This window comes from Chryseobacterium sp. BIGb0232, from assembly GCF_024810195.1.
Classification (GTDB): domain Bacteria; phylum Bacteroidota; class Bacteroidia; order Flavobacteriales; family Weeksellaceae; genus Chryseobacterium; species Chryseobacterium pennae.
Window position 1 is genome coordinate 1 of sequence record NZ_JANUEH010000009.1, and the last position, 115,343, is coordinate 115,343.

102 protein-coding genes and 5 tRNA genes (1 of these 107 running past the window's edge) are annotated in these 115,343 nt (G+C 36.5%); 57 read left to right on the forward strand and 50 right to left on the reverse strand.

The window, feature by feature from the left end; all coding sequences use genetic code 11:
* Nucleotides 1-837: 837 nt before the first annotated feature.
* Entirely contained in the window at nucleotides 838-3,372 is a 2,535-nt protein-coding gene (locus M2372_RS18000; protein ID WP_228455744.1) for a DUF5686 family protein, read from the forward strand.
* Nucleotides 3,373-3,633: 261 nt separating this feature from the next.
* Here M2372_RS18000 and M2372_RS25675 read toward each other — a convergent pair whose 3' ends face one another.
* From M2372_RS25675 to rplU, 3 genes are all read right to left on the reverse strand, one after another.
* Nucleotides 3,634-3,798 carry a bacteriocin-like protein gene (locus M2372_RS25675; protein WP_409013146.1) on the reverse strand — a complete coding sequence of 55 codons (165 nt, stop codon included), beginning with the start codon at nucleotides 3,796-3,798 and terminating at the stop codon, nucleotides 3,634-3,636.
* A gap of 194 nt (nucleotides 3,799-3,992) precedes the next feature.
* Nucleotides 3,993-4,250 carry a 50S ribosomal protein L27 gene (gene rpmA / locus M2372_RS18005; RefSeq protein ID WP_027372929.1) on the reverse strand — a complete coding sequence of 86 codons (258 nt, stop codon included), beginning with the start codon at nucleotides 4,248-4,250 and terminating at the stop codon, nucleotides 3,993-3,995.
* A gap of 12 nt (nucleotides 4,251-4,262) precedes the next feature.
* The gene (rplU, locus tag M2372_RS18010) at nucleotides 4,263-4,838 is read right to left on the reverse strand and encodes a 50S ribosomal protein L21 (protein ID WP_115972012.1); all 576 of its coding nucleotides are present in this window, start codon (nucleotides 4,836-4,838) and stop codon (nucleotides 4,263-4,265) included.
* 183 nt (nucleotides 4,839-5,021) lie between these two features.
* Here rplU and M2372_RS18015 point away from each other — a divergent pair, with 183 nt between their 5' ends.
* Nucleotides 5,022-5,909: a metalloprotease gene (locus M2372_RS18015; RefSeq protein WP_123320137.1), complete on the forward strand. Its 888-nt coding sequence runs from the start codon at nucleotides 5,022-5,024 to the stop codon at nucleotides 5,907-5,909.
* A gap of 118 nt (nucleotides 5,910-6,027) precedes the next feature.
* Entirely contained in the window at nucleotides 6,028-7,122 is a 1,095-nt protein-coding gene (locus tag M2372_RS18020) for an acyltransferase family protein (RefSeq protein WP_123320138.1), read from the forward strand.
* Here M2372_RS18020 and M2372_RS18025 read toward each other — a convergent pair.
* Nucleotides 7,112-8,305, reverse strand: a complete 1,194-nt coding sequence (locus M2372_RS18025) for a porin (protein WP_228455745.1) — start codon at nucleotides 8,303-8,305, stop codon at nucleotides 7,112-7,114. The two genes, M2372_RS18020 and M2372_RS18025, sit on opposite strands and share 11 nt — an antisense overlap.
* 197 nt (nucleotides 8,306-8,502) lie before the next feature.
* Between M2372_RS18025 and M2372_RS18030 the strand changes: the two genes are divergently transcribed.
* The 6 genes from M2372_RS18030 (at nucleotide 8,503) to M2372_RS18055 (ending at nucleotide 16,241) form a co-directional block, all read left to right on the forward strand.
* The gene (locus M2372_RS18030) at nucleotides 8,503-9,081 is read left to right on the forward strand and encodes a tRNA-(ms[2]io[6]A)-hydroxylase (RefSeq protein ID WP_123320140.1); all 579 of its coding nucleotides are present in this window, start codon (nucleotides 8,503-8,505) and stop codon (nucleotides 9,079-9,081) included.
* A 24-nt stretch (nucleotides 9,082-9,105) separates the two neighbouring features.
* Complete coding sequence (locus tag M2372_RS18035) at nucleotides 9,106-9,723, forward strand: DUF502 domain-containing protein (RefSeq protein ID WP_115972017.1); 618 nt, start codon at nucleotides 9,106-9,108, stop codon at nucleotides 9,721-9,723.
* A 92-nt stretch (nucleotides 9,724-9,815) separates the two neighbouring features.
* Nucleotides 9,816-11,192 carry a tryptophanase gene (locus M2372_RS18040; RefSeq protein ID WP_123320141.1) on the forward strand — a complete coding sequence of 459 codons (1,377 nt, stop codon included), beginning with the start codon at nucleotides 9,816-9,818 and terminating at the stop codon, nucleotides 11,190-11,192.
* 207 nt (nucleotides 11,193-11,399) lie between these two features.
* A complete protein-coding gene (locus M2372_RS18045; protein WP_123320142.1) occupies nucleotides 11,400-12,476 on the forward strand; it encodes an FAD-dependent monooxygenase in 1,077 nt (358 codons plus the stop codon).
* Nucleotides 12,477-12,479: 3 nt separating this feature from the next.
* Nucleotides 12,480-13,637, forward strand: a complete 1,158-nt coding sequence (locus M2372_RS18050; RefSeq protein ID WP_123320143.1) for a pyridoxal phosphate-dependent aminotransferase — start codon at nucleotides 12,480-12,482, stop codon at nucleotides 13,635-13,637.
* 162 nt (nucleotides 13,638-13,799) lie between these two features.
* Nucleotides 13,800-16,241: a TonB-dependent siderophore receptor gene (locus M2372_RS18055; protein ID WP_123320144.1), complete on the forward strand. Its 2,442-nt coding sequence runs from the start codon at nucleotides 13,800-13,802 to the stop codon at nucleotides 16,239-16,241.
* A 174-nt stretch (nucleotides 16,242-16,415) separates the two neighbouring features.
* On the opposite strand, the gene M2372_RS18060 is transcribed toward M2372_RS18055, so the two are convergent.
* Nucleotides 16,416-17,633, reverse strand: a complete 1,218-nt coding sequence (locus M2372_RS18060) for a PQQ-dependent sugar dehydrogenase (RefSeq protein WP_123320145.1) — start codon at nucleotides 17,631-17,633, stop codon at nucleotides 16,416-16,418.
* Between the two features lie 183 nt (nucleotides 17,634-17,816).
* On the opposite strand from M2372_RS18060, the gene uvrB reads away from it, so the two are divergent.
* The gene (gene uvrB, locus M2372_RS18065) at nucleotides 17,817-19,808 is read left to right on the forward strand and encodes an excinuclease ABC subunit UvrB (RefSeq protein WP_123320146.1); all 1,992 of its coding nucleotides are present in this window, start codon (nucleotides 17,817-17,819) and stop codon (nucleotides 19,806-19,808) included.
* Between the two features lie 69 nt (nucleotides 19,809-19,877).
* Here uvrB and M2372_RS18070 read toward each other — a convergent pair whose 3' ends face one another.
* The 4 genes from M2372_RS18070 to M2372_RS18085 all read right to left on the reverse strand — a co-directional run bounded on the left by M2372_RS18070 (nucleotide 19,878) and on the right by M2372_RS18085 (nucleotide 22,759).
* Entirely contained in the window at nucleotides 19,878-20,105 is a 228-nt protein-coding gene (locus M2372_RS18070) for a DUF3820 family protein (RefSeq protein ID WP_115972107.1), read from the reverse strand.
* A 38-nt stretch (nucleotides 20,106-20,143) separates the two neighbouring features.
* Nucleotides 20,144-21,202, reverse strand: coding sequence for an AI-2E family transporter (locus M2372_RS18075; RefSeq protein ID WP_123320147.1), 1,059 nt, complete (start codon nucleotides 21,200-21,202; stop codon nucleotides 20,144-20,146).
* A 21-nt stretch (nucleotides 21,203-21,223) separates the two neighbouring features.
* Nucleotides 21,224-21,961 (reverse strand): beta-carotene 15,15'-monooxygenase, encoded by a 738-nt coding sequence (locus M2372_RS18080; RefSeq protein WP_123320148.1) that lies wholly within the window; start codon nucleotides 21,959-21,961, stop codon nucleotides 21,224-21,226.
* Nucleotides 21,962-22,033: 72 nt separating this feature from the next.
* On the reverse strand, nucleotides 22,034-22,759 hold the full coding sequence (locus M2372_RS18085; protein ID WP_123320149.1) for a hypothetical protein: 726 nt from the start codon (nucleotides 22,757-22,759) through the stop codon (nucleotides 22,034-22,036).
* A 44-nt stretch (nucleotides 22,760-22,803) separates the two neighbouring features.
* Between M2372_RS18085 and M2372_RS18090 the strand changes: the two genes are divergently transcribed.
* Nucleotides 22,804-23,781, forward strand: coding sequence for an aminodeoxychorismate synthase component I (locus M2372_RS18090; protein ID WP_123320150.1), 978 nt, complete (start codon nucleotides 22,804-22,806; stop codon nucleotides 23,779-23,781).
* Nucleotides 23,765-24,391, forward strand: coding sequence for an aminotransferase class IV (locus tag M2372_RS18095; RefSeq protein WP_115972028.1), 627 nt, complete (start codon nucleotides 23,765-23,767; stop codon nucleotides 24,389-24,391). The genes M2372_RS18090 and M2372_RS18095 overlap by 17 nt, the downstream gene beginning before the upstream one ends.
* On the opposite strand, the gene menD is transcribed toward M2372_RS18095, so the two are convergent.
* Nucleotides 24,388-26,064, reverse strand: a complete 1,677-nt coding sequence (menD, locus tag M2372_RS18100; protein WP_123320151.1) for a 2-succinyl-5-enolpyruvyl-6-hydroxy-3-cyclohexene-1-carboxylic-acid synthase — start codon at nucleotides 26,062-26,064, stop codon at nucleotides 24,388-24,390. The genes M2372_RS18095 and menD overlap by 4 nt on opposite strands.
* 84 nt (nucleotides 26,065-26,148) lie before the next feature.
* Here menD and M2372_RS18105 point away from each other — a divergent pair, with 84 nt between their 5' ends.
* The 3 genes from M2372_RS18105 (at nucleotide 26,149) to M2372_RS18115 (ending at nucleotide 27,695) form a co-directional block, all read left to right on the forward strand.
* Nucleotides 26,149-27,099, forward strand: a complete 951-nt coding sequence (locus M2372_RS18105; RefSeq protein ID WP_115972030.1) for an isopenicillin N synthase family oxygenase — start codon at nucleotides 26,149-26,151, stop codon at nucleotides 27,097-27,099.
* Nucleotides 27,100-27,216: 117 nt separating this feature from the next.
* Nucleotides 27,217-27,378, forward strand: coding sequence for a bacteriocin-like protein (locus M2372_RS18110; protein WP_165852255.1), 162 nt, complete (start codon nucleotides 27,217-27,219; stop codon nucleotides 27,376-27,378).
* 146 nt (nucleotides 27,379-27,524) lie between these two features.
* The gene (locus M2372_RS18115; RefSeq protein WP_185018865.1) at nucleotides 27,525-27,695 is read left to right on the forward strand and encodes a bacteriocin-like protein; all 171 of its coding nucleotides are present in this window, start codon (nucleotides 27,525-27,527) and stop codon (nucleotides 27,693-27,695) included.
* 38 nt (nucleotides 27,696-27,733) lie between these two features.
* On the opposite strand, the gene M2372_RS18120 is transcribed toward M2372_RS18115, so the two are convergent.
* Both M2372_RS18120 and M2372_RS18125 read right to left on the reverse strand, forming a co-directional pair.
* Entirely contained in the window at nucleotides 27,734-28,780 is a 1,047-nt protein-coding gene (locus M2372_RS18120; protein ID WP_123320152.1) for a PA0069 family radical SAM protein, read from the reverse strand.
* 121 nt (nucleotides 28,781-28,901) lie between these two features.
* On the reverse strand, nucleotides 28,902-29,096 hold the full coding sequence (locus M2372_RS18125) for a hypothetical protein (protein ID WP_066691102.1): 195 nt from the start codon (nucleotides 29,094-29,096) through the stop codon (nucleotides 28,902-28,904).
* Nucleotides 29,097-29,270: 174 nt separating this feature from the next.
* Between M2372_RS18125 and M2372_RS18130 the strand changes: the two genes are divergently transcribed.
* Nucleotides 29,271-29,621, forward strand: coding sequence for a hypothetical protein (locus M2372_RS18130; RefSeq protein ID WP_123320153.1), 351 nt, complete (start codon nucleotides 29,271-29,273; stop codon nucleotides 29,619-29,621).
* Nucleotides 29,622-29,742: 121 nt separating this feature from the next.
* Here M2372_RS18130 and M2372_RS18135 read toward each other — a convergent pair whose 3' ends face one another.
* Together M2372_RS18135 and M2372_RS18140 are read right to left on the reverse strand one after the other, a co-directional pair.
* Nucleotides 29,743-32,400, reverse strand: a complete 2,658-nt coding sequence (locus M2372_RS18135; protein WP_123320154.1) for a hypothetical protein — start codon at nucleotides 32,398-32,400, stop codon at nucleotides 29,743-29,745.
* 33 nt (nucleotides 32,401-32,433) lie between these two features.
* Nucleotides 32,434-33,231, reverse strand: coding sequence for a DUF2797 domain-containing protein (locus M2372_RS18140; protein WP_123320155.1), 798 nt, complete (start codon nucleotides 33,229-33,231; stop codon nucleotides 32,434-32,436).
* A gap of 90 nt (nucleotides 33,232-33,321) precedes the next feature.
* On the opposite strand from M2372_RS18140, the gene M2372_RS18145 reads away from it, so the two are divergent.
* The 12 genes from M2372_RS18145 to M2372_RS18200 all read left to right on the forward strand — a co-directional run bounded on the left by M2372_RS18145 (nucleotide 33,322) and on the right by M2372_RS18200 (nucleotide 48,273).
* On the forward strand, nucleotides 33,322-34,350 hold the full coding sequence (locus M2372_RS18145) for a GDP-mannose 4,6-dehydratase (RefSeq protein ID WP_123320156.1): 1,029 nt from the start codon (nucleotides 33,322-33,324) through the stop codon (nucleotides 34,348-34,350).
* Between the two features lie 136 nt (nucleotides 34,351-34,486).
* A complete protein-coding gene (locus tag M2372_RS18150; RefSeq protein WP_002662059.1) occupies nucleotides 34,487-34,708 on the forward strand; it encodes a DUF2795 domain-containing protein in 222 nt (73 codons plus the stop codon).
* 119 nt (nucleotides 34,709-34,827) lie between these two features.
* Nucleotides 34,828-37,902 (forward strand): preprotein translocase subunit SecA, encoded by a 3,075-nt coding sequence (secA, locus tag M2372_RS18155; RefSeq protein WP_123320157.1) that lies wholly within the window; start codon nucleotides 34,828-34,830, stop codon nucleotides 37,900-37,902.
* A gap of 154 nt (nucleotides 37,903-38,056) precedes the next feature.
* Nucleotides 38,057-39,190 carry a PepSY domain-containing protein gene (locus tag M2372_RS18160; protein WP_123320158.1) on the forward strand — a complete coding sequence of 378 codons (1,134 nt, stop codon included), beginning with the start codon at nucleotides 38,057-38,059 and terminating at the stop codon, nucleotides 39,188-39,190.
* Nucleotides 39,187-39,351 (forward strand): hypothetical protein, encoded by a 165-nt coding sequence (locus tag M2372_RS18165; RefSeq protein ID WP_185018866.1) that lies wholly within the window; start codon nucleotides 39,187-39,189, stop codon nucleotides 39,349-39,351. Before M2372_RS18160 ends, M2372_RS18165 begins: the two co-directional genes overlap by 4 nt.
* Before the next feature lie 12 nt (nucleotides 39,352-39,363).
* A complete protein-coding gene (locus M2372_RS18170) occupies nucleotides 39,364-41,592 on the forward strand; it encodes a TonB-dependent siderophore receptor (protein WP_123320159.1) in 2,229 nt (742 codons plus the stop codon).
* Nucleotides 41,593-41,632: 40 nt separating this feature from the next.
* Nucleotides 41,633-42,832: a PepSY domain-containing protein gene (locus M2372_RS18175; RefSeq protein ID WP_123320160.1), complete on the forward strand. Its 1,200-nt coding sequence runs from the start codon at nucleotides 41,633-41,635 to the stop codon at nucleotides 42,830-42,832.
* Nucleotides 42,832-44,943: a TonB-dependent receptor gene (locus tag M2372_RS18180; RefSeq protein WP_123320605.1), complete on the forward strand. Its 2,112-nt coding sequence runs from the start codon at nucleotides 42,832-42,834 to the stop codon at nucleotides 44,941-44,943. Before M2372_RS18175 ends, M2372_RS18180 begins: the two co-directional genes overlap by 1 nt.
* Before the next feature lie 50 nt (nucleotides 44,944-44,993).
* On the forward strand, nucleotides 44,994-46,205 hold the full coding sequence (locus tag M2372_RS18185) for a PepSY domain-containing protein (RefSeq protein WP_123320161.1): 1,212 nt from the start codon (nucleotides 44,994-44,996) through the stop codon (nucleotides 46,203-46,205).
* A 79-nt stretch (nucleotides 46,206-46,284) separates the two neighbouring features.
* A complete protein-coding gene (locus M2372_RS18190) occupies nucleotides 46,285-47,253 on the forward strand; it encodes an ROK family protein (RefSeq protein ID WP_123320162.1) in 969 nt (322 codons plus the stop codon).
* Nucleotides 47,254-47,518: 265 nt separating this feature from the next.
* Entirely contained in the window at nucleotides 47,519-48,073 is a 555-nt protein-coding gene (gene msrA, locus M2372_RS18195; RefSeq protein ID WP_123320163.1) for a peptide-methionine (S)-S-oxide reductase MsrA, read from the forward strand.
* Between the two features lie 47 nt (nucleotides 48,074-48,120).
* Entirely contained in the window at nucleotides 48,121-48,273 is a 153-nt protein-coding gene (locus M2372_RS18200) for a hypothetical protein (protein ID WP_165852258.1), read from the forward strand.
* Nucleotides 48,274-48,387: 114 nt separating this feature from the next.
* Here M2372_RS18200 and M2372_RS18205 read toward each other — a convergent pair whose 3' ends face one another.
* Entirely contained in the window at nucleotides 48,388-49,200 is an 813-nt protein-coding gene (locus tag M2372_RS18205) for a hypothetical protein (protein ID WP_123320164.1), read from the reverse strand.
* A 383-nt stretch (nucleotides 49,201-49,583) separates the two neighbouring features.
* Between M2372_RS18205 and M2372_RS18210 the strand changes: the two genes are divergently transcribed.
* The 7 genes from M2372_RS18210 to M2372_RS18240 all read left to right on the forward strand — a co-directional run bounded on the left by M2372_RS18210 (nucleotide 49,584) and on the right by M2372_RS18240 (nucleotide 53,914).
* Nucleotides 49,584-49,796, forward strand: coding sequence for a hypothetical protein (locus M2372_RS18210; protein WP_123320165.1), 213 nt, complete (start codon nucleotides 49,584-49,586; stop codon nucleotides 49,794-49,796).
* Between the two features lie 62 nt (nucleotides 49,797-49,858).
* On the forward strand, nucleotides 49,859-51,529 hold the full coding sequence (locus M2372_RS18215) for a tetratricopeptide repeat-containing sensor histidine kinase (protein ID WP_123320166.1): 1,671 nt from the start codon (nucleotides 49,859-49,861) through the stop codon (nucleotides 51,527-51,529).
* Between the two features lie 12 nt (nucleotides 51,530-51,541).
* A complete protein-coding gene (locus M2372_RS18220; protein WP_115972045.1) occupies nucleotides 51,542-52,207 on the forward strand; it encodes a response regulator in 666 nt (221 codons plus the stop codon).
* 132 nt (nucleotides 52,208-52,339) lie between these two features.
* On the forward strand, nucleotides 52,340-52,546 hold the full coding sequence (locus M2372_RS18225; RefSeq protein WP_123320167.1) for a hypothetical protein: 207 nt from the start codon (nucleotides 52,340-52,342) through the stop codon (nucleotides 52,544-52,546).
* A 21-nt stretch (nucleotides 52,547-52,567) separates the two neighbouring features.
* The gene (locus tag M2372_RS18230; protein ID WP_148060785.1) at nucleotides 52,568-52,948 is read left to right on the forward strand and encodes a DUF6232 family protein; all 381 of its coding nucleotides are present in this window, start codon (nucleotides 52,568-52,570) and stop codon (nucleotides 52,946-52,948) included.
* A gap of 26 nt (nucleotides 52,949-52,974) precedes the next feature.
* Nucleotides 52,975-53,295, forward strand: a complete 321-nt coding sequence (locus tag M2372_RS18235) for a hypothetical protein (RefSeq protein ID WP_148060786.1) — start codon at nucleotides 52,975-52,977, stop codon at nucleotides 53,293-53,295.
* A 16-nt stretch (nucleotides 53,296-53,311) separates the two neighbouring features.
* Nucleotides 53,312-53,914 (forward strand): hypothetical protein, encoded by a 603-nt coding sequence (locus M2372_RS18240; protein WP_123320170.1) that lies wholly within the window; start codon nucleotides 53,312-53,314, stop codon nucleotides 53,912-53,914.
* A 57-nt stretch (nucleotides 53,915-53,971) separates the two neighbouring features.
* On the opposite strand, the gene M2372_RS18245 is transcribed toward M2372_RS18240, so the two are convergent.
* The 3 genes from M2372_RS18245 to M2372_RS18255 all read right to left on the reverse strand — a co-directional run bounded on the left by M2372_RS18245 (nucleotide 53,972) and on the right by M2372_RS18255 (nucleotide 55,863).
* The gene (locus tag M2372_RS18245) at nucleotides 53,972-54,424 is read right to left on the reverse strand and encodes a GNAT family N-acetyltransferase (protein WP_123320171.1); all 453 of its coding nucleotides are present in this window, start codon (nucleotides 54,422-54,424) and stop codon (nucleotides 53,972-53,974) included.
* A complete protein-coding gene (gene yihA, locus M2372_RS18250) occupies nucleotides 54,417-55,040 on the reverse strand; it encodes a ribosome biogenesis GTP-binding protein YihA/YsxC (RefSeq protein WP_123320172.1) in 624 nt (207 codons plus the stop codon). Before yihA ends, M2372_RS18245 begins: the two co-directional genes overlap by 8 nt.
* Before the next feature lie 61 nt (nucleotides 55,041-55,101).
* Nucleotides 55,102-55,863 carry an alpha/beta fold hydrolase gene (locus M2372_RS18255; protein WP_115972052.1) on the reverse strand — a complete coding sequence of 254 codons (762 nt, stop codon included), beginning with the start codon at nucleotides 55,861-55,863 and terminating at the stop codon, nucleotides 55,102-55,104.
* Nucleotides 55,864-56,135: 272 nt separating this feature from the next.
* Between M2372_RS18255 and mraZ the strand changes: the two genes are divergently transcribed.
* From mraZ to M2372_RS18340, 17 genes are all read left to right on the forward strand, one after another.
* On the forward strand, nucleotides 56,136-56,594 hold the full coding sequence (gene mraZ / locus M2372_RS18260; RefSeq protein WP_123320173.1) for a division/cell wall cluster transcriptional repressor MraZ: 459 nt from the start codon (nucleotides 56,136-56,138) through the stop codon (nucleotides 56,592-56,594).
* 47 nt (nucleotides 56,595-56,641) lie between these two features.
* Nucleotides 56,642-57,535 carry a 16S rRNA (cytosine(1402)-N(4))-methyltransferase RsmH gene (rsmH, locus tag M2372_RS18265; RefSeq protein WP_123320174.1) on the forward strand — a complete coding sequence of 298 codons (894 nt, stop codon included), beginning with the start codon at nucleotides 56,642-56,644 and terminating at the stop codon, nucleotides 57,533-57,535.
* A 67-nt stretch (nucleotides 57,536-57,602) separates the two neighbouring features.
* Nucleotides 57,603-57,968, forward strand: coding sequence for an FtsL-like putative cell division protein (locus M2372_RS18270; protein WP_027372881.1), 366 nt, complete (start codon nucleotides 57,603-57,605; stop codon nucleotides 57,966-57,968).
* Complete coding sequence (locus M2372_RS18275; RefSeq protein WP_115972055.1) at nucleotides 57,952-59,943, forward strand: penicillin-binding transpeptidase domain-containing protein; 1,992 nt, start codon at nucleotides 57,952-57,954, stop codon at nucleotides 59,941-59,943. The genes M2372_RS18270 and M2372_RS18275 overlap by 17 nt, the downstream gene beginning before the upstream one ends.
* A 61-nt stretch (nucleotides 59,944-60,004) precedes the next feature.
* The gene (locus M2372_RS18280; protein ID WP_123320175.1) at nucleotides 60,005-61,465 is read left to right on the forward strand and encodes a UDP-N-acetylmuramoyl-L-alanyl-D-glutamate--2,6-diaminopimelate ligase; all 1,461 of its coding nucleotides are present in this window, start codon (nucleotides 60,005-60,007) and stop codon (nucleotides 61,463-61,465) included.
* A gap of 41 nt (nucleotides 61,466-61,506) precedes the next feature.
* Complete coding sequence (locus tag M2372_RS18285; RefSeq protein WP_123320176.1) at nucleotides 61,507-61,884, forward strand: four helix bundle protein; 378 nt, start codon at nucleotides 61,507-61,509, stop codon at nucleotides 61,882-61,884.
* Nucleotides 61,885-61,927: 43 nt separating this feature from the next.
* Nucleotides 61,928-63,169: a phospho-N-acetylmuramoyl-pentapeptide-transferase gene (gene mraY, locus M2372_RS18290; protein WP_123320177.1), complete on the forward strand. Its 1,242-nt coding sequence runs from the start codon at nucleotides 61,928-61,930 to the stop codon at nucleotides 63,167-63,169.
* A gap of 54 nt (nucleotides 63,170-63,223) precedes the next feature.
* A complete protein-coding gene (murD, locus tag M2372_RS18295; RefSeq protein WP_123320178.1) occupies nucleotides 63,224-64,561 on the forward strand; it encodes a UDP-N-acetylmuramoyl-L-alanine--D-glutamate ligase in 1,338 nt (445 codons plus the stop codon).
* A gap of 22 nt (nucleotides 64,562-64,583) precedes the next feature.
* The gene (locus M2372_RS18300; RefSeq protein ID WP_115972110.1) at nucleotides 64,584-65,822 is read left to right on the forward strand and encodes an FtsW/RodA/SpoVE family cell cycle protein; all 1,239 of its coding nucleotides are present in this window, start codon (nucleotides 64,584-64,586) and stop codon (nucleotides 65,820-65,822) included.
* A gap of 59 nt (nucleotides 65,823-65,881) precedes the next feature.
* Nucleotides 65,882-66,985 carry an undecaprenyldiphospho-muramoylpentapeptide beta-N-acetylglucosaminyltransferase gene (gene murG / locus M2372_RS18305; protein ID WP_123320179.1) on the forward strand — a complete coding sequence of 368 codons (1,104 nt, stop codon included), beginning with the start codon at nucleotides 65,882-65,884 and terminating at the stop codon, nucleotides 66,983-66,985.
* 7 nt (nucleotides 66,986-66,992) lie between these two features.
* Entirely contained in the window at nucleotides 66,993-68,351 is a 1,359-nt protein-coding gene (gene murC, locus M2372_RS18310; RefSeq protein ID WP_123320180.1) for a UDP-N-acetylmuramate--L-alanine ligase, read from the forward strand.
* A gap of 62 nt (nucleotides 68,352-68,413) precedes the next feature.
* Nucleotides 68,414-69,391: a cell division protein FtsQ/DivIB gene (locus tag M2372_RS18315; RefSeq protein WP_123320181.1), complete on the forward strand. Its 978-nt coding sequence runs from the start codon at nucleotides 68,414-68,416 to the stop codon at nucleotides 69,389-69,391.
* 85 nt (nucleotides 69,392-69,476) lie between these two features.
* Complete coding sequence (gene ftsA / locus M2372_RS18320; protein WP_115972063.1) at nucleotides 69,477-70,862, forward strand: cell division protein FtsA; 1,386 nt, start codon at nucleotides 69,477-69,479, stop codon at nucleotides 70,860-70,862.
* Between the two features lie 91 nt (nucleotides 70,863-70,953).
* Nucleotides 70,954-72,855 (forward strand): cell division protein FtsZ, encoded by a 1,902-nt coding sequence (gene ftsZ / locus M2372_RS18325; RefSeq protein ID WP_123320182.1) that lies wholly within the window; start codon nucleotides 70,954-70,956, stop codon nucleotides 72,853-72,855.
* 81 nt (nucleotides 72,856-72,936) lie between these two features.
* Nucleotides 72,937-73,383, forward strand: coding sequence for a GatB/YqeY domain-containing protein (locus M2372_RS18330; RefSeq protein ID WP_123320183.1), 447 nt, complete (start codon nucleotides 72,937-72,939; stop codon nucleotides 73,381-73,383).
* A gap of 454 nt (nucleotides 73,384-73,837) precedes the next feature.
* The gene (locus M2372_RS18335; protein WP_115972066.1) at nucleotides 73,838-74,248 is read left to right on the forward strand and encodes a BrxA/BrxB family bacilliredoxin; all 411 of its coding nucleotides are present in this window, start codon (nucleotides 73,838-73,840) and stop codon (nucleotides 74,246-74,248) included.
* A 107-nt stretch (nucleotides 74,249-74,355) separates the two neighbouring features.
* Entirely contained in the window at nucleotides 74,356-75,870 is a 1,515-nt protein-coding gene (locus tag M2372_RS18340; RefSeq protein WP_123320184.1) for a GH3 auxin-responsive promoter family protein, read from the forward strand.
* A gap of 101 nt (nucleotides 75,871-75,971) precedes the next feature.
* Here the strand turns inward: M2372_RS18340 and M2372_RS18345 are convergent, their stop codons facing one another.
* The 19 genes from M2372_RS18345 to M2372_RS18435 form a co-directional block, all read right to left on the reverse strand.
* Nucleotides 75,972-77,309: a M12 family metallopeptidase gene (locus M2372_RS18345; RefSeq protein WP_123320185.1), complete on the reverse strand. Its 1,338-nt coding sequence runs from the start codon at nucleotides 77,307-77,309 to the stop codon at nucleotides 75,972-75,974.
* A 303-nt stretch (nucleotides 77,310-77,612) separates the two neighbouring features.
* Nucleotides 77,613-78,059: a hypothetical protein gene (locus M2372_RS18350; protein ID WP_123320186.1), complete on the reverse strand. Its 447-nt coding sequence runs from the start codon at nucleotides 78,057-78,059 to the stop codon at nucleotides 77,613-77,615.
* Nucleotides 78,060-78,089: 30 nt separating this feature from the next.
* Complete coding sequence (locus M2372_RS18355; RefSeq protein WP_123320187.1) at nucleotides 78,090-78,452, reverse strand: hypothetical protein; 363 nt, start codon at nucleotides 78,450-78,452, stop codon at nucleotides 78,090-78,092.
* A 4-nt stretch (nucleotides 78,453-78,456) separates the two neighbouring features.
* Nucleotides 78,457-79,428: an endonuclease/exonuclease/phosphatase family protein gene (locus M2372_RS18360; protein WP_115972071.1), complete on the reverse strand. Its 972-nt coding sequence runs from the start codon at nucleotides 79,426-79,428 to the stop codon at nucleotides 78,457-78,459.
* 73 nt (nucleotides 79,429-79,501) lie between these two features.
* Entirely contained in the window at nucleotides 79,502-80,503 is a 1,002-nt protein-coding gene (locus tag M2372_RS18365) for an endonuclease/exonuclease/phosphatase family protein (protein WP_228455746.1), read from the reverse strand.
* A 9-nt stretch (nucleotides 80,504-80,512) separates the two neighbouring features.
* Nucleotides 80,513-81,241 carry a rhomboid family intramembrane serine protease gene (locus M2372_RS18370; RefSeq protein WP_115972112.1) on the reverse strand — a complete coding sequence of 243 codons (729 nt, stop codon included), beginning with the start codon at nucleotides 81,239-81,241 and terminating at the stop codon, nucleotides 80,513-80,515.
* Nucleotides 81,242-81,245: 4 nt separating this feature from the next.
* Entirely contained in the window at nucleotides 81,246-83,042 is a 1,797-nt protein-coding gene (mutL, locus tag M2372_RS18375; protein WP_123320189.1) for a DNA mismatch repair endonuclease MutL, read from the reverse strand.
* Nucleotides 83,043-83,280: 238 nt separating this feature from the next.
* The gene (locus M2372_RS18380) at nucleotides 83,281-84,108 is read right to left on the reverse strand and encodes a YoaK family protein (RefSeq protein ID WP_123320190.1); all 828 of its coding nucleotides are present in this window, start codon (nucleotides 84,106-84,108) and stop codon (nucleotides 83,281-83,283) included.
* A 32-nt stretch (nucleotides 84,109-84,140) separates the two neighbouring features.
* A complete protein-coding gene (locus tag M2372_RS18385) occupies nucleotides 84,141-84,635 on the reverse strand; it encodes a hypothetical protein (protein WP_115972074.1) in 495 nt (164 codons plus the stop codon).
* A gap of 608 nt (nucleotides 84,636-85,243) precedes the next feature.
* The gene (locus M2372_RS18390; protein WP_115972075.1) at nucleotides 85,244-86,647 is read right to left on the reverse strand and encodes a HAMP domain-containing sensor histidine kinase; all 1,404 of its coding nucleotides are present in this window, start codon (nucleotides 86,645-86,647) and stop codon (nucleotides 85,244-85,246) included.
* 3 nt (nucleotides 86,648-86,650) lie between these two features.
* Complete coding sequence (locus tag M2372_RS18395) at nucleotides 86,651-87,358, reverse strand: response regulator transcription factor (protein WP_123320191.1); 708 nt, start codon at nucleotides 87,356-87,358, stop codon at nucleotides 86,651-86,653.
* 318 nt (nucleotides 87,359-87,676) lie between these two features.
* Nucleotides 87,677-88,162 (reverse strand): GNAT family N-acetyltransferase, encoded by a 486-nt coding sequence (locus M2372_RS18400; RefSeq protein WP_123320192.1) that lies wholly within the window; start codon nucleotides 88,160-88,162, stop codon nucleotides 87,677-87,679.
* Between the two features lie 8 nt (nucleotides 88,163-88,170).
* Complete coding sequence (locus M2372_RS18405; protein WP_123320193.1) at nucleotides 88,171-89,589, reverse strand: PLP-dependent aminotransferase family protein; 1,419 nt, start codon at nucleotides 89,587-89,589, stop codon at nucleotides 88,171-88,173.
* Nucleotides 89,590-89,632: 43 nt separating this feature from the next.
* The gene (locus tag M2372_RS18410) at nucleotides 89,633-89,998 is read right to left on the reverse strand and encodes a hypothetical protein (protein WP_123320194.1); all 366 of its coding nucleotides are present in this window, start codon (nucleotides 89,996-89,998) and stop codon (nucleotides 89,633-89,635) included.
* 210 nt (nucleotides 89,999-90,208) lie between these two features.
* On the reverse strand, nucleotides 90,209-95,011 hold the full coding sequence (locus M2372_RS18415; RefSeq protein ID WP_123320195.1) for a DNA repair ATPase: 4,803 nt from the start codon (nucleotides 95,009-95,011) through the stop codon (nucleotides 90,209-90,211).
* Nucleotides 95,012-95,188: 177 nt separating this feature from the next.
* Nucleotides 95,189-97,210 carry a flotillin family protein gene (locus tag M2372_RS18420; protein ID WP_123320196.1) on the reverse strand — a complete coding sequence of 674 codons (2,022 nt, stop codon included), beginning with the start codon at nucleotides 97,208-97,210 and terminating at the stop codon, nucleotides 95,189-95,191.
* Nucleotides 97,211-97,323: 113 nt separating this feature from the next.
* The gene (locus M2372_RS18425) at nucleotides 97,324-97,980 is read right to left on the reverse strand and encodes a hypothetical protein (protein WP_123320197.1); all 657 of its coding nucleotides are present in this window, start codon (nucleotides 97,978-97,980) and stop codon (nucleotides 97,324-97,326) included.
* 3 nt (nucleotides 97,981-97,983) lie between these two features.
* Complete coding sequence (locus M2372_RS18430; RefSeq protein WP_123320198.1) at nucleotides 97,984-98,685, reverse strand: PspA/IM30 family protein; 702 nt, start codon at nucleotides 98,683-98,685, stop codon at nucleotides 97,984-97,986.
* A 19-nt stretch (nucleotides 98,686-98,704) separates the two neighbouring features.
* Nucleotides 98,705-99,100, reverse strand: coding sequence for a YbjN domain-containing protein (locus M2372_RS18435; RefSeq protein WP_115972085.1), 396 nt, complete (start codon nucleotides 99,098-99,100; stop codon nucleotides 98,705-98,707).
* Between the two features lie 126 nt (nucleotides 99,101-99,226).
* Here M2372_RS18435 and M2372_RS18440 point away from each other — a divergent pair, with 126 nt between their 5' ends.
* The gene (locus M2372_RS18440; protein ID WP_123320199.1) at nucleotides 99,227-99,832 is read left to right on the forward strand and encodes a helix-turn-helix domain-containing protein; all 606 of its coding nucleotides are present in this window, start codon (nucleotides 99,227-99,229) and stop codon (nucleotides 99,830-99,832) included.
* A 2-nt stretch (nucleotides 99,833-99,834) separates the two neighbouring features.
* Here the strand turns inward: M2372_RS18440 and M2372_RS18445 are convergent, their stop codons facing one another.
* Together M2372_RS18445 and M2372_RS18450 are read right to left on the reverse strand one after the other, a co-directional pair.
* On the reverse strand, nucleotides 99,835-100,998 hold the full coding sequence (locus tag M2372_RS18445; RefSeq protein WP_123320200.1) for a PepSY domain-containing protein: 1,164 nt from the start codon (nucleotides 100,996-100,998) through the stop codon (nucleotides 99,835-99,837).
* Entirely contained in the window at nucleotides 100,999-103,383 is a 2,385-nt protein-coding gene (locus M2372_RS18450; RefSeq protein ID WP_123320201.1) for a TonB-dependent siderophore receptor, read from the reverse strand.
* Between the two features lie 98 nt (nucleotides 103,384-103,481).
* Between M2372_RS18450 and M2372_RS18455 the strand changes: the two genes are divergently transcribed.
* Nucleotides 103,482-104,468: an AraC family transcriptional regulator gene (locus M2372_RS18455; protein ID WP_228455748.1), complete on the forward strand. Its 987-nt coding sequence runs from the start codon at nucleotides 103,482-103,484 to the stop codon at nucleotides 104,466-104,468.
* Between the two features lie 68 nt (nucleotides 104,469-104,536).
* Here M2372_RS18455 and M2372_RS18460 read toward each other — a convergent pair.
* The 5 genes from M2372_RS18460 to M2372_RS18480 form a co-directional block, all read right to left on the reverse strand.
* Nucleotides 104,537-104,620: transfer RNA gene (locus tag M2372_RS18460), tRNA-Leu, on the reverse strand.
* Nucleotides 104,621-104,669: 49 nt separating this feature from the next.
* Nucleotides 104,670-104,754, reverse strand: a tRNA-Leu gene (locus tag M2372_RS18465).
* A 121-nt stretch (nucleotides 104,755-104,875) separates the two neighbouring features.
* A tRNA-Leu gene (locus M2372_RS18470) sits at nucleotides 104,876-104,959 on the reverse strand.
* 6 nt (nucleotides 104,960-104,965) lie between these two features.
* A tRNA-Gly gene (locus M2372_RS18475) sits at nucleotides 104,966-105,041 on the reverse strand.
* A gap of 4 nt (nucleotides 105,042-105,045) precedes the next feature.
* Nucleotides 105,046-105,127, reverse strand: a tRNA-Leu gene (locus M2372_RS18480).
* Between the two features lie 178 nt (nucleotides 105,128-105,305).
* Between M2372_RS18480 and M2372_RS18485 the strand changes: the two genes are divergently transcribed.
* The 3 genes from M2372_RS18485 (at nucleotide 105,306) to M2372_RS18495 (ending at nucleotide 107,263) form a co-directional block, all read left to right on the forward strand.
* The gene (locus M2372_RS18485) at nucleotides 105,306-105,683 is read left to right on the forward strand and encodes a DUF3127 domain-containing protein (protein ID WP_045492249.1); all 378 of its coding nucleotides are present in this window, start codon (nucleotides 105,306-105,308) and stop codon (nucleotides 105,681-105,683) included.
* A 61-nt stretch (nucleotides 105,684-105,744) separates the two neighbouring features.
* Nucleotides 105,745-106,398: a leucyl/phenylalanyl-tRNA--protein transferase gene (gene aat / locus M2372_RS18490; protein WP_123320202.1), complete on the forward strand. Its 654-nt coding sequence runs from the start codon at nucleotides 105,745-105,747 to the stop codon at nucleotides 106,396-106,398.
* The gene (locus M2372_RS18495) at nucleotides 106,385-107,263 is read left to right on the forward strand and encodes a DMT family transporter (protein ID WP_123320203.1); all 879 of its coding nucleotides are present in this window, start codon (nucleotides 106,385-106,387) and stop codon (nucleotides 107,261-107,263) included. The genes aat and M2372_RS18495 overlap by 14 nt, the downstream gene beginning before the upstream one ends.
* A gap of 445 nt (nucleotides 107,264-107,708) precedes the next feature.
* Here M2372_RS18495 and M2372_RS18500 read toward each other — a convergent pair whose 3' ends face one another.
* From M2372_RS18500 to feoB, 6 genes are all read right to left on the reverse strand, one after another.
* Nucleotides 107,709-109,091, reverse strand: coding sequence for a tetratricopeptide repeat protein (locus tag M2372_RS18500; RefSeq protein WP_115972089.1), 1,383 nt, complete (start codon nucleotides 109,089-109,091; stop codon nucleotides 107,709-107,711).
* A 210-nt stretch (nucleotides 109,092-109,301) separates the two neighbouring features.
* Complete coding sequence (locus M2372_RS18505) at nucleotides 109,302-110,273, reverse strand: zinc-binding alcohol dehydrogenase family protein (RefSeq protein WP_123320204.1); 972 nt, start codon at nucleotides 110,271-110,273, stop codon at nucleotides 109,302-109,304.
* A gap of 522 nt (nucleotides 110,274-110,795) precedes the next feature.
* Nucleotides 110,796-111,377 (reverse strand): Crp/Fnr family transcriptional regulator, encoded by a 582-nt coding sequence (locus tag M2372_RS18510; protein WP_123320205.1) that lies wholly within the window; start codon nucleotides 111,375-111,377, stop codon nucleotides 110,796-110,798.
* 45 nt (nucleotides 111,378-111,422) lie between these two features.
* On the reverse strand, nucleotides 111,423-112,805 hold the full coding sequence (gene glmM / locus M2372_RS18515; protein ID WP_123320206.1) for a phosphoglucosamine mutase: 1,383 nt from the start codon (nucleotides 112,803-112,805) through the stop codon (nucleotides 111,423-111,425).
* A gap of 69 nt (nucleotides 112,806-112,874) precedes the next feature.
* Nucleotides 112,875-113,888, reverse strand: coding sequence for a DUF4421 family protein (locus M2372_RS18520; RefSeq protein ID WP_123320207.1), 1,014 nt, complete (start codon nucleotides 113,886-113,888; stop codon nucleotides 112,875-112,877).
* A 219-nt stretch (nucleotides 113,889-114,107) separates the two neighbouring features.
* On the reverse strand, nucleotides 114,108-115,343 hold the 3' portion of the coding sequence (gene feoB, locus M2372_RS18525; protein ID WP_123320208.1) for a ferrous iron transport protein B. 798 nt of this gene lie beyond the right edge of the window; only the last 1,236 of its 2,034 coding nucleotides appear in the window; the start codon falls outside the window, past its right edge; it ends in the stop codon at nucleotides 114,108-114,110.

The window sequence follows — 115,343 nt, forward strand, 5'->3', positions numbered from 1 at the left end:
CTTTTCCAGGGATTAAAAAAATAGCACAAACAATGCAGCGTTTTTATTACCTGAAAAAAGGTGCAGAATTATAAAACCCCTACAAGATGAGCTCCAAAGGATGGGAATGATAGAAGCAATCACTTATGGATAATAGGTGATGCTATTAATTGATGCCAACTATTATCTATTATTTATTCATCATTTATAAATCGGTTCCCTACCCTAGCCCCGATAGAAACGGTTACCCCACAGTATAGAGTGGAGCGCAGGAGGACCTGAGCATGGTGGGCGATGGCGCGAGGAGTAAGAGTGGATAGCGGGAAATAGCTCCTGAAAAAATGGAACACGTGGAGATTTGAAGATGAGAGAAAAAGCTTAAGGTATGAGGCTTTCAGTATTTTCGTGGAGAGGATAAGTAGAAAAATTTTGATGAAATAATTATATAGCATATATATGATATAACACACATTGGTGTTTATTTATATGCAAGAGACTGTTCGAAATCCGGGCGTTCAAATGATGACTCTGAGGCATCTTGATAACTCAAACCTAACTGCAAATTTGAAAGAATTCATTTTTTTGCTGAAGTCATTACACATTTTCTATTTTGTTATTTCTTAAAAAAGGGGTTCTGAGTGAATATAAGTCATAAATACAGTGACTTTTTACCTTGTCATTAATTAATTGATCCTTATCTGTTAAGACAATAAAACTAGTATTTATTTTTTCTCAAATGATAGTACTATTTTTGTTAAATTTGCCGTTTTACATAGAAACGTAAGAATATTTTATTTTTTTATATATTTTTTAAAAAACTGCATACTTTTTGTTTGTGCTAATTGCCTGAAGAAACGAATGATGTTAAACAACAACTCTAAAAAACACTATTTTTTATTATTTTTCCTTACTTTCACTAGCTTGGTATGTGCTCAAAACAAGGCCAGCGGTAAAATTGTTGATGCCAAAAACAACAAAGAAGTAAGCAAAGTTGATATTTTTATTAATGATGACAAGAACCCATCTCTGACAACGACCTCGGGAAATTTCAGTATACAATCTGACAGTATTATCCAGAGACTGAGATTTTCAAGAAAGAATTATACTCCAGAAATTTTTGACGTTACCCCAGAAAATGCTGAAAATATTTTTGTTCAGCTTTCCCAAGCTAAGGTAAGTAATATTCAGGAAGTGGTTATTCAGGCTGGAAAACCTAAATATAAAAGCAAAAAAGAAAACCCTGCTTATGCTATTATGCAAAAAGTATGGGCTCAAAAAAGAAATAATGGTCTGGAGAAATTTGATACTTATTCTTACAAAGAATATGAAAAAACCCAATTTGACCTTAATAATATAGACAGCACCTTTATGAAGAAGAAAATCTTCAATAAGCTGGACTTCATTTTTAATTATGCTGATTCTACTGCAAGTGGAAGGCTTGGACTTCCTATCTTTCTGAATGAGGCTGTTTATGAAAATTATGGTCGGAACAAACCCGATAAAGACACAAAAAGAACTTTAGTAGCTCAAAAGACTTCAGGTTTTCAGGATAACCAGGTTATTACTGTTTCGGCGAAAAACCTGTACAGGGATATTAATATTTATGATAATACTTTAAATTATTTTGATATTGGATTTCAAAGTCCGGCAGGAACAGATGGATTCGGAACTTATGACTATAACCTTGTAGACACTATTGCGATCCATGGAGAGAAGGCTTTTCAAATAAGATATCAGCCTAAACGTAAAGACGTATTGGCATTCCAGGGAAATCTTTATATAGATACGGATACATATGCTGTTTTGGGAGCTACTTTAAGATCAACACAAAAAATCAATGTTAATTTCGTCAACAGTGTTTATACTCAACTGGAGTATGACAATCCGGATGAAACGACATTCCTTCCTAAAAAACTAATCACAGAAGTTGAGATGAGTCCTTTTTCAAAGAAGAAAGGATCTAAGAGTATTATCGCTAAAAAATCTGTTGACTATTCTAATTATGAATTCAACATCCCACTCGATCCTAAAGTTTTCAAAAGAAAAGAGGAGGAATACGAGGATAAATTTACAGATAAAGATGATGCTTACTGGACTAAGGCAAGACCTGATACCTTATCAAAGTCCGAACAAGGGGTTTATAAAATGTTGGATCAGCTGCAGCAGACTCCTAAGTTCAACCGAATGGTAAAACTGTTTGAAACTCTTGGTTCCCGTTATTATAATGCGTTTAAAGGAGTAGATTTTGGTCCTATTTTCTCTGTATATGGAAGAAATGAAGTGGAAGGAGACAGAATAAGAATTGGAGCAAGATCATATTTTGGATTGAATGATCCCTGGAGGGTTCAGTTCTATACGGCTTATGGATTTAAAGATCAGCAAGTAAAATATGGAGCTGAAGCACGATATATGTTTAACAGGCTTAACCGATTTATGATTGGAGCCGGAACCAGCAGAGATATTGTTCAGCTTGGAGGCCAGCTTACATCCGGTGACGGAGTGGCATCACGTTCTTTATCTTCAAGCACATTTTTTGCCAGAGGAGAGAATATTTCTTTGAGTTCCGTAAATCAAACGAGTGTCTTTGCAGCTATTGAGCCTTGGAAAAATGTACAGATCAGAGTGGATGGAGTAATGCAAAGTATTAAATCTGCTATTCCTGAGAAGTTCAACCTTATGTATTATCAAGGGGATGGGCAATTAAGAAAAACAGTCAATGATTCTCATGTTACAATCAGCTTAATTGCAAAACCTGGAGCGAAATTTTCTCAAACCGGGATCGATCGATATCAGGCAAAAAATCTTGCACCTACTATTGTTTTAAGATATACCAGAGGTATTGAAGGGTTATTCAATGCCGATTTCAACTATGATAAGCTTCAGTTTATGTTCTATAAGCCGTTTTTGATTGGAACATTAGGAAAAACGGTTGTCAGTTTTGAAGCAGGAAAGAATTTTAATACGGTTCCTTTGGCTTTACAGAATATTATTCCTGCTAACCTTTCTTATGGTTTAGCCCCGAATACATTCTCACAATTGAATTATTATGAATTTGTAGCAGATGCTTATACTACCCTTCATTTGGAGCATCATTTTAATGGTAAAATATTGTCTTACATTCCATTAATCAAAAAGTTAAAGTTCAGGGAGGTAGCATTCATCAGAGCAGCTTATGGATCTTTGAGCGATGCGTCTAAGGCAATAAATGTAGAAGGATTTAAATATTCTGCTCCCAATGAACATATTTATTATGAATATGGATTTGGAATCGAAAACATTGGGATTGGTAATCTTAGATTATTCAGAGTAGATTTTAACTGGAGAGGAAATTATCTTGACAGACCTGATATTTCAAAATTTGGAATCAAGGCTGGTCTCCAGGTAGGATTCTAAAGAGAAAAAACGATTATATAATATACAATGGGGCAGCTTCTTCGAAGCCGCCCCATTGTATTATCAAGGTTTATTACGAGCAATTACAAAACTCTTCTATAGCATTCAGGCAATACTGCTGCTGCCATGGGCTCAGTCTGCACCATTCGGCACAAGTCGTTATCATGTAACCAGGACATGTATAATCATTCCCGCCTCCAATTGATTTCAATTGATTTTTAGTAAATTTTCTAAGGTTTGTCATCTAATAATTACAAAGAATTAGCATGTACAAACTTCTTCTACATCAAGCAAACAGCGCATTTTCTGCTGCGGAGTCAACCCACACCATAAGTCGCATGATGTAATTGGCTTTGCCGGGCATAGTACGCCCCCACCGTTAATTGTTTTCAGACTCTTCTTTGTTAATTTTTTTAAATTTTTCATAGTTATTTAGTTTTAATTTGTAGCCTGCTCTGTATACTTTTCGGTATCTGCAGCGGACTTGTTATCTGATCTTTAGCAAATATATAAATATTTCACACCTGCTGGAATGTTTATTAAAAATTTAACAGTTGGGATACAAACAAAAAAATCCTCAGCAAATGCTGAGGATTTAATTTTTATAAAACGCTTAAAAATTATGCGTTTGGTTCTACAGATACAAAAGATCTGTTGTTTGCTTTCTTTCTGAAAACTACTTTACCATCTACTAATGCAAACAAAGTGTGGTCTTTACCGATACCAACATTATCACCTGGGTGGTGTTGAGTACCTCTTTGTCTAACAATAATATTTCCGGCAATAGCTGCTTGTCCTCCGAAAATCTTCACACCTAATCTCTTAGAGTGAGACTCTCTACCGTTCTTGGAACTACCGACTCCTTTCTTGTGTGCCATTTTATTACTGGATTATTTGTTAAGTGCTTTAAATTGATCAATATTCTTAATGATAGCAGCATCTACTTCTTCATGAGTAAGAATATTCTTTTCTAATTCAACTTTAACTGCTTTACCTAAAGTAATTAAAGTTTCTCTGTTCTCTTTAGACTGAGACAAGTTGTTTTTCTTTAAGTGATAGTTCAATTCGTGATCTTCACCAAAGTTAACAGTTGCATGGTCAGAAAGAACTTCAGACTTTACAGTTTCTTTTTTAGCTGCTTTTTTAGCTCCGCCTTCAAATCCTGTAATACCTGTGATTACGATTTGAGTTAAAGATTGTCTGTGACCGTTTTTCACTTGGTAACCTTTTCTTCTTTTCTTTTTGAAAATGATTACTTTATCAGCTTTTACATGGTCAAGGATCTCTGCTTCCACAGTGATTCCGCTTACAGCTGGGGCGCCTACAGTGATTGCTCCGTTTACAGTAAGAAGAACTTTATCGAAAGAAACTTTTCCTCCTTTATCTCCTTTTAAACGGTTCACAAACAACTTTTGGTCTTGCTCAACTTTATATTGAAGCCCTGCTATTTCTACAATTGCAAACATTGTTTATAAATTTTTAGTTATTTCGAGGTGCAAATATACAAATAAAATTCTAAACAGCTTACAATCAAAGCAATGTTTTTTATTAAAAAAATCTATTCACTATGTTTTGAATAATTTTTAACGATAATGTGCTCATATATAAAAGATAATTTCTTACCTTCGTTTTACCAACTAAATAATTATATGAAAAGAAACTTTAACCTCTGCTTAATAGCAGGCGCTATTGCTGCAACATTCCTTACAGCATGTAGTGATGACAAAATGGAAGATACTGTTCTTCCTCAACAGGAAAGCTCCAGTGCAAAAATTGAACAACCCGGAGCCGTTGAAAAAAACTGTGCATATGTAGACAATAACTGGAGCTCCAATTCTGTTTTATTGACCGGACTTCAGAACTCCACAGACACTAATTTCATGAATGCTCAGATGACTAAAATTGCAAGTTTATGGGGAAGAAGCAATCCTACTCTACGATTTGTGAATGATGCATCTAATTTCAATTCAACCTACAATGCAATTTCTTATTCTACAGGAAAGATCTATTATGGTTATGCTATCTATTATGATGCAAAAGCAAAAGGCGGGGATATTGTGAATGCAATGATTCTTGCTCATGAGTACGGACATCAGTTACAGTATATCTTTGGACTTCCTTCAGTAAACGAAAACACAGCAAGACCTAATGAGCTTGAAGCTGATGGTTTTGCAGGATATTACTTAAGAAGACCTAACGGTTACAATAAGACAAGTTTCCCAGAAATTGCTGCCGCTTACGAGTTTGCACAAAGCATTGGAGATTACCAAACCAATAGCCCGGGACACCATGGAACTCCTGCACAAAGAAGATCAGCTGTTCGTTTAGGTTTCCTTTTAGGGCAATATGACCTTAACGCATCCAACTTTGATTATAATTTCTTCTATTACTACCAGGGAGTTCTTAACGGAACTTATAAAATGGCTAAGAATAAGATAAATCCAGAAATTGATGCTTACATGAGCCAATATATAGATGAACTAAGAAAAATTCAGTCCGGAGAAATTTCTGCGGAAGAATTTAAACATCTTCAATAAAAGAAACATTCATTTTTAGCATATTTAAGAAAGGAGGCAGGCAATTTAAGTTCTGCCTCTTTTATTTGACTTGAAAAATAACAAAAGTTTTATTTACTTTTGACCCATATCTATCCTAATGAACAGAGATCTCTATATTGACTTCGCCAAAGGACTGGCTACCCTATCCATTATCTTTATCCACACAGCTTTCTGGTCGGGACAGTTCTATATTCCGGCAGAAGTAAGAGTGTTTTCCCTTGTTTTTGATGTCGCCTTATTTTATGCATTGAGCGGAATTACTTCAGGAGCCAATATTGAGAAAACATTTTACAGGTTACTCAAATTACAGATCACCTATATGATTTTTGTAACATTTCTGTTCCTCTTAGATTACTTCTTTAAGGTCTTTGGACTGACATTCTTTTCCCTGGAATGGCTACAGAATTTTTATTCAACCTTCGGTTCCAAATACTCTACCACCAGTATTTCTGCAATTCCGCAATGGCAAAACCTAGGAAACTGGTATCTGCATCAATATACTAATGCTGACACTTTTCCAGTTGTTATGGGGAGCTTTTGGTACCTCAAAGTCTATTATATTCTTACTGTTTTGGGGGTACTAATCTTAAGATTTTTTCCAAAACATATCAATTGGTTTATTGGACTCTGTATTGGACTGACCTTATTATTCAATATTTTCCCAGAATATTATCCGACAGGACAAGTGGGCTACGTTGCCTTTTATATGGCAGTTTTTTTAATTGGGAACAGAATGCGCGGAAAAAAAATCCCCAACAAGTTTATTCCTGTATTATATGCATTTGTTGCTTTGGCTCTAACATGGATGTTCTGGTATCATGGAAATGAAATTTTCTACAAAATCAATAAAAATAAATTTCCACCACAGATTCCTTATATCATTTGGGCTCAATTTTCTCTGGTTACCTTATTTGTTCTTTATAACAGATTAAAGATTACTAAGGAAAACTTTATCACTTACATTGGTAAAAATGCTATTTTCTTCTATTTTGCACAGGGAATAAGTTCGTCTTTAGTATATTTTTTCGTCGTTCCACTGAAAGAAAACATGTCATGGTGGCTTTTGATGATTATTATTTATGTTATTAATATCCTTCTGGCATTCGTTATTTCTGCAGGACTGAAAAAAATAGATACTTTGGGATGGAATATCCTTGAATTTTTCAGAAAGAAAACAGCTATTAAAGACTGATCTTCTTACTGAAATTGCCTGAAAGATCAATTCTAAGCCCCAAAGTGAAAACACTCTTTTCTCTTTCTCCATTTGACGTTTTTCCCATAGAAAATCTTTGTTCACTATAAATTTGAGCAAATTTAAAAGGGAAATAGGAAAAACCTACAATAATATCATTCTTTTTAAATCCTGGATCAAGGCTATATTGTACTGAAGTGTCTTCTATAGATTTTAGCTGCGGAACATACAGATTATACCCTGCCAAAACAGAAAACTTCTGGAATTTATATTTCCCGAAGGCTTCTAATCCTTTGGCATTAAAAACGGTTGTAAAAGGGAATGCCCCTACGGTAGGATCGAGATAAGACCCCTGAGAAAAATCTCCGTTTTTCTGCAGCACACCAACAATACTAAAATCTATAGTCTGTCCAATGTATTTAGTTCCTAAAGAAAAATAAGTAGGTTGGCCTGTAAGACCAATAATTCTTCCGGCAGTCACAAGGTTATCACTAAGCAAGACCCTATTATAAGCTGCCCCGGCAAAAAAACCTTCTTTTATCTCATATTGAAGAGAAGCTCCGAATCCATCAATAAATTTACCGTTGTTCCCGCCTCTGGCCTGAATCTGTCCACCCAAATAAAAGGGCCCAAAATGATTCCGGTAAATAACAGCCTGGTCTGCCCGGCCGGTTCCTGTTTCTCCACCGTCTGTTCCACCAATAAACGTTGCCGATGCTCTTGATCCAAAAACATTGAACTTATCAGTATAAGCAGTAATATCCCGATAAACACTCCATTGTTTTCCGATGGTAAGGGTTCCGAATTTACCTAAATCCAATCCCAGATACCCAAGACGATTTCCAAAAACCTGTTGTTTCTGTGCAGACTCTACGCTAAGAAAACCACCTGACAAATTGCCGTCTACATTAAAAGAGGTACCTCCTTTAAACATATTCAACTGAATTTCACCCCCTGCAATGATTCCAAAATCATGTTTTTTAATATTCACTTCCAATCCAATTCTGGAAGCATTTTCCTGAAGTTCCAGCTTATTATCGTATACCGCCAGATGTCCGCGAAGGCTTGCATAAGGTTTTAGCAAAATTTCCACTGAATCTTTTTCCTGTGCCTGCATCTTCCCTCCCCCTATGAAAAGCAATAAATATCCTATTGACCAACAGAACTGTCTACTTATATCCATTCAAATGATTATCTGATTATTAGTTTCGTTATTAGACAGTAATTTAAGAAAAAATACAATACTCTAACGGCTCTGCTTTTTATAAATACTATATAAAACAAGCTCCTCATTAAACAAAACCCAACAGAATAGAAATTCTACCCCATCAAAAGCACCGAATATGCCTAATTTGTTTTAAATTTACAAAAATTTAAAACATGTTTAAGTTGAAACTCCCTACCGATCCAAGGTGGGCAAACATTGCAGAAGGAAACATCGAAGAAATTTTAACAGATCATGCGTGGTGCGAACAAAAAGCCGCTACCAATGCCATTGGCCTGATCACAATGCTTCCTGAATATCCGGAAATCGTTACAGAGCTTCTTGCCATTGCTCAGGAAGAACTTGATCATTTCAATCAGGTTCATGAAATCATCAAAAAGAGAGGCTACAAATTCGGAAGAGCAAGAAAGGATGACTATGTGAATGAACTGGCAAAGTTTATTATCCAGGGAAGCAGAGAAGATCTTATTGTGGACAAAATGCTTTTTGCAGCAATGATTGAGGCCAGAAGCTGTGAGAGATTCAAAGTTCTTACAGAAAACATCAAGGATGAAGAACTTAAAGTCTTCTACAGGGAGCTTATGATCTCTGAGGCTAACCATTATACAACTTTCATTGCATTTGCAAGACAACTTGGTGATCCTGAAAGGGTAAATGAGCGATGGGAAGCATGGCTGGAATATGAAGCCAATATTATTAAATCCTACGGAAATAAAGAAACCATACATGGTTAACCTATAAACAGTAAAGAATAAACGTTGAAGAAACCTAGCTTTGAAAGTATTGCCAATCTATTCCTGAAAAACTTTTTTCAGGGGCTGGTTATTATTGGCCCAATCGGACTCACAATTTTCGTGATCTGGTATATTGTAAGCGCTATAGACAACCTTGTTCCTTCGCTGGCAAAGCAGGTTCCGGGGCTTGTTTTCGTTTCAATCATATTACTTACTGCTATTTTAGGCTTTCTGGGAAATAAATTTGTGGTAGGAAGGTTCTTTTTCGACACCATGGACAGTTTACTGGAAAAAACACCGGGAGTAAAACATATTTACACTCCTACCAAGGACGTCATGTCCTCTTTTGTGGGCGACAAGAAAAAATTCAACGATCCTGTATGGGTAAAAACGAACGAAAATCCGGAAATCTGGAGAATCGGTTTTTTAACCCAGAAAGAAATGTCGGACGTTGACAAGCATAATTACGTTGCGGTATATTTACCCCATTCATACGCAATTTCAGGCTGGGTAATTGTTACTGAAGAAAAAAATATCAAACCTGTAGTGGGGATGACTGCTGCTTCGGCTATGAAGTTTGCAGTAAGCGGCGGTGTTGCCGGATTCCATTCTGATGAAAATATATTTAAAGCACCAGAATAGCCTCTATTCCGCTTTAGATATACATTGATGAATTTGAAAATTATTTTCAAACCGATTTTTCTTTTACACACAATTTAAAAACATACCAACCCATGAATTTACCGTACGCGGAACCTTTCCGCATTAAAATGGTGGAAGAAATCTACCAATCCACAAGAGCTGAAAGGGAACAATGGCTTAAAGAAGCTAATTACAATCTTTTCAACTTGAAATCTTCACACGTTTATATTGACCTTTTAACAGATTCCGGAACCGGAGCAATGTCTGACAGACAATGGGCAGCATTGATGACCGGCGACGAAAGCTATGCAGGATCCCGTTCATTTGAGCAGCTTCAGAATACTGTTGAAAGAATTACCGGATTCAAATACCTATTGCCAACTCACCAGGGAAGAGCTGCTGAAAATGTGCTTTTTTCTGTATTGGTAAAAGAAGGTGATATAGTTCCCGGAAACTCTCATTTTGATACCACAAAAGGACATATTGAGTTCAGAAAAGCACACGCAATTGACTGTACAATTGATGAAGCTTTTGACATTAATGATCTTCACCCCTTCAAAGGGAATATCAACCTTGAAAAACTGGAGGCAGTTTATAAAAGTCATCCAAAGGAAAGTATTCCGTTCTGCCTAATCACTATTACTTGTAATTCTTCAGGAGGGCAACCTGTTTCTTTAGAAAACATGAAAGCGGTAAAAGCCCTTTCCGACCAATACGGAATTCCTGTATTCTTTGATTCCGCAAGATTTGCAGAAAATGCTTACTTCATTAAAAAAAGAGAACAGGGACAGGAAAACAGAAGCATCAAAGAGATCTGCAAAGAAATTTTCTCTTATGGTGACGGAATGACCATGAGTTCTAAAAAGGACGGATTGGTAAACATCGGTGGATTTATCGCTTTAAATAGCGAGGAAATCTTCAGAAAAGCATCCAACTTCACCATCATTTATGAAGGGTTTATTACTTATGGGGGAATGGCAGGGAGAGACATGGCAGCTTTGGCTGTAGGACTTGATGAAGCTACAGAATTTGCTTATCTGGAAAGCAGAATATCCCAGGTTGAATATCTTGGAAACAAACTTATTGAATACGGAATTCCGGTTCAGAAGCCAATTGGAGGACACGCCGTCTTCATTGACTCTTTGAATTTCCTTCCCAATGTTTCCCGTGAGGAATATCCGGCTCAGACATTAGGCCTTGAGATTTATAAGGAAGCCGGAATCAGAACGGTAGAGATTGGAACTTTACTGGCAGACAGAGATCCTGAAACCAGACAAAACCGCTATCCTAAATTGGAATTGGTACGTCTGGCGATTCCTAGAAGGACTTATACTAATAATCATATGGATTATATTGCTGCTGCAATAAAGAATGTATATGAAAGACGTGAAGAAATTGCAAAAGGGTATAAAATTACCTGGGAGCCGGAAATATTAAGACATTTTACTGTTCAGCTTGAAAAAGCATAAAAACTAAAACCGGAAATAAATTCCGGTTTTTTTATGGTCATTTCTTACTCTACTATTTTACTCAATATTTCTTATGCTTTTCATCTATTTTTTTGAAATTTAAGAATCAATTTAATTTATTTTTTAAAAATAATGAATGTTTTTAATTTACTTTTGTACTGAAAAAGTAATCTAAACACCAACCTGAAAAAATCCATTATTCCGAACATGAACAAAATTGCTGTCGTGGGCGCCGGTATTTCCGGCTTAAGCATGGCGAATTATCTCGAAAAGCACAACTTTGATTACCATATTTACGAAAGAAGAAAAAAAGAAGATCTTGCCGGCCATGGCTTTCTTATTCCACAGGAGGGCATAGAATATCTTACTCAGATCATTGACCGCTCGCTTCTTTTTGCACATGGTAGCTTTCTGAAAAAATACATACAATATTCCCATACAGGCAAAAAACTAGCAGAAAAGGACCTCAGTAATGTGTTTGCCATTTCAAGACACGCACTCATTCAGCTTCTGTCTGAAAAAATTTGTCCTGAAAAAATAACATACAATACTACTGTAATTCCCTGTGAAACAGAAAAAGGAAAACTTAAGAATGCTGACGGAACTGATATAGAAGCTGATATCACCATTGTTTCGGATGGCTCAAAAAGCCGGATCAGAAGAAGTCTTTTTAAGGATGAAAAGATGAGACAGGTAAGGGAAAATGAAGTGGTTAATATTATTACAGACAAAGAAATTGCTGCTTCTATCGAGAATGATTTCATGAAGTTTCATCACGATCAGGGCGGCCTTACTTTTGGAATCCTTAAGCTTTCCCATGATACAATTCTTTGGTATTCCCAATTCGATAATGAAAAGTATAAGATCAACGAATGTACTGCTGACCATTTAAAAAATTATATGCTTGACGTTTTTGCAGACTGGTGTCCTTTAGTTTCATCAATTATCAAAAAATCAAGCTACAAGAATGTACACTTATGGTGTGTTTATGAATTGGAAAACCTCAACCCTTTTTACAAAGATAACACAGTATTCATAGGCGACGCAGCACATCCGCTCATTCCATTTACGAGCCAGGGAGTAACCTCAGCACTGAAGGATTCTTACACACTGACTAAATACTTAGTTGAAGAGACTGATATTACAGCAGCTTTTTATAAATATGAGTCGGAAAGAAAGCCTGAAATAGAAACTCACATTCATAATGGCAGAATACTATTGAATCAGTTTCTACTTCCAACAGACCAACAAACAGACAATATTTTACCCATATCATACAAATAAAAAATGTTTACCAATAACGATATCAACTTCGAAGCCCTAAAAAGAAAAGCCTACAACGGAAGATGGGCAACCCTGGAAGACGGAATTATTCCTCTGACAGCTGCTGATCCTGACTTCAGAACTGCCCCGGAAATAGAGCAGGGAATTATTGAATATATCAGAGACGGTTATCTTAGCTATGGCCCATTTTCCGGACTTCCGGAGTTTAAGAAAAGTGTTGCTGATCATTTTAATCAGGAAAAACATGGAACTTTTTCTCCAGAAAACATTCTTGCTGTAAACAGTGCTGCGCAGGGAATGTTCCTGATCGCCAAATATGTTTTAAACTCTGGTGATGAAGCTATTATTCTGGATCCTGTAGATTTTTTATTTAAAAAGTCAGTAGAAACAGCCGGTGGAACAGTAAAACTATGCCCGGTTGATACCAAAACCGGAGAAATTGATTTTGAAAAAATGGTTTCTTTAATCAATCCCAACACTAAACTGATCAGTATCTGTAATCCACATAACCCGCTGGGAAAAGTATACTCTAAAGAAACACTGAAAAAGGTTTCTGAGATTGCTTCTGCTCATGATTTGTGGGTAATGAGTGATGAGATCTGGAGTGATATTATTTATGACAACAGAGATTTCCATACCTATTCATCAGTTTCTGAAGAGGCTAAAAGAAAAAGCTTTACGGTGTATGGATTTTCAAAATCATTTGGGATTGCTGGATTGAGAATTGGTGCTGTTTTATGTAATGATCAGGAAATTCTTGAAGATTTTACGGAGCAATCCAATTTCAATTCTACCATAGAAGGAGTATCTACTTTATCACAAATTGCGGGAAGTGTAGCATTGGAAAAAGCCAAACCGTGGTATAAAGAATTTTTAAATCATTTACAGCAAAATAGAGATCTTGCATTCCAGCTCTTAAGCGGTTCAGGACTTGTGACCCCCAGCCTGCCTGAAGCCACTTTTGTATTATTTCCGAAGATTGAAAACGGAATGTCCAGCGATCAGTTTGCACAACATGTTCTACAACAGGGAAGAGTAGCGATTGTTCCGGGCTCAGAAAGATGGTTTGGAAAAGGAGCTGAAGGACATATCAGAATCTGCTTTTCCACTTCACAGGAAATTTTAGAAGAAGGGATTAAGCGAATCATTACCAGCTTTTAATGTTTAAAATTTTCATTAAATTAAACATTTTAACTATTATTTTACTTTATTTTAACATACACAGCATTAAATTAAGACATTCATAACAAATAATAAATTTAAGTATTGATTTAAGAATAAATATTGATAATTTTGAGCTAGCCATCACTCAAAATTATCAATATGAAGATAAAATACATAAGCATTATTTTTCTTACTGCTTCTTCTCTATCCTATGCACAACAGGTAAGGGACACTCTTACAAAGGAATCAAAAATAGACGAAGTAGCCATTACCGGAAGCCGGAACAAAAAAAGAACTGTTGTCAACACTCCTGTTCCTATTGATATTATAGACATCAAACAGGTAAGCCAGTCTACAGGACAGGTAGAAATAAACCAGCTTTTACAGTTCTCAGCACCTTCCTTTAACTCCAACAAACAATCAGGATCAGATGGTGCTGACGCCGTAGATCCGGCAACATTAAGAGGGCTTGGCCCGGATCAGACTCTTCTTCTCCTTAATGGAAAAAGATACCATCAGTCTTCGTTGATCAATCTTTTCGGAACGAAAGGAAGAGGAAATACAGGGTATGATATGAATACAATCCCCATTGGAGCAATTAAAAGAGTAGAAGTTCTGCGTGATGGAGCTTCAGCTCAATATGGTTCGGATGCAATTGCCGGGGTCATCAATGTTATTTTGAATGACCGGGATAAAGGTTTTGAAGGAAATGCTTTCTATGGAATGAATCTTTTTAAAAGTCCGGGAAATAACGATGTGACTTCCGATCATAAAGTAGATGGAATTACTTTTGATTTCAGCGGAAATCTGGGAACTAAAATTGGAAACAAGGGTGGCTTCGGTAATTTTACCGCTGAATTTATCAACAAAGATTATGCAATAAGAAATGCAAATCCAGAAATGTATACTGCACCTAGACAACGTTTCGGAGATGCAAAGGCTCAGAATTTTTATTTTTTCGGAAATATTGAACTCCCGTTAACTGATGGACTGAAATTCTATTCCCGCCAAGGCTTTTCACACAGAAATACAAAAGCCTACGCATGGACGAGAACTCCTAAAGCTAACGGCAATATCCCTGAAATCTACCCAATGGGTTTTGATCCTATTGAAGATACCAGTATTAGTGATTTCACCTTTGATAATGGGTTAAAATTCAAAGTAGCTAACTGGGATGTAGATTTTTATAATGCTTTTGGAAATAACAGATTTACTTATGATATCACCAATACTGTTAACGCAACTTTAGGCCCTAAGTCTCCTACTCAATTTTATGCAGGAGGGCATTCATTATTACAAAATACAACAGGATTCAATGCTGTAAGGCAATTTAAAGTACTGGAAGGGCTGAATATTGCTTTCGGATCAGAATTCAGATATGAAAAATTTAATATAATTAAAGGAGAAGAAGCTTCTTATACGATGTATGACATTAATGGAAACGTTGTAACACCTAATACACCTGCCAATTTATTGGTGACCAACCCTCTTGTTCCACCTGGTGAAAATAACATAAGATCGGGAGGATCACAGGGTTTTCCAGGGTATTCTACAGACATCGGTAAAAACAGAAATAATTTTGCCGCTTATGTAGATACGGAACTGGATATTACCAAAAACTGGATGATCAGTGTTGCTGGAAGATTTGAGAGCTACAATGATTTTGGAAGTACCATGAATGGCAAATTTGCTACCCGATACGCCATTACTCCTCAATTCGCATTCCGCGGGTCTGTCTCTACCGGATTCAGGGCTCCATCTCTTGCTCAGAAGTATTACAGTCAGCAGTTCACAAATTTCCAGAATGGCAAATTGGTTACCATTCAATTGGCTTCGAATGATAGCGATCTTGCTAAAAGATTGGGCATTGAACAGCTGAAACAGGAAACATCGGTAAACGGAAGTGCCGGCTTTACTTTTAATACAGGTAAATTCACAGCAACGATTGATGGATACTATATTAGTGTAAAAAACAGAATTGTTCTGACAGGAAATTTTTCAAAGGATGATTTACCCAAGGAAGTACAGGCTGATTACCCTTACATTGACCAGGCCCAGTTCTTTTCCAATGCAATTGATACCCGAACTAAGGGAATTGATGTTATCCTAAGCTATAGCGAAAGTCTTGGATCAGGAAAATTAACGGCTACATTGGCCGGAAACTATAATGACATGGAAATTACCAATGTTAATACCTCACCACAGCTACAAGGAAAAGAAGACGTTTATCTAAGTGCTAGAGAAAGAGCCTTTATTCTGGCTTCCGCTCCTAAAACAAAGATAAACCTTAACCTCAACTATAAGATCAGTAAGTTCAATGCAAATCTTCAACTGGTAAGGTTTGATAAGGTTACATTAATCGGATATGACGATGGAGAACAGATTTACAACCCTAAAGTAACAACAGACATCTCTTTTGGATATGAGTTTTCAAATAACCTCAACCTTACTCTGGGCAGCAAAAATATATTCAACAGATACCCAACGCTACAGACAGCACAGGTAACAGAAGGAAACACAGAAGCCGGAGGGATTTTTGACCCCGTACAGATGGGATTTGCAGGAAGACAGGTTTTTGCCAGACTTAACTTTAAGTTTTAAAAATAAGGGAAGCTGGAAGAGAGAGGCTGGAAGCTATTCTTTCCTAAGTTATTTAATAAAATACCTTCATCAGAACTTAAGAACGTGAAATTTCTACTAATGACCGATAGAACTTTCCTCTTCCGATCTCCTGTTTTATTACAAAAATCCTGCTGAAATATTCAGCAGGATTTTTTATTTTTTTGAAATCTTATAAAGCTTTCCACTGTCTGTCACAGCATAAAGATTACCATCCATCCCATTCAGGACATCTCTGAAACGTTCGTTCTGATCTGCCAAAAGACGTTCTTCACCTATGACTTTATTATCTTTCATCACAATTCTGTCGATATGTTCACCACTGAGGCAACCGATGAAAAGATTTCCTTTCCATTCGTCTATATTTCCGGTATAGAAAGTGATTCCACTTGGAGAAATAACAGGATCCCAGTAATAAACAGGCTGTTCTGTACCTTCTTTCCGGGTAATGCCTTTCCCTACTTTAACACCTGAATATTCAATACCATAGGTTACATCTCCCCAGCCGTAGTTTTTACCCGGTTGAATAAGGTTGATCTCATCTCCTCCTCTTGGTCCCATTTCCACATCCCAAAGATTTCCGTTGGGATCAATAGCCAAACCTTGAGGATTACGAACTCCATAAGCATAAATTTCAGGTTTATATCCCTGTTTTCCTATAAATGGGTTTCCCGGAGCTGGTAATCCATCCTTGGTAATCTTGATGATTTTTCCTAAATAATTATCTGTTTTCTGTGCGTAGACCCTTGTTACTTTATCAGATCTTTCTCCGGTGCTGATAAATAAGTTTCCATCTTTATCAAAAACCAATCTGCTTCCGTAATGTTTGTCTCCATCATAAGAAGGTTCTGCCCGGAAAATTATTTTTACATCTGAAATTGATTTAAAATTATCTGATAATTTTCCTTTCGCTACTGAAGTCAGATTTCCTTTTCCAAAGGGTTCCGAAAAACTGAAATAAATAATCGAATTCGTTTTAAAATCCGGATCAAGAGCTACATCCAGCATTCCTCCCTGTCCTTTAGAATCAACTTTTGGAAAGCCTTCTATCAGTGTGATCTGCTTTCCATCCTTTGAAACAATATTCATATACCCTCTTTTGTCTGTAATAAGGAATCTCCCATCTGTTAAATTAATAATTCCCCATGGTCTCCCCAGGTCCTTATTCAGTATCTCTACGTTGTAAGCTGTATTTGTTTTTATTGCTTTAGTTCTTGTCTGTCCCTTAAATGCAGGCTGATAATCAGAATTAGGCTTTTCTGTCTCTACGCTGCCATCATTTCCTGTCTGCTGTGCATTCGCATGATTCTTTTTGCACGAAGATAAAATCAGAAAAAGGCTCAGCACTGGGATGTAAAATTGATTGATTTTCATACTATTATGATTAGGTGTTTAATAATGAATGGAAAAATAATGCCATTAACCAGCTTATTTAAACTTTATGATACAGGTATAAGGCATACTATGAGTAAATAAACACATCTGTAAAATATTCATCATCGAAACTTTATCATGCCTAATAATTTCTTTCGTATTTTTGTTCTATACATTCTTCTTATGGATTTTAAGCTTCAATCAGAATATAAACCCACCGGGGATCAGCCCCAAGCCATCGATAAACTTACTGCAGGAATTGAAATTGGTGAAAAATACCAGACACTTCTTGGGGTAACAGGATCCGGAAAAACCTTTACGGTTGCCAATGTTGTTCAAAATGTCCAGCGTCCTACCTTGGTTCTGGCACATAATAAAACACTGGCAGCACAACTTTTCATGGAATTTAAAGAATTCTTTCCTGAAAATGCCGTAGAGTATTTTGTCAGCTACTATGATTACTATCAGCCGGAAGCCTATATTGCAACAACCGGGACCTATATTGAAAAGGATCTGAGCATTAATGAAGAGGTGGAAAAATTACGTCTTTCCGCAACGGCAAGTCTTCTCTCAGGAAGAAGAGATGTATTGATTGTAGCTTCTGTTTCATGTATTTATGGTATCGGAAACCCTACTGAATTTCACAAATCATTAATTTCTATAGCCATTGGTGAAAAAGTAACGAGAACAGCCCTTCTCCATTCTTTAGTGAATGCCCTATACGCTAGAACATTAAATGAATTCCAGAGAGGAACATTCCGTGTAAAGGGAGATGTTATTGATATTTTCCCGGCATATGCAGACAATGCGATTAGAATTCAGTTTTTTGGGGATGAAATTGAAAAAATTCAAAGCTTTGATCCTGTCAGTGGAAATGTAGAAGATAATTTCGATCAGATACAGATTTACCCGGCTAATCTTTTCGTAACCTCAAAAGAGACTTTAAACGGAGCGATTAAAGATATCCAGGATGACATGGTAAAACAGGTTGATTTCTTCAGCTCTATAGGAAAACCACTGGAAGCCAAAAGACTTCAGGAAAGAACTGAACTTGACCTGGAAATGATTAAAGAACTGGGCTACTGCTCAGGAATTGAAAATTATTCCAGATATCTTGACGGCAGACTTCCGGGAACAAGACCTTTCTGTCTGATTGATTATTTTCCTAAAGATTTCTTGATGGTTATTGACGAAAGCCATGTAACAGTGCCACAGGTTCATGCCATGTATGGTGGTGACCGAAGCAGAAAAGAAGCGCTAGTAGAATATGGATTCAGGCTTCCTGCTGCAATGGATAACAGGCCTTTAAAATTTGAAGAATTTGAAGCCATTCAGAATCAGGTGATCTATGTTTCTGCTACTCCGGCAGATTATGAACTGGAAAGAACCGGCGGAGCTTATATTGAACAGATTATCCGCCCAACAGGACTTCTTGATCCCATTATTGAAGTAAGACCAAGTTTAAATCAGATTGATGATTTAATGGAAGAGATCCAGAAAAGAGCAGATGCTGATGAAAGGGTTCTGGTCACTACTTTAACCAAGAAAATGGCGGAAGAACTTACGAAATACTTCACAAAATTCGGAATCAGGACAAGATATATCCACTCGGATGTTGAAACACTGGAACGTATTCAGATTATGCAGGATCTGCGTTTAGGTCTCTTTGATGTTCTGATTGGAGTAAACCTTTTAAGAGAAGGATTAGACTTGCCTGAAGTATCATTAGTAGCTATTCTGGATGCTGACAAGGAAGGAATGCTGAGAAGCAGAAGATCTATGATTCAGACTGTGGGACGTGCAGCAAGAAATATCAACGGAAAAGCAATTATGTATGCTGATAAGATTACCAAATCGATGCAGGCAACGTTAGATGAAACCGAATACCGCCGTGCAAAACAGATGAAATACAATGAGGATCATGGTATGGTACCGACAGCCCTCAATAAAAAGATATCTGAGAACCTTGTAGGAAGAAGTAAAGACTTTCCTGATGAAAAATACACCCAGAAAGAAATTCTTCAGAAGGTTGCTGAAGTTAAAGCTACCTATGCCAGTGAAGATGTTGAAAAAATGATCGAGCAAAAGCAAAAAGAAATGGAAGCGGCGGCTAAAAATCTTGATTTCATTAAAGCGGCTAAGCTAAGAGACGAAATTGCAGCCCTTAAGGCCTAAAATATATGATAAAAAAAGTTTCGGCGGCTTCTTCGAAGCCGCCGAAAATTTATCTCAAAACAGATTTTCTTACAATCCGTTTCTTACCGAAGCTCTGATGGGTGCCAGCAGATCCATCAACCCATTTAATTTGATTTCATAAACGGTTGATAACTGCATTCCAAGTTTTCCCTTTGGCATTCCATTTTTATTAAACCATTCGAGATAGCTTATCGGAAGATCAATCAGAACGGTTCCTTCGTATTTGCCAAACGGCATCTTAAAAACACAGATTTCTCTTAATATTTCTGGATTTATTCCCTCCACTTTTTATATAATTAAATCAATTTATCTTCTCACTCTGCCTGCTTGGGCAATTCCAGATCAGGAGGTGCATTTTCATCTACAAATTCATTTCTGTATACCTGTATCAAAAGAAGGGTAAATGAGATCAGAATAGGTCCGAAAATAAGTCCCATAAAACCAAACAGATTCATTCCCATGATAATCCCAAACACAGTATTCAGCGGATGGATATTTTCAAGTTTCTTTAAAAGGGTAAAACGAAGCAGATTATCTGTAAGTCCTACTACCACTACACAGTAAATAGCAAGGCCAATTCCCTGCCCTGTATTCCCTTCAGCAATCATAAAAATACATACAGGAACATACACAATCGCCGTCCCCACTACCGGAATAACAGAAGCTGCCGCCGTTAAAGCAAATAGCAATACTGCTCCAGGAGCTCCGAATATCAGATATCCAATAAGTGAAACAATTCCCTGGCCAATTGCAACTACAGGAATACCTATAGCATTTGCCATAATAAGCTTTCTCAGCTTTTCGCCAAGTAATGAAACATTAGATCTCTTTAAGGGTGCTGAAGTCGTAAGGATTCTTTCGAACAGTCTTGGCTTTTCCAGCATAAAATACAGAATAAAGTACATGGACATTATCACGGTAAGCGTGTTGAATGTTCCACTCAATGCTGAAGTGGAAAATTTTCCCACAAAGCTTTTCAGCTTATTCATATTTTCCTGGCTTAGGATATCAAAACCTGTTTTTGATTGGATATAGGAATGAATTTTATCCAAAAAAACATTGAATTTATCCATATAAGCCTGTGCATTTCCTAATTTATCAATAATCAGATCTGCAATGAAATAAATAGGAAGGATCAGCACAATAAGACTTGCCAACATTAATACAAAAGCAGCAAGTGAAGGTTTCCACTTTTTTTCTTCCTGAAGGTAGAAGTTATATTTTCTGCAGACTACATAAATGGTAATAGCCCCTAAAACCGATGGAATAAACAATGCCAGATTAAAGCAGACCAAGCCTGCCAGCACCAAAATAATGGCGAGTAAAGAAATCTGCTTTATGGCAACACTGCTTATTTGATTGTCTTTATTCATCAGGTATTATTTATTTTATCTTTATTGTTTAGTGTATGTAATCTGCCTTGGCTTTCCAATAAAGGCACAATAAGCAGAATACATCACGATCATGATGAACGGAGCCGTTAAAATAAGACCAATTCCACATAAGACAACTCCTGCCACAGAGATCAGCATCCCCAGAAAGCTCACTCCTAAAAATGTTCCGTAATTCTCTTTTGCAATATTAAATGATTTACTTAAGGCATCTATAGCAGATCCATTTTCAAACAACAGGATCGGATATCCTAATAAAAGAAAAGGATAAACGAAAATAAAAGGAATAAAGCAAAGTCCCAGCGCGACCGAAGAAATGAGTCCTGAAATAAAACCGTAGATCAATATATTAACAAAATTCTGACGGTATCCAATAAACAGGTCTGAAAACTCAATCGGGTTTTTGGTGTTAAATTTATTTACCATATAGATCAGCCCTACATACAGAGGGGTCAGTAATAATAAAAAAAGGCTGGAAAATGTCATATACATTGAGAACCCAGGAGTCTCCCAATATCTAAAATTCCCATAATCACCTGAAGATCTCATTTCATCCATTATCGCTGCAGAATTGAAACCGGTAACACTTTGGATGACCATTCCTCCAACAATATAGATGATCATGGCAACAACGGCGTAACCAAAAATGCCCTTATACATTTCAAAGGCATGCGAAATGATAGACCCGGTTTCCCTATTCGGGACAGAACCTTGCTGGTCAAATTCGTTAAATTCAGACATAGTTTAAATATTTAATGATTTTATCAAATTTAACTTTTTTTGATAAAAAAACATATTAAACACAGTTGAATTTTAACTTTTCTCTGAAAATACTGTTTTATATAATGAATAGATCATGGCATTCCAGAAAGGAAATGTGAAAAGCCCCCCTATTAAAAACAAGCTGAATCCAAGATATTTAAATAAAAGAGCAACGAAAATACACACCATAATTTCTACAAAATACATTTTGAGTGCTTTAAAGTTTAAAGAAATGGCTTCAAATATCCTTTTATTTGTAAAAAACATCAATGGAGCTACAAATATCGTCACTGCAACCCATATTACTGCCAGAAGAACTGTAGGAATAGTAAGCCTGTAGATCATGAACCAGAAGAGATAATACCCAAGATATTTAAAAAAATTAATTCCGTTATACCCAACAAACAAATCTCCCAGCTCAATTTTCTCATTAAGGTCGATTTTTCTGAAGATCTGAAACATTCCAAGGTTCAAAGGGTAAAGAAATGCGGTCGTTGCCCAGATGGCAAGGGTAAACATCTGATATCCCTCAGTAGCGCTTAATTCTGCAATTTTTTCCATATAAGCTTTTGTCCCTTCATTCAACGCTTTTGCCAATACCTGATTTTGTTCCCATATTCCGTATTTCTCTCCAAAGAAAAACAGAGAGGTAAGGAATATTCCAAAAAAGATCATTGAAAACATCAGCTGAAAAACCAGTGTCTTATTCCAGTAAAAAAAAGCCTGCTTCAATATAAATTCAAGTCCTGGTTTCTGAGGATATTTGCTCTGCATCATAAAATTTTTATGCAAAAGTAAACATCAATAATTATTTTTGCCGAATGTTTTCAGTGAATCATCAAAAATTTATGGAAATGGACGAGCTTTCTCTTCAGAAAGTTCCCTATTTCTTTGTTATCGATTTTCTTTCGGAGAATGTTGAAATCTACCGGGAAAATGAAATTGAAAAATCAGGCTTACTGATTGATTTTCAAACGTTTTCAAACACAAAAAAGACCCCTATATTAGATGAAAAAATAGAATGGAAATCCTTTCCGGAGGCTCTGGAAAGCTTTAAAACAGGTTTTGATAAAGTTCAGAAAAATATTCGTCTCGGAAATTCCTATTTGGTAAATTACACCCGAAAAACTGAAATTGAGACCAATTTAAGCCTTGAAGAAATTTTTTATCACTCGGATGCAAAGTACAAGGTTTTTTATAAAGATTTTTTTGTATTTTTTTCTCCTGAAACTTTTGTGAAGATCATTGACGGAAAAATCCTGACTTATCCTATGAAAGGTACTATTGACGCCTCCATAGAAAATGCGGCAGAAATCCTTAAGAATGACCGAAAGGAAAAAGCAGAACATTATACGGTAGTAGATTTACTCCGAAATGACCTCAGCATGGTAGCAGATGATGTAGGGGTAGACCAGTTTCAGCATATTGATTTCATTAAAACCCGGCAAAAAGACTTGTATGCCATGAGTTCTGAAATTTCAGGAATATTGAAACCCGAGTTTGACGGAAAAGTAGGAAGCACTATGCAGAAACTTCTTCCTGCAGGATCTATTTTGGGGGCACCAAAACCCAAAACACTGGAAATCATTCTGGAAGCAGAAGGATATGACAGAGGATACTACACAGGAGTTTGCGGCTGGTTTGACGGTAAAAATGTCGACAGTTGCGTGATGATACGTTTTATTGAAAAAGAAGGTGATAAACTCTATTTCAAAAGCGGAGGCGGTATAACGCACATGAGTAAATTAGAAGACGAATATCAGGAAATGAAAAATAAAATCTATGTCCCAATTCATTGAAAGCATTAAGGTAGAAGATCAGAAGATTTACCTGTTGGAACTCCATCAAAAACGTGTCAATCAAACATTTTCCCACTTTGGGAAAGAAGAGTCTATTGACCTTGCTAAGATCTACAAAAACCTGGAGCATGATGAAGACGGACTTTTCAAGTTGAGAATCTCTTACGATCTCGATAAAAGGATCCGAACCCAAATGATCCCTTATGCTATTCCTGAAATTCAGGATTTCCAGCTGGTGGAAAACAACAGCTATGATTACTCTTTCAAATTTGAAGACCGTAAGGAGCTAGATAAAATGAAAATGAAATCCAAAGCTGAAGAGATCATTATCGTTAGGAATAATCATATCACAGATACTTCTTTTTCCAACCTTCTATTTTTGAAAGGTAAAGACTGGTTCACTCCTAATTCTTTCCTTTTGAATGGGGTACAAAGACAGCATCTCTTAAAACATAAAAAAATAAAAGAGGCTGAAATTACCTTACAAAATATAAAGCAATTCAGCCACTTTCAACTCATCAATGCCTTAAATGATTTTGATGATATGTTTATCTATCCCATCGACAGAATTATGAATCTGCCTGGGAATGAAGAATATCTTGATCTTTAGTTTTCTTTCATAAAATTAAAGTAAGCTTTCTGCACATCTGCACTGTTTTTCCCGTAAGTATTCACTTCCAGGATTTTCGGCTGTGCATCAGGTTTGAAGAAATTCTCTAATACCCGATCCAATGTCAGTTCATCCTCCACTTTAATATAGGAGAATCCAAAATGTTTAGCCAAATGTTCTGCATTTTTACGGTGCTTAGTGGCAATAAATTCATCCAACGTATTTGGATTGGCATTTCCGGGTCCAGGAATGATTTTAAAGATATTCCCTTCTCCGTTATTAAAGATCATAATGCGCACAAAAGGAGGAATATATTGGTTCCAAAGCCCATTGATGTCATAAAAGAAACTTAAATCACCGGTAATCAATAAAGTAGGATTGGCATTTTTAATTGCAAATCCCATTGCCGTAGATGTTGAGCCATCAATTCCACTGGTTCCTCTGTTACAGTACATTTTTCTTTTACCGAAATCGAACAGCTGTGCATATCTAATTGCCGAAGAGTTTGTAAAATGGATATTATAGTTTTCAGGAACTGTCTGTGATGCTTTATTGAAAAAATAGAAATCAGAGAACTCAACGGTGTTTAAAAACTGTTGGTGCTTGGCATCTTTTTTATCTCTCAGCACATCCCAAAGATTGAAATAAGGTCTTGGTTCCAGATTAATGAACTTTAATAATTTAGAAAAGAATACTTCCGGTTTCACCTCTATTTTCTCTGTCAATGAGAAATAAGTGTCCGGCTGCCAAACCTCATCCAGATGCCAGTGCTGTTTTGGTCTTGCACTCCTTAGGAATTGTTTTACTTTTTTGGAAACTACATTCTGTCCTACAGTGATCAACAGATCCGGAGCATAGGTTTTATAGTCTTCTTCCGTAAAATTAAAGATGTAACGGTCTATATGTCTGAAAAACTTCTCATGATAAAGGTTGGAATTCGCTTCACTTAGCACAACAACAGAATGATTTTTAACCAGTTGCGTTAATTGATTCTCCAATTCCGGACTGTAATCCCTTGTTCCCACCAACAACATAATTCTTTGGGAGGTATGCCATTCTGCAATCAGATTGGATGGAATCTCGTAATCTTTATGTTTGATGGTCTTTTCAACCGTCGGGAAAGTTGGAAGCTCCGATACCAGTTCATATAATGGCTCCTCCAAAGGAATATTGATATGTACTGGACCCTGCTTTTCAAAGCAAAGCTCAATCGCCTTTTTAATAGTATCAAAATTAATATCTTCTGCATTCTCCTTACTGTCTTCCAGCAATTGGAAGTCTCCGTAAGAATGCTGATGAAAAACATCCTTCTGCCTGATGGTCTGCCCATCAAAAATATCAATAAAATCCGTTGGCCTGTCAGCTGTTAACACCAACAGCGGAATATTCTGGTAAAAAGCTTCTGTAACCGCAGGATAATAATTAACCACTGCTGATCCGCTGGTACAAGTAATGGCTACTGGTTTTTTCTCACTCTTAGCCATACCCATCGCCACAAAGGCAGCACTTCTCTCATCTACAATACTGTAACAGTTGAAATTATCTATTTCTGAAAAATGAATCGCTAAAGGAGCATTCCTTGATCCCGGAGAAATGACAACGTCTGCAATGCCGTACTGCTGAAGAAGATGTGCAAGTATTTGGATACTTCTCTTAGAAGAATATTTTTTCATACAGCAAATTTAACTTATAAATAATGATTTTAAAATCATTTAATTTAAAAAAAATGTAATTTTGCTATTCGTAAATTTCTAAAAATGGATAAAATACCTAGTGTAGACCTGCGTGATTTCCTTTCGGGTAACCCGGAACGCAAACAGAAATTTGTAAATGAAATCGGAAAAGCTTATGAAGAAATTGGTTTTGTAGCCCTAAAAGGCCACTTTCTTGATGACAACCTTGTAGAAGATTTATATGGAGAGGTAAAAAACTTTTTTGACCAACCAGTGGAAACGAAACAGAAGTATGAGATTCCAGGAATTGGTGGCCAGAGAGGGTATGTAGGATTCGGTAAAGAAACTGCAAAAGGTTTCAAAAAAGGAGACTTAAAAGAGTTTTGGCACTTTGGACAGTATCTGTCTGATGATTCAAAATACAAAGCAGAGTATCCAGACAATGTAATCGTTGATGAACTTCCGAAATTCAACGAGGTGGGTAAAGAAGCCTTCCAAATGCTTGAAAAAACAGGACAGTATGTTCTAAGAGCATTATCATTGCACCTTGGCCTAGATGAGTTCTATTTTGACGATAAAATCGCTGAAGGAAACTCCATCTTAAGACCTATTCACTATCCACCAATCACTGAAGAACCGGATGATGCTGTAAGAGCAGCTGCCCATGGTGACATCAACCTTATCACTCTTTTAATGGGAGCACAGGGGAAAGGCCTTCAGGTTCAGAACCACAACGGAGAATGGATCGATGCGATTGCAGAGCCGGACGAACTGATGATCAACGTTGGAGATATGTTATCTAGACATACCAATAACAAACTGAAATCTACAATTCACAGAGTGGTAAACCCACCAAGAGAATTATGGAGCACTTCAAGATTTTCAATTCCTTTCTTTATGCACCCTATCAGTGCCATGTCATTAAATGCTCTTGACAACTGTGTAGACGAAAACAATCCAAAGTTATACGAAGACACTACAGCAGGAGAATTCTTACATGAAAGACTGATAGAATTAGGCTTGATTAAGAAATAACAATTATATAGCGATAAAGAAGTCGGCTGTCTCATTTTGAGGCAGCCGATTTTTTATTATTGATTAAAAATATTTTATATAACTTTACATTACTATCAAATTTTTAATTAAATATATATGAAAAATTTAAAAAAACTAAGAAAAGACCAATTGAAAGGTATTTCCGGAGGAGCTAATGTTCCCGTTATTGAATATTGCATGTATTATTGTAGCGGTACTATCATTTGTGCAGCCTGTACTGATGATTTTAAATGCCCAGTTACCACTGAGGAAATGTAAGATTCACTATCAAAATGTAATGATACCGTTTCTCTTGAAACGGTATTCTTATTGTTAAGCATCCAGTAACAACAAGGAAATAAAAAACTCAAAAACAAATACTTAAGTAAATTTTTATATCTTTATTTAAACCAAAATCAAATTATATGAAAAATTTAAAAAAATTAAGTAAAGGCAAATTAAAAACCATTTCCGGAGGAATAAGCTTCCCTTATAATGGAGAATGTTTTTATGTGTGTAGTGACGGAATACAGTATAAAGCGCTATGCAGGTTAGAATTCATCTGCCCTGATGGAGAACAGCCTATTATTTACTAAAAACAAAAATGCTCCTTTGGGAGCATTTTTTTATATATTTAATCAAACAGTCTCAGCTGCTGATCTTTTGTTCCGGTAAAATTGGCTGTTGATAATTTGGGGAACTCTTTGCCTTCAAAAAACTTTTTCCGCCCTATTTTAAAGGTCGTATGAATCATTTCTGCAATATTCCCCTCTCCTCTCTGCCTTTCAAAATATCTTTTATCTCCCAGCTTTCCGCCACGCATAGAGCGGATCAGGTTCAGGACTTTCTGCGCCCGGTCCGGGAAATGAGTTTCAATCCAATTAACAAAAACGGGTTCCACCGTATCATTCAAACGAACTAAAGTATACCCAAATCCCAATGCTCCTGCATCAGAAATTGACTTTAAAATATTTAAAGGCTCATCACTGTTCAGCCCAGGAATAATAGGCGCTACCATAACATGAACAGGGATCTTATTTTCGGACAGGATTTCAATTGCTTTTAATTTATTTGGGGCAGAACTTGTCCTTGGCTCCATTTTTCGTCTCAGCTCTTCATTAATGGTTGGAATACTTAGAGAAACAGAAACAAGATTCTGCTCCGCCATCGGTTTTAAAATATCCAGATCTCTCAATACCAATGCATTTTTTGTCAGAATATTGACAGGATGTCTGTAATCAAGACAAACCTGCAGGAGCTTTCTGGTGATTTCAAATTGCCTTTCAGCAGGCTGATAGCAATCGGTGTTTCCGGAGAGCAAAATAGGAGCTGCTTTATAGCCTCTTTTTTGAAAAAATTTCTCCAGCAATTCAGGGGCATTTTTCTTCACCATGATCTTTCTCTCAAAATCAATTCCGGCGCTATAGCCCCAGTATTCATGGGTAGGTCTGGCAAAACAATAGGAACAGCCATGCTCACATCCCTGATAAGGATTCATGGAATATTCCATAGGGAGATCCTCGCTTTTTACCTGATTCACAATAGTTTTTGGAAACACTTCAGTAAAAGAAGTCTTCACGGTTTCGAAATCTTCAGGTTCAGGTTCATAAGTATACCTGTCGAAACGGTTGATAACGTTCCGCTGAGCTCCCTGACCTTTTATGAAATTTTCGTTTGACATTCTGATGTAAAATTAGAATGGATTTTTTATAAAATAATGAACTTTAACATTAAAGTTTTCCACAAAAAATCCAACACTTTCAAAAGCGTTGGATTTAAACATAATTTAATATATTTTTTTACTACTTCAGCGCGTAAAATTCCACTCCGTGTGTTTCATCGTCGTGGTTCTTTTCATCAAAGTGTCTGTGATAATCCGAATAGGAATCACTATATTTTTTATCTTTTTTAGTCAATATTTTTTTGATACTTATTAAGCTTAATACTGCCAAAAGACCAACTCCTCCTGCCAGTAAAACTCCAACCTCTTTTTTCATATTTTCTTTGATTTATTGTTTTGGGTATTGCAAAAAGTATACCTATTTCATCTTTGTAAATTATAAATTTTGTTAACATTAAGCTCTGTTTTTAAGAAAATTATAATCCATTATTTTTCTTATCTTTAGAAAAGCAATGGTTTAATTATTGTACTTATCAACAAAAATAGTATTATGGAAAATCCAGAAAACATCGACCAAATGACCACCCTGAGCCAAGTCATGCAAAAGCTCTCTGAGAGAGGAATCCAAAGGGAGTTCAGAATGAACGAAAGCTGTGAAATGAAGTTTGAAAACTCTGAAAAAATTTATCAGCCTACTGAATTGATTATTATAAAGACTTACCGTTTCGAAGGAGACAGCAATCCTGATGATAATGCCGTATTGTACGTTATAAAGGATAGTGCCGGAAACCGCGGAATGATTATCGATTCTTATGGAGCGGACAGCAATTATCCTGGTGAAAAGTTTGATGAATTCCTGAGAAATATTCCTGTTTTGGAAAGTGATGAGTTCAATTTTTAGCCCCATCCACCCAATATTAATTTTTTAAACCATTAAGGCTATTTTAATTAATATAAAATTGATTTCGTCTCTATTGGTACGATCAGTTCTTTATTATATTACCCCTCAATGGTTTAAAAAATTATTTCTCCTCAGAATTATCTTTCTTTTTAAAAATACCATTTAAAAAGCCCTTCTTCTCTTTTTTTTCTTCCGGAGGTTGAGGTGTATTTTTTTTCTGTTTTATATCCTCTTTAATATCCTTTACAGACTGCTTCATTTCCTTCACTGAAGAAACAGCATTCTTTACTTTTTGTTCTGTTTTTTCTACATTCTTTCCAATAAGAGTCTTTTTAAGCCCTTGTTCAATTCCCTTCCAGAAAAGGTTAAAGAAGGACTTCGTAGGATCACGTTCCACATTTTCCACCGTTACTGCTTCCGGATAATTCCCAGAATTTGATTTCAAGAAAACATTCGCAACGGCTGTTAAAAAGCCTTTCTTCTCATGGTTATTTTTGTTCAGGACAGCAATCTTCAGGTCTTTGTGCTTTAAATTAAATGTTCCGTGCAGTCCTGCAGGATTTCCTTTAAAATTGAATAGCATTTCCTGAATAGTTCCTGCAGTAGCTGTTACATGCAGATAAGGCCGGATAAACGGATTGATACCACTCACCGGAAGGTTCGATGTCTTCCCGGAAATGGCAAATGCATCATGCTGATCTGCTACATCAAAGCCCCAGTTTACAGACAGGGGTGAAAGATTCATAAAAGAACAATTAATCTTAATATCTACCTTGGTAGGTTTTCCTTTTGCCTTAGCAGAATTCAGATTTTTAACGTTCATATTAAAATTACTGAATATAAGCTTCCCAGGTCCCATACTTTCCGGAGTATCTTCTTCATATACCAAAACTGAGTTCTTCAGATCCAGAGTGTTGATATTCATAGGAATTTTAATAGACCGAAGCATTTTGGAATACAATGCTTTTATTTTCGGATCGTCCTTAGGTATTTTACTTCTGAAAATATTAGCATCCGCAGACTGGATCAAAACATGTGAGGCATTAATGAATTTATGATTTGAAAACAGATCCCAATTTCCTTCAGCAGAGATCTGACCCATCTTTAAATCATACAGATCTCTTTCTACAGGGATCATTTTGATAAACTGATTTCTCGAAACGAGAGGCTTCATCGCAAAATTATTGATCTGGACTTTATTCTTATTCAGCTTTAAAAGTCCCAGACTGATATTATAAAACTGAGTTTTATAAGCAAAATTACGGGTGGTCAGAAAATAATCTTTTACATTAAAAGAAAGTCCTTGATTATTTGCTTTCGGGCCTATTTCGATCCCGTTCACAGTAGCATTCAGATCATGAAATACCAGTGGTTCTTTTCCTTTATCATAAGTAAGATTTGAGTTCTTTAAAGATACTTTTCTTACGATAACAGACTGTATGATTCCTGGGTTTGTACTCTTCTTGGGTTTATTTTCTCCTGCCTTTATAATTCCGTTAGCGCTTTCAACGAGAACATCTTTCAGATCAAGATTCAGCTTTTTATTAATAAATTCCAGTTTATTTATATTAAAAGCAATATGCCTGGTTTTCAAATCCACCGTCGTTTTCCCATTGGGCTGAGGCCCTGGGGTCAATGAAAGATCTCGGATTTCTCCGTTAGTCGGTTTTAAAGCGATACTTCCAATGGCCATATTCTGATGATCCGCATACACAATATTCTTTCCGGAGAATGTAAAATCTTTATATCCAATCGGAATCACCTGTTCTGAAGTACTCTTATTGAACACCAATTGATTGATATTCATATTCAGGTTTTCGCCAGATAAAAGCCTGCTTCCATCAGACTTATTAATCTGAGCCACAGCATTTTTAAGCTTTATATTCTCCAGATTAACCTCAAAATTAGATTTCTTCTTTTCCTTTTTAGCATTTTTTACACCGGTATTATAGACTGTAAAAACGGGACTTTGAAAATCCGCACCCGCAAGAGAAACTTTATTTTTATTTAAGACCACATCTTTAAATTCCATTTTTGGAATAGTGAATTCGAAAAGCTGAGTTTTTTGAGGATAAAAATTTTTAAACTGAGTAAAAGACATCAGCGGAATCAGCTTAAAGCTTTCAACCGACATTTGTCCATTTGTTGTATTGATGGAATGAATCGTAATAGCGTATACATTATCCGGTCTGAAAAAGAAATTTCGTCCTTTAATGCTGTATCGGTCAAAAACAACAGGAAGCTTATCTTCTACAGACTCTTCAGTCATCTGTAGATTTTCTACGGACAAATCAAGCTGCTCTACGGATAAAAATTTCTGTTTACTATGCTTAAAAACAGCCACCTTCCCTTCATTGATTCTGATATTCTCAAATAAGAACGGTTTTCTTTTTTTTTCTGTTTTCTGGTCAACAGGTTTTGCTAAAATGACATTAAGATTAGGTTTTGCCAACAACAAATCGGAAGAGTTTATTGTTTTATTAAAAATGGCATCATAGATTCCAAAACGACTGACCTTTAATGTATCTATAGTCCCCTGAATACCAATAACATTCGTGTTTTGGGGATCTTTACTATTAACTGAGATTCCTGTTACCAGAATATTTCCCGTACTAAGATCCACATCCAAACTTTTATAGGAAACCTTATAGTCTGTATTTTTTTTAATGTATTCAGGAAGTTGGGTTTTAAGCCAGAAATTCAGTCCGAAATTCGCCGCAAGAAGTAGTCCTGCCAGAATTCCGAAACTGATTAGTAGTCTTTTAACCCATTTTTTCATATTGTGATTTGGTTGAAGATTTTTTTAATAAAATTAATTTTTGATTTCCAGCTCTATTACGTATCCTTCATGTCCTCTTACATTTATAAAATTCCCGCCTTCAAACCCCAGATACTGTCCTTTTACACCGGTAAGCTTTCCGGTAAATTCCGGTTTTTTATCTAATGTAAATGAAGTTACTTTCTCAGGTTTCTCAAATGGATAATCAAATCTCCATAGCTCTTCACCTTCACTGTAGAACTTCTGGAAATCCGCAGGAAAATGTTCTTTAATCTTTTGTCTGAAATCTGCAAGATCGACCTCACCTTCAAAATCATCCTGAAGCATCTTTCTCCAGTTTGTTTTATCTGCTAAGTGCTCTTTTAAAGCAACTTCAATCATTCCGGCTTCATAACGGTTTTCAGTTCTTGCGATAGGCAACGCAAAAGTAGCACCCTGATCGATCCATCTTGTAGGAATCTGGGTATTTCTGGTCACTCCTACTTTTACACCTCCTGTATATGCCAGATAGACGGTGTGAGGCTGAAGCTGAATTTCTTTTTCAATTTCCAAATTACGTTCTGCCACTCCTAAATGGGCTGTCGAAAGCTCCGGGCGAATGATTGTGTCACTGGCATACGGGCTTTCAAAAAAACAGTTTTTACAGAACCCCATTCTATAAATAGGTTTATTTTCGCCACAGTTTACACATTGAAACCCTACATGTTTAATGCTCAATTCCTTCCCAAACAACTCATTAACATGGATCAGATCTCCTGAAAGATTCAGATAATATTGGACGGGTTTGGCATCGTAGCTTATCATTTTTAAAATTTGCCCTTGAAACTGCATATTATATTTATATTACTTTTTTAAGTAAATTTAATGATTATATTTTTCAAATAGTAAAATTTATATTTTTGTATTCATAAAAAACCACTGATGATTTATCTTATAACAGGCGGCAGCGGCTTTATTGGCTCCCATTTAGTCGAACGATTATTAAGAAATGGACATTCTGTCATAAACGTTGACAATTTTGATGATTTTTACAGCTATCAGATAAAAATTAAAAATACTTTAGAGTCTATCGACAAAATTTCGGATTTTGAATTCTCTGATAAAGAGGCTGATATTCAACATCTGGCTTCACTTTCCCATTCTGATCACTATTCCCTTTACTATCAGGATATCAGAGATAAAGAGGGCCTTGAAAACATTTTCAGAAACCACTCTATTGATATGGTGATTCATCTGGCAGCATTGGCAGGTGTTCGCCCCTCTATTGAAAGACCTTTGGAATACGAAGAAGTAAATGTCCGGGGGACTATGAATCTTTGGGAATTGTGTAGAGATTTTAATATTAAAAAATTCATTTGCGCTTCTTCATCAAGCGTTTATGGAAATAATGAAAAAGTCCCTTTTGCTGAAACAGACAATGTGGACAATCCTATTTCTCCTTATGCAGCGACTAAGAAGTGTGGAGAAATTCTGGGACACGTCTATCATCATCTTTATCATATTGATATGATCCAGCTTAGATTCTTTACCGTTTATGGCCCAAGACAGCGTCCTGACCTTGCCATCCATAAATTTACAAAACTTATTTCCGAAGGCGTAGAAATTCCTTTCTATGGGGACGGCACTACTGCCAGAGATTATACTTATATTGATGACATTATTGACGGAATTACCAAATCCGTTTTATATCTGGAAAACAATTCCAATGTGTATGAAATTCTTAATTTAGGAGAAAACCAGGTAATCACTTTAAAGGAAATGGTAGCCACTATAGAAAAGACCCTGAATATGACAGCTTTCAGAAAAATTCTGCCAATGCAACCCGGAGATGTCACAAAAACCAATGCCGACATTACCAAAGCAAAGGCTTTAATAGGATATAAACCTGACACAAACTTCCAAAATGGCATAAAAAAATTTGTGGAATGGTTTTTGAGAAAACGACAATAAGTAAATTACTGACATACCTGCCATGCAGTTGATGACAGACATTTATAAGAAAAAATTATAAAAAGAATTGAAAATCAAGTATAAAAAAGTTTATTATACAACCTATTTTTATACTTTTGCAAAAAATTAGAAAATTATGTACTGGACATTAGAATTAGCTTCCTATCTAAGTGACGCACCTTGGCCAATGACAAAAGCAGAGCTTATTGACTACGCAATCAGAACTGGTGCACCTATGGAAGTAGTAGAAAACCTTCAGGCTATTGAGGACGAAGGAGAAATATATGAATCTATCGAGGAAGTTTGGAGCGACTATCCAACAGACGAGGATTTCCTTTGGAACGAGGACGAATATTAATAAAGCGATAAGCTTTAGGCTGTGTGCTTAGAGCTTTTTTGCCCTTTTTATATATTAACTACACGCTTAGCGTGTAAAACGCTTAAAGCATCTTGCATTAAGCATAAAGCAAAAAATTTATGAGTTTTTTAAACAAAGTTCTTAAAGGGTTTTTGGGAGACAAAAAAGCGCAGGACCTAAAAGAAGTAAAAAAAGTTGTAACAAAAATCAAGGCTGTAGAGCCTAACATCCAACAATTGTCGGATGATGGACTGAGACAAAAAACTGCTGAGTTTAAAGCAAGTATTAAAGATGCTACCAGCAAGATCACAGCTCAAATAGAACAGATTAAAGAGCAGATAAAGACTTCAACAAACGTTGATGAAAAAGAAGCTCTTTTCTCAAAAATTGAGTCTTTAAAGAAAGAATCATACGAAATTGAAGAGAAAGTTCTTATCCATGTTCTTCCGGAAGCTTTTGCATTGATCAAAGAAACGGCAAGAAGATGGGCACAGAACGGAGAAATTCGTGTAACAGCAAGTGATTGGGATAGAGAACTGGCTGCTGCAGGGAAAGATTTTGTTGAAATTCAGGGAGACCAAGCTGTTTGGAAAAACTCATGGGACGCTGCCGGAACTCCAGTAGTTTGGGATATGGTCCACTATGATGTTCAGTTTATCGGAGGTATTATTCTTCACAGTGGTAAAATTGCCGAAATGGCAACCGGTGAAGGTAAAACTTTGGTAGGAACATTACCTATTTACTTAAATTCACTTCCGGAAAGAGGAGTTCACGTGGTAACCGTGAATGACTACCTTGCTAAAAGGGACTCCGCTTGGATGGGACCATTATATCAGTTCCATGGAATGTCTATCGATTGTATCGATAACCACCAGCCAAACTCAGACGGAAGAAGAAAAGCATACGGTTCAGATATTACTTATGGAACCAACAATGAATTCGGTTTCGATTATCTGAGAGATAACATGGTAACCTCACCTTCAGAATTGGTACAAAGAGAATTGAACTTTGCCATTGTGGATGAGGTAGACTCTGTATTGGTAGATGATGCAAGAACACCGTTGATTATTTCAGGTCCGGTTCCTCAGGGAGACAGACAGGAATTCGATGTTCTTAAGCCTTCTATCGACAGAATCGTTGAAGTTCAGAAAAAAACAGTTTCTGCCATCTTCAATGAAGCGAAAAAATTAATCACAGCAGGAAACACTAAAGAAGGAGGATTCAAATTGCTTCAGGCATACAGAGGCCTTCCTAAAAACAGACAATTAATCAAATTCTTATCAGAAAGCGGGAACAGAGCATTACTTCAGAAGGTTGAAGGACAATACATGCAGGACAACAACCGTGATATGCCGATTGTAGATAAAGATCTTTACTTCGTAATCGAGGAAAAGAACAATCAGGTAGACCTTACAGATAAGGGTGTTGAATACATGTCTCAGGGAAATTCTGATCCCAACTTCTTCGTACTTCCGGATATCGGAACAGAAATCGCTGAAGTAGAGGCTAAAAATCTGACAAAAGAAGAAGAATTCGAAGCTAAAGAAAGACTTTTCGGTGATTTTGCTGAAAAATCTGAAAGAGTTCACACGATGAGCCAGCTATTGAAGGCGTACACATTATTTGAAAAGGATGATGAGTATGTAGTAATTGATGGTGAGGTAAAAATCGTTGACGAGCAAACTGGTCGTATCATGGAAGGAAGACGTTATTCTGACGGTCTTCACCAGGCGATCGAAGCTAAAGAGAATGTAAAGATTGAGGCTGCTACTCAAACTTTTGCAACGGTTACCCTTCAGAACTATTTCCGTATGTACAACAAACTTGCAGGGATGACGGGTACTGCTGAAACTGAAGCTGGAGAACTTTGGGAGATCTACAAATTAGACGTAGTGGTAATTCCTACCAACCGTGTGATTTTAAGAGATGATAAACAAGATTTAGTTTTCAAAACTAACAGAGAAAAATATAATGCCGTAATTGAAGAAATTGAAAAATTAACAGCAGCAAGAAGACCTGTCTTGGTAGGTACAACTTCTGTTGAAATCTCTCAATTATTATCAAAGGCACTTCAATTAAGAAAAATTCCACACCAGGTACTGAACGCGAAACTTCACAAGAAAGAAGCGGAAATTGTGGCTGGTGCAGGACAACCGGGAGTTGTAACAATTGCAACCAACATGGCTGGTCGTGGTACGGATATCAAGCTTTCTAAAGAAGTAAAAGAAGCCGGAGGTTTAGCCATTATCGGAACAGAAAGACACGATTCAAGACGTGTTGACAGACAGTTAAGAGGTAGAGCGGGACGTCAGGGAGACCCCGGAAGTTCTCAGTTCTATGTATCTCTTGAAGATAACTTAATGCGTTTGTTCGGTTCTGAGAGAATTGCTAAAATGATGGACAGAATGGGTCATAAAGAGGGTGAAGTTATTCAGCACTCTATGATCAGTAAGTCTATCGAAAGGGCTCAGAAAAAAGTGGAAGAGAACAACTTCGGAACAAGAAAGAGACTTCTTGAGTATGATGACGTAATGAACAAACAACGTGACGTTATCTACAAGAGAAGAAAGAATGCTCTATTCGGGGATCACTTGAAATATGACATCACAAACATGATTTTTGATGTAGCAAATTCTATCGTTGCGAAAGGAAAGGCTACAGGAAATTATAAAGATTTTGAATACGAAATCATTAAAACATTTACGATGGAATCTCCGGTTTCTCCAAATGATTTTAATAATAAAACCATTCCGGATCTTACCAATATCTTATTCAAAGCGGCTCAGGAAGACTACGCAATGAAACTGAACTTATTGAAAGAGAAATCATTCCCAATTATTGAGAATGTTTACCAAAACCAAGGTTCAATGTTTAAAATGATCCAGGTTCCTTTCACAGACGGACACAAAACAATGACGATTGTAGCTGATCTTAAAGAAGCTTATGATACTCAGTGTGAAAGCTTAATCAATGATTTTGAAAAGAACATCACTTTATCTATTATTGATGAGAACTGGAAACTTCACCTTCGTGAGATGGATGATTTAAGAAGATCTTCTCAGGGAGCTGTTTATGAGCAGAAAGATCCACTTGTGATTTACAAACAGGAATCTTTCCACTTATTCAGTGAAATGATAGAGAAATTGAACAAAGAAATTATTTCATTCTTATACAAAGGAGAAATTCCTGCATAAGAAATAAATAACAATATTATTAAAAAACCGCTCTGGCATTGGCCGGAGCGGTTTTTTGTTATTGATTGTATAATAATTTTATGACAAATATCAATATTATTATTTATTTAGAATAGTTAAAAACAATATATTTGCAAAAAATATTGACTGCTTCATGAAGCTAAAAACTGCTAAACGCTGGTTTAATTGGCATAAATGGACAAGCCTTATCTGTACCGTTTTTCTACTGTATCTCTGTGTAACAGGTTTACCGTTGATCTTTCATGAAGAAATTGAACATCTTTTAGAAGACAACAAAGAAGCCTTAGCTCAAAATCATGAAAAACTGAGCTTAGATAAACTTGTAAAAATTGCTGAGTCCAAATACCCGGGAGAGAAGGCAAGATTTGTCTTCTGGGACGAAAATGAAAAAAACAAAGTTCTTTTTGATATTGTTGACCAACCCAACGCTCCCTACGAAAAAAGTAAATATTTAGTTTTGAATGAATACACCGGCGAAGTTTTAGGAGCTCCCAGAACAGACGGTTTAATGAATATCATTTTAAAACTCCATACCGATATGTTTCTCGGCATACCAGGGAAACTTTTTTTAGGGTTAATGGGAATGCTTTTCATGATCTCCATTGTTTCGGGAATCGTTCTCTATGGGCCTATTATGAAAAAGTATGACTTTGGAATGGTTCGCAAAAACAAATCCAAGAGACTTAAATGGCTGGATACCCACAACTTATTAGGAATAGCCATTACGGCTTGGATGGTTGTCGTAGGATTTACAGGTATAATCAACACTCTTTCTGATGTAATTGTAGGACTTTGGCAACAAGGTCAACTGGCAGAAATGACCGCTCCTTATAAGAATCAGAAACCTTTGACTGGGAATTTCAGTTCATTAGAAGATGCAAAGAAAGCAGCAGAAAGTACAATTAAAGATATGAAAGTATCTATAATTGCTTACCCAGGTACTGATTTTACAAGCAAACACCATTACGCAGTTTTTATGCGTGGAAATACTGAACTTACTTCAAAACTTTTAAAACCTGTACTAATAGATGCCAAAACCGGAACTGTAACAGATTCCAGAGATATGCCATGGTACGTGAATGCATTATTTATTTCAGAACCTCTACATTTTGGAAATTATGGAGGTATGATACTGAAAGTTGTATGGACCGTTTTTGATGTTTTTACAATTCTTGTGCTCATTACAGGTCTTTATTTATGGATTGCACGAAGAAAGGCTGAAAAACAGCAAAAGATAGTATTCACTCCTAAAGATTCCAGAAAATGAAAAACAGCTTTCTAAAACTTTGGGGAACGCCTATCCTACTCGCTCTTTTATCTATGTTTGGATTAATCGCAGCATTACTTGGTGATGGTCTATGGGATATATTAGGATGGCTAACACTTTCTATCCCTTTATTTTTGATTATTAAACACTACTTAAAATAAACTTACTACTGAATGAAGAAATTAATTTTAAGCTTAGCTACCCTATCAGGGGTCTTTGCTTTGGCACAGAAAAAGGATAGCATCAATGCTAAAAATATAGAAGAGGTTATCATCAATTCTATCCTTAAAAAAGATTCGGAGTATACTAATAAAATGCCTTTAAAGGCAATTGAAAACCCACAGTCTTATTCAACCGTAGATAAAATATTTTTTGAAAATCAAATGATATATTCGGTGGATGATGCTTACAGAAATGTAACAGGTATTCAGAAAATGTGGAGTGCTACAAACAGAGCCGGAGATGGTGGCGCTTATATTTCTTTAAGAGGTTTTACATCCAACAACTCTTTAAGAAATGGTCTGGTTGCACCGGTTACAACTTCTATTGATGCTGTAAATGTAGAAAAACTTGAAGTTCTAAAAGGACCATCCGGAACATTATTTGGGAGTAATGTAACTTCTTACGGAGGGGTCATTAACAGGGTTACCAAAAAACCGCATGATAAATTCGAAGGAAATATTTCATTAATTGGTGGAAGTTATAATTACTACAGAGCACAAGCGGATATTAACACCCCCATAACGAACGATAAGAAATTAATGTTCCGTTTAAATACGGCATATACAAACAGTGGAACTTTCCAGAAAACAGACGCTAAAAATTCATATACCGCTTTTGCCCCTTCATTACTATATAAAGTCAATGATAAGCTGAGCCTAAGTCTGGATTATGAAATGTTTGATACAAGAGCAAATCCTGAACAGTCATTCTTCTATCTCAAAAAGAATCCAGGTTATCAAGGAGATCCATATACCAACGTTGACAATATGAAAGATCTTGAAAAATTAGGACTGGATTACAAACAATCATATACAGGAAAAGGTCTTTACACTACGTCAAAAGTAAGAAATATTTTAGGCCAAATTAATTATCAGATTGATAAACATATCAGATCTTCAACAAATGTAAGCACTGCTTATACTTTTTCAAACGGTTACAACCCTTATTTTGCTGTTACTGTAAATCCGTCAGACAATAACTTATATGTACAAAGAGCGGATCAGTCTACAGATAACAGTAAAAAAACATATTTCCAGATTCAGCAGAATTTTAATTTCGACTATAAATTTGGCAATGAAATGCGTAACAGAACTGTAGTTGGTTTTGATTTTATGAAGATCAAAAACAGATTACATTATGTATATTTTACACAAGGCTTTTTAAAACCTGATGTGCCGACCAATGGTTATGATTATGCTGGGACCTTCAATTCTGATACACTAGATCAGGCATACCAAAATTTACCTAAAAGTATGTATGATCAGATAGATGATCAGAATACATACAGCGGTTATATTTCCAACGTATTTACTCCAATCACAGGATTAAATATTATGGCTTCCGTTCGATATGAAAGCAATGATTTCAAGGGCGGAAAACTATGGATAAATGATATAAAGCCATACAATCAGTCAGCATTCTCACCAAAGTTTGGTGTAACCTATCAGATTATAAAAGATAAATTTTCTGTTTTCGGGAACTATCAGAACAGCTTCAAAAGTAATGGTTACATATTTACAGATGCCGGAGCAGATCCTGTTTTATCCGACCCAGAAAGAGCTAACCAGTTTGAAGGTGGTTTTAAAGGGAACATTTTCAAAGGAAGAGTAAGTGCAACATTAAGCTATTACAATATCAGGGTAAAAAATTCTTTAGTTACCACAGGATATTCAGGGATTAATGCTCTTCAAACCCAAGCCGGTAAGCTGAAAAGTGAAGGGGTGGAATTAGAAGTAAATGCCTACCTGTTAAAGGGATTATCATTAGTAGGAGGTGTTAGCTACAATGATTCAAAGTATATAGAATCTGATGCAGCAACAAAAGGAAGACGACCTGGGACTGCAGGCTCACCATGGCTAGCAAGCATTTATGCAAGCTACCAGATTCTTGACGGAAGCTTAAAAGGTTTTGGTTTTGGTCTAGGAGGAAACTATGCTAATGCTAATGCAATTTTGAATAATAATATTCTGGATGCAAATAAAAATATTATAGGAGGAAAAGATGTTTTTATCCTTCCGAGCTATTTGGTACTCAACGCAAGTGCTTTCTATGATACCAAAAAGTTCAGAATCGGTGTAAAAGTTGATAATTTCACCAACCAGCATTACTGGGTAGGATTTACAACAGCAAACCCTCAGACACTTATCAATGCCTTGGGAAGCTTCACTTATAAATTTTAAAAAATCAAAGGTTAGCCCCTCGCGGGGTTAACTTTTTGCTATGAAAAAAAAGCATCACCATACAAAGAAAGCTCCTTCAAAAAAATGGTCTGCCAAACTGCATTTGTGGTTTGGTTTGTCAGTTGGTATCATTGTATTCATAGTCTCTCTTACAGGGACTTTGTACATTTTTAAGGATGAAGTACAAAATAGTCTTCGTAAAGAAGCCATCTATGTAAAACCGAATGAGATCAATAAAAAACCCTTATCCATCGAGATTCTTCGTGAGAAAGTAAGTCTGGAGCTTAACGAGAAATATCCTGTAAGCTCAGTTGAAATCTCTTTGGATAAAAGTAAATCCTATCGTTTTTTATACTATGATAAGAGTAAGAAGGGATGGAATTATTTTCAACAGGTTCTCATCAATAAGCAGGTTTATGTCAATCAGTATACCGGAAAAATTCTTGCTGTTTACAATGAAAAGTATGATGTATTCAATATTTTGAAGTATATCCACTGGGGGCTTCTTCTCAACTCAGAATGGGGACCGTACACTATAGGAATTCCAACTGTTCTTTTTATCATTATGCTGATTACAGGAATCATTTTATGGTGGCCGAAAAATAAAAATGCCAGAAAAGGACGTTTCTGGTTCAACTGGAAAAATGTAAAAAACTGGAAACGCAAAAACTATGACATACACAATGTATTGGGATTCTATGCCTCATTCATTGCCTTAATAATGAGTGTAACAGGGATTTACTTTGCCTATCCTTATGTAAAAAATACTTTTAACCTTGCCATATCCGGTTATTGGGAGCAGCCAAAAGAAAAGGAAATCAAATCCCCGGACTCATTGATGGCAAAGAGGTCTGATATTTTTGATATAACAGCCTTACAAACCGAAAAACTATATGCAGGATCATCCAGTTTCAGAATTACCTTAAATGGAAAAAACAAAAAAGGAAAGGAGCTCAAAAATCTTCCGGTCACCGTGTATGGTCAGGATGGAAGATTCAGTGAAAGAAACCTTCTTACTTTCGATAAATATTCAGGAAAACTACTAGCCAATAAACCTCATCACAAACTAAAAGCCGCAGAAAAATATGCGAATGCCAATTATGATGTCCACACCGGATCTTATTTCGGACTGTTTGGAAAAATCATCTGGTTTATCGCAGGTCTTATCTGCACCTCACTCCCTGTTACCGGATTTTTGGTCTGGTGGGGGAAAAGAAAGAAACAAGGAAAGAAAATATAATGAAAAAAGCAATTTTATCAGCTGCCAGTCTGGGAACTACTATCGTTTTTGGACAGGTAAAAGATACTTTACAAACCCAAAATGTGGATGAGGTTGTGATGACGGCTTCCAGAAAAAAGGAGAGCATTAAAGAGGTTCCCAGCTCGATCACAGTGGTTGGAGAAAAGCAAATTCAGTCTCAATTGACAGTTAATTCCGATATTACGAGCATTCTGCAATACACCGTTCCCAGTTTAGGAACAAATTCCGGCCAGACTTCCAACACCGGCCAGACATTAAGAGGCCGCCAGGTGCTAGTCTTAATAGACGGAATTCCTCAATCTACTCCCCTTCGAAACGGAGCAAGAGATCTAAGAGTGATTGATCCCTCAGCCATTGAAAGAGTTGAAGTCATTAAAGGAGCTTCTTCAATCTATGGAAACGGCGCAGACGGTGGTATCATCAATTATATTACAAAAAGAAATAAAACCGATAAAACTATTTCCGGGATTTCACAGATTGGCTTCACGGGGCAACGTTCAGGAGGGACTTTAGGAGTGAGAGCCAGCCAGCTTCTATCCGGAAAGATCAATAAATTTGACTATACTCTTTCCCTGGCCTACGAAAGAACAGGTTACATGAAAGATGCCAACAGAGTCTATTTAAGTCCAACATACAGCACTGCAAAAATGGATAACTACAACGGAATGTTGAAGTTAGGATATGACATTAATGAAAACCAAAGAATTGAAGCCTCTTATATCGGATATTCTTCAAAATCAAACCTGAACCTGGGATTACATACAGGAATATATGGTGTTGAGCCTACCATTGGTGAAGGACAGGGAAAAAGCTTGGAAACCACACCACAGGGAACACCAAGAAATCATAACATTAGGGTAAGTTATGATAATAAAAACCTGTTTAAGGGGACAGCATTGAATGTGAACCTTTATTATCAGGATTTTAAAACTGTATATGGATACAGTGATACCTTTTTCAACGGTGGACAGTCTAATGTTCTTTCTAAAAAAGCAGGCGCAAGATTTAATCTTGATACCCAGCTTTGGAATACTCAAAACTCGCAGGGAGAAATCATCTACGGAGCTGATATCCTGAACGATGAAACGGTACAGAAACTTGAAGATGGCCGTTTCTGGACTCCAAACATGAATATGACCAATATAGCCCCTTTCTTATTGGCAAAAATCGATCTGTTTAAAAAATTAACTATCAAAGGAGGGCTTCGATATGAAAATATCAAAGTAAATGTAGATGATTTCAACACACTTTCTGTTATTAAAAACAATGGAACATTTACACCTAGTATTCCGGTAGCAGGAGGAAAATTAAGTTATAATGCACTGGTAGGAAATATTGGATTACGCTACAATATTGAACCTTACATCAACCTTTTCGGAAGTTTCTCACAGGCCTACTCTATCAATGAATTGGGTAGAATTCTGAGAACCTCAACGTCTGAGACCATTAAAAACCTTGAAACAAAACCTATTATCGTAAACAATTACGAACTGGGAGCTACAGGACAGGTTTCAAGCTGGATGAATTATGAATTAACCTCTTATGTGAGTACCTCTAAGCTTGGGGCCACTTTTGTTCAGAGCGCAGACAGAGCCTTAACAATTAAAAGAGCACCGGAAATTATTTATGGAGTGGAAGGTTTCCTACACTTCACCCCTCTTAAATGGCTTCAGTTCGGAGGAAGCTATAGCTGGATGGAAGGAATTACTTCTCCTGATGATAATGGAAATTATTCAGCTAAAATCAATAACAGCAGAATTTCTGCACCTAAAGTCCTTGCTTATGTACAGGTGAAACCAATTCCACAAGCTTTCATTGGTATTGATATGCTTCACTCTTTTCAACAGAACAGATTTGAACTTGGGGCGAATAAACAATACACATACGGAGAAGGATTTGTTCCTGATTATACAGTCTTCAATCTAAAGATAGGCAGTGAAATCAATAAAAACTGGAAACTGTCAGTGGGAATTGAAAACTTTTTCAACAAACTGTATCAGCCATCAATTGCATGGTGGTCAGCAAGAGATAGCGAATTTGTGAATGCTCCGGGAACGAGAGGAACTCTGATCCTTGAATACAAATTTTAATTAATCTAAATAAAAAGTAAAGACTATCTTTGTGATACTTTAATTGTTATATGAAGAAAAATCATCATCACAAAAAGAAACCGGGATTCTTTAAAAAATGGTCTGCCAAACTCCATTTATGGTTTGGGCTGGTCATTGGATTTTTAATCTTTATTATCTCCGTTACAGGAGCTTTGTATGTCTTTAAAGATGAAGTGGAAAACTATACTCGAAAGGATGTAATCTACCATCATGAAGAGAACATTGAGCAAAAGCAGGTGCTTCCCATCAGAGCTATGGAAAAAGCTGTTGCCGAACAGGTAAAAGAGAAATATCCAATCCATTGGGTAAATGTACCTATCGACAAAAAGATGTCCTATATGTTCTTCTGGTATGAGCATAATACGGATGCCTGGAACTATTTTGATGAATTCCCTATCTACAAACAGGCTTATGTAAACCCTTATACCGGAAAGGTTCTCAGAGTGTATGATGAAAAGAACGGGTTTTTCAATATTGTTAAAATGATACACTGGAGCTATCTTCTGAAGCAGGACTGGGGAACGTATGTAGTAGGAATACCGGTTATTATTTTCATCATCATGCTCATTACCGGGATTGTTTTATGGTGGCCTAAAAATAAAGCGGCAAGAAAACAACGTTTCTCTTTTAAATGGAAAAACATTAAAAGCTGGAAAAGAAAGAATTATGACCTTCATAATGTCCTTGGCTTTTACGCTTCAATTTTCGCGCTTATCTTTTCAATCACAGGACTATTTTATGCATTCTTTGTCGTTCAGGCGATGATCTATGTAGTATTTTCCGGTGGAGAAACTCAGTATCCGGATTTTTCTCATATCAAAACAAAGGCTCCGATAGAAATGAGAACCGAGACTACTCTGGACAAGATCATCAGTACCGTTGAAAAAAAATACCCTGACTCCAATGGTTTTGCCATAGATCTTGGGCATGAACACATGGATGATCATGAGCATCCAAATTTTGAAGTCTATGTAAAACACCTGTCCTATTCTTATCACAAAAGCAGCAGTCTTATTTTTGATGAAAATTCAGGAGAATTGTTACATACCCATGATCCAAAGGATAAAAATTTCGGAGAAAAGGTGGTGAGTGCCAACTACGATATCCATGTGGGGGCTATTTTAGGGCTTCCAACGAAGATTATAGCTTTTATTGTAAGTCTTATCTGTGCTTCACTTCCGGTGACAGGTTTTATGATCTGGTGGGGAAGAAGAAAGAAAAAAACAGTAAAAACAGCTTAATCTTTTAAATAATACCGGGTTAATAATCTATTAATACAATCTTTTTTATAATTTTAGCCTCTAGAATTTAATAATAGAAATGTCATTAATAGATTTATCAAAACAGGTTGCCCTTGGAGTTGACATCGGCGGAACCAATACTAAATTCGGAATTGTAAACCACCGCGGTGAAGTTCTGGATAAAGGAAACCTTAGAACCGATGCCTATGATAAAGTAGAAGATTTCATCGACGCTTTATATGAGTATGCCTATCCTTTAATGGAAAAGCATGGCTCAGAAAAGCACTTCGACGGAATTGGTGTAGGAGCTCCCAATGCCAACTACTACAAAGGAACAATAGAATTAGCCCCTAACCTACCCTGGAAAGGAGTCATTCCTTTTGCTGAGCTGATGACCGCAAAATTCAATTTACCTTGTACGGTAACCAATGATGCTAATGCTGCTGCTTTGGGAGAAATGCTTTTCGGTGCTGCACGCGGAATGAAGGATTTTATCATGATTACCCTGGGAACAGGAGTAGGAAGCGGAATTATCGCCAATGGAAACCTCATCTACGGGCACGATGGTTTTGCAGGAGAACTGGGACATACTATTGTAAAACCAGGGGGAAGGAAACACTGGAGCACAGGATCTGAAGGAAGTTTAGAAGCCTATGCTTCTGCAACAGGAATTACGATAACAGCTAAGAAAATGAGAGCAGAGTTCCCGGAATCTATGCTGAACCAATATCCTGAAGATGAGATCAATTCTAAAACCGTATATGAATGTGCAATGAAAGAAGACCCAATTGCTCTTGAAGTTTTCAGATATACAGGACAAAAACTAGGGGAAGCATTAGCTAATTTCGTGATGTTTTCTTCTCCACAAGCTATTCTTTTATTTGGTGGAGTGATCAAAGCGGGAGACTTTATCTTAAAGCCTGCCAAACTTCACATGGAAAGGAATCTATTGCCTATCTTCAGAAATAAGGTAAAACTGGTATTCAGTGAGCTAAACGAAGCGGATGCTGCTATTTTGGGAGCAAGTGCATTGGTTTGGGAAAAATAACTGATACCCTTAATAATATATAAAGCGATCTCAATATGAGACCGCTTTTTTTTGCAATTAATGCACGAATGGATTTATTAGTGCGTTCGTGGCAAAAAAAATCTTCTATACAGACTGGCAATTCTCTTTGTTTCATTCGGATTATCTATCAAAACAATTCATGAGATCCGTATCAAAATCCATAAAGTTTTTCTTATTTTTGATTAGCATTTTCTGCAGTCCTCGAGACTCAAAAAAATGCAATAAAACAATATAATTACCAAAAATGGATAACAATAATTTAGAAACCATCGTTTTCGGTGGCGGGTGCTTCTGGTGTGTAGAAAGCTGTTTCAATCTGTTAAAAGGCGTTGATGCTGCCATCTCAGGATATTCTGGCGGTCACAAAGACAATCCTACTTATCAGGAGGTGTGTACAGGTGAAACAGGCCATGCAGAAGTAGTGCAGATCACTTATAATCCTTCCATAATTTCCTATGAACAATTAATGGATGTTTTCTTCTTCCTACATGATCCTACTCAACTCAACAGACAGGGGAATGATGTCGGGACACAATATCGTTCCGTAATTTACTATAAAGATACTGCTGAAAAACAAAAGGCAGAGCAAGCAATCCAGGTATCTCAGGCATCAGGAAGATGGGCCGGCAATTATGTAACTGAACTGGCTCCACTTGAAAAATTCTGGCCGGCAGAACAGTATCATCAGGGATATTACAATGAAAATCCTACACAGCCTTACTGTAGTGCCGTAGTAGGTCCTAAGATCCAGAAGTTTAAAAAGTATTTTGGAGAGTTGAACATGCTGAATGCAGAGTAAAATACATAAAACAATTTTAACCATAAAACATGATTCAATTTATTTTAATGCTTTTGGGCTTGGCATTTCCAAACAATAATGCCAATGCAATAACAAGTAATAGCAATCAATTAATAACTTATTCTGTAGTACCGCCTACTTATGAGGACGGAGGACCAGTAGGTGGAGAAACAGGACAAACACCACCACCAAGAAAATAACACCTCAGCATAAAAAATATGATTCAATTTATTTTGGTCTTATTAGTACTTACATTTTTAAATAATAAATCTTTATTGATACAGCGGGATATTCTATATTCCGCTTTTTTTTGCTCAATATCCTGCATATTTCTCAATAATGTAAATTGTTGAAGCTCTTAATTCTCTCCCTGTATCAGGGTCTACTCCATCCATAGTAAAAAACTCAACATTTCCATTAAACTTTGAGTACCAAGTAGTACCTAAAGCATTATCTACAGTAAGGGTATCCTTTCTTGTAATCCGTTTAAAATATCTCAATTGGATAGTATCTTTCGGAATAAGACTACGTTGAGGGTTCTTATCTTCACAATTGACCAACTTATACTCATTATCATCCCAAAACATACAACTTCTTTCATCAGCAGATGCACCAAAGAAGCTTAATGGTGTACTGTTTTTGCTTCTTGATGAATAATGATTTCCAACTAAAACACTTATCACCAGAAAAGCTCCGGCTATCCCCAGTCCGTTTTGCTTAACAAACTCCGGCATTTTGAAATGCTGCTCGTTGGTAATATTGATAATAATATTAGATAACTTTTCCGACAATGATTCCTCATGTTCATCTACCTTTATCTTCACCGTGGTTTTATTGGTCTCTTCATCTTTCTTAACAAATGTTGTAGAGAAGTCAATAAAATCATCGTAACCAACATAAAGACTAAGTTTATCAAGAATCTCTCCATCTCTTATGTCAGGGTCCTCATTATCTATTATACAAATATTATAATATCTAACGAAAGTTCTTTCATTAATAAGAAATTTCCATGTTTTCTCAAAATGATCAGAAAGTTCAGAAGCTAATCCACTTTTTGAAGTCTTTTTTGGAAAGTCTTCTCGAGCTTTATTAAACACCTCATGAATTAGTAGTTTTTTCTTGGACATATATAGTTTTTTGAGTCTTTACAAAATAGGCGATTATCAGTCATACCACATTACGGATTTCCATAAAGCCAACATTGTCCAATTCGTGTCCATCAATGTCCAAAACATGACTTAGTAATACGTCACCCTTTGTCGCATCTTTGCTTCAGAAAATCAGTGAAAAACAAAACATTACAAAAACAAATTTACAAAACTGATTTCAAAATTACCAGATAAAACGGAGGTAAAACTCCGGGTTGGGAAGCAGATGTTTCTCCTCCGTTTTTGAAGGTTCACTTCCCAAAAAATTTAGAAGCGCTTCAATTTTTTTAATCGTGTACCCCTATCTGCGATCTGTTTCGCAGGGAAGAACACGAATGCTTTAACCATAAATTTTTTGAACAATGATCCAGTTTATCATGATGCTATTTTTGGCATTTACAAATAATAATGTCAATACACACTATAACAACAATCCAAAATCCAATATCACAACATTCAGTGCCAAAGAAGATCCGGATGCGGAAACAGGTGATGGCAATGGAAACGGCCATGGAAGTGGAGGCAATACCACAGGAAATACAGGACAGACTCCTCCCCCTTATGCTTTACCATAATAAATAAAGGATAGATTGTAAAAATCTATCCTTTTTCTTATTTTGCATTCTAAACTGAAGTCATGAAAAAAAGTTTTTTATTTATTGTTGTCCTCACAACTCTTTTTTTCTGTTCCGAAAAAAGACCTGCAACAAAAATATCCCAAACCCAGAATGCATTTTATCTAAAAGCAAGAGAATTCAGAGATAAAAAAATTTCTGACTCCGCTTTTTATTATTACAACCTTGCCAAAGATGAATATTTGAAGATCAACGATTCTATTGGAGCTGCTGAATCATTAATTAACATGGCTATTATTCAAACATATTATGGAGATTTTTATGGCAGTATAGAATCCTCATCAGAAGCCAATACTTTCCTAAAAGATGAGAAAGACAGTATCACCAGAAGAGATCTGTCTTCCAGTTACAATAATATGGGAATTGCTTCTGCATTTCTATACAATCAGGATAGTGCCATTACTTTTTATCAATACGCTTTAAAATACAACGATGATGATGATAAGAAATATATCTATTATAACAATCTCGGGAATGCTCTTATTAGTCAAAAGAACTTCAAACTTGCCCAAAAATATTTAAACTATGCAGTTTTATCTAAAAACCATGAAAATAGAGCAAGAGCAATTAATAATTTAGCAAGAGCCAAATTCACTGCAGACAATAACTATAATCCTTTACCAGAATATTATGCAGCATTAGAAATCAGAGAAAAAGACAACAATCTGGATGGTCTCAATTCAAGTTATGGAACCTTGGCAGATTATTTTTTTTCAAAGGATAAAGAGAAGTCTCTTATATATGCTAAAAAAATGCTGCAAACAGCTACCACAATTAATAATCCTGAAGATCAGCTGCAAGCCTTACAGAAAATTATTATCATCGATAAAAATAATTACAACAAATATTTTGAAAAATTTCAGTCTATTAATGACAGCATACAGATTTCGAGAAATAAGGCTAAAAACCAGTTTGCCTATTTCCGGTATGGCCTGGAAAAAGAAAAAGCTGAAAATCAGACCTTAAAATATCAGAAAGCAGAGAAAGAAGTACAGCTCCTTCAACGGAATATTGGCTTAGGAGCCCTATCTCTACTTCTTATAGGTGGTTTTGTATACTATAAAAGAAGGAAGAAAAGGCTACAACGAGAAAATGAATTAAAGATTAAAGAAAACGAGCTCAAAATGTCAAAAAAGGTCCACGATGTAGTGGCTAATGGTATTTATCAGGTAATGACAAAAATTGAAAATCAGGAGAACTTTAATAAGGACAAAGCTTTGGATGAACTGGAATTTGTTTACGAAAAGTCCAGAGATATTTCCTATGAAAAGACGGATATCGGTGACACCGTTGAATTTGCCGAAAAAATATTCAACCTCATTAGCTCCTTTACAAGCGATCATGTAAAGCCCTTCCTTACCGGAAACAGTCAAAATCTGTGGGATGATGTAAGTGGAGCAGTTCAAAGTGAAATTTTTCAGATCATCCGTGAACTGTTGGTGAATATGAAAAAGCACAGTCAGGCCAGCCTTGTAGTTTTTAAATTTGAAAGAAAAAATAACCTCATACATATCCAATATAAAGACAATGGCATTGGTATCCCGGAAAATATTATCCATGGAAAGGGATTATCAAATACGGTTTCCCGTATTGAAAAGATAGAGGGGACCATTATTTTTGACAATAAAACAGAAAAAGGGTTGAAAATCAATATTTCATTCCCCACATCTTAAAATCATAAAGAAATGTTCAAAAAAATTTTAATAGCCGAAGACCACGAAAGCAGCAGTATTTCTGTACAGAGAACACTGGAAGACCTTACTATTTCCAATACGGATTATGTGTATTATTGTGATGATGCAGTAGCCAAAATTCAAAAGTCCATTCGGGAAAATGATTTATATGACTTGTTGATTACTGACCTCTCTTTTGAGGAAGATCACCATGAACAAAAGATTAAAGATGGCAAAGAACTTATTAAAACGATAAAAGAACTACAGCCCACTCTGAAAACTATTGTCTTTTCTGCAGAGCACAAATCCGGGATTATCAATTCCCTTTTTACAGAATATGGAATCAATGGTTTTGTTCGAAAGGCCAGAAATGATGCTAAAGACCTTAAAAAAGCAATTTCTTCGGTATATGAAGGCAAAAATTATCTGTCCCTTGATCTTAAACAGGAAGTTAAAAAGCTAAACAGTTATGAATTTTCAGAATACGATATCACCCTTGTTTCTCTCCTCTCACAAGGTGTTCTTCAAAAAAACATTCCTGTGTATCTTCAGAATAACAATATAAAACCCAATAGTCTTAGCAGTGTAGAGAAGAAACTGAACAGCCTGAAAGAAGAACTTGGCATCACCAATAACGAACAGCTTGTTGCTTTTTGTAAAGATCTGGGAATTATTTAGATTAAAAACACCTCACCTTTTATAGAACCTTTCAAAATTTTGAAAGGTTCTTTTTGTTGTTACGGTTTCCCGTAAGGATAGGCTTTTAAAGGGTTATATTTTTGGAGTGTTAAACCAATTAAAATAAAATACATGAAAAAGTATTATGTAAACAAGAATGCACAAAGTAATGGCGATCATGAGGTTCATGATGAAAACTGCTATAGACTCCCAACCATTGATAATAGAAAATATCTAGGTACATTTTCTTCATGTAAAGAAGCTGTAAAAGAAGCAAAAAAAGACTACCCTCAATCAAATGGTTGTTATTATTGCTCTCAGGACTGTCATACCAAATAACACCTCTAAAAAATCACCATCATGGAAACCTCAACCCCAACTGAAACTACATTTTACAAAGATAGCTCTGTAGTTGTTACACAATCAAGATTTGTCACCCAATCAAAAACATATGCAATGCGAAATATTTCTTCTGTTCATATTTTTGAAATTATTAAAAGTAAGACAAAAGCCATTCTAATGATATTTGCAGGACTAGCATTTCTTTTGTCAAAAGAAATTTTTTGGGTAGGAATAATACTTTTAGGTTTAGGGGTTTGGTTAATTTTCTCCATTAAAAATGAATACGCTGTCCGAATAAGCACAAATGCAGGAGAAGCTAATAGCATTGTTTCAAAAGACAGAGATTATATTCAAAAAATTGTAAGCGCTTTAAATGAAGCTATCATTCATCGAGGATAATAAACTAATAACAAAAAACAAATACTATGAAAAAACTACTTTTTACAGGGCTCCTAGGCCTTGGACTTTTATTACCTACTAACTTTTCGGCCTCTACATCCAGCATTACTTCAACAAAAGAGTTACTTACCAAAAACCCAAGAAAAGGAAAAACAAAAACCAACAAAAAAAGCAGGTCAACAAGATCAAGCTACTCTTCTCCAAGATCTTATTCTTCAAGTTCCAGAAGTAAGGGATGTACTTACAATGGGAATCAACTATATGTTGGTTCAAGAGGAGGCTGTTACTACTACTCCGGAAATAGTAAGAAATATGTAGAAAGAGCTTACTGTGCAGGATGCAACTAATTTTAAATTAATAACCATGAATTTTAAACTTATATTATTATTTATTTTTTCCTTTTCTTTCCTTAGTTCAATTAGCGCCCAAAAAAGAACAACGAGTGTTAAAGGGTATACTAGAAAAGATGGAACCTATGTCAGATCACATACAAGAAGCTATAGCTCAGGAAGTGGATATTCTTCATACGGATCAAATTTAAATGGAAGCTACAGTTCTTCTGATACATTAGATTCTATGGATTCAAAAAAAAACCAAAATGGGCAATATCTAACTTCTACCAAATCTATTAATGGAGATAAGATTGTAAAATCAACTTTGACAATGATTCAAGATTATGATGAAAACTATTTGGAAGGAAATATAATTTATTTATCAGTACTATATTACAAAGAGCAGGTTATTGATATTTGCCCAATTACAAAAAATTACAGCGATTGGAACTTTGATGACACTTATCATTCTTTCAATAAAAATAAACTGTCTTCCGAAGATGCACTAGATTTAATTTCTAATTATGGATGGAGTATATATAACGAAAAAATTAGCAAAAACTTCCGTTACTATACAGATAAAAAACAACCTCAATACCTATCAAAAAAAATTGAAGCTATAAAACTAAAATAAAAACACTCAACATATAACCATTGAAAAAGGCATCTCATCCGAGACGCCTTCTTTATTTTATTTCCTAATCATTTCTGTATGCGGAATATCATCTTCCAGATATTTCTTTCCGGTATCTTCAAAACCAAAATCACCATAGAACTTCAGCAGATAATCCTGTGCTGAAATTCTGATTTCAGAAGTATGAAAACGATTTTCTATCGTATCAACAGCATATTTGATCAACAGCTTACCTAAGCTTTTTCCTCTGCCCTTCTCCGTTGTTAATACCCTTCCAATAGATGTTTCATCATATTTTATTCCTTTATCAAAAATACGGCAGTATGCAAGTACTTCCCCATTTTCCTCTGCCCAGATATGAACCGCTTTCTGGTCATAATTATCAAGGTCGGGATAAGGACAGTTTTGCTCAATAACAAAAACATCAATACGGGCCTTCAATACAGCATATAGCTCAGGGACTGTAAATTCATCAAAAGTTTTGATTTTCCAGATCATATTACTACTCATCGAAGCTTACACTATTTTGAGTTAAAAAATCATTCGTTGTGTCTATAAACTTCAGAATCTCATCACCCCCTGTTTTCTTTTCAGCGGAAGTAATATATAACTCAGGAAGATCCTCCCATGTTTTGTGCAGTTCCGATTTATAATTTTCAAAGTTTTTAATAACCTCACTTGGTTTTAACTTATCTGACTTGGTAAAAACGATTGAAAAAGGAACCCCACTCTCCCCACACCACTGGATGAATTCCAGATCAATCTTTTGCGGATTGTGTCTTGAATCTACCAACACAAAAAGATTCACCAAGTTTCTTCTGTTCAGAATATAGTTGGTAATCAGCTTTTCAAAATCCTTTCTCAGAGACTTTGAAACTTTTGCATACCCATATCCCGGTAAATCGGTAAGGTACCAGTTTTCATTCACTAGAAAATGATTAATCAGCTGAGTTTTTCCGGGAGTCTGTGATGTTTTGGCCAAATCCTTATGATTCATCATGGCGTTGATCAATGAAGACTTTCCTACATTGGATCTTCCGATAAAAGCATATTCAGGAAGATTAGCTTCAGGACAATCCTGCCATTTTCCACTACTTTTTACAAACGTTGCTGTCTTAATAATCATTTTGAATATATTTTAGAAAAATAAACCATTAAGAAAAGCTCTTAATGGTCATTTATATGTTTTAAACTTTATCTTTTACCCAGTTGTATAGGATTTCATTGAACTCTTCTGGTTTTTCCATCATGGCAGCATGACCACAATGATCTATCCAGAACAAGTCCGAATTAGGAATAAACTTATGCATATCCTCAGCCACTTCAGGCGGAGTTACATTATCCTGTTTTCCCCAGATCAGACATGTTGGCGTCAGTATCTTCGGAAGATCGTTCAGCATATTGTGTTTGATGGCACTTCTTGCCAGCATTACCGTTTTTATTCCTTTCATTCTGTCATTCACTACAGCAAAAACTTCATCTACAAGATCTTCAGTAGCAACTTTCGGGTCATAAAAAACCTCTTCTGTTTTCTTTCTGATATAAGATCTGTCATTCTTTCTTGGAAAACTGTCACCGAAAGTTCTTTCATATAAGCCTGAACTACCCGTAAGAACCAGATTCTTTACCAGATCAGGTCTAGCCAAGGTCAAAATAAGCCCTACATGTCCCCCCATTGAATTTCCAACAATGGTAACAGGTTCTGAAATATGACTTTCTATAAACTTGATGATATATTTCGCGATAGTGGTAAGATTCGTATTGAGTACTGGTAAATCATAGATAGGCAACTGAGGAACATATACTTTGAATCCTCTGTCTGAAAAAAAATCTACCATTTTATCGAAATTACTCAAACCACCCATCAACCCGTGCAACAGCACTAATGGACGTCCTTCCCCAGCCTCTACATAGGAATATTTCTTTTCTTTTTTTGTACTAAATATCATATAATGCCTTAATAAAGCCTTGCAAAAATACAAATTAAACCTCAAAAATATTTTGATTACCCTAATTTAAGATAAAAATAATATAATATTCTCCTTTTTAACTTTTTTTTTCAAAATCCCTTTATTATGGCCTAAATAACAGTTTTAACAACCACCTACATATCAATTAATTACATTCTTATAACTCAATCTTTAATAAAACTTATTAACATTGAGTCAAAAAGTGGGAAAAAGTGGGAAATTTTGGAAATTATTATATAAATTTGTCCCAAATGAAAAATTTCATTGGAACATATGAGTGTAAAATTGACGACAAAGGCCGCTTAAAAGTCCCTTCATCTTTAATCAAACAGATGGAAAACTTCGAAGACAAGGCGTTTGTAGTCAAAAGATCTGTGTTCCAACCTTGTCTGGAGGTCTATCCAATGAATGCATGGGATAAACTGATGGGCAAAATTAATAAACTGAACAGATTCATAAAAAAGAATGCTGATTTCATACGAATGTTTACGGCAGGAGTAAAAACAGTAGAATTGGATAATGCAGGAAGACTGCAGATTTCAAAAGACCTGACCACTTTCGCAAATCTTCAGAAAGATATTGTGATTACCAGTGCAGGAGAACTCTTTGAAATTTGGGATAAAGATGCCTACGAACAGGTAATTTCCACCAATGAAATTGATTTTGCCAGCCTTGCCGAAGATGTAATGGGCTCTTTCGATGAAGAATAGCTGTAGCGGTTATTAAAGATTTTATTTAATAAAAAACACAATTAAGCATGTATCATAACCCCGTTTTGTTGAAGCAGAGTGTAGATGATTTGGTGACGAATCCTGACGGAATCTATGTGGACTGCACCTTTGGAGGTGGCGGCCACTCAAGAGAGATTTTGAGCAGACTTTCTGACAAAGGAAAACTGTTCAGCTTCGATCAGGATCTGGATGCGCTTAAAAATACAATTGATGACCCCAGATTTACATTAGTGAATCAGAATTTCAGATTTCTGGAAAACTCTTTATTGATGTATGGAGCACCTCAGGTTGATGGTGTTTTGGCTGATTTGGGAGTTTCTTCTCATCAGTTTGACGAAGCAGACCGTGGATTTTCTACAAGAAGCAATGCTCCTTTAGATATGCGAATGAATGTGATGCAGAGTCTTGATGCCAAAAGAGTAATTAATGAATATGGCGAAGAAGAACTTGCAGATATTTTTTATTACTATGGAGAATTAAGAGAAGCAAGAAAGCTGGCAAGAGATATTGTTCATCACAGAAAAACAAAAACCATAAATACCACAGAGGATTTGAAGAAGCTTTTCAGCTATCTTCCGCCTCATAAAGTGAATAAATTCTATGCACAGCTTTTTCAGGCAGTAAGAATAGAAGTAAACCAGGAACTTGAAGTATTAAAAGAAATGCTGGTTCAGGCTTACAATGTTTTAAAACCGGAAGGAAGACTAGTAGTAATTTCTTACCACTCTTTAGAAGACCGTTTGGTTAAAAGATTCCTAAAAAACGGAATGTTTGAAGGAGAACCGGAAAGAGATATCTACGGAAATTATAAAAAGGCATTCGAATTGGTTAAGAGCAAAGCAATCATCCCGGACGATAAGGAGATTGAAGAAAATTCAAGAGCAAGAAGTGCAAAAATGAGAACAGGAATAAAAGTATAAATGATAAAATATAAGTGATAAACGATTCAGAATTATCATTTATCATCCATCAATTATAAAAAGAACAGTGGCAAAAAGAACAACAAATCGCCCCCAGAAAAGACTCACTTTTATAGACATTATAAAAGGAAACTTTCTGAATCGTGATGAGATCAAAATACATTATAAGTATTTTCTCCTGTTGTTTATCCTGATGATGGCTATGATTTACAGTAACCATCTCGTCAATAAAAAAATTAAAATTGTAAACGCCTTAAAGGAAGAAACAGAAGAATACAAATCGAGAAATGCTTACGCCCAGAGTAAGCTGATCAAAGTAAAAATGGAATCAGAGCTGGGGAAAGAGGTTGCGCGGGACTCTTTAATGACCCTCGAAAACCACCCTCATAAATTGCTAATAAAACTGGACAGTACAGATGCAAAAGCAAAATGAATACGACAATAAACGTAAAAAAACGTTACGATGGGGCTACCTCTTTGCAGTGGTAGCTTTGTGCGTGTTTGTAATGTTCTTGGCAAGGATTGTAATTCTTCAGAATACCAATGTCCAGGAAATTAAAGACGATTACATCAACAAAAATTATCGTGAAGCCACTTTAAAGGCTGCCCGCGGTAATTTATTTGCCTCCGATGGATCTATTTTGGCCACAACCGTAATGCGCTATGACATCTATCTTGACTTCAAAACGATGAAAGATACGATTTACACTAACAACATTGGAGCATTAACGGACTCTCTGAGCAAAATGTTCGGAAAATCCAGAGGAGAGTTCAGACAAAAATTTGACGAGCAGAAGAAAAAGAAAAATCAATATTATACCTTGGTAAAAGGACTTGATTTTGACCAATACGACAGAATCAGGAACTTCCCAATCTTTAAAAGAGGTAAAAACAAAGGAGGTTTTATTGTAGACAGAAACTACAAAAGAGAGCTTGCCACCTCAGAAATTGGTGCCGGAACCATTGGTATGGATAATGGAGACCTTAAATCCGGACTGGAAGGAGCTTTCTCAAAGCATTTGACTGGTACTGACGGGAAAAGATTAGAACAAAGAATAAACTCTTCCCAATGGAAACCTATTGATTTCTGGAAAGTTCAGGAACCCATTGACGGAGAAGATGTATATACAACTCTAGATCTTAGAATTCAGGACATAGCACACTCCGCTTTACAGAAACAGCTAATCCATTACGAAGCCAAACACGGAACCGTAGTGGTGATGGAAGTAGAAACTGGAAAGGTACGTGCTTTGGTTAACCTAAGAAGAAATGAATCAGGAGAATACGAAGACTCTTACAACTATGCGTTAAAAGATAATATTGAACCGGGATCCACTTTCAAAACCATTTCGCTTTTAGCGGCAATGGATGATGGATTCATCGATGAAAATACAACCGTAAACGTAGGAAACGGCGTTTGGACATACGCAAAGCAGAGAATTTCTGATGGCCACGGTGGAGGAACTTATGATATCAGTGATGTATTAGCAAAATCCAGTAACGTAGGAACAGCAAAACTCATCACAAAATTCTATGCTGAAAAACCACAGATCTTCCTTGACCATTTGAAACGTTGGAAATTATTCGATAAAATGGACATCGAACTTCCGGGGATCACAAAACCGAAGATTTTAACACCACAAAATAAAAGATGGAATGCAGCAACATTAGCTTCTATTTCATTCGGATACTCTTCCAATGTTAACCTGCTTCAGCTGGCAACATTCTACAATGGGGTGGCTAACGGAGGTAAAATGCTTAAGCCGTTATTCATTGATAAGATCATGAAAGACGGAAAGGTAATGTACACTGCAAAACCTGAAGTAATGGTCAACAAAATGGCATCTGAGAAAGCCATCAAAATGATGACCAATGCCTTAACTAAAGCTGTAGAAAAAGGAACAGGACGAAGCATCTTCACTCCCAACCTTAAAATGGCAGGAAAAACAGGAACCGCAAGATTTGAATACTGGCTTCCTGGCCCAATGAAGTACCGTGCATCATTCGCAGGGTTTTACCCAGCTGATGCTCCAAAATATACATGTTATGTGATGGTAAGCGAACCTAATACATCCATTGGATTCTACGGAGGACCTGTAGCAGCACCAGTGTTTAAGGAAATAGCAGGAAAAACCTTCCTGAAAACACCACAAAACATTGAAAAAGAAATGCTCGTAGACAAAAAAGTAAACCTGAGTAAAATGGTTGAACCTAATGTAAAAGTAGCAGTCAATGATAAGCAAATGCCCAATGTCGTAGGATTAATCGGTAAAAATGTCATCCCGCAATTGGAAAACTTGGGATACCGTGTCGATTTTAAAGGAGTTGGAAGAATTAAAGAACAGTTCCCATTAGAAGGCACAACCATCAGTAAGAACCAGAGAATATATTTATCTCTACAGAATTAAAAAAACAGAGTCCCGAAGGGACGGCTTAACAAAAAATAGGATAAAGTCCTATTGATATAAAATGATAATAACAGAATTAGTAAACAGAATCCCAGTAATAGAAATCCACGGTGACAACAACCGTGAGGTATCAGAATTGGTATTCGACAGCAGAAAGGTTACAGAAAACTCTCTTTACATTGCGGTAAGAGGAACAGTGGTGGATGGACATTCATTCATAACATCTTCTATTGAAAAAGGAGCAACAGCAATTGTTTGCGAAGAATTCCCTGAAACGCTGGCAGAAAACGTAACTTATATAAAAGTGAAAGACTCTGCTAAAGCTTTAGGTCACCTTGCTTCTAACTTCTACGGAAATCCGTCTAGAAAACTGAAACTGATCGGAGTTACAGGAACCAATGGAAAAACCTCTGTTTCTACACTGCTTTTTGATGTTTTCAGAAATTTAGGATATGATTCTGCTTTATTATCAACCGTTGAAATTAGAATTGGAGAAGAAATTATCCCAGCTACTCATACCACTCCGGATGTTATTACCATCAACAAAATATTAGCTGAAGCAGTTGAAAAAGGATGTGAATTTGCCTTCATGGAAGTAAGTTCCCATGGAATTGCCCAAAACAGAATTGAAGGATTGCACTTCAAAGTAGCAGGATTCACCAATCTTACCCACGATCATTTAGACTATCACAAGACATTCGAAGAATATTTAAAAACGAAAAAAAGATTCTTTGATGACTTAGAAGATACGGCTGTAGCCATCACCAATGTGGATGACAAAAATGGGAATGTCATGCTTCAGAATACAAAGGCTAAAAAGAAGTCTTACGCTTTGAAAACAATGGCAGACTACCACGGAAAATTACTGGAAGTGGATTTCAACGGAATGCTGCTGAACTTCAACGGAAAAGAATTCTGGACAACATTAACAGGTAAATTCAATGTATACAACCTATTGCTTGTATTTGGAATTGCAGAAGAACTTGGTTTTGAACAGAACGAAATCCTGCAAGCCATCAGTAAGTTAAAAAGAGTTTCCGGAAGATTTGAAACGATGAAGTCAGACGGTGGGATTTTCTTTATTGTAGACTATGCACACACACCGGATGCCTTAGAAAACATTCTGGACAGCATCAACGATATCAGAACCAAAAACGAAAGATTAATCACCGTTTTCGGTTGCGGAGGAGATAGAGACCACTCCAAAAGACCTGAAATGGGAAATATTGCCTCTAAAAAATCAACATTGGCAATCATTACTTCAGATAACCCGAGAACAGAAGATCCGGGGCAGATTATAAAGGAAATTGAAGCAGGTGTTGAACCTCAGTATTTCAGCAAATACACTTCAATCCCGGACAGAAAAGAAGCCATAAAAATGGCCATAAAGTTTGCAGAACCTAAAGATATTATTCTCGTAGCTGGAAAAGGCCACGAAAATTATCAGGAGATAAATGGTGTAAAACATCATTTTGATGACAAAGAAGTAATTAATGAGCTTTGGAAATTAATGTCCAAGTAAATTGAAAGATTGAATTCATTGAAAGATTTAAAAATTTGATTATGACTAATAATTTTGAAAATTTTCCAGTATATATCAAAAGTTTAGATCTTATTGAAAAAGTTTATTCATTTCTTCAAAGTCAAAATTTTGAAAAAGAATTTGAATTTAATAACCAGATAAAAAGAGCGAGTTTTTCAATTAGCAACAATATTGCGGAAGGCTCAGAATATAACAATAACAGACAATTTATTAGATATTTAAAAATTGCAAAAGGCAGCTGTGCTGAAGTAAGAAGCATGCTGATTGTAAGCAGAAGATTAAAATTAGGTGACCAAAATAAAGCAGAAGAAATCATTACCCTTTCGAGAGAAATTTCTTCAAACATATCAAACTTTATTAAGTATTTAAGTGAAAATATTGAGAAACCCAATCTTTAAATCTTTAAATAAATTAAATTTTTAAATAATAAAAAACAGAAACATGCTATACTATCTATACGAATATCTAACCGACCATGGAATTCACGTTCCGGGATTAGGATTGTTGAAATACATTTCCTTTCGTGCCGGAATGGCGGTATTGTTCTCTTTAATTATTGCTCTTGTTTATGGAAAAAGAGTCATTAATTACCTGAGAACAAAACAAATGGGCGAGTTAGTCCGTGATCTTGGATTAGACGGTCAGAAGCAAAAAGAAGGAACTCCTACCATGGGAGGGCTTATCATTATTTTGGCAACCATTATTCCTGTATTGTTGTTCACAAGAATTACCAACGTATATATTGTGTTACTGTTGGTTTCAATGTTCTGGATGGGAGCCATCGGATTCCTGGATGATTATTTAAAGAAAATCAAGAAAAATAAAGACGGACTAAGTGGTAAATTCAAAATTGTAGGACAGGTTGGTTTAGGCTTAATTGTCGGAATTACAATGTATTTCCACCCGGACATTACCGTTAAGAGAAAATATGCTGATGCAAAAGTAGTGAACAGAAACAATGTAGAGCAGAATTTCATGCCTACAGAGAAAATCACAGTTTCTACAGTACCTTTTGCAAAGAACAATGAATTCGATTATAGCGGAATCCTGTTTTGGATGAATGAAAAAGATGCCCACGAATGGGCATGGATTGTCTTTATCCCTATCGTTATCTTTATTGTAACGGCTGTTTCGAACGGAGCCAATATAACGGATGGAATAGACGGTCTCGCAGCAGGAACCAGTGCCATAATACTGCTCACCCTTGCCCTTTTCGCCTATCTTTCAGGGAACATCATCTTTGCAGACTATCTCAATATCATGTTCCTTCCGAATATGGGAGAAACCACCATTTTCGCAGTCGCAATGGTAGGAGCTGTAATTGGATTTTTCTGGTACAACACCTATCCTGCCCAGGTTTTCATGGGAGACACAGGAAGTTTAATGCTGGGAGGAGTTATTGCCGTGTTAGCGATTATTTTAAGAAAAGAATTATTGATTCCTGTTTTATGTGGAATCTTTTTGATCGAAAACCTGTCTGTAATGCTTCAGGTAATCGTTTTCAAATACAGAAAGAAAAAATACGGGCTGGAATATGCCCAAAACAATAGACTATTCAAAATGTCACCATTACACCACCATTATCAGAAAGATGGATTTCACGAAAGTAAAATCGTAAACAGAATGATTATCATTGGAGTAATACTCGCAATTGTTTGTCTGATCACCTTAAAAATGAGATAACCCTTAATTTAAAAATTAAAAGATGGAGTCTTTTAATCATTAAATCGAAATAATATGAAAATAGTTGTTTTAGGAGGAGGAGAAAGCGGATGTGGAGCTGCTTATTTGGCTAAAAAGAAAGGTCTGGAAGTATTTCTTTCAGATAAAGGAGCCATTAAAGATAACTATAAGCAGTTTCTTACCGAAAATGGAATTGAATTTGAAGAAGGAAACCACGATGAAGAAAGGATTTTAAATGCTGACTGGATCGTAAAAAGCCCGGGAATCCCGAAAAAAGCTGAGATCATCAATAAAATTCATGAAAAAGGAATAAGACTTTCCTCAGAAATTGAATTTGCTTCTGAATTTACAGATGCTAAGATCATTGCCATTACAGGAAGCAACGGAAAAACCACCACCACTTCCCTGATCTATTATATCCTGAAAAATGATGGATTAAATGTAGGTTTAGGAGGAAACATAGGCTACAGCTTTGCAAAACAGGTTGCTGATGAAAACCACGAATATTATGTGCTGGAAGTAAGTTCTTTCCAGTTAGATGATATTCAGAACTTCAGACCTTATATTTCTTTATTGTTGAACCTGTCTCAGGATCACCTGGATCAGTATAATTACAACTATGAGGAATATGCTTTGGCTAAATTCAGAATTACTGAAAATCAGGAAAATGATAATTTTTTCATCTACAACAAAGATGATGAAATGAGCAAAAACCTGCTTGAAAAATTAGAAATAAAAGCGAAGATGATTCCTTTCTCCACAAAGGAACAGCTTCCTGAAGGAGGTTTTGTGAATGACGATCAGATTGTGGTAAAAATGAAGGATGAATTCTCAATGAAAGTTGAGGAATTATCCCTACTTGGAAACCATAATGTTGCCAATAGCTTAGCTGCATCTATTGCCGGTAAGATATTGAAAATAAATAACGAAAGCATAAGACATTCATTAATGACATTCCAGGCTGTAGAACACAGATTGGAGTTCGTAACTGAGACAGAGGGTGTAAAATACATCAATGACAGTAAGGCAACCAATGTGAATGCCACTTACTACGCTTTGGAAAGTATGAAAACCCCAACTGTATGGATCGTTGGCGGATTAGATAAAGGAAATGACTATACCGAAATTGAAGATTTAGTCAAAAGAAAAGTAAAGGCAATTGTTTGTCTTGGAATTGATAATAAGAAGATTATAAATTTCTTTAAAGATAAAAAAGAGTTCATCTATGATACTTCAAGCATGGAAGAAGCCGTGAAAATATCAAAATCACTGGCTAAAAAAGGAGATACCGTTCTGCTTTCCCCATGCTGTGCAAGCTTTGATTTATTCAAAAGCTATGAAGACAGAGGACGCCAGTTTAAAGAACAGGTATTAAAAGCCAATGGCAATTAGCCAAAAGCCAATAACATTAATTATGGACGAGCAGAATACAGAAAGCAGATTTGAATTTCTAAAGGGCGATAAAGTACTTTGGATGGTCATTCTTGTGATCTCCATTTTCTCTATTTTCCCAGTTTACTCTGCAAGTTCAAACCTGGAATATATTGTGAATAACGGGACCACAACAGGTCACGTTATCAAGCACATGTTTTTTGTAGTTCTGGGATTGGCCATTATGCGGCTTGTAGGAACTATAAAATATGAATACATCGGAAAGCTCAGCAGTATTCTGCTTGGCCTGATGATCGTATTATTGGTAGTTACTATGTTTACTGGCCAGACCATTGACGGAGCCAGTGCTTCCCGATGGCTGAAAATTCCGGGAACACCTATCTCATTCCAGCCGTCATCATTTGCCTTCCTGATGTTGATTATCTATTTATGCAGATACTTAACCAAGAAGATTACAAGAGAAAGACTTCCGATAGAGAATATCATGTATATTTTCGGGCCTATTCTTCTTGTTTTTGTACTGGTGGCAAAAGACAACGGTTCTACCGCATTAATGATTTTGATGGTTTCGGTGGTTGTTCTGATTATCGGACAGCTTCACTGGAAATACATTGCAGGCTTTATTTCAGCCTCGTTTGTAGCCATCGTATTCTTTCTGTTGATTGCACTGAACACCAATATGATCGGCGGAAACCGTGTGCACACATGGATGAGTCGTATTGAAACATTTACATCAAGCAAAGCCAAATCAGCAGATACTGATGATGAAAGTGTAAAAGCCAAGAATTATCAGGTAATGCAGGCAAAAGCCGCTATCGTACACGGTGGAATTACCGGAATGGGACCAGGAAAAAGTGCATTAAAGCAAATGCTGCCACAATCTGCCTCCGACTTTATCTTCGCCGTTATCGTAGAAGAATATGGAGTAATCGGAGCAGCCTTCCTGATCAGTCTGTATCTGATTATGATGATACGGATCGTAATGATAGCGAGTAAAATGCCAGCCTTCTTCGGATCGTTGCTGGTGCTCAGTCTCGGGGTAATGATTTTCATACAGCTATCGGTAAACATAGCCGTTGCTGTGAATCTGATCCCAGTAACAGGGCAGCCACTACCCTTGATAAGTTATGGAGGAACCTCAATGCTGGTGACCTATTTACAGTTAGGAATTATCTTAAATATAAGCTCCAGAATCCAGATTTACGATGAAGAAGGAATGGGCAAAAAACAAAGCATAGCAGAAATAAACGATATCGCATAAACCAAGTCCTAAAGGGACGATTTAACAAACAATCGGACGCAGTCCTATTATATTAGACAATGAACAAAAAATTAAAAGTATTACTATCAGGTGGAGGAACAGGAGGACACATCTTCCCTGCCATCGCCATCGCTGATGAGATCAAGAAAAGATTTCCTGATGCAGAATTTTTGTTCATTGGGGCCAACGGAAAAATGGAAATGGAAAAAGTTCCACAAGCAGGCTACAAAATTGAAGGAATTGATATCGCTGGAATCGACAGAGGAAACCTATTATCCAATTTAGGACTTCCTTTCAAGATTATAAAAAGTTTAAGCAGATCAAAAACGATCATCAAAGACTTTAAACCGGATGTTGCGATAGGAACAGGAGGATTTGCAAGCGGACCCGCTTTATATGAAGCTACCAAATTGGGAGTTCCTGTTTTTATTCAGGAGCAGAACGCTCATGCAGGAGTAACTAATAAAATTTTAAGTAAAGCTGCTAAAGCTATATTTACAGCCTATCCCAAAGTAGCAGGCTTCCCAGCAGAAAAGATAAAATTTCTGGGAAACCCTATCCGTTCTGTTATTATTTCAGGGATGCAGGATACAGCTCAGGCAAAACAAAAAATGGGATTAAATAAAGATAAGCTTACCATTTTATCAGTAGGTGGATCTTTAGGCTCCAGAACATTAAACAATGCATGGAAATCTCATTTAAAACAAATTGTAGACAAAGAATATCAGCTGATCTGGCAGACAGGAAAGCTTGATTATAAAGATATTTTAGAAGAAACAAAAGATATTGATACCAGAAATATTCAGATCCGTGAATTTATCAAAGACATGGAACTGGCCTATTCTGCAGCAGATATCATTGTTTCAAGAGCCGGAGCCATTGCCATTTCAGAGTTGGCTGTAGCACAGAAACCGGTATTGTTGGTTCCTTTCCCTTTTGCAGCGGAAGACCATCAAACCAAAAATGCCATGAATCTGGTTGAAAAAAATGCAGCCAGAATGGTAAAAGACTCTGAAATGCAGGAAAAATTCTGGAATACACTATCAGAAATCTGCGAAAATGAAAGCGTAAGAAAAGAAATGTCCGACAATCTTGAGTATTTTGCTAAGCCAGATGCCACAAAAGAGATTGTAGATGAGATATTTAAAGTGATTAATAGATAAAGGAAAAATGAAGAATTTAGAAACATATCAAAACTTTTACTTCGTGGGAATCGGGGGTATAGGAATGAGTGCACTAGCACGCTATTTCCATGCGTCCGGAAAAAAAGTATTGGGTTACGATAAAACCAACACCAAGCTTACCCAAAATCTGATGCAAGAAGGAATTGATATTGTTTTCGAAGATCTCATTGACGAAAGAATTACATCCCTTCAAAAAGAAGATACATTGGTAATTTATACTCCTGCTATTAAAACGCTTGGAATATTAGATTACTTCAACCAAAATCAGTTTGAAGTATTGAAACGTGCCAAAGTTTTAGGATTAATCACTGAAAATACAGACTGCATCGCTGTAGCTGGAACTCACGGAAAGACTACTACATCTACCCTGGTTTCTCACTTATGCAAAGAAGCCAACCTTCCGTTCTCATGCTTTTTAGGAGGCATTTCTGAAAACTTTAAGTCAAACTTCCTGTATAACGGTTCCACGTATTCAGTGGTGGAAGCAGATGAATATGACAGAAGCTTCCTGAACCTATCTCCGGATTGGGCAGTAGTCACTTCAACCGATGCAGACCATTTGGATATTTATGGGGATAAAAGCCATATTGAAGAAGGTTTCAGACAATTTGCAGCCTTAGTTCCGGAAGATAAACAACTATTCGTAAGAAAAGGAATTGAAATCGGAAGAGCACATCAGACGTATGCTGTAAATGAAAAAGCTGACTACTATTCAGATAACCTGAGAATGGATCATGATAAGATTTATTTTGACTTCCATACCCCTACAGAAACTATAAAAGATTTTGTTTGGGAAATTCCGGGGATTCATAATGTGGAAAATGCTACAGTTGCATTAGCAATTTTGCACAATTTGGGCGTAGATTTTGATACGCTGAAAAAAGCAATTGCCAATTTTAAGGGAATTAAGAGAAGATATACCAAGCACTTTTATGAAAATGGTAAAATTTATATAGACGATTATGCGCACCATCCAACAGAAATCAATGCTGTGATGGGTTCTATCAAAACATTTTATCCCGATAAAAAGCTATTGGTAGTCTTCCAGCCGCACCTGTTTAGCAGAACAAGAGATTTTGCAGATGGATTTGCAGAAAGCCTAAGCAATGCAAACGAATTGATCTTATTGGATATTTATCCAGCAAGAGAGCTTCAGGAAAATTTTGAAGGAATCACTTCAAAATGGCTGTTGGAAAAAGTAACATTAGACAAAAAAGAAGCATCCACTTTATCCGATGCTTTTGAAAAGATAAAAGAAAAAGATTTTGACATCCTTCTCACCGTAGGAGCCGGAAATATAGATACCCTATATGACCCAATCTGTGAATGGATAGAGAAAATTTAAGTTAAACGTAGTGTGCACTAAGAAAGAATAAAATTTATTCACAAAGGTGTTTAAAGAAAAATATGAAAAATAAGTACAGAATATTAAAAATTGTTATCACGGTAATCATCCTTGGATTGTTACTGAGTTTCTCATTGAAGAGATTCGGTGGTCAAAAGATTACGGATAATAAGATTTCTGTAAAAATGAATGAAAAAACGCCTGTTTACTTTGTTGATGAAAAAGACATCAGAGAAATTGTAAAAAAGGAAAACCCATCAGGGAAAGTAGGAGACCTGAACATTCCGGCTTTGGAAAAAAAGATCAACTCACTTCCGGCTGTTGACAGTGCCAATGTTTATCTGAACCTAAATGGTAAATTGAATCTGGATATCAAACAGAGAGTTCCGGTATTCAGACTTAACAAGGATGGAAAAGACTTTTATGTAGATGAAAAAGGAATTGAATTTCCTATTTCAAGAACCTATTCTCATCCTTGTATGCTGGTAACAGGGAATGTACAACCGGATGAATATGAAAAACTGGCAGAATTAGTTGGAAAAATTGATCACGATGATTTCAGCAAGAAGTTCTTCATTGGAATTTCAAAAAGTAAAGACAGCTACAATCTCCTTACCAGCGAAGGAAATTACAGAGTGGAAATTGGAGATCTGGAGAATATTGATTTTAAAGTAAAAGGGTTTAAAACTTTTGTAGAAAAATACCTGGTCTATCAGGATCCTCAAAAGTACAATATGGTTTCTGTAAAATATCAGAACCAGATTGTAACCACTCTAAACCCACACTTTAAGGAAAACGACAGTATCCTGAAAGCTGGTAAATTAGAAATGGCAAAAGCTCCTTTACTCACTGCTGCTGCTAAAAAGGCGGATGTAAAGCCAAAAATTGCAGAAGTAAAAAAGACAAGCTCACCTCCGGCAAAACCGAAAGAGGGCACAAAGCCTAAACCAAAGGCAAAGGAAACAAAGAAAACAGAGAAAAAAACAACGGCCCCGGCACAGTCCAAACCAAAGCCGAAACCAAAGGTGAAAATAGAATAAAAAAAAGTCTCAAAAAGGCAATTTAACACAAAACAGGACTTGGCCCTGTATGGAAAAAGTAGAAAAAATCAAATCGATATAAAAAATGGAAAATCAAGAGTATTCAGTAGGTCTGGACATCGGGACAACGAAGATAGTCGCGATTGTCGGAAGAAGGAATGCACACGGGAAAATAGAAGTTCTCGGTGTAGGAAAAGCTAAAAGTCTTGGTGTTCATAAAGGTATTGTGAATAATATTTCACAGACAATTAATTCAATCAAGGCTGCAGTATCCGAGGCACAATCCAGTGCCGGGGTTCCTATCCGCAAAGTTACGGTAGGTATTGCAGGAAAACACATCCGTTCTCTGCAGCACTCCGATTATATTATGCGTGAACATCCGGATAAATTCATCACAGATGATGATATTGAAGCATTAAAAGATCAGGTCAAGAAACTGGTTATGCTTCCTGGAGAAGAAATTATCCATGTACTTCCACAAGAATATAAAGTGGATTCCGAAGGCGAAATTCAAGAGCCCGTCGGAATGCACGGAAAACGTTTAGAAGCTAACTTCCACGTTGTAGTCGGGCAAATGGGAAGCATCAGAAATATTGCAAGATGCGTTCGTGAAGCCGGATTAGAAATGGAAGCCCTTACTTTAGAACCATTAGCCTCTTCAGAAGCTGTTCTTACCAAAGAAGAGAAGGAAGCCGGAGTCGCTATTGTAGACATCGGAGGGGGAACTACAGATATTGCGATCTTCAAAGACAATATCATCCGTCATACCTGCGTAATCCCTTACGGAGGAGGAATTATTACGGAAGATATTAAAGAAGGTTGCTCCATTATTGAAAAACATGCTGAACAATTGAAAGTAAAATTCGGTTCGGCTGTTCCAGAATTGGAAAAAGACAGTACTTTTGTAACAATTCCGGGACTTCACGGGCGTCCAGATAAAGAAATTTCTTTAAAAACCCTTGCTCAGATCATCAATGCAAGAGTAGAAGAAGTTTTAGAGATGGTGAATACCGAACTTAAAGCTTACGGAGCCTTTGAACAAAAGAAAAAACTGATTGCCGGAATTGTTCTTACAGGTGGTGGATCAAACCTTAAGCATCTTAGACAGCTGGCCAACTATACCACAGGTTTTGACAGCAGAATCGGTTTCGCAAATGAATATATTGCCAACGATAAAAATCAGTACCTGAAAGGCCCTGAATTTGCTACGTCTATTGGGTTACTGATGGAAAGTTTGAAGATCAGAGACAAAAAACAGACTGTTGATGATATAGAAGAAGTTGTAAAAGAGCAGACTAAGCCCGAAGCAGCTCCTGTACAGGCAGAAACTGTTCAGCCCGTTCAGCAGACTGCAGCTCCGGTTCAGGAGAAATCGGTGGCTGATGAAAGACAGGAAAACAGAAAAGCGAAATTGACCTTCGGACAGTCGCTTATGGAAAAAGTAAAAAAATTCTTTGAAGAAGTAGAGTAAATTATAAATGATGAATGATAAGCGATAAACGATCTTTTCCTTATCAATTATCATCAGTCAAATATCAATTATAATTATTAAAAGTATAGTTATGGAAAATATAGGTACACAAGGATTTTCATTTGACCTACCAAAAGGAAATTCATCCATCATAAAAGTAATCGGTGTAGGAGGCGGTGGAAACAACGCGCTAAAGCACATGTACGAAAAAGGGATCCACGGGGTTGACTTCGTGATCTGTAATACAGATGCTCAGACTCTGGATAATAACCCTGTTGCTAATAAAGTTCAGCTAGGAACTACTATTACTGAAGGTTTAGGAGCAGGAGCCGACCCTGAAGTAGGAGAAAAATCAGCCATCGAAAGTATTGAAGATATTAAGGCTGCTATGGGACAGAACACTAAAATGGTGTTCATCACTGCCGGAATGGGTGGTGGTACTGGTACCGGAGCCGCTCCTGTTATTGCTAAGGTAGCAAAAGATATGGGAATCTTAACCGTAGGTATTGTTACCGTACCTTTCAGTTTTGAAGGAAAAAGAAGGTTGGAACAGGCTGAAAACGGACTTGATAAATTAAAAAATAATGTTGATTCACTCATTGTAATCAACAACGATAAACTTAGACAGCAATTTGGAAACCTTGGATTCAAACAGGGATTCTCCAAAGCTGATGAAGTATTAGCCAATGCTGCAAAAGGTATGGCAGAAGTTATTACCGGTTATTTTGATGTAAACATTGACTTTAGAGATGCTAAATCTGTACTTCAAAACTCCGGTACAGCATTGATGTCCACAGGTTCTGCTTCAGGTGAAAATAAAGCTGAAGAAGCCGTAAGAAAAGCATTGGATTCTCCACTATTGAATGACAACAAGATTACAGGTGCTAAAAATGTACTATTGTTGATCAGAAGTGGTGCAGAAGAAGTGACCATGGACGAAATCGGTATCATTATGGACCATATCCAGAAAGAGGCAGGAAATACTGCTGATATTATTTTCGGGGTGGGTGCTGATGAAGAATTAGGAGATGCAGTAAGTGTACTTGTTATCGCTACAGGATTCTCTAATGACAATAAGAAATTCTCCGGTCCTACAGAAAAGATCAGAATCAGTCTTAATGATAATTTAGAATCTCAAAAATCTTCTCCATTTAAAACAAGAGAAGAAAGGGATTCTGCCACTGAAGCAACACATGACTTCAGTAGAAAAAATCTTTTCAGATTGGATGATGAAGACCATGACGCTCCCTTCAATGCAACTTCTATTGAAAGAAAAATGATTATTGAAGAAGAGGAGATCAAAACAGAGATAAAATTCTTTGACAAGGAAGAAAGTACAATCAATACTCCTGAACAAGAATGGAGAAATGAAGACGAACAGGAAGAATACAGTTTACTTTCCATTGAAGAAGAGGAAGATCCGAACGATTTGGAAATTCAGTCTTTCTCATTCGATTTTGATAATAAAAAAGAAGAACCTCAGTCTGGTAATGTATTCAACAACAATTCTTCACAGGAGAAGCCGGTTGAATTCAATTTCTTCGTTAATGAACCAAGCAGAAACGAACCTAAATCTGATTATGGGCAGCCAAAAGCAGAATTTAATGCTCCGGCAAGTGCTGTAGCAGAACCTGCTCAGAAAATCGAAACGTTCTATCAGAAAGAAGAACCGAAAGCTGAAACAAGACCAGCTTTTGAAAATAAAACAGAAATTGAAGCTCCGCAAACTGAAGAATCAGAATTCACTTTCGTTAATAAAACGATCGATCAGGAAAGAGTAATAGAAAGAAGAAATAAATTAAAAGAATTCAATTCCCGTTATCAAAGTTTTGATAGCACAAGTGAATTCGAATCTATTCCTGCTTTCAAGAGAAAAAATATCTCTATTGACGGAACCAATGCATCAGACCAAAATATCAACACCTATATGTCTGACAACAACGGTTCTATGCAGATCAAGGAAAACAGATTTTTAAATAAAGACGTAGACTAATGCTGATGGCAGCTGGCTACTAGCTAATGGCTTTTTTAGTCATGCTAGCAGCCAGCCGCCAAAAGCCAAAAGCATATAAACATGAGTTTAGAAAATATAATAAGCGAAGCAATAAAAACAGCCATGAGAGAGAAAGACAGAGTTGCTCTGGATTCTCTTCGTGCTGTAAAATCTCAAATTCTTCTTTTAAAAACAGAAGCCAGAGGTGCTGAAGTTTCTGTAGAACAGGAAATTGCCATTCTTCAGAGAATGATTAAGCAGCGTAAAGATTCTTTTGAGCAGTTTTCTGCTCAGGGAAGACAAGACCTTGCGGAAGTGGAAGAAGCTCAGATGAAAGTCATTGAGAAGTTTCTACCAAAACAGCTTTCTGCAGAAGAATTAGAAACAGAAATTAAAAATATTATTTCAGAAACCGGAGCTGAATCTATTAAAGATTTAGGGAAGGTAATGGGAGCAGCCTCAAAAGCATTAGCAGGAAAATCAGACGGAAAAAGCATTTCTGAGATGGTTAAAAAGCTCCTTTCATAATGTGATCCGGGTCCTGAGGTTCGGATTGATTCCGAATGTCATAAGCTCGTATTTCATGCCATAACTAAGGATATACAACCTTTGCATATCGATTTGATTAAGAAGCCCGGGACAGTTAGTCTCGGGCTTCATTTTTTGGATATTAAAGTCTACTTGTCTTTGATTCAAAAAACTTTAAAAAAAGAGTTTAGATACGATCATATTTCAGATGGTATTAAGTGAGTGATTGCTTGAGGGAAAGCTTTAAATGTTTTTTTCATGGTCGTTTGTTTTTCAGAATCATTTCAAATTTAATAATAATATTTCATTATTCCTAGTTTTATTTCACATTTTTATGAATATTATTACAATATTAATATTTGGTTAATTTTATATACCTAAACCATTCATAGTTATTATATATTGAACAAACGTAAAGAATTACGTAACTTTGTGCTGATAAAAAACAAAATATATGTATCCAACAGATTTAGTAATGCCTATGAAGGCTGAACTTACAGATAAAGGTTTCCAGGATTTAACAACTCCTGCTCAGGTAGAAGACGCTATCAAGCAATCCGGAACTACATTATTGGTAATTAACTCCGTATGTGGATGTGCGGCAGGTGCTGCAAGACCGGGAGTAGTATATTCTTTAACAGGAGATAAAAAACCAGATCATTTAACGACTGTATTTGCAGGTTTTGATACAGAAGCTGTAGTAGAGGCAAGAAAACACCTTGCACCATTCCCTCCAAGTTCACCTTGCGTGGCACTTTTCAAAGATGGAGAATTGGTTCATATGCTGGAAAGACATCATATTGAAGGAAATCCTGCAGGAGCAATCGCTGCAAACCTTCAGGCTGCTTATGATGAGTACTGCTAAGATAAACAATAAACCAGATACTAAACCGTTACAGATTTTGTAACGGTTTTTTTATTTAGCTCCTTAAAAAATTCTCTAAACATTCAAATATTATTATATTTGTTGGAATGGCAACCAAAGCACTTTTTAATACTGTAGTCAACTGGTTTATCCGCCAAAGGATAGATCAGATTCAGAACTTTATGGATCATCCCATTGAGACTCAGAAGGGTATATTATTCTCCCAACTGTTTCATGCGGAAGACACAGAATATGGCAGACAGTATGGTTTTAATTCCATTTCAAGCTATCAGGACTTTAAAAATAAAGTTCCGGTTGTTACCTATGAAGAAATGGAGCCTTATATTGAAAAAGCAAGACAGGGACAAAAAGATGTAAGCTGGCCAGGACTGATTAAGCATTTTGCAAAATCCTCCGGAACAACAAATGCAAAAAGCAAATTCATCCCCATTTCTGCAGAAAGCCTTGAATATTGCCATATGAAGGCAGGGAAAGACATGGTTTCTATTTACGCCAACAATCACCCGGAAAATCAACTTTTCAACTATAAAAATTTGCGTCTGGGCGGAAGCTCTGAGCTATATGCTGATTTTAACACTAAATTTGGCGATTTATCCGCCATTTTAATTGATAATCTCCCATTTTGGGTAGAAATTACCACCACACCAAGTAAGAAGGTTTCTTTAATGGGTGAATGGGAAAGCAAGCTGAAAGCCATCACCTCTGAAGTAAAAAATCAAGACGTGGGAAGTATTCTTGGAGTTCCAAGCTGGATGATGGTTCTTTTACAAAGAGTACTGAAGGAAACCAATGGAGCCAATATTTCAGAGCTGTGGCCTAATCTGGAGGTGTTTTTTCACGGTGGAATCAGTTTTAAGCCCTACAGGGAGCAATTCCATCAGATCATCGGAAAAAACATCAATTACTACGAAATTTACAATGCTTCCGAAGGTTTCTTCGGGATACAGGACAGATCCAATAGTGACGAGATGCTTCTGATGCTTGATTATGGTATATTCTACGAGTTTATTCCAATGGATCAGTTTCATTTTTCCAATCCAAAAGTAGTAAGCCTGGAAGATGTAGAGATTGGGAAAAATTACGCTATGGTCATCACTACCAACGGCGGATTATGGAGATACCTGATCGGTGATACAGTTGTATTTACCTCTATCAACCCTTTCAGAATAAAAATAACGGGAAGAACCAAGCATTACATCAATGCTTTTGGGGAAGAACTAATGATTACCAATGTAGAATCTGCTCTTTCAAAAGCCTGTGAGCTAACCGGGGCTCAGATTACAGATTTTACAGGCGCTCCTGTCTTCATGAAAGAAAATGAGGGCGGTGCCCATGAATGGATCTTTGAATTCAGCCAGCAACCGGATAGCCTGGATAGTTTTGTTGATGCCTTTGATCAGCATTTAAAGAAAATCAATTCGGATTACGAAGCAAAAAGGTATAATAATATCACTCTCAGAAAACCCATCGTTCATATTGCCAAAGATAATTTATTCTATCACTGGCTGGAGTCCAAAGGAAAACTTGGCGGGCAGAATAAAGTGCCGAGATTGAGTAATGACAGGGAATATATTGATCCTTTACTAGCACTCAACAAATAAGTAAAAAATAATCATAAATACAGCCGGATAATTTCATTCGTTGAAAATAAAAATGCAGTTGAATCAACCATTCAACTGCATTTTATTTATACTTATTCTGATCAATTGGCGTTATTCAATTTAAATCTCTGTCTATCAGGAACCTGACCGGTTGTAGGATTACTCTGATCAGTTCCAACAACAAGCAATGTTCCGTTAACAGCCTGTCCGTTTCTTACTTCCAGCCTTAAACCGGAAGCATTAAGCGGTTCAAAACTATAGCCGTCATTCCCTAAATTGTATAGCTTCCATTTTTGATTATTTCCATTGGCATTTCTTCGAAATTCAACAGCTGAGCCATTTGCTGTACCACTAATTGTAAGCACTTTTGTTGCATCCCAAACCGATCTTATAGTATAATATCCATGATCTGATTTACGTAATATAAACTTTTGGTTATTATTTACTGCAGCCTGAGACAAAACAACATTGATTTTATTCTGATCAGCGGCATCTCTCTGAGACGCGATATTCAGCCCGTTGCCTAATGCAGAGGCAAAGTTATACACACCAACAATACCATCATTAACAGGAGCATATAAATGGTTAATCCCATTATAATCACCATCAGAAAGACGAACTCTTTGCTTGGTAAAAAGTGACCCATCTAACCTGGTCATGACTGGAAGAGCCGGGTTTATTGCAAAATCTGTAGGTCCATACATCATTACTGATTCAAAGTCAAAATCTCCATATCCAGACATTGTAGGATCTATATTAAAATTAATTAAATATCGTTGATCCGCTCTATTTAAATTCACAATCATGTATTGCCCCCTGTCCGGTCTACATTGTTCATGCATTATCCCCATAGAGTGCATTGTTTCATGAGCAATAATAGCAGGAACATTATAATTGTAAATATTAATGGTATTAAAGATTTGTCCGTATGCCTCACTCCCTCTCCATCCTAAAGGAGAGTTATTAGCAGATGATGAATATTGAAAATGCAGATATTCTGGCTGTGTGGTTTTTTCTACAAATTCAATTTTTGTTCTTGAAGAAATGATATTAAATGCACTGTCAAGATTTTTTTTAAACATTCCGTAGTTTGCATTGCTAAGTGTCCCCTGATCCGGAATTCTGTAGTAAACAATTCCATTAGGCCAGGTTCTTGCAAAGGACTTAGCAATAGTGCTGCGCCCATTAGTACTTCCTGCAGCTAATTGTTTTAAATAATTAAATTGGTCTGGTGAAATAATCACATCATCTGCAAAATAGTATTTACCATCCACCTCATTAACATAAGTTGGATTACCATTAATCATCAGTTTATGGGTAATAACATTTGATTCTTGGACGCTCGTGGAGTTTGGATTCCCCGAAGTATCTTCAATTTCTGATTTACAAGAATGTAATAAAAACAGACATCCCAATAAAATTATAACTTTTTTCTTCATGTTTTTTTATTAATATGTTAAACAGATGTAAATATATAAATTAACAACTTCACATTATTTAACATAATAAATTGATGAAAATGCAATAAAAATACAATAAATGAATAATAAAATTCAAATATTTTAATTTTTATTAAATAAAAAAAATATAAAATAATAGTATGGGAAAAAATTGATGGTATAGTTAAGAAATATTTATTTCTCTGATTCCAGTTGTAGAATTACATGGAAATGCCTATCAGCGTATTTAATATATATAATCACTAAACAGAAAAGCCGCAGAATAACTGCGGCTTTCTTTTTTTATTTACTTAAATCTTCTTTTAATTTTTTAGCAGCATCTTCTACTTTCGCTGCTCCTTTTCGAGCAGCTTCTTTTGCATCTTTTCCAGCTTCCTGAGCCCCTGTTTTGATATCTTTTCCTACTTTATTAGCTTCAGTTTTGATATCATTACCTGCTTTGTTCAGGTCCTGTTTTGTTTTATCTGCTGTAGCATCAATTTTATCTTTAGCCTTTTGAGCAGCATTATCTATCTTATCTCCGGCCTGATCTAATTTTGCGTCAACCTTTTCCTTAGCTTCGTTAACTTTCGCTGAATCAACCCCATGAGGAGAAGTTTCAGTAACTGTTGTCGTTGTGGTAGTTACAGTTCCATCTGTATTTTCCACTTGCTCTGTCTTTGTTGTTGATTTTGTGCAAGCAACAGTGAATGTAGAAATCACTAATGCCGTCAGAATTTGTTTTTTCATATTGTATATTTTTAAAGATGTTTTTTGGATTTATTCTGGTTTGGTTTCAGCAGAAGGAGAAGTTTCGCCAGTTTTTTTCTTTTTCTCAGCATCTGCTTTTTTCTTTTCTTCCTCTTCTTTCTTTTTGCTTTCTTTTTCCACTTCTGCTTTAAGTTTCTTCTCTTCTTCCACAAGCTTTTTAGCCTGTTTTACAGAGTCGAGATACTGGGGAGAAGACATTTTGATTTTACGGGCAATATCCACAGTAACAGCCCCATTGGAAAAGGAATCAACAGCAACTGTATCATAATGGATTTTCACATCCTGCTCAACGGCAAATCCAGGAGATTCTTTCTTGGAACAGGCCGTAAAAAGAAGGGCAAAGATGAATATTGCAGACAGTAAATTTTTCATGGAACTAATTTAACAGAAATTCTGCAATTACAGGATAATGATCTGACAATTTCACAGAGTGGTCTACTTTATAGCTAAGTGGAATGATTGATTTTGAACTGAAAATATAATCAATTCTTAAAGGAATTTTATAATCATGAAAACTGGAAGCACTTCCCTTTCCTGCAGTTAAAAAAGCATCCTGAAGATCTTTTCCCAAGCTATAGTATTCGTATGAATTCGGAACAGAATTAAAATCGCCGGCTAAAATTACCGGATAAGGAGAAAAATCAATTGCTTTTCTGATTTTTTTAATCTGATCTTCATGAGCCTGAAAAGTAGGAATCATATGAGAAAGAAGAGTGGATAGATTTCCAATTCCCATAGCATCCAGCTTTGTAAACATTGTTTTCTGAAGTCGGAAAGGTTCCAGATAAACATTTACAATTCTGATGATCTTTCCGTTGATGTCTACATCTGCATAGAAAGAATTCCCTCTTGAATTATCTTCTATAATCTCTGCCTGTCTTACAATCTTATGCTTTGTTTTAAGAATGACTGAAGGATATTTTACCAAATCCTGTCTCAGGGCACGGTTCGTATCTTTTTCCTGAACCAGAATAATATCCGGATCCTGTTCTTTGATATAGTTTTTTACTTTATCCCATCCATAATCGCCATATTTCACATTAAAAGTCAATACTTTGATATCCCTTATTGTTTTTACCTGATCTGTTTTGGGAGAAAAATTAACCCATCTTCTTATCGGGTTATAAAAGAGTAATGTTCCCAATGCAAAAGCAATGGCAATTTTATTTTTTTTGAAAATCCATACCAGTGTAAGAATAATGTGTGCAGATATGAGATAGGGAAAACCAAGAGAAAGCAAATTAAGGTTACCTAAAATATTAGGTGGAACCCATGCATTTCCCAATGTGCACAACAATAAAACAGCAACAGCGATATGTATAAATAGTAATATCTGATTCGACTTCATGAAAAAACGGTCTTGGTACGCATTTTTTTAAGCAAAAAGCCTACCAAGCAACCAATTTTAACTATTTTTATGATTATTTATCGCTCACAGAAAATTCAGTAATGACCGGATAATGGTCTGAAATACTGACAGAACGGTCAACGACGTAAGATAGCGCCTTCAAAGATTTTGAAGAAAAAACATAATCTATCCTAAGTGGAAATTTATAATCATGAAAACTGGTAGCACTTCCTTTTCCTGATGTCATAAATGCATCTTCAAGCCCTTCTGACAGGTGATAATATTCGTAAGAATTGGGTACAGAATTAAAATCTCCTGCTACTACAACATGATATGGAGAGTTTTCTACAGCCTCCCGGATTTTCTTCGTTTGATCCTGATGTATTTTGAAAGTAGGAATTAATTTTTTTATAACACCCTTAACTTTTCGCTCATTAGCTTCTGAATCTCCATCAAGCTTGACCATCTTTTTTTCGAACTGAAACGGATAAAGATAGATATCAACAAATCTATAGGTCTTGCCTTTTATTTCAATATCTGCCTGAAGACCACTTTGTAATTCCATATTTTCATCTTCAGAAAAAAATAATTTTTCGTTAGACAGATTATACTTTGTCAGAATGGTTAAGATCCCATTCGTCTGGGTTCTGTTATAGCCTTTAAGTGTTGGATATTCCATTCCTCCATCTTCCTGTAAGAGAATAACATCTGCATCTTGAGCTTTTAGATACCTCAATACCTCTTCCTTCCCCATAAGTCCTGCTTTTATATTAAAAGACACAACTTTTATAGTGCTGGAATCGCTCTTTTTTTCGGAAGAAAAATTAACCCATCGTTTTACAGGATTAATAAAAGCCAATCCTATAAACATGAATATAAATGCTCTTTTTTTCCAGCTGATTACCCAGAATATTGTTAAAACAATATACAGGATCATCAGAACAGGAAACCCTAAAGAAAGCAGATTAAACCACGGAAATATCTTAGGTGGAACATAGGCATTCAATAAAGAGCCCAGCAATAAAAATAGGATTCCTACATGTAGGATCAGGAGTATAAGTCGGAAAATCTTCACAGGAAATAATTAATTGAATCTATACAAATGCTTTTTCCAGCTTATTGCCAAAAGCCAGCCAACTAGAGCTCCACCAACGTGAGCAAGGTGGGCAATTCCGCCTCCATTTCCGGAAATCCCAAGATATACAGAAACTACAATAACGATCGGCAAAAGATATTTTACCTTTATAGGAACCGGAATAAACATGATTCCGATTTTTGAATCAGGATATAATGTTGCAAAAGCAGCTACCACTCCGAAAATTGCTCCGGATGCTCCTACCATAGGAGTTGCTACAATTCCTTTTAAACTATCCAATAATTCTTTCTGCTTCATAATTGCCTCTGCACTTCCTGCAAATTGGACACTGGCACCGGACATATAAGCATCAACATTAAAGCCTAACTGTTGCAATTCATTGGAAAGCTGCTGAGCCTCAACAAAATTCCATAAATTAAACAGGAAGAAAGCTCCCAGACCACTTAAAAAATATAGAATCAGATATTTTTTATCGCCTAGTGTCTGTTCCAGGATAGGACCAAAACTAAAAAGCGTCATCATATTGAACAAAATATGCATGATACTTCCATGCATAAACATATGGGTAATCACCTGCCACGAGTGGAAGAACGGTGAGAAAGGATAAAATCCGGCAAGATAACCAATCACCTGATTTCCCATTAAAGAGGTAACAATAAATACGATCACATTGATAATGATGATATTTCTTGTAATTGGCGGTATATTATTAAACATATTTTTAAAATTTGTTTTTAAAATCATTAAACGGAACTTCATAGAAACACCTTTTCCCATCTGGTAAAAACTCCGGGAATCCTAATGCTGTAAAGTCTTTGATTACCTGTTCCGCATCTTTTTTATAAATAAAGTCAAATCTTGATTTCGACTGCATTTTACTCCATTGGTTATGATAGTACTGCATAAACTCATCTTCTGTCTTGTAATCCAGGATCTCAAAAAGGTTCTCCAGAAACTTCATAGCTTGTGTTTCCTTCAACCCTTCAGGAAGCGAATCTATTCTCAGCACGCTTTCATGAGCAATTTTCATGTCAAACCCAATCTCAGGAAGATATTTTTTGATAGATTCGTATTTATTTTTCTCAATCTCGTTCATGTGATACTCCAAAGAGAAAAGCAGGGTATGACTATTTGTCCCTGTATTTGTTTTTCTGGTAGATTTATTATTTTCTGAAACTAACAGCCTGTGCATTCTTCCCAAATCAAGCATCAGGGTAACATCTCCTTTATTAAATAGCCAGTATCCGTTAGGCAGCCTCATCAGATCTTCATCAAAGTCCTCATCTTCAAACAGATTGATTTTTGAAGGCTCTGCAGTAATACTCTGATGATACATCTCCGTAAGATTTTGAATTTCTTCAGGATGTACTACATTTCTTTCTTCTAAAAAGGGGTTATAATCTCTATCTACAATAATTTCAGGCATTTTTATAACACCGCTACCGCCCCCATTTCCTTTACTGGGAATAGGTTTATTCATCATCTCATCCAATTCTGGATCTCTATCAAAATCAAGACTCGGAGAAACGTTATAGATTCCCAATGATCTCTTGATGGTTGAACGCAGTAAAGCAAAAATAAGATGCTCGTCCTCAAACTTCACTTCAGTTTTCTGCGGATGGATATTGACATCAATCTTCTCCGGATCCATCTCCAGATAAAGAAAGAACGACGGAACATATCCTGGCTGAAGAAGGCCTTCAAAAGCTTCCTGTACTGCTTTATTAAAATATGGACTCTTAAAATATCTTCCGTTGACAAAAAGGAACTGCTCACCTCTTGCTTTTTTCGCTCCTTCAGGTTTAGCAACAAATCCATGAAGTTTACACCAGATGATATCTTCTTTGATAGGAATTAGAAGCGGCTGCAATTTTCTTCCGAAAACATCCACAATACGCTGCATCTGGCTTCCTTTTCTTAATCTGAAAACGGCTTCATCATCATGAAACAGAGAAAACTCCAATCCTTCATGAGCCAATGCAACACGCTGAAATTCATCAATAACGTGTCTGAATTCGATATTGTTGTTTTTAAGGAACTTTCTTCTGGCAGGAACATTATAAAAAAGGTTCTTTACCAGAAAATTTGACCCTTCTGCTGTCTGCACAGGATCCTGAAACTGGAAAACTCCACCTTCAATATATATGTTGGTGCCAATGGAGGCCTCCTTTTGTTTTGTTCTCAGCTCAACCTGTGAAACGGCAGCTATAGAAGCTAACGCTTCCCCACGGAAGCCTTTTGTTACGATCTTAAAGATATCTTCTGTTCCTCTGATTTTGGAAGTAGCATGTCTTTCAAATGCCAGTCTGGCATCTGTTTCGGACATCCCTTTTCCATCGTCTACGACCTGGATAAGGTTTTTGCCGGCATCCCTGATGATCAGTTCAATCTTTGTTGCATCTGCATCTATAGCGTTTTCCAAAAGTTCTTTCACGATGGATGCAGGTCTCTGCACCACCTCTCCCGCCGCAATTTGGTTGGCTACATGATCCGGTAAAAGCTGAATAATATCTGACATAAAAACGTAAATCAACTTACAAAAATAGTCAATGAAAATGGGAATTAAAACATTAAAACCGTGAATTAATATTTAATTATCAACATTTCAACAATACAGCTTTCAGCAAATTCTGCTCCAAACTATTTGAGATATTATCTTTTGAAGAGAACAATCCCCTATTGTTTTACATCAATAGAGGATTGAACCAGCTAGTTTATACAAAAAATAATAGTAATATTTCCCCTGCACCGGGGATTTAGTCATCAAAGACTAATTTTCTTTTCTTATTCGTTTTAGGGATCCCGTGGATCTTTTCATACAGATAAGCCAAAATATTCGGTTTTTTATAGATCCTGTTATATCTGTACTTAGTGTTAAAGTGTCGTACATGAATTTTATAAGCATCATATCCTATCACAATCATAAGGCATAGACTTATTACATAGAATACTCTAAATTCCAGGTAGTAATAGGTTAGCCCGGAGAAAACGGCTCCTAAAACATAGGCTATCATAATACTTAAAAGTAATTTTGCCCTTCCAATTAATTCTCCGTTTTTCCTGTATTTCTTTTGGGTAAACATGGAAACCAGAATCCCCAAATCGGTCGTCGTTCCCGTAAGGTGAGTCGTTTTAACCGAGAAGTTGGAAATACTTGCCGTTAAACCATTCTGTAAGCCTGTCGCAAAAAGCATCACTGCTACTAAAATTTCCGTCTCTATCAGTGTTTTTTGATAATACAATTGTCCATACACTCCTACTCCAAACAGGCATAGTATTTCCAATACCAGGGGCATTGCATGGGCAAAATATTTACTCTTTTTATTAAAATTAATCACAATGAAGTTAGACAGGAAACTTCCGAAGAAGAATAAAAAGATCCAACTTCCCATTATGCCCACCTGAGACCAGTTTCCTTTGCTGATTTCTGCGGCTAAAATCGCATAGTGACCCGTTACGTTCGATGTAAAAGAGAGAAATATAAGTAGGGATGCAATATTTATAGTACCTGCTGTAAAGGCAGTCAGCGTCCCCAACCTGATATTGTCTCCCAATGTTCTGCTGTTACTATAATTTCTTAACATTTTTTATTTTTTTAAAATTGTGTTGATGATGATTAAACCTCCACAAAGATTTCTGCCAGTCTGCCCCTTTCAGGAAGCCTTTCTCTGATTTCCAGTGTAATTTCTTCAGACTGCAGCCCTTTGCATTTTTTGATATAAGGAACAAGATCAAATTTTCCTTTTCCTTTACTTTTAATAGAGTTAGAATAATAAACTTCCTCAATTGTATTAGCCTCTACATATTGGTTAAACGTTCTTTGAAAGCTTCCTGTAAAGATGTCGCAAGTAATTTTATTAATTAAATGAGGATATTTATTCTTGATGATTTCATAGCCATCACAAAACTCTACAGGTCTGATCTTGTTGAAAATCGTTGTTTTGGTATTGAATAAAAGATCTCTGATAGAATCTCCTGAATCATATCCTGAAACCAGAAGGATATCATACTGGTTCTGGTCTTCAGAAGCGTCTTTTTCTCTCAGAACTTTTTTCAGTATGTTTAATGACTCAAGAGAGTAATCTGTTGCAATTAAAATTGTTTTAGCCATGTTCTTATTATTTTGTATTGTGTTTATCTTTTTTGATGATACAAAACTAGAGCGGCAAGATTAGAAGTTCTTTGGAACGGAATTAAAATGTCATTAAAGAGATTAAAATGAGATTAGAAAATTGTTAATAGCTATTAATATAAGAAGAAACGGCTTAGAGGAAAACAATGCAAAATATTTAATATCAATAAATTACATCAATATTGTCAAATTTTATCGTAGATAAAATCTTTGCGCCTTAAAAGCGTACACCATGTTAAGAATCTTGCGACTTTGCGTTTTTCCAAAAGTAATCAGCATTTTAAAGCTATATCTAATCAATGAGCAAAATCAGCAGTGGAAAAAATCTTAATTATGTTGGAAACGCAAAGGCTTAAGGATTTAAATAGAAAATGGCTTTTAAGGCGCAAGAAAATCAAAGATTTTCAGCAAGTGCATATTTTAAAAGCAACATTCTAATTTGGTCTAATTTTTCTAACCACATTTACTTTACGGGTAACGTAAACATGATAAAAACGGTGGAATGTGAGCCTTTAAAAGGTCATTAACATTGGAACATCAATCTAAAGTTCTTCAAGAAAACTTTTGCTTACTTTTTACCTTCAGATTTACATGGTTTCTTTTTGTGTACTGTAAAAGTTGGGAAAACGCATCTGTACGGTAGTTCCCTGATTCTCATTTGACGTAACAATCAGTTCACCATGGTGCATTCTTACAATATTTCTGGCCAATGGGAGCCCTATTCCATACCCTTCGTAATTATTGGTATTGGAAGCCCTGAAGAAAGGATCATAGATTTTATTCATTTCCGATTGAGGAATTCCGATTCCGTTATCTTTCACAATGATATAAACATCTGCATCAGTTGCCCCCAAAGAAACTTTAACCTGCTGAAAATTAGAATATTTACAGCCATTACTGATAATATTGGCAACAGCGAGATGTAGAAGCTGCTCATTTCCCTGTACTTTCAGTTTTTTAGGATTATCAGGAAGCATACTGATATCCAGATAGATATTATTTCTGGAATCAATTTTTCTCAGGGTTTCAATAACATCCCAAAGCAACTGATCCATTCTTACTTTATCCATTTTCTGGATCTTCCCATCAAAACCTGTTTGCGCAATCATTAATAAGGCTTTAATCTTTCTGTCCAGTTTTTCAGCTTCATCCAGAATGATTTCAAGGGTTTCTTTATACTCTTCCGGTGTTCTGCTTATAGAAAGAGCAACATCAGCTTCCCCCATAATTGAGGTAAGCGGAGTTCTCAATTCATGAGAAACATTTCCGATCAGATGATTCTGGGTCTCAAAAGATGTTTCAATACGGTTAAGCATTCCGTTGAAGGTATCTACCAATTCATTCAGTTCCTTATTATCAGGTTGCCGCTCCAGTCTCAGGTGAAGATTTTCCGAGCTGATCTCTTTTACTTTTCCTGTAATTTTAAGAATAGGTTTAAAGAGTGTTTTCGAAAGATAAAATGAAAAGATCATGCTGAAGAACAATGATAATACAATACAGGTAAGCAGTGTTCTTTTTAAAAATCCAAGGTAGTAAATTACATAATGGTTTTTGGCTGAAGCAATAGCAATATAATCTTTATCATCATATTTAAAGCTCTGCCCGATATAATAAAATTCTTTATCATTATAGTTATCCTCTCCTTTTTTGAGAACATTTTTAAAGAAATAATCGGGAATATGAACTTCCTGAGAAATCTTCTTGAAGTTAGAATCCGTAGGAACAGCAAAAACATAGTCTTTTTCCATTGGAAGCTCTTCATCATTCAGATTACTGAGAATATAGTTTTCGGGAAGATCAAGATGCCCCTTACTTTTTTCTATCTGAATAATAGTAGCAGTACGGATCTTTAAAAGCTCATAAAACCTCTGATGGGAAAAGTTAACGATTGAAAAATAAACCAAACCACTGAACAACAGAACAATGACGGTAAAAACCAACATTAAAAGTACCATCGTCTTAGTCTGATTTGTAATTACTTTATTAAACATCTATTATGTTTTTTTCAGAACATACCCCATTCCTATAACAGTATGAATCAATTTGTTATCATCCCGGTCATCCAGCTTCTTTCTTAAATAATTCACATATACATCTACCACATTGGTTCCCAGCTCATAATTTACCCCCCAGACAGCATCCAGAATTTCGGCTCTGGAAATTACTTTTTCCGGGTTATTAAGGAAATAAAGTAACAGCTTGTACTCAGTAGACGTAAGGGTAATTTCTTCTCCGGAGCGGGTCACCTTTTTGGTGTAATCATTTACTGCTAAATCTGAAAACTGAAAAACATGCTCATTATCCGGTTCTGATTCTGTAATTTCCTGAGGGCCATTGTTATGGATTCTTCTCAGAAGTGATTTAACACGGGCAACCAGCTCGATGAATTTAAATGGCTTCACCAGGTAATCATCACCTCCGCTCTCTAATCCCAAAACAATATTTTCAGAAGTTCCCAAAGCGGTTAAAAATAAAATCGGAACACTCTGATTCGTTTTTCTGATCTCCTTACAGACATCCAATCCGTTCATTTCCGGCAGCATAATATCTAAAATCACCAAATCGAAGTCATTGGCCTGTACCAGCTGTACACCGGTACGCCCGTCAAAAGCCACGGAAATTTCATATCCGTTTTCCTGAAGTCCTTTTTTAATAAAAGATACTACACTGGTTTCGTCTTCGATGAGAATTATTTTTTTCATAAATGAAATAAGGAGTTTTACAAAAATAGGGAAATTTTATTGGGCGAAGAGTATTAGGAGGAAAAGCTTTTTAGACAGGAAGACGGAGGCTGGAAGCTGGAGGTTTCTTGAAGACCATGTAGAACTGAAGAATATTTATTGAGGTTTTTAACACAGCGTACTCAAAGAATTAAAAAAAATATATGTAAAGGCATTTCATTCAGCTACGGATTGTGTATCCAGCCCCTATGATCTAAAAATAAAACAGTAAAACAATTAGATTTAAATTTTGATATTGGAACAAGGATATGATTATCCGAGTTCCAATATTTTTTTTGCCTATGACTTAAGGTCCAGCTCCATCTGTACATCTACACGGTCGTAACCCGGATTGGTAATTTCAGTATGCTTAAACCCTAGTTTTTCATATAACTTTATAGCAGGAACCAATATAGAATTGGTTTCCAGAAAGATTTTTTCTGCTTTTAATTCTCTGGCTTTTTCAACAAGAGCATTTCCGAGCAGATACCCGATTTTCTTTCCCTGTGCTTTAGGACTTACTGCCATTTTAGACAGTTCAAAAGCAAGAGGTTCTTCCTGCGCTCTCACTAAAGCACATGTCCCTACTGCTTCATCATTCAACAAGGCAAAAGCAATATATCCGCCTTTGTTGATAATGTACTCTTCAGGATTATCAAGCAATTTATAATCACTGGACTCCATCACAAAGAATGTTTTGATCCATTCTTCGTTTAAAGTCTTAAAAGCCTCTTTGTATTGAGGTTCATAACTTATAATTTTTACTTCATTATTCATATCATTCATCTCTTAGTTTAATATATTCTGTTTTTTATCATTTTTCCCAGTTTTTCGAGATCGCTTTCTACACGGTCTGTCCATTCCAGGGCATAATTTAATCGCATACAGTTTTGATACTGATTGTATTGTGAAAACATTCTTCCCGGAGCAAAGTTTACTTTCTGGCTAACTGCTTCATCATAAAGATCTTCAGTGCATATTCTTTTATCCAGTTCCAGCCACAACATGAACCCTCCCTTCGGTTCTGAAATCTTGGTATTATCCGGAAAATACTGTGTTACCGACTTCTGAATCTGAAGATAGTTGGCATAAAGCTTTTTTCTGAACATCCTCAAATGATGATCGTAACGCCCATGTTCAAGGAAATCAGCGATCACATCTGAAAATAAAGACGGGCCGGAAACAGTCTGTACCAATTTTTGCCTGATAATCTTTTCTTTAAACTTTCCCGGAGCTACCCAACCTACCCGATATCCCGGAGCTAAAGTCTTAGATACCGAACCTACCCACATTACAATGCCTGCCTCATCATAAAATTTGCAGGGTTTTGGCCTTCCTGCTCCGAAATAAATGTTTCCATAAACATCATCTTCCACTAATGGAACATTATGCTCAGTAAGCATTCTTACCAGTTCTTTCTTATTTTCATCCGGCATCTGAAAGCCTAAAGGATTATTGTAATTCACAACAAAACAACAGGCTGAAAGTTTTGGCATTACCTTTTTTAAAGCATCCAGATCTATTCCGGTAATAGGATGGGTAGGAATTTCCACGGCCTTCAATCCCAGCAACTGAATAGCCTGAAGAATTCCAAAATAAACAGGACTTTCTACCGCTACATAATCTCCCGGCTGGGTAACAGCCATCAGACAGTTGTACACTCCGTTCATAGCACCGGAAGTAATGACCAGATCATCTTCAGTAATTCGTCCTTCCATCACAATAGACCACTTGGCAATTTCCCTCCTGAGCCCTACATTTCCCTGCACCGGCTCATAATTGGTTCCGCTGTCATTCTTCCGCTTCATTACGTCAATCATGCACTTCTTCATTTTGGCAACGGGAAGAAGGCTTTTTCCTGGAATTCCCAACGCAAACTGCGTCATATCTGTTCCTCCAATGGCACCAAACACTTTTCCGATAAGATCTTCCGGGCTGTTCTTTTCTTCCGAAACCTTCATTTTAGCCACAGAAGGTAACGCCAGCTTTCTTTGAGAGGTCTGGCTCACATAATAGCCGTATTTCGGGCGTGACTCTACAAGCGAACGGCTCTCAAGCTCCATATAAGCTTGTTTTACAGTATTTAAACTAACATTATATAGCTTTTGAGCACTTCTCAGAGAGGGCAATCTGTCTCCAAACTGCAGGGTATCACTTTTGATCTGCTCAGTGACAACATTAGCTATTTTAAGATAAAGAACATCTTTAGGCATTGATCACAGTTTTAAGTAAAAGTACAATTTTATCCCTGTTTTATTACATATTCAGCCAGCTGATCATCTTTTGGACACTGCTTTTTAGCTGCTCCGGATTCCGGAAGTTAGGAGCTGTACTGGCTTTAATATAATTCTCTGCTCTTGATACAAAGTTCTTTCTTTCAGTTTCCGGCATTGCTTTCTGTTCGAAAATTTTAAAAGCTATTCCATTCTTTTCCTGAACAACCAAACTTGCAAATCCTATCACTTCATTTTTCTTTCTGACTAAAAGGAAAGGAATACCAAACTCCGGATTGATTTTTCTGGTATTCTGTATCTGTTGAAATATATTTTTCAAAGCGAACATGTCTGAAATATAAACTTCTGCATATTGAAAAGGTTCCTGATGTTGAATGTTGGTTTCCATAGTATTCTTCTTGACAAAACAAAATTATGGAGTCTTCTAGTTTGGACACAGATACAGAAGTATTGAATATTGTGGGTACAGATTTTTATACGTGAAGAGATTTGTTGGAAAACGCGAAGATTTCTATGTTAATATGCAAGAATATTTAAAATAAAATCGGCTGCTTCAAAGAAACAGCCGATTATTTTTAGATTTATGAGATCTGGAGGGCTACTCTACTTTTTTCAAAGCTTCTTTAATTCCTTCCAGTCCGTCTCCGAATTGGGCCAGCAAAGCTACAATCTGAGACATTCTATCATTTTCTCCCAGCCCTTTTAAAGTTTTATTTTTTATAAAAGTCTTCTTAATCTCTTCCCAACGTTCTGTTTCCTCTTCTTGGAGGATACCCATCAATTCTTTCAACTTCAGCATATTCGATTCTGCACCTGTTGTCAGCGTCTGAGATTCATTCTGATAATGGTTCTGTATGATCTGGATCACTTCATTTTCCTTTAAAATAGGTTGAATCTGAGTAATCAGTTTATTCATATTACGATAGGATCCCTGAAGCTTGAACGGAGGTTCATTTCTGTAATCATCAGACATGGCTGCTGAAGCAATATATTCTTTATTGACCTTCAGAATCATATTTCTGACCATGATGGTATTTTTCAGTACCGCTCTGAAGTCTGATATTTCGTTGGAACTGAAATTTCCTTTCAGATTGTCTGCAGGATTATCGGTTACCACACAATCATAGAGCTCATAAAGATTTTCCATTCCCGGCTGGGTCAGTCTGGTCAGGTATTCATTGGACATCAGCGAGTTTTCAATGAGGCTGAGATCAAAAAGGTTTGTTTTTGAACCGGATATTTCTCCTAAATTGTAAGTATCTGAACGGTTCGCCAGCATATCAGGAATTTTAAATTTCTCACCGCTTTCCGTATATGGATTTCCTGCCATGACCAGACAGAATCTTTTCGAGCGGAGATCATACGTTTTACTTTCTCCATTATAAATCCCTTCAATTTTTCTCTGACCATCGGCAAGAGAAATGAATTTTTGCAGAAACTCAGGATTACAATGCTGAATATCATCAAGATACAACATCACATTATCCCCCATTTCCAAAGCAAGGTTCAGTTTCTCCAATTCCTGTCTTGCGCCTGCGTTTCTGGCTTCATTGGGATCTGTAGAAACAATGTCATATCCTAGTGAAGGTCCATTGATCTTCATAAACACCAGCCCCATACGTTCTGCCATATATTCCATCAGGGTGGTTTTACCATATCCCGGAGGGGATACCAGAAGAAGCATTCCCATTCTGTCTGTTCTCTTATCTGAACCCACTGTTCCCAACTGTTTCGCAAGGTTAGCTCCAATCAAAGGAAAATAAACATCATTAATCAGTTTATTTCTGACAAATGAACTTAATATCTGTGGTTGGAAAGTATCCAGCTTCAGTGCTTTTTTCTTTTCATTCACCCAGCTGTATTTCAATTCCTGAAGTCTTTTATATTTCGGAACAGTAACGGTATTAAAATGACTTAGCCTGGATACAAATTCAAAATAATTCAGATTGTATTCTGCCTCTTTTTCAAGGGATTTCAAACCTTTAATTACGGCTTCATAGGAAACGCTTCTGATATTTTTCGGATCAAATTTCTGGGTAATGATAAAGCCAAGAACCTCATCTATGATATTTTTCTCCGCATTCGGATCAAAGGCTTTTAATGCTCCTTCCGCAATATAATAACATGCTGAAGGATACTGATACATAGCCTGTATCTGAACAAAAAACTCCAGATCTTTCCCTTTTTCCTTAAGTTCTTTTAAAAATAATCCATACAGTGCCCCTGCTTTTTCCGAAATCAGGAAGTTCTCTTTATCTTCCTGCTTCAGATATACTGCTGCATTGATATAATCTGTCTCTGTAAAAATACCATTTACTGATGCAAATGATTTCATTTCTTCTGCCAGCTCTCTGCTTAAGTATTCAAATCCCTGTTTTACGGCAAAAGATTGTGAAATAATTGCTGTAGCTGCAAACTGTTTGGCGTAATATTCTTTTCTTTCAGGATTCAGGAAGAACCAGAACAGCTGTGCTAACCCTCTTTCCTGAGCTGTAAACCTCATCAGCCCTAATTCATTATGTACTTGCTGAAGCTTTGTAACAATAATCTGGGCGTCTTTGTCATGAATTCCTTTTACCAGCCCTTCCCCAAAATGTTCTGCTGTAAACTGTTGAACCACCTGCTCATTCTGCTGTTCTGTAACAAGCTCTTTATGGTTGGAAAATACATTCCAGGCAAGGTATTCAAATCGTTTTACATGGGTATTTTCTGAAACAAATTCCTGGTTCCAGACTTCTTTAAACTCATCAACTGTAGGAAAGTTCAGAGGTTCATAGAAGCTAGTTCCGGTAAGGTGATAGTAATATTGTGCATTCTTCAGCACAAGAGTAAGATCCAGTTTCTGTTGATTGACCGCAAATTTATAATCTCCTAATGCTATAACGCTTTCACCATCTACATAGATCTCTTTTTTATCTTTAAGCTTTCTTACGGATTCCTGCTGACTTGTTTTTAAAAGGGTCTGGATTTCTTCTGATTTTGCAGAATCTTCTAATTCTGCCAATTGCCTTGCAAGATCCCTCACTTTTTCCACCATCAGATCTGAGGCAAAATACCCGTTGATCTCATTTTCTGAATCAAAGGATTCTGCTTTGGTCTGAACGGATTTCAGGATTCTTTGCGCCGCATCAAAGAGACTTTGAGTTCTTTTGTTTCTTGATTCTGTAAGTTGTACTCTTTTATTCTGGAAATGTCCGTAGACTTCTTCTCTTTTGGTTCCTATCTGCTGAATAAACTCATCAAAATCAATGAATTTAGTTTCCATCTCTTCCAACTGAATGGAAAGTTTGGTCAGATATTCATCACATTTCTCCGGAGTCTGTGAAAGTTCCAGAAAATTAATCACAGACTGATCAAATAATGTAATCTGGGCCTGGAAATCTGAAGCCAGTTCTTTTCCTGAAATTTCTCTTTTTCTTTTACTGAGTTCAAGTCTCTCCTGATTCAGCCGGGCAAAGATTAAAGATATATTTTCGATAATCTGAGTGGACTGAGAGGTATCTTCAATTTTAAGATTATTAACGATATCTACCAACAGCTCCAATTGTCCGGATAATACGTTGATATTCTCATCGATGGTTTTAGCATCAATAGCCTTCTGTAGCGCAACAATATCCTCTGAAATTGTCTGAGCTTTCTCCTCATAAGGCAATAGAGCGCCTTCCTGCAGCAGAAAATCCACACAGGCATTGGAAAGTTCGGTATAACGGTCTGAAAGAGCTTTTTCTAGGGAATCCAATAAAGCTGTATCTGCATATTTCAGCTCTCTGGCTCCTGTTACTTCTCCTCTTAACGCCCTGATTTGTGAAAGAGCATCAATATATTCTGTAAGCTGGGAATAATGAAGCCTTTTGGTATCATCAAGGATCTTATCGCAGGACTGTTTTATTTTTTCTAAGGCTTCTTCTGTGTTTTTCCTCTGCTCAACTACTTTTTCATATTCGTTGATCGCTGAATGGGCAATTTTACGAATTTCTTTTAGCGGCTGATCCAGTTTCTGAACTTCATTTTCACCCAAAAAGTAATAATTATCCAGAATAAAAGTGGAAAGCTTTACAATATCATCGTATAATCCGCTGTAGGAATCTTTTTTATTCAAAAGCGTGATAAGCTCCTGGCTTTCTGCCATTACTCGTACAATATCTTTGTTTCCGATCTTATAAATCAGACTGTCGGCTTTTTCAGCATTCGGCTGTAGCTCTTTGGAGAAAGGGGTCTGCCAGATTTGGGTCAGATGGTGCTTAGTTGTTTCAATACTCTCCCGAAGATAGATCAGTTTTCCATCATTGAGAAGCGAAAAACCGCTGCATCGGATGGGTGTTTCTATCGTTTGGGTGATGATATTATAGGAAATCAGCTGATAGTTATTCGTTTTATCATCATAGAAAACATACAAGAAGTTTTCTCCGTTGGGTTCTATAACGGTTTTCAGGTAATACAGTCTGTTCTGATCCTGTGAAATCACCTTTAACCCACCGGTCTGGAGAGCATATCCGTTTGAAAATAGTACTCCCTGATTTTCTGGCAGCAGCAAAGCTGAATATTTAAGTGCATCAGCCCTTGAAACGGTCTTTTCTTTATGGTTATAAATGAAATAACGCTCTGTTTCCTGGTACGGCTTTATTTTAAACAAAACAAGGTTATCCAGATCGCAAAAATGGATCTCAGCATCATCCAGGTTCTGATCTTTATGGATCACATCTTCGGAATAGATTCCTTTCCCGGTATCTGTATTATCTTCAACCTTGATCGTAATATCTCCACCGATGCTTTCTACGAAAACCTTATCAGCCAGTGAAATATGCGGATGTTTTCCGGATCGCTGCATATCTCTTGTCGCTTTTGTCCATGCAAAACCATGCTGAGGCGGGTATGATGTTTCTGAAGCGCTTCTGGAATCTACATAAATAAGCTGATTATCTTTAATCAACCATTTGAACGCTTTAATATCTGTAGTGCTTTCTGAAAGCTGGAACACCATATAAAGATAGTTCTCTGTAAAACTAAATCGGGCAAAGAAGGTATTCCTGTAGTATTTGTAAAGATTTTTAAACTCATCAATAAAGATCTCATCATTGATAAGAGCATAATCCTGAGGTTCAAACCTGTTTTTATTGATTTTATAAACGGAAAAAACATCCGAAATATTGATTTCAGTCTGTAGGCCTAAATGCGCATTGGAGCCAAATATCAAATGGTCACCTAAAGAATAAATATCCTTGGCAATACAGCTATGTTCTGTGGAAATCCTTTCATTGGCAATCAACGAAAAATCTATTCCACCGAAGATATTTTTACGGTCTTCATTAAGCTGCTGAAGCCTTTGTATAAGGTCATTCTTCTGCTCATTCAGACGGTTCTGAATAATTTCGTAAGTTCCGGAATTAAGTTTTTCTGACATAGTGTTAGATTAGATGGTCATGACTGCTGCTGTACAGCAGATCTTTGGGTAGAACCTATTATACTTTGCCTTTATCTTCATATAAGCCTTATAGGTTTTGGAAACCTATAAGGCTTGTCAGGCAAACAGTTAATCTATTTTTAAACTGATTATCAAAAGATTAACTGTTTTTGTATATTAAACATGGTTATTGTTTACCGGTTTATTGTCCACCCCCAAATGTCTGGCCATATCAAGAGCTCTTTCCAGAATGCCTTTTTCCTGTTGATTGGCAACACCGTTCAGCTTAAAGATCAGGGAGGCAATACTCATGTTTTTGATATCGTCTGATGAAATATTGTATTTGTCTACCATTCCCATTACCTTGGCTATGATATTTTCACCGTCTCCTAACAGGTTTTCTCTCAACATCTGTGCATTTTCGCTATGGTTTACGAATTTATCCAGACCTTTTCCTGCGGATACCTGGCGAATCACATTATCAAAGAAGGTATTATCTCCACCTACGATATCAATTTTCGCTGTTTTGAATGCTTCTGCCAATACCAGAGACTGAGCTTCTGCAATGTCTTTCTGAATCGCAATTTCAGCCAATTCAACTTCTTTTTCTTTATTCAGTCTCAGACGGAATTCTTCGTGATCTTTTCCTGCTTCATTCAGTTTCTTCATTGCTTCTGCCTTTTCATTAATTCCGGCAGCTTCTGCCAATGCTTTTTCTTTGATTACTTCTGCTTGGGCAATGCCTTCTTTCTTTACGGCATCAGCTTTTTTCTCAATCACCACAGCTTCTGCAATACCCTGTCTTTCTGCTGCGTCTGCTTTTGCATGCATCACCTGAGCTTCAGATAACCCTACAGTAGCTTCTTCTTTGGCCTTAGCATCTGCTATAATCTTACGTGCTTCTGCTTCTTTTTCTGCGGCATCTCTTTTCGCCTGAGCTTCAATCACATATTTCTGAGCATCTTTTTCTGCGGCCAGCTTGCGTGCTTCTGCTGCTCTGGTTTCTTCAATCAGTTTTTTCTCTGCTTCCTGAGTAGCAACTGTAATTTCAACCTGCTTATTTCTTTCTGCAGTTTTGAAAGCTTCCAGATCTTTAATTCCCTGCTGCTCTTCCACTACTGTTTTTTCCATAGTCAAACGTTCGCGGATCGCATCCTGAATACTTTTCTTTTCTATTTCTATCGCTTTCTCTTTTTCAATTTGAGCAAGGGAAACAATTCTTTCTCTTTCTGTAGCCTCTAACGCTTTGTCTTTTAGTACTCTTTCTGTTTCTACGAGATCTGCACGTTCTTTATTTTTAGCAGCAATCACCACCTGGCGAAGTTTATTTTCTTCTGCAATCTGTAATTTCTCTTCTGTTGCAATACGAACGGTTTCATATCTAAGACGTTCTTCTTCTTCTACTTTTAAGATTTCAGCATTTTCACGGGCTTTGATATTGGCTACTTCTCGTTTTTGAGACTCCTGCTTTTCTGCCAGTTGTTTTTCAAGCTCAAGAATTGCTTCTCTGGCTTCTACGTTTTGTTTTGTAATGGTTTTTTCTTCATCACGACGAACCTGATTGGCTTTAATATTCTGTGTTGCTGTTAATTCCGTAATCTTTTTAATCCCCTCAGAATCTAGGATATTATCTTTATCTAATTTATCAATGGAAGTCTGCTCCAGATAGTCAATCGCACAATCATCCAAAACATATCCGTTCAAGTCTGTCCCGATGATATCAAGGATTTCCTGACGGAATTCACTCCTCGCTTCGTATAATTCAGTGAAATCAAATTTCTTTCCTACAGTTTTTAAGGCTTCCGAGAATTTAGCTTCAAAAAGCTCTCTTAAGGTCTGAGCATCAGAAGCTCTCTGACATCCAATTGTTTGCCCTACATTAACGATATCATCTACTGATTTATTAACACGGATAAAGAATGCCACCTGAATATCAGCTCTCATATTGTCTTTACAGATCAATCCGGCTCTTCCTTCTCTTGATATTTCCAGTTTTTTCACCGAAATATCCATAGATTCCATACGGTGAATGACAGGAATTACGATTCCAGCGTTAAAGAAAACCTTTGTGCCACCATAACCGGTTCTTAAAATAACAATTCCCTGAACAGTTTTTTTATACATGGATAAAATCCAGAAAATCAACCCAATGGTTGCTACCGCAACAATGATAATTCCAGCAATTAATGGTAAGTTCATAGTTTTATAAGTTTAGTAGTTTATATAAATGTGTTTTTTTAAAAGGTGTTGAGAAAGATCTGCAACATATAGTTCAACATAATTAAAAATAAGCTGAGCATGGTTATTTGTTTTTAATACCTCATGGATTTCTGTACATAGTAGATTCGCTTATCAAGATCTTCATCCACGATCATAACACGGGTTCCGTGTTCCAGCTTGGTTCCGTCATGGCTTCTTACCATCAGGGTCATAGGATCGCTTCCGATAAAGACCTCCATCATTCCTATTTTGTCATCCTGAATGCTAGACTTCAGTCTTCCTTCTCTTCCCAGAAACGCATATGACACTTCTCCTTTATGGTTAATTTCCTTGAAAAAAGGATTTAAAGGCTTCAAGAGTACTTTGGTAAGCAGCATTCCGGCAATAAACAATGGAAACAGAATCAGTATTCCTGCCCATGTTGGCAGTGGAATGAAATAATTAAGATAAAATGATCCCAACCAGGTAACCAATAAGGACAGGGTAAGGAAATAGGTAATAGGAACAATATCCAGATTAAGAAACTTCAGGAAATGCATCCATGCAGAAGGATCGTGATCAGGGGTATGAAAATGCCCATCCGGAAGGTGAGTATCTGCCCCCACATCAATATCAGAATGCAGTCCCACATCAATATCCAACCCAGTAATTATGGTAAATAACCAATAGACTACCGAAAGCCCCAGCAATACACTCAAAACAGTATTTACCGGTGAAAATGCAATGTGTAAAAATTCCTGAAAGGTCATATATTAGCCTTTTTTAAGTGTTTCCTTTAATCTATTCAAAGCTTCCTCAGCTTCAGTATCTTTGTTGTTTACCATGGCATCAATCTCCTCATCAATCGTCTTTCCTGATTTCGATAGATCAGAATAGGCTTCTGCCAGCGTTTCCTGCTGTACAACTCTCTCTTTCAGTTTTTCCAGCATGCTTACCGTACTTCCGGTATCCATCTGGGTCATTTTCTGATTAATATCTTTTGTAGCTTCGCTTACCTGTACTCGCGCTCTAAGGGTCTTTAATTCATTTTCCCATTTGGCGATACTGGATTTCAAGTGATTAATAGTTGCCTGCATCTTTTCACATTCTGAGTGAAGCTTTTCATGCTCTTTATGCAGCTGGTCTGCATTTTGCTGGGAAGAAGCCTGCCTTTTTAAAGCTTCTTTGGCCAGACGGTCCGCTTCTGAAGCTTCCACCTCTCCTTTTTCGGCTTTCTGAACAATCACTATCGCCTTATTGTAATAATCTTTTGAGGTTTGTTCTTCTGTTTCAGCTTCATTTTTCTTTCGGATGGTAAGAGCTTTTAACTGAGCCAGAGATTCTACACTTTTCCCCAGTTCTTCTTTCATTTCACGGATTCCCTGTTCCGTTAAGTTGATAGGATCTTCAAAATTATCGATCACAGAATGGATCTCTGCTTTTCCTATTGTTAATAATCTTTTGAAAATGTTCATTTTAAATATCTTTTGTGAATTACTTACTCATTTCAAGCATCTCGTTGGTAAACTCTCCTACCAGAATTCCTAATGAATTGATGGATGCCATCACTTCATTCTGTGCCATATGGTCTGTAGGAAGGGTATCCCTGAAAATGACCCGTTTTCCGGTGCTGTCTAAAACAAAAGCTCCATGCACAATATCTCTGTTTTTCTGAAGCAGCCTTCTAAAGATTTGTTCTGTAGGATTTTTTATTTCGAAAAGAAACTGTTCCATAATAAGGATAGAATCTGATATAATAAGGATCATATTTTTGATTCCGTTAGATTCTTTTTCAATGATTAAGATTCTCTGAGCCTCATCTTCCAGGATGATGTTAAACTCATAATCTAACAACCACTCTTTGACTGTTCTAAATATTTGATTCTTCATGCAGGCTGGTTTAGTGTTTTGATTTTTCGTTCTACACAAATATAACATAAAATTTTCAAATTGCAAATATTTTTAGCAACCATTTGTTTAAGATTCTCTATATTTGCAAAAAATATTAGACAAATAATGAGCTTCTTTGGAACCAATATTAAGAAAATAAGGCAGGTTAAAGGCTTGAGCCAAAAGGCTTTTGCTAATTTATTTGACTTAAACAGAGGGGTGATAAGCTCTTATGAAGAAGGCCGCGCAGAACCAAAGATCGAAACCATACTAAAGGTAGCCAGCCATTTTAATCTTGATCTTGACAAACTGTTAACTGAAACCCTGCAAGTGAATCAGTTAGCCAGTGTTTCAGACATTGATCAGTTGATGCTTTTCCCTGAATTGGCTATCAATGAAAAGAAAGAAGCAGTAAATCCAAAAGAAAATAATTCTGAAAGCACTTCTATTTTGCAAAAAATATTAGCATCCGTAGATCTGGTGTATGAATTTACTCAAGAAAAGCAATTGATTTCCCCTTATCATTATGATGATATTTTATTTTTGAATAAGGCTGACCTGAAAAAAGATCCCAATCATCATTTATTAGCAGTGGTTAATGGAAATTTAAAATACACTACTCATACTGAGAATCAGGATCTTTATAAAATTGTAGGGCATGTTTCTACTACAGAAAAGAATATATTCACGGATATTTTTGAAAGGCTAGAAAGTTTGGAAAGAAAAAAATAAGCCTACGCTTTTCCTTTCTTCTTTCTCTTAAACCACCATACCAGAAAGCCCGTAACAGGAAGCGAGGCTCCTATGATCGTAATAAAGAAATATAAAGTTCTTCCCCATATTCCTCCAAGAGCAGACCCCACATGCAAGTCATAATTCAGTTTCTGTACTTTGGTGGCAAAATCAGCCTTGTCAAAAGGAACAGCATACGCTGAAGTATTAGCCAGACGAATACCCGTATTCCGATCATAACTAAAACTTTGAAGATCATAGAACCGTCGGTCTGAAGGATATAAGAATATCCCTATTGTTTCCATAGAATCTTTAGGAACAGATAAATAATATCCTTTTGCATCTACTTTATCTACAGCATCTTCCCAGGCCATAAGCATAGATATTGGTAATTTTTCCGGTTGGTAAGAAGAAATATTTTTAATTTCCTGCCGTTCTGTAGGGGTTTTACCAAGAGAAGTTGTGAAATACAGGAACTTATTGAACCACGGAAGGCCATAATACATCCCCGTCATTGATATTACCAAAAGAATAATCAAAGCGTAGAAACCAAAGACATTGTGCAGGTCATAATTAAGTCTTTTGATTTTAGCATCCCATTTCACTGAAAAGCTCTGTTTCCGCATGGCTTTCGTCCATTTTTTAGGCCACCACAGAACCAATCCTGATAGTAAAGTAATAAAGAAAATCAGGGTAGAATAATTAATTACAGGTCTTCCAATCTCTGATGGCAGCCATAGAAACCGATGTCCTTTTAATGTCCATTCGAAAAAATCAAATTCTTGCTTAAATGAAGGTTTCCGGATCACTTCACCTGTGTAAGGATTCAGATGCAAAACAAACCCCGGATTTCTCTTTCCAAAGCCTATCATCGCAGCTTTGTCAGTAGGACGCCATACAAAGGATATTTCCTGTTCAGGATATAAAGCCTTTGCTTTTGTGTAAAGTTCAGCCGGATTAGCCATTTCTTTCCCTGAAATAGACTCAATTTTCAATTCCGGGTTCAGCCAGTCTTTAATTTCATCACGAAAAGACCAGGTAATTCCGGTGATGCAGATCACCACAATAATAAGCCCGGATATAAGGCCCAGCCACAAATGCAGCCAGGCCGATATTCTGTAAAACAGACTTCTATTATTTTTCTTTTTGGGTTTTCCGGTATTCATTTAAAAATTATATGAAAGATTCAGTCTGAAATTGATTGGATTTGATGCTCTCCATCCATAATGAGTATATGACCAGGCTCCGGGATAGAATCCTACATAATTATAGCGGTCTGTTAGGTTATTCACCAGTAATGACAATTGGTAATTATCCCGTTTATAGGAAACACCCACATCCAAAGTGAAATAGTCATCAGGAAGATAGGGATGATCTAAAACCACTGGCCAGGCAGCTCTTTTAGCCTGATATTCATACCCAAGGGAAAATCCAAGACCTTCTAAATCCCCTTCTGCAATGGTATATTTTAGCCAGGCATTGGTGATATGTTTTGCTGTTCCATACAGCATTCCTCCAATTTTCTTAGGATCATTATCTTCTGTTACTTTTGCATCCGTATACGCATAATTAAAAAGAATACTCCAGTTTTTACTGATATTTCCATTCAGATCAAACTCAATTCCTTTCGATACACTTTTTCCGGATTGTTCAAAGAGTCCGGGATATTCAATTCCGGCAGCAGTCAGCATATTTGTTTTGGTAAGATGGTAAAATGTAAGATTGGTCATCAGCTGCCCATTGAACCATGTTTTCTTTACTCCAAACTCAGTATTTTTACCATACGATGGATCTGCTGTGCTCCCATTAAGAAGTTTTCCAGTCTGTTCCTGAAAGCTTTCATCATAAAGTCCGTATAATGTAAATGTTGGAGTCAAAAGACCGGTAACACTAAACCTTGGAGTTACAGCCGTATTTTTTACTTCCGCTCCTTTGTCTGCCGCACTTGTTTTCACTGTTGAAGTATAGCGGAATCCTGCAGCTACTCTTAACTTATTCTCCAGAAAACGGGCTTCATCCTGTAAATGAAATGAAGTATAAGAATAGTCTGTAAGATAATTCGCTCCACGTTCTCTAAGAGATTTTGAACGGTCATATTCAGGAATATCAGATTTTTTCAAATGGCCATAGATAGGGTTATAAATATTAAATGCCGGGCCTACTTTTTGTGGAAGAACAGACCAGTCAGCCACATAAGATTTTTTTCCCATATCTATTCCCGCAAGAATATTATGACTGATATTTCCGGTCTCAAATTTTCCTCTCGTAAACACCTGCCCTATTGTTGATGTGTTCAAAGCATCATTGATACTGATTCCGCGGTCTACATCTCCTTTTTTTCTTCCTTTCACTGGATCGTCTGCCAATGCAATGCTATTATAGCTGGCATATAATGACTCTCCCTGCATCTGAGATCGTATATACCCAAACTGACCGGTAACCATCCAATTATCATTAAAATTATGATTGATAGTCCCGTACAGATTATGTTCCCATGAACGGGTTGGGTCTATAATGGGATCAGAAAAGCTGAATGATCTTTTTACATCTTTAAATCCATCAATACCATAGGCATACTTAGCAAATCCTCCCTGAAAGTTATTCTGCGAGAGAATATATTCCAATGTAATATTGGTATTCTCTGATGCAATATATTTGAAAGACGGATTGATGACGTATTGCTCATGCTCTACATATTGCTGAAAAGAACCTGATTTAGTGCCCATCAAATTAAGCCTCCCCCAGAACTTACCATCTTTACTTAATTTTTTTTCAACATCTGTAGATGCCCGGTACAGATTGAAACTGCCTAAAGTAAGCTGAACATTTCCTTTTTCTCTCCCCACAGGCTTTTTGGTAACAATATTATAAAAACCTCCGGGTTGTGTATTCCCCATCATAAATCCGGCAGGCCCTTTTACAAACTCTACACGGTCTACAAACGACATATCTTCACGAAGAGGACCAAAGCTCCCGCTTACATCCATTCCGTTCCTAAGATTAGAAGCAGAGAATCCGCGTACAGCGATACCCACACTTCCTTCTTCCTGATGGGTAATAGTCCGCACTCCACTTACATTTCGGGTAAGCCCCTCAGCCGTCGTAAGAATTTGCTGATCGTTCAGTAAACGCTGATCTATCACCTGAATATTCTGAGGCGTTACCAAAAGATTCTCCCCTAATCTTAAAGTAGAAGAAGGAATTGTTTTTCGGTTTGCCGTAACGTTTACCGCAACAATCTGATAAGTATCTGTTACTTGTATAAAATCATGAGTAATACTGTCACTTTCCTTCAATGTAAAAGAATAGGTTTTGATTACCTCGGGATCATCTACTTTAAGTACATAGTTTCCTGCAGGCATATTATTAAAACGATAAAAGCCGTTATCATCAGTATATGTTTCTGATTCTCCGTTATTAAGAATAACTTTTACAGCCGGAACCGGTTTCTTTTGGGAGTTCATTACCTTTCCTGTAATCTGCGCCGTGCTTTGTGCCCAGATCACTGCAGGAAAAAGCACGGCAGGAAAAAGGAATCTGTTCTTATTCATACATTGTTATTTAGAATTAGTTTAATTAAATTTACACAGGCAAAATTAGCGGTTGCCGATAGGAAAAACTTTTGAGCTTAGGATAAAGACTTTAGATTTTGGGAGAGATTGTACCGAACCATACGATAGCAAGACAGATTTTGGATTTTTTCGGAGAAAATCATCGCAGCAGCGTGCCCGAAACTTTCGTTAATGAGCTTGGAACATTTGAAACTCTGACTTTATATGAAGGGGATGAATTTTTGGTAAAAGAATATCAGTTTTCTTATATCACGGATTATACGATGAAGTTTCGTACAGAAACCATAAAATATATTGAGCTGGCTTTTTTCCTTGACGGAGCAGAAGTCATCAGGGATCTGGTTGATGGGAAGCCCGGAGAATATAAACTGTTTCATCATTATATTTATTTTACTCCGGAAAATGCTGATGTACAAATAGATTTCCAGAAAGAGATCTCTTACAAAAATCTTGATATTTACGTCTCCAAGGATTACTTTCATCAATTGGCAGAGAGCAGCGGTGCATTACAGGATTTTATTTACAAAATAGACCAGAACCAGCCTGCCAGTTTATTCCCAGAGGGCCTCCCTATCACCCCACAAATGATGGGTATTTTACTGGAAATCAAAAAATGTAGTCTGGAGGGGTTTTACAAAGATTATTTTATTAAAAGTAAAATACTAAGCCTTCTTCTGCTCATCTTTGAATTTGCAAAAAAAGAGGAAAACAAAACTGAAACAAAAAGCAAAACCGCCATCAGCAATGCTGAAATTCACACCCTGATGGCCGTAAAAGATTTTATAGAAGGAAACCTAAAATCGTTTTACACCATTGAACAGCTTTCTATCAAATTTGGTATTAATGAATTTAAATTAAAAAACGGATTTAAAGAGCTGTTTGGGGATGGTGTTTTCCACTATGCTTCAAAACTTAGAATGAAGGAAGCACTTTATCTGCTTAAAAATTCTGATTTCTCCATTAAAGAGATTGGCTATCATTTGGGATATGCTTCTCCCTCGTCATTTAGCGTGGCTTTTAAGAACGAAGTTGGGGTTGGTCCCAGCTATTATCGTAAAAATTAAAAGGAGATAAAATTCAGGTAAAATAAAGAAACAAAAAACCCTCCGTATTCAAAATACAGAGGGTTTTGTACCCCAGACGGGACTTGAACCCGTACGTCCTTGCGGACACAGGATTTTAAGTCCTGCGTGTCTACCAGTTCCACCACCAGGGCCGGTGTGTGGTACAAAAAAAGGATTTGAAAGCAAATCCTATTGTTTGTATGGTGCGGATGAAGGGACTCGAACCCCCACGCCTCACGGCACCAGATCCTAAGTCTGGCGTGGCTACCAATTACACCACATCCGCTGGTTATATTGATCTGTTTTCACAGATTCAAAATCAATTCTCTTACAAATATAAGAAATTCTATTAAAGAACACTCTCTATATAAACAAAAAACCCTCCGTAGCAAATACAGAGGGCTTTGTACCCCAGACGGGACTTGAACCCGTACGTCCTTGCGGACACAGGATTTTAAGTCCTGCGTGTCTACCAGTTCCACCACCAGGGCATGGTGTGGAGCGAAAAACGGGATTCGAACCCGCGACCCCAACCTTGGCAAGGTTGTGCTCTACCAGCTGAGCTATTTTCGCATAGTGCGGATGAAGGGACTCGAACCCCCACGCCTCACGGCACCAGATCCTAAGTCTGGCGTGGCTACCAATTACACCACATCCGCTGGTTTTTTGTATTGTAAGTTTTAAAGAGCTTGCTTCGTTTTTGTGAGTGCAAATATAGGACAATTTCCTTTACCTCCAAACTTTTTCAGGAAAAAAATTAAAATTTCCAGATTTTTTTTCAGCAGCAGCTATTATTACATTTCATTTTCTTACTTTTACATCGTTAATAATTACGATATGGAATTACAAGGAACGGTAAAGAAACTTTTTGAAACTCAAACATTTGCAAGTGGATTTCAAAAAAGAGAATTGGTTATTTTAACCCAGGAACAGTATCCACAGCCGATAAACATAGAATTTTTGTCTGATAAAATTAGTTTATTAGATAACCTTAAAGAAGGTGAAAACGTAAAAATAGGAATCAACATCAGAGGTAGAGAATGGGTTTCTCCACAGGGTGAAACTAAATACTTCAACTCTATTACAGGATGGAAAGTAGAGAAGGTTTTTGATAATGGATCAGAACCTACTCAGGCTATGCCTCAGCAATCAGCATCTCCTGTTTCCAACGAAAATCCGTTTGCTGGAGACGATGATGACGATTTACCTTTCTAATTAAAGAATTAAAATCAAATATAATCCTGCTTTCTTAAAAGTGGGATTTTTTTTCCAAAAAATGGTCCGACTAGACGAAAATGAGATTTCATTTCCTGATCCGGAAGTGTATGATGGACATGACGGGCTGATTGCCTTTGGTGGAGATTTGTCTGTAGAACGCATTTGGTTCGCTTATCAATTGGGTATCTTCCCCTGGTACAATCCGGAAGAGGAAATTCTATGGTGGTGCCCGGATCCCAGATTTGTTCTGGTTCCAGATGAAATAAAGGTTTCCAAATCGATGAGAAAAATCCTGAACAGGAATATTTTTACTTTTTCGGAAAACAAAAACTTCAGAGAGGTCATCAAAAACTGTCAGCAAACTGAACGAAAAGGGCAATCCGGAACCTGGCTTTCTGATGAGCTTATGAATTCTTTCATTCAACTTCATGAATATGGTCTGGCCAGAAGCATTGAAGTATGGCAGGATGGAGAATTGGTAGGTGGTTTTTACGGTTTACAGATTGGTAATGTTTTCTGTGGTGAAAGTATGTTTACAAAAGTAAGTAATGCCTCAAAAGCCGGATTTATTCACTTTGTAGAAAGCAATAAAGATTATATTGAATTAATTGACTGCCAGTCTCATACCGAACACCTAGAAAGCCTGGGGGCAAAAATGATTCCTAAGAAAGAATTTTTAAAAATCCTACACGAAAACAATGAACGCAGATAAAGAAAAATGGATTCTTCTGACAATCCTGAGTATTATTTGGGGATCTTCTTTTATTTTGATCAAAAAATCACTGGATCATTTCAACCCGTATCAGGTAGGGTCACTAAGAGTCCTTATTGCCGGTATTGTTCTGCTGCCAATTGCCATATCCAATTATAAACTTTTTCCGAAGAGGCACTTGAAGTGGCTTATCCTGGCTGCTTTTACCGGAAACTTCATCCCTATGTTCCTGTTTCCTATTGCAGAAACAGAAGTCAGCAGCAGCATTGCAGGAATCATCAACTCTATGATGCCCATTTTTGTAATTATTGTAGGAGCTTTGGTATGGAAGTTTGAAACCACAAAGAAACAGATCATAGGAACGCTGATAAGCTTTACAGGAGTCTGTATTCTGGCTTTTGGCGGTGGTGATAGTGGTGAACTTAAAATAATCCCAATTTTACTGTTATTACTGGCTACCTTATGCTATGCTGTGAGTACAACCACCGTAAAATCAAAGCTTATGGAGGTTTCTTCCGTAGTTTTATCTTCTTTTATATTTTCTTTTGTTTTAATTTTTCCTTCCATTATTGCCCTTACAAGTACAGGTTTTTTTTCTGAGTTCAGTTTTTCAAAGGACAATATGCTTGGGCTTATGTTTGTAAGTTTACTTTCTATTTTTGGAACCGGGCTTGCTATGACCATGAATTATCGGTTATTAAAAGTTTCCACCCCTCTTTTCGCCTCAACGGTCACGCTTATCATGCCTATTGTCGCTATTATTTGGGGTCTCATTGATGGTGAAAAACTAACTGTTTTCCAATTTATAGGTGCGGGAATTATTATTGCCGGGCTGATCTTTTTAAGAAGTAATCCGAAGAAATAAAGGTCTAGTTGAAAAGACTGGAAGCTGGAAGAAGGAGGCTGTAAGTTACTTTTAGTGATATGATTAACTGATTATTTGTTAATGGTTATTCCAGAATTATTTTAACGCAAAGCTCACAAAGGGTTTGATTGAAAAAATTTCGTTCGCAAAGGCGTTTCACTTAGCTATGTTCGTATTCTTTGCCGAATGAGGTGCCCTTGCCGGCGAAAAATATTCGTATAATTTGATGCTTCTTTGCGTATTCTTAGCGTTAAAAAATAAAAAAATATCCTAATCTGAACTCCGGTTCATTAATGGTTCTTACTTCAAAACCTCCCTAAAAAATGATTAAACAGAAAGGACAATAATTATTCTCCGATTTCTTTTCCATCTCCCAGTTTCGAGCTTCGTTTATCAATAAAAAAAGCCTGCATTTCTGCAGACTTTTTCGTTATTTGGAGTATGTTTAGTTCTTTTTCTTTACTTTACTCACCTTCACCTTTTTCACCTCATCTTTGATGAACGGGTATTTCTTCTGCATATCCTTTACCAGAGACGGATCCAGCTCTAAAGCTTTCTGAAGGGATTCTATTCCTTTGTCCTGATCTTTCAGATTGAAAAAACAGTTACTTAACTGATAGTATAGCTCTGCTCTGTCATGATGTTTTATTGCTGCATTTAAAACAGTAACAGCGTCTTCATATTCCCCTACAAGCATAAGAACTTCTGAGTAAGCATACCAGTTGTAAAACCTTGATGGTTCAGCGTCTACCAGTTTTTTAAGACAGGCAAGACTTTCTTCAAATTTCCCTGAATCAATGAACAGGAATGCTAATCTTTTCTGATAATCAAGATTATTTTCATTCAACTGTGTTGCTTCCTTAGCAAAATGAAGTGCTTCAGACATACCACCCATTTCTTCATATAAATAAGACTGCTCCATCATCGCCAGATAAAACTGAGGGTCTTCTCTCAACGATTTCTGAAAAGAATTTAAAGCTAAAATAGGCTGCTTTAATGCTTTGTTGCACAATCCGATTTTATAAAAAGTAAATGCTTTGGTATATTCCAGTTCAAGCATTTCCTCATAGGTATCAATAGCTTTTTGGTATTGTCCTAAAGCCTCATAACATGCTGCTTTATTGGCATATACTCCTACAGAATTTGAATTGATAGCCAATAGATAATCATATCCTTTTATGGCTTCATCGAAGTTCTTTCGGTTGAAGTAGAATTGTCCGTATTCAAACCATGCGGTTTCAGAATAAGAAAATTCATCTAAATATTCATTAAGAAAGGCAATAGCTTCCTCACTCTTATTCAAATCACTGAAGCACACCATTGCATTTTCCAGCGAATATTCATCCGTAGGATCTTCTTTAAGTGCTTTTCTGTAATGTTTAAGAGCGTTAAAAGGATCACCCAGATTTACATATTCATCTGCAATAAAGTTGTGAAGAAAGTTTTCTTCTTCCTCCAGCGTAAGAGCTTTTTTACAGATTTCAATGGATTTTCTAGGGTTACCCAGGTTCGAATAATACTTAGCGTAGCAAACTAAAAAGTCTGTATTCTCCATGGAAGAACCTTTTAACTCATCAATAAGATCTTTCGCTGTATTATATTCTTCCCACTCCAGAAGGATTTCAAGTTTTTTGATCTTGATATCTAATGAATTGGGGTGAAGCTTTAGTCCATAATTAACAGCTCTGTCAGCGTAATTAAAATCACCCAGCTCCAAATAATAAACAATGATATCTTCCAACTCCTCAGTATCGAAGTAGAATTCGTCATTGTTTTCCATCATTTCTTCGAACTTTTTTACAAGTTCATTTCCAAAATACTCTTCCAATAGTGTCCTCTTTGTCGGCCCGATGCCTGAATTTGCTTGCAGACCCCGGCAAACTTTATTAATTAATAATATATCTGAAACTGATATTCAAATATTTATGCAAAGTTGCAACTTTTTTTTGAAATATCCTTTTCATAAATTTCTATTATAAAAATAGTAAAAAAAGAAAACCGATAAAAGGATTGTGGATAAAAAAACGAAAATTGGGGGTTAAATTTTTATTACGAGCCTTTTTCCTGTTTGTATCTCAGCATTCCATGCATTTTCGATATTTTTTATATACACCTCTTCTGTTTCTATTTTAATTTTTCCTTCCACGGCAGCCTGAAACATTTCGGGAATAATTTCTGAAAATAACAGTGCTGATTCTTCTTTTGTCCAGCTTCCCAATCCTGATCCTGAAATCTGGATATCTGTCGATCTTAGAATCTGAGAAGACAGCTGAATCGTATCGCTGCTCATCCCGCCAATAGTAATCAGTTTTGTTTTATGAGAAAATGTTCCGTCTCCTTTAAATGCTGATAAAATCATTTCTACAGAATGGCCCCAGATATAATCGATAACAATATCAATAGGAGTTTCATTATGAATTTCCTTTATTTTCTTTTTAAAATCTTCGTCACTTAACTGCAGGGAAACAGCCTCATCTGCTCCCAGTTCACGGAGTGCCTGCAGAGATTCTTCGTTTCTTCCGGTAACAATAATTTTTGAGGCTCCATATACCTTCGCAATCTGAACCGCTATTCTGCCTGTAATTCCGGTTGCTCCATTTACCAGAACAACACTTCCCGGTTGTATACCCGCTTTGAATTTTAATGCCATCGCCGATCCCATCACTGCATTGGGAAGGGCTGCGGCAATGGAAAAATCAAGTCCATCAGGAACATTAACCATCATTTTCTTGTCTGCAATTGCTTTTTCTGCAACGGTTCCTTTTTTACTGAAAAAATATACTTTTGTCCCATCTTCGAGCATCCCTACTCCATCTGAACCTACAACTGTTGGCTGATGATCTTCATTTTCTGTAGAATAATGCTTTCCACTGGCCCTTGCTTTATCAAGATTTTTAATGGATGCTGCTTTTACCGTAACCAATACTTCATTTTCATTGGATATTACCGGCTCAGAAAAATCTGCATACTGAGGAATACCTCCTTTTTCAAATACTACTGCTGCTTTCATTGTTTTAAATTTTTGTACAAAATTATGACGAGGAAAACCGTGAGACGATAACATTTGTTATCAGTTGAAGAAAGGCTGGAAGAGGGAGGCTGGAGGTTATATGAGTCGTGAGTATAAGTGAAAAGGATAAAAACGCAAGGGTTGCAAGGGTTTTATGGTTATGTTTTATTTTTTCTTTGCTCAGCTAAGAAGACGAACATTGCTAAGTGAAACACCCTTGCGAACGTTTTTATAAATATTATTTTTAATTCTTTGCATACACTGCGTTAAAGATTCTTGTGAAAAAACTAAAACGCGAAGACCACAAGGTTCTTCATCATGCTGTTTTATTTTTTGTCCGCAAGGGCGCTTCGCTCAGCTAAGAATGCGAACATCGTTGAGTGAAACACCTTTGCGTACGTTTTATGAGCATCATTTTTAAATTCTTTGCAGCTGCGTTAAAATCTAATTCATTTGTTCCTTCATCTGCATACCGTCTGCGAGAAACTTCCCGCATCCAGCATCCATCTTCCATCTTCCAGCTTAAGAACTCTCCTCTTTCAATATTTTAGACTTTATTCTGCTAAGATGCACAGTGGTAATACCCAGGTAAGAAGCAATATAATGCTGGGGAACTCTTTTGATGATTTCCGGTTTTTGCTGGGTAAGCTGAATATACCGCTGCTGTGGGGTATCTTTTATGAAGGAAAAGAAATGCTTCATATAATCGAAGATTCTTTCAAACAGAGCGTCCATCAATAGGTTTCTGAGTTCGGGGGTTTCGTAAGCCTCTTCAAGAAATGCTTCTACATCAGGCTTTTTAATTTTATATAAAATACAGGGTTCCACTGTTTCAAAGGAGACCATGCTGGGAAGACCTTTTTTAAAACTTTCCAGAGAAGAAAACATTGTGTTTTCAAGAAAAAACTGAAAGGTAACATCTTTACCATCATTATTATACCAGGCTCTCACAATTCCTTTTTCAAGATAGAACGCATTATTTGAAACCTCACCTTCGTTTAGAAGCAGGGTTTTAGCAGGAACTTCCATCCGTTCGAAGTTGCCTAAAAATTTTCTCCATTTTTCTTTTGGAAAAGGGAATCTGTTTTTGATGTGTTCAAACATTCGGGTATAAAAAAAGAACGGAACAAGTCCGTTCTTATAAAGTATTTAAATTAAACTTTTAATTTTCGCGATGATGTCATCTCCTAATTGATCAGCTTCTTCCTGAGATTTTGCTTCTGTATAAATTCTGATGATCGGCTCTGTATTGGATTTTCTAAGATGTACCCAATTGTTTTCGAAGTCAATTTTCACACCGTCAACAGTAGAAACATCTTCGTTTTCATATTCTTTCTCCATTTTACTTAGGATAGCATCTACATCGATCTCCGGAGTCAGTTCTATTTTCTTTTTACCCATGAAATAACTTGGATATCCTGCTCTCAATTCGGAAACTGTCTTATTTTCTTTTGCCAGATGGGTAAGGAATAAGGCCACACCTACTAAAGAGTCTCTTCCGTAGTGAAGATCCGGATAGATAATTCCTCCGTTTCCTTCTCCACCGATTACGGCGTTTTTCTCTTTCATTAAGGTAACCACATTTACTTCTCCTACAGCACTTGCAAAGTATTCTGAATTTTGTGACTGCGCAACATCTCTCAATGCACGGCTTGAAGAAAGGTTAGAAATTGCAGCTCCTTTTTTATGTTTTAGTAAATAATCGGCAACGGCTACCAATGTATATTCTTCACCGAACATTTCTCCTTTTTCATCAATCAGAGCCAGTCTGTCTACATCCGGATCTACCACAACTCCTACATCTGCTTTTTCTTTTTTTACCAATTCACAGATATCTCCCAAGTGTTCTTTTAACGGCTCCGGGTTATGTGGAAAATGACCTGTTGGTTCGCAGTATAATTTAACCGTTTCACAACCTAATTTATCTAATAGCATTGGAATGGCAATTCCTCCTGTAGAGTTTACAGCGTCCAACACCACTTTAAAGTTTTTAGCTTTAATGGCTTCTACATCTACCATTGGCAAATCAAGGATCTGCTGAATATGAATATCAAAAGCATCTTCTCTGGTCTCATATTTTCCAAGATGATCTACTTCTGCATAATTGAAATCTTCGCTTTCAGCCAATGCAAGTACATCTGCTCCGTTTTCACCCGTGATGAATTCTCCTTTTTCGTTTAAAAGCTTAAGGGCATTCCATTGTTTTGGATTGTGAGATGCGGTAAGGATAATTCCACCGTCTGCTTTCAGCTCAGGAACCATTATTTCTACAGTAGGGGTTGTAGAAAGTCCTAAATCAACCACATTGATTCCTAATCCCTGTAATGTTGCTGTTACCAGTGAAGAGACCATCTGTCCTGAGATTCTGGCATCTCTTCCGATAACCAGTGTTAAGTCTTTTTTATTTTTATTATTCTGAAGCCATGTTCCGAATGCGGAAGCGAATTTTACCACATCTAATGGTGTCAAGTTATCATTTACTTTTCCACCGATGGTTCCGCGAATTCCCGAAATAGATTTTATTAACGACATTCTGTTTTATTTCTTATTGATTAGTGTAATAATTTATGCGAAACAAAGATACTTAAAAAGACATTGACCTTATAAAACAGGAATCTTTTTTTGAACTTTATCATAAGTATTCTTTACAACTCTTGGAGGAGCAAAACGATAACCTATGTACAGTAAACCATACAGGCTGTTATTCTGTACGGCCTGATTTCTTGTCTGGTTATAGGCATAGGCACTGAAATTCATTTTCCCGCCAAATAAAAACCGGTCTGTATTGTATCCTATATGAAGACCTCCTTCCATTCTTAACGTCAGATATTGGACGTTCTTTATCGAACCATCCCCAAAAACATCGCGATAGGTTGAAAACTTCCCTCCGAGTCCGAGAGCAAGATAAGGTGCAATATTTACATTTTTTCCAAGTACCCAGTTATAGAAATAGCCCATATTGGCTCCTAATTTATACTGTGTTTCTTTGGCTTTCTGATCTTCTATTTTATTTCTTAAAATAGTAAGGTCATAATCCAGAAACGGAACCCAGCTGCCACTGCTTTTCTTTTGCCATTCGCCCTGGGTGTAGATACTTCTTGCAGAAAAGTTTTTATTAAGAATATAGGCCGTAGAGCCTCCGAAGCTTTGTACTCTTAAATCCGGGAATTGCATATAATAATCTCCTTCCTTCCAAGCTGGAAAGAGCTCTTTCATATTTTCAATATAAAAGCCTTTTACATTTTTGTAATAAAGATTCTGGATCAGTCTATTGGGGAAAAATCTGACACTAAAGTCTGTATAAGAACTATTTCCTTTCAGATCATTGTCATTATTCCCTTCAAAGAAACGGGGTGCAAAGGATATGGTAGCACTTATAATCCTATAGTCTACGGAGAATGAAACTTTTGTTTTATTATTGATGGAGAAAATCTGTTTTTTTTCATTTCCTTTTTCGCCTTCTGTAAAGATATAGCTTTCAATATTGGTATCCAGATTGGCGCGAATCATCACCTGATCTGCGTAAGATTTAATATCTGTGGTATCTCTTTGTGCATCGACCTGAATGACCAACAGTAAAAATAATACAACAAATATTCCTTTTGTAAGACTCAATCTGGATATTTTAAATTAAAAAAATGAAAATACTACATTTTTTTCAATTATCCATGTGAGTTTTATATTAAGAACAACCGCAATCTTTATCGCAGCTTGATCTTTTAGAGCTGAATTTTTTAGGGGCAAAATTCTTTTTAAGCACTTTGAATAAAGAATAGCAGGCAAATACTACCAATAAAGCAATAAGTACATACTGAATAACTAAGGAAGAGTCCATTATTTTAAAATTTGATATACTATCATCGACACAAAATATGCCAAACCTGTCATCATAGCTACCTGAAAGCCTGTCCATTTCCAACTTTTGGTTTCTCTATAGACTACTGCAAGTGTAGAAATACACTGCATTGCAAACGCATAAAACAGAAGAACGGAAATTCCGGTTGCAAAGCTGAAGACTTTTTCTCCATTGGGCTTTACATCTCTTCTCATTTTATCAATTACCTTTACTTCCGGAGCATCATCCTCAAGACTATACAGCGTTGACATAGTGCCTACGAATACTTCTCTTGCTACGAAGCTGGTCAGGATTCCTACTCCCATTTTCCAATCGTATCCCAGTGGAGCGATCAGCGGTTCTATTCCTTTACCCATTTTGGCCAGATAAGAATGATCTAAGTGAACGTCTGAAGCAACAAACTCATTCGGTTGTTGTTTTGGCCCGAAATAGCTTAAAACCCAGATAATAATACTTACAATAAAGATTATTTTTCCGGCTCCGGTAATGAAATCCCATACTTTCCCTAAAACCATTTTAAGATCATATCCGAAAAGTGGTTTTTTATAAGCAGGAAGGTCCATTACCAAATATGTTTTTCCACTGTCTTTAATGAATCTTTTCAGAATAGCTGCAGAGAATAAAGCCACTAAGAATCCTAAAAGATACATTCCCATCAGAACCAAAGCTTTATATTTTATTCCTAAAAACGATCCTTCTGAAATAATTAATCCGATGATAATACTGTATACCGGAAGTCTTGCAGAGCACGTCATAAAAGGAGTTACCAATATCGTCAGTAATCTTTCCTTCACGTTTTCAATATTTCTTGTGGAAATCACTGCCGGAATTGCACAAGCGGTTCCTGAAACAAGGGGTACAATACTTTTACCATTTAATCCAAATGGACGAAGAAGCCTATCCATCAGAAAAACAACTCTAGCCATATATCCTGAATCTTCCAATAAATAAAGGAAATACAGTAAAATACCAATCTGTGGTGCAAAGACTACAATTCCTCCTATTCCCGGAACAATCCCGTTAGAAATCAATGAATTGATTGGTCCTTCCGGAAGATGTTCTCCTGCAAAAGCTGACAGCCACGAGAAAAGCTCTTCAATCCAATTCATCGGATATTCTGCAAGGAAAAAAACGCTTTGGAATATCACCAATAAAATCAGTAAGAAAACCACATATCCCCAGAATTTGTGCACCAAAACTTTATCCAGTTTCTC

Bases quoted from the DNA above. Each gene is read 5' to 3' on its own strand.
- M2372_RS18330 (WP_123320183.1), top strand. From the start codon at position 72,937: ATGAGTTTAGAAAATATAATAAGCGAAGCAATAAAAACAGCCATGAGA.
- M2372_RS18240 (WP_123320170.1), top strand. From the start codon at position 53,312: ATGAATTTTAAACTTATATTATTATTTATTTTTTCCTTTTCTTTCCTT.
- M2372_RS18385 (WP_115972074.1), bottom strand. From the start codon at position 84,635: ATGGCTAAAACAATTTTAATTGCAACAGATTACTCTCTTGAGTCATTA.
- M2372_RS18430 (WP_123320198.1), bottom strand. From the start codon at position 98,685: ATGAACATTTTCAAAAGATTATTAACAATAGGAAAAGCAGAGATCCAT.
- M2372_RS18340 (WP_123320184.1), top strand. From the start codon at position 74,356: ATGGCAACCAAAGCACTTTTTAATACTGTAGTCAACTGGTTTATCCGC.
- M2372_RS18105 (WP_115972030.1), top strand. From the start codon at position 26,149: ATGGATAAAATACCTAGTGTAGACCTGCGTGATTTCCTTTCGGGTAAC.
- M2372_RS18410 (WP_123320194.1), bottom strand. From the start codon at position 89,998: ATGGAAACCAACATTCAACATCAGGAACCTTTTCAATATGCAGAAGTT.
- M2372_RS18215 (WP_123320166.1), top strand. From the start codon at position 49,859: ATGAAAAAAAGTTTTTTATTTATTGTTGTCCTCACAACTCTTTTTTTC.
- M2372_RS18275 (WP_115972055.1), top strand. From the start codon at position 57,952: ATGCAAAAGCAAAATGAATACGACAATAAACGTAAAAAAACGTTACGA.
- M2372_RS18165 (WP_185018866.1), top strand. From the start codon at position 39,187: ATGAAAAACAGCTTTCTAAAACTTTGGGGAACGCCTATCCTACTCGCT.
- M2372_RS18335 (WP_115972066.1), top strand. From the start codon at position 73,838: ATGTATCCAACAGATTTAGTAATGCCTATGAAGGCTGAACTTACAGAT.
- M2372_RS18280 (WP_123320175.1), top strand. From the start codon at position 60,005: ATGATAATAACAGAATTAGTAAACAGAATCCCAGTAATAGAAATCCAC.
- M2372_RS18015 (WP_123320137.1), top strand. From the start codon at position 5,022: ATGAAAAGAAACTTTAACCTCTGCTTAATAGCAGGCGCTATTGCTGCA.
- M2372_RS18230 (WP_148060785.1), top strand. From the start codon at position 52,568: ATGGAAACCTCAACCCCAACTGAAACTACATTTTACAAAGATAGCTCT.
- M2372_RS18505 (WP_123320204.1), bottom strand. From the start codon at position 110,273: ATGAAAGCAGCAGTAGTATTTGAAAAAGGAGGTATTCCTCAGTATGCA.
- aat (WP_123320202.1), top strand. From the start codon at position 105,745: ATGGTCCGACTAGACGAAAATGAGATTTCATTTCCTGATCCGGAAGTG.
- M2372_RS18110 (WP_165852255.1), top strand. From the start codon at position 27,217: ATGAAAAATTTAAAAAAACTAAGAAAAGACCAATTGAAAGGTATTTCC.
- M2372_RS18000 (WP_228455744.1), top strand. From the start codon at position 838: ATGATGTTAAACAACAACTCTAAAAAACACTATTTTTTATTATTTTTC.
- M2372_RS18125 (WP_066691102.1), bottom strand. From the start codon at position 29,096: ATGAAAAAAGAGGTTGGAGTTTTACTGGCAGGAGGAGTTGGTCTTTTG.
- mutL (WP_123320189.1), bottom strand. From the start codon at position 83,042: ATGTCAGATATTATTCAGCTTTTACCGGATCATGTAGCCAACCAAATT.
- M2372_RS18220 (WP_115972045.1), top strand. From the start codon at position 51,542: ATGTTCAAAAAAATTTTAATAGCCGAAGACCACGAAAGCAGCAGTATT.
- M2372_RS18030 (WP_123320140.1), top strand. From the start codon at position 8,503: ATGTTTAAGTTGAAACTCCCTACCGATCCAAGGTGGGCAAACATTGCA.
- murG (WP_123320179.1), top strand. From the start codon at position 65,882: ATGAACAAAAAATTAAAAGTATTACTATCAGGTGGAGGAACAGGAGGA.
- M2372_RS18390 (WP_115972075.1), bottom strand. From the start codon at position 86,647: ATGTTTAATAAAGTAATTACAAATCAGACTAAGACGATGGTACTTTTA.
- ftsA (WP_115972063.1), top strand. From the start codon at position 69,477: ATGGAAAATCAAGAGTATTCAGTAGGTCTGGACATCGGGACAACGAAG.
- M2372_RS18210 (WP_123320165.1), top strand. From the start codon at position 49,584: ATGATCCAGTTTATCATGATGCTATTTTTGGCATTTACAAATAATAAT.
- murC (WP_123320180.1), top strand. From the start codon at position 66,993: ATGAAGAATTTAGAAACATATCAAAACTTTTACTTCGTGGGAATCGGG.
- M2372_RS18045 (WP_123320142.1), top strand. From the start codon at position 11,400: ATGAACAAAATTGCTGTCGTGGGCGCCGGTATTTCCGGCTTAAGCATG.
- M2372_RS18425 (WP_123320197.1), bottom strand. From the start codon at position 97,980: ATGACCTTTCAGGAATTTTTACACATTGCATTTTCACCGGTAAATACT.
- M2372_RS18415 (WP_123320195.1), bottom strand. From the start codon at position 95,011: ATGTCAGAAAAACTTAATTCCGGAACTTACGAAATTATTCAGAACCGT.
- M2372_RS18075 (WP_123320147.1), bottom strand. From the start codon at position 21,202: ATGAATAAAGACAATCAAATAAGCAGTGTTGCCATAAAGCAGATTTCT.
- M2372_RS18120 (WP_123320152.1), bottom strand. From the start codon at position 28,780: ATGTCAAACGAAAATTTCATAAAAGGTCAGGGAGCTCAGCGGAACGTT.
- M2372_RS18170 (WP_123320159.1), top strand. From the start codon at position 39,364: ATGAAGAAATTAATTTTAAGCTTAGCTACCCTATCAGGGGTCTTTGCT.
- secA (WP_123320157.1), top strand. From the start codon at position 34,828: ATGAGTTTTTTAAACAAAGTTCTTAAAGGGTTTTTGGGAGACAAAAAA.
- murD (WP_123320178.1), top strand. From the start codon at position 63,224: ATGAAAATAGTTGTTTTAGGAGGAGGAGAAAGCGGATGTGGAGCTGCT.
- M2372_RS18140 (WP_123320155.1), bottom strand. From the start codon at position 33,231: ATGCAGTTTCAAGGGCAAATTTTAAAAATGATAAGCTACGATGCCAAA.
- M2372_RS18050 (WP_123320143.1), top strand. From the start codon at position 12,480: ATGTTTACCAATAACGATATCAACTTCGAAGCCCTAAAAAGAAAAGCC.
- menD (WP_123320151.1), bottom strand. From the start codon at position 26,064: ATGAAAAAATATTCTTCTAAGAGAAGTATCCAAATACTTGCACATCTT.
- yihA (WP_123320172.1), bottom strand. From the start codon at position 55,040: ATGATTATTAAGACAGCAACGTTTGTAAAAAGTAGTGGAAAATGGCAG.
- rsmH (WP_123320174.1), top strand. From the start codon at position 56,642: ATGTATCATAACCCCGTTTTGTTGAAGCAGAGTGTAGATGATTTGGTG.
- M2372_RS18080 (WP_123320148.1), bottom strand. From the start codon at position 21,961: ATGTCTGAATTTAACGAATTTGACCAGCAAGGTTCTGTCCCGAATAGG.
- M2372_RS18200 (WP_165852258.1), top strand. From the start codon at position 48,121: ATGCTTTTGGGCTTGGCATTTCCAAACAATAATGCCAATGCAATAACA.
- msrA (WP_123320163.1), top strand. From the start codon at position 47,519: ATGGATAACAATAATTTAGAAACCATCGTTTTCGGTGGCGGGTGCTTC.
- M2372_RS18025 (WP_228455745.1), bottom strand. From the start codon at position 8,305: ATGGATATAAGTAGACAGTTCTGTTGGTCAATAGGATATTTATTGCTT.
- M2372_RS18235 (WP_148060786.1), top strand. From the start codon at position 52,975: ATGAAAAAACTACTTTTTACAGGGCTCCTAGGCCTTGGACTTTTATTA.
- M2372_RS18510 (WP_123320205.1), bottom strand. From the start codon at position 111,377: ATGTTTGAACACATCAAAAACAGATTCCCTTTTCCAAAAGAAAAATGG.
- M2372_RS18495 (WP_123320203.1), top strand. From the start codon at position 106,385: ATGAACGCAGATAAAGAAAAATGGATTCTTCTGACAATCCTGAGTATT.
- M2372_RS18315 (WP_123320181.1), top strand. From the start codon at position 68,414: ATGAAAAATAAGTACAGAATATTAAAAATTGTTATCACGGTAATCATC.
- M2372_RS18380 (WP_123320190.1), bottom strand. From the start codon at position 84,108: ATGTTAAGAAATTATAGTAACAGCAGAACATTGGGAGACAATATCAGG.
- mraY (WP_123320177.1), top strand. From the start codon at position 61,928: ATGCTATACTATCTATACGAATATCTAACCGACCATGGAATTCACGTT.
- M2372_RS18225 (WP_123320167.1), top strand. From the start codon at position 52,340: ATGAAAAAGTATTATGTAAACAAGAATGCACAAAGTAATGGCGATCAT.
- M2372_RS18345 (WP_123320185.1), bottom strand. From the start codon at position 77,309: ATGAAGAAAAAAGTTATAATTTTATTGGGATGTCTGTTTTTATTACAT.
- M2372_RS18145 (WP_123320156.1), top strand. From the start codon at position 33,322: ATGATTTATCTTATAACAGGCGGCAGCGGCTTTATTGGCTCCCATTTA.
- M2372_RS18300 (WP_115972110.1), top strand. From the start codon at position 64,584: ATGGACGAGCAGAATACAGAAAGCAGATTTGAATTTCTAAAGGGCGAT.
- M2372_RS18185 (WP_123320161.1), top strand. From the start codon at position 44,994: ATGAAGAAAAATCATCATCACAAAAAGAAACCGGGATTCTTTAAAAAA.
- mraZ (WP_123320173.1), top strand. From the start codon at position 56,136: ATGAAAAATTTCATTGGAACATATGAGTGTAAAATTGACGACAAAGGC.
- M2372_RS18440 (WP_123320199.1), top strand. From the start codon at position 99,227: ATGAGCTTCTTTGGAACCAATATTAAGAAAATAAGGCAGGTTAAAGGC.
- M2372_RS18435 (WP_115972085.1), bottom strand. From the start codon at position 99,100: ATGAAGAATCAAATATTTAGAACAGTCAAAGAGTGGTTGTTAGATTAT.
- M2372_RS18040 (WP_123320141.1), top strand. From the start codon at position 9,816: ATGAATTTACCGTACGCGGAACCTTTCCGCATTAAAATGGTGGAAGAA.
- M2372_RS18350 (WP_123320186.1), bottom strand. From the start codon at position 78,059: ATGAAAAAACAAATTCTGACGGCATTAGTGATTTCTACATTCACTGTT.
- M2372_RS18150 (WP_002662059.1), top strand. From the start codon at position 34,487: ATGTACTGGACATTAGAATTAGCTTCCTATCTAAGTGACGCACCTTGG.
- glmM (WP_123320206.1), bottom strand. From the start codon at position 112,805: ATGTCGTTAATAAAATCTATTTCGGGAATTCGCGGAACCATCGGTGGA.
- M2372_RS18175 (WP_123320160.1), top strand. From the start codon at position 41,633: ATGAAAAAAAAGCATCACCATACAAAGAAAGCTCCTTCAAAAAAATGG.
- ftsZ (WP_123320182.1), top strand. From the start codon at position 70,954: ATGGAAAATATAGGTACACAAGGATTTTCATTTGACCTACCAAAAGGA.
- M2372_RS18485 (WP_045492249.1), top strand. From the start codon at position 105,306: ATGGAATTACAAGGAACGGTAAAGAAACTTTTTGAAACTCAAACATTT.
- M2372_RS18205 (WP_123320164.1), bottom strand. From the start codon at position 49,200: ATGTCCAAGAAAAAACTACTAATTCATGAGGTGTTTAATAAAGCTCGA.
- M2372_RS18245 (WP_123320171.1), bottom strand. From the start codon at position 54,424: ATGAGTAGTAATATGATCTGGAAAATCAAAACTTTTGATGAATTTACA.
- M2372_RS18370 (WP_115972112.1), bottom strand. From the start codon at position 81,241: ATGTTTAATAATATACCGCCAATTACAAGAAATATCATCATTATCAAT.
- M2372_RS18445 (WP_123320200.1), bottom strand. From the start codon at position 100,998: ATGAATACCGGAAAACCCAAAAAGAAAAATAATAGAAGTCTGTTTTAC.
- M2372_RS18285 (WP_123320176.1), top strand. From the start codon at position 61,507: ATGACTAATAATTTTGAAAATTTTCCAGTATATATCAAAAGTTTAGAT.
- M2372_RS18180 (WP_123320605.1), top strand. From the start codon at position 42,832: ATGAAAAAAGCAATTTTATCAGCTGCCAGTCTGGGAACTACTATCGTT.
- rpmA (WP_027372929.1), bottom strand. From the start codon at position 4,250: ATGGCACACAAGAAAGGAGTCGGTAGTTCCAAGAACGGTAGAGAGTCT.
- M2372_RS18420 (WP_123320196.1), bottom strand. From the start codon at position 97,210: ATGAACTTACCATTAATTGCTGGAATTATCATTGTTGCGGTAGCAACC.
- rplU (WP_115972012.1), bottom strand. From the start codon at position 4,838: ATGTTTGCAATTGTAGAAATAGCAGGGCTTCAATATAAAGTTGAGCAA.
- M2372_RS18395 (WP_123320191.1), bottom strand. From the start codon at position 87,358: ATGAAAAAAATAATTCTCATCGAAGACGAAACCAGTGTAGTATCTTTT.
- M2372_RS18450 (WP_123320201.1), bottom strand. From the start codon at position 103,383: ATGAATAAGAACAGATTCCTTTTTCCTGCCGTGCTTTTTCCTGCAGTG.
- M2372_RS18255 (WP_115972052.1), bottom strand. From the start codon at position 55,863: ATGATATTTAGTACAAAAAAAGAAAAGAAATATTCCTATGTAGAGGCT.
- M2372_RS18130 (WP_123320153.1), top strand. From the start codon at position 29,271: ATGGAAAATCCAGAAAACATCGACCAAATGACCACCCTGAGCCAAGTC.
- M2372_RS18355 (WP_123320187.1), bottom strand. From the start codon at position 78,452: ATGAAAAATTTACTGTCTGCAATATTCATCTTTGCCCTTCTTTTTACG.
- M2372_RS18060 (WP_123320145.1), bottom strand. From the start codon at position 17,633: ATGAAAATCAATCAATTTTACATCCCAGTGCTGAGCCTTTTTCTGATT.
- M2372_RS18135 (WP_123320154.1), bottom strand. From the start codon at position 32,400: ATGAAAAAATGGGTTAAAAGACTACTAATCAGTTTCGGAATTCTGGCA.
- M2372_RS25675 (WP_409013146.1), bottom strand. From the start codon at position 3,798: ATGAAAAATTTAAAAAAATTAACAAAGAAGAGTCTGAAAACAATTAAC.
- uvrB (WP_123320146.1), top strand. From the start codon at position 17,817: ATGGATTTTAAGCTTCAATCAGAATATAAACCCACCGGGGATCAGCCC.
- M2372_RS18020 (WP_123320138.1), top strand. From the start codon at position 6,028: ATGAACAGAGATCTCTATATTGACTTCGCCAAAGGACTGGCTACCCTA.
- M2372_RS18190 (WP_123320162.1), top strand. From the start codon at position 46,285: ATGTCATTAATAGATTTATCAAAACAGGTTGCCCTTGGAGTTGACATC.
- M2372_RS18055 (WP_123320144.1), top strand. From the start codon at position 13,800: ATGAAGATAAAATACATAAGCATTATTTTTCTTACTGCTTCTTCTCTA.
- M2372_RS18090 (WP_123320150.1), top strand. From the start codon at position 22,804: ATGTTTTCAGTGAATCATCAAAAATTTATGGAAATGGACGAGCTTTCT.
- M2372_RS18405 (WP_123320193.1), bottom strand. From the start codon at position 89,589: ATGCCTAAAGATGTTCTTTATCTTAAAATAGCTAATGTTGTCACTGAG.
- M2372_RS18160 (WP_123320158.1), top strand. From the start codon at position 38,057: ATGAAGCTAAAAACTGCTAAACGCTGGTTTAATTGGCATAAATGGACA.
- M2372_RS18400 (WP_123320192.1), bottom strand. From the start codon at position 88,162: ATGAATGATATGAATAATGAAGTAAAAATTATAAGTTATGAACCTCAA.
- M2372_RS18115 (WP_185018865.1), top strand. From the start codon at position 27,525: ATGAAAAATTTAAAAAAATTAAGTAAAGGCAAATTAAAAACCATTTCC.
- M2372_RS18085 (WP_123320149.1), bottom strand. From the start codon at position 22,759: ATGATGCAGAGCAAATATCCTCAGAAACCAGGACTTGAATTTATATTG.
- M2372_RS18360 (WP_115972071.1), bottom strand. From the start codon at position 79,428: ATGAAGTCGAATCAGATATTACTATTTATACATATCGCTGTTGCTGTT.
- M2372_RS18095 (WP_115972028.1), top strand. From the start codon at position 23,765: ATGTCCCAATTCATTGAAAGCATTAAGGTAGAAGATCAGAAGATTTAC.